Here is a 113,610-nt window from a genome sequence, read left to right as displayed (position 1 = left end):
GGAACGTCGAACAGCGGATCATCGCCCACGAGATAGCCGAATCCCGGCGCGAAGCCGGTGAACGCGACCGTCCAGCGTGCTGCGCTGTGCCTTCGGATCAGCTCCGCAGTCGAGACGCCGAGCATCTCGCCCACGTCGCCGAGATCCTCTCCCTCATAGCGCACCGGCACGGTCACCTCGACTCCGGATGCCTGCGCCGAGCCGCCTGCGACGACCGCGGTCAGCTCGAGCGCGAGCTCGTCAGCCGACGTCCGCAGCGGGTCGAACCGCACGAGCACCGTGCGCGCACCCGGCACCCGCTCGAGAACACCGGGCACATCGGCCCAGGCGCGATGCATCCGCATGGCCTCGTCGAGGTCGGCGCACTCGACGAGCAGGGCGCGGTCGGAGGCGGTCAGCACGCGCACGCGATCAGCCCGCTCAGCCCGCGACGAACGGGGCGATCTCTATGCCGGCATCCACCAGCATCCGCCTCGTCTCCGCCGCCATCTCCACCGCACCAGGACTGTCGCCGTGCACGCAGATCGACCGGGCCTCGACGCGCACGTCGCTGCCGTCGACCGCCTCGATCAGCCCGGTCTCGACGAATCGCACCATCCGCTGCGCCACCGCTCCGGCATCGTGCAGCACGGCGCCGGGCTGCGAACGCGGCACCAGTGATCCGTCGGCCAGGTAGCCGCGGTCGGCGAACGCCTCGGCCGCGACCTGCAGGCCCGCGCGCGCGGCGACCTCCAGCGCGACTCCGCCTGCGAGCCCCAGCAAGACAAGGCCGGGGTCGACGCAGCGGATGCCCGCGACCACCGCCCGAGCCTGACTCTCGTCGCGCGCGATCGTGTTGTAGAGCGCGCCATGCGGCTTGACGTAGCTGACACGCGCGCCGACCGCACCGGCGAGCGCGATGAGCGCGCCCAGTTGGTACTCGGTCTCCGCCTGGAGCACCCGCGGGTCGGGGTTGCGCGGGGTGCGACCGAAGTTCTCGCGGTCGAGGTACGACGGGTGCGCGCCGATCACGACCCCCTTCGCCACGGCGGAGGCGAGCGTGTCGCGGATGCCCTCGGCGCTGCCCGCGTGGAAACCGCACGACACGTTCGCGCTCGTCACGATCTGAAGCATCGCGATGTCATCGCTCACGACGCGCTCGGCGGAGTTCTCGCCGAGGTCGGAGTTCAGATCGATGGATGCCATGCCGCCTGTCTACCCAACAGATCGGCGGCTGTCCATCCGGGCGGTCGTGTCGGGGTTCTCAGACCGGATGCCCGTCGCGCGGCGTGTCGGGGCACGACACACCGCCTGCGGAGCGAACGGTCCGAGGTTTCCGACAGGCGGATGCCGCACGACTCCCACCCGGCAGCCCTGCACCTCACACTGCGGGCGCTGAGCCCCGAACGATCAACTCGGTCGGCAGGATCGTGAGCGCGTCCGGCCGCCGCCCCGCGAGCAGGTCGATCACCATCCCGGCGAGCATCTCGCCCTGTGTGAACATCGGCTGACGCACACTCGTGAGGTCGGAGGCCTCGGCGAGCGGCGAGTCGTCGAAGCCGATGATCGCCACGTCGTCCGGCACGCGCAGTCCCGCCGAGCGCAGCACTCCGACGGCGCCGCGGGCCATCAGGTCGCTCGCGACGAAGATCGCGTCCGGGCGCTCGTCGCGCTGCAGGAGGAGCCGGGCCGCCTCGGCACCGCCCTGCTCGCTGAAGTCGCCGTCGATCTCGCCTGCCGGCCGCAGCCCGGCATCCGCCAGGGCGGAGAGGAAGCCGTCGCGGCGATCCACGCTCACCGACATCGACATGGTTCCCGTGATGGTCGCGATCCGCCGCCGGCCCATGGCGATCAGATGGGCGACGGCATCGCGGGCGGCGGTGACGTTGTCGACGTCGACGATGATGTCGTTCTCACGCACCGTCGCGGGCCGGCCGCCGAAGACCACCGGCACAGCCTCGGCGATGCGCTCGACGAACGAGTCGCTGGCGTGGTGCGAGACGATGATGGCGGCATCGACACCGCCGTTGCGCACGAAGCGCGTCATCTTGCCGTCGGGGTCGTCACTGGCGATGAGCAGGTTGAGGATGTACTCCGACTCGGCCAGGCGGGCGCTGATGCCCGCGACGACGGATGCCAGGAACGGGTCGCCGAAGAAGCGCGTGGTGTCCTCGGGGACCACCAGCCCGATCGCGTGGGTCTGCCGGCTCGCGAGCGAGCGCGCGGCGCGGTTGGGGGCGTAGCGGAGCTGGGCGATGGCGTCCTGCACGGCGGCGAGGGCCTCGGCGCTCACCGAGCTCGAGCCGTTGACGACTCGCGACACCGTGGAGCGGGAGACGCCTGCGAGGGCGGCGACCTCTTCGATGGTGGGTCGGGGCATCGGGTGTCCTTGCGGGATGGCCTGGGGGGCCGGTGTGTCAGATCGCGCGGGCCGCGATGATCCGAGCGTACTCCCGGCCGCTCTGCTTGATCGTCCGCCGCTGCGTCTCGTAGTCGACGCGCACGATGCCGAAGCGCTTGGCGTACCCCCACGCCCACTCGTAGTTGTCCATCAGCGACCAGTAGAAGTAGCCCCGCACGTCGACGCCCTGCTCGATGGCATCCCGTGTCGCCTCGACGTGCGCCCGCAGGAAGTCCGTCCGCTCGGCGTCGTCCACCTGCCCGTCGGGGCCGACCTCATCGTCGTAGGCGGCACCGTTCTCGGTGACGTACAGCGGCACATCGCCCGAGTAGTCGTTCGCGACCCGGACGAGCAGCCTGGTGAGGCCGTCGGGCTGCACCTCCCAGTCCATTCCGGTGCGCGGCAGGCCGCGCTCGACCCAGTGGATGCCCTCATGCGACGGGAACGGCGAGCGGGTCTCGCGCTGCTGCCCCTCGGTCTGGTGCGGATCGCCACCGCCGGGCTGCGGATGCCCGGAGAGCAGCTCCCCGTGGTAGTAGTTCACCCCGAGCGCGTCGAGCGGGGTCGAGATGATCTCGAGGTCGCCCGGCCGCACGGCATCCTGCCACTCGGCGATCGCCGCGGGGTCGACCTCTCGGATGTCGCGCACGATGTCGGCCGGGTACTCGCCGTGGAAGATCGGTGCGAGGAACCAGCCGTTGAACTGCCCGTCGATGCGGCGGGCGGCGTCGATGTCGACGGGGTCGGCTACGTCGGCAGGGTCGGCGACCGTGAGGTTCAGGGTGATGCCGAGGTCGAGCGACGCGTCGCGCTCGCGCAGCGCCTGCACCGCGCGTCCGTGCGAGAGCAGCAGGTGATGCGAGGCGAGCAGCCCGTCGCGGATGCTCGTGCGACCCGGCGCATGCACGCCGGCCGTGTACGAGAGGAACGACGAGCACCACGGCTCGTTCATGGTCGTCCAGTGCTGCACGCGATCGCCGAGCGCATCGTGCACGCTCAGCGCATAGTCGGTGAACCGGTCGGCGATGTCGCGGTTCGTCCAGCCGCCCTGCTCTTCGAGGGCCTGCGGCATGTCCCAGTGGTGCAGCGTGAGCCACGGCACGATGCCGGCCGCGAGCAGCTCGTCGACGAGCCGGCTGTAGAAGTCGAGCCCTGCCGCGTTGACCGGGCCTCCGTCAGGGCGCACTCGCGACCACGAGGTCGAGAAGCGGTAGGTCTGCAGCCCGAGCTGTCTCATCAGCGCCACGTCGTCGGCGTAGCGGTGGTAGTGATCGCAGGCGACGTCGCCGTTCTCGGCGCCGACGACGGCACCGGGAACACGCGCGAAGGCATCCCAGATGGACGCCGTGCGGCCGTCTTCGAATGCTGCGCCCTCGATCTGGTAGGCGGCGGTCGCGGCGCCGAAGAGGAAGCCCTCTGGCAAGGATCGGGTCATGGGAACATGATGCCACGACTGGGCTGGGAGCGCTCCCATGATTTCGACCGACTGGGGTTCGGTACCCTTGCCGGGTGAACTCAGAACTGGCGCGCGCCGAGTCCCTGATCGCCTCGATCCCCGACTATCCGCAGCCCGGCATCCTGTTCCGCGACATCACGCCGCTTCTCGCGGATGCCGAGGCGCTGCACGCCACGACGGCGGCGCTCGTCGAGCCCTTCGCCGGCACCTTCGACGTCGTCGCCGGAATCGAGGCGCGCGGGTTCATCCTCGCCGGGGCCGCCGCGATCAGCGCCGGCGTCGGCTTCGTCCCGATCCGCAAGGCGGGCAAGCTGCCCCGCCCGGCGGCCTCCGTCGACTACGCGCTCGAGTACGGCACCGCGACCGTGGAGATGCACGACGATTTGCCGGCAGGAGCCCGCATCCTGCTCATCGACGATGTGCTCGCCACCGGCGGCACGCTCGCCGCCGGACGGGAGATCGTCGAGAGGCTCGGTTACACCGTCGCAGGGATCAGCGTGCTGTTCGAGATCGACGGCCTCGGCGGCCGCGACGTCATCGGCGACCTGCACACCGTCTTCCGCTCGACCTGAGCCAGGTCGGAACCACCAGACCATCCGATCCAGCGCCGGCGTGGCGCACGCCGCCACTCCGGCCAGGGCTCGAATCGTCCGAGATCTCCGACATGCGACAGGCACCCGGCGACGGCCCGACGTCAGGGGGCGGGCGGCCGGGCGATGTCAGCCGGGGCCGCGCCGCGCTCGATCGCGGAGCGGACGGATGCGGCGGCATGGGCGAGGCTGCTGACAGCCACGAGCTGTCGGGCGCGGGCGTTCACCGCGAGCAGCATGCGCCTCGCCACCTCGTCGGCCGATCCGTCCGGCTGCAGCGCCGCGACGTTGCCGCTCGCCAGCGGTTCCAGTGCGTCGGCGTACTGCATGAGGGTCTCGACGTCGTAGTCGAGACCGACCTGCGAGGCCTGGGCGAGTGCGAACGTGAGTCCTCGCTCCGCGGCTCCGGGATAGCCGCGCCAGTCACGTCGCCGCATGAGCTCATGGGTGCGCTCGCGGAACTCGTCGTAACCGGGATCCGTGGCGATGTCGTCGGGCACACCGAGCGCGAAGGCCTGACAGGCGTTCATCACCTCGAGGGTCGTGACGCCGGGGGTGTCGATGAACCCTGTGAGCGCCAGGATCGCCGCGGTCGAGGCGCCGTACATGTCGCGCAGCACCAGGATCAGCCTGGCCCGGTCGACGTGCCGCTGCTCGTATACCGCCGTGGTGCGGTTCTTCAGGGATCCGGCCGGCATCACGCCCACCTTGATCCAGTGCTTCAGCGTCGTCGTGCTGACGCCGCTCTGCGCTGCGAGCGCGCTGAGCTTCATGCCCTCTCCTCCCCCGAGGTCACTGCGGGTGCACCGCCGTATTGGAGAGCAATCGACGTCGACGCTCTCCACGATGCGCATCTGCTGCGACGACTCTAGCCTGAGAGGCACGGGACTCATCCTGCGTCTGGGGGCTACTGATCGCAGGGGTCGTTGAGTGGGGACTCATCGACAGGCCCGGTCGAAGCATCATCGGGGGGTGCGTCGTTTCGACCGGGCCGTCTCGACCTCCTCCGGACCCCGCCGCTCGCGCGTCTCCGGACGACGCCGCTCGCGCGTCTCCCGACGACGCCGCTCGAGCCTCCTCCGAACCACGCCGTTCGAGCGGATCACCCGTGCGTCGGCTCGCCCCGTGATCGCCTAGAATCAGGGGTATGCCCACCATCGTCGTCGACGTCATGCCCAAGGCCGAACTGCTCGACCCGCAGGGGAAGGCCGTCTCCGGCGCCTTCGCCCGCCTGGGCGTCGAGAGCTTCAGCCAGGTCCGCATCGGGAAGCGCTTCGAGCTGACCGTCGACGGCGAGGTCACCGACGAGGTGCTGGCCGAGGCCCGCCGCCTCGCCGAGGACGTGCTGTCGAACTCCGTCATCGAGGATGTCGTGGGAGTCGAGGTCGCGCAGTGAGCGTGCGCATCGGCGTCATCACCTTCCCGGGTTCTCTCGACGACCGCGATGCTCAGCGCGCAGTGCGCATCGCCGGCGCCGAGCCCGTCGCCCTGTGGCACGGCTCGCACGACCTCGAGGGCGTCGATGCGCTGGTGCTGCCAGGCGGTTTCAGCTACGGCGACTACCTCCGCTCGGGTGCGATCGCGGCCCTCTCTCCGATCATGGCCGAGGTCACGGACGCCGCGGCGAAGGGCATGCCCGTGCTGGGCATCTGCAACGGCTTCCAGATGCTCGTCGAGGCGCACCTGCTGCCGGGCGGCCTGATCCGCAACGACCACCAGCACTTCGTCCGGCGCGACCAGCGCCTGACCGTCGAGAACGCCGACACCGCATGGACCAGTGCGTTCTCGAAGGGCCAGGAGATCGTCATCCCGCTGAAGAACGGCGAGGGCGGCTACATCGCAGCCGACGACACCCTCGACCGGCTCGAAGGCGAGGGCCTCGTCGCCTTCCGCTACGCCGGGGTGAATCCCAACGGATCGCTGCGGGACATCGCAGGAATCACCAACGAGCGCGGCAACGTGGTCGGCCTCATGCCGCACCCGGAGCACGCGACAGAGGCCGGTTTCGGCCCGGACACGAGCGCCGCGATGCGCTCCGGCGTCGACGGGCTCGGCTTCTTCGAGAGCGCGATCGCCGCCGTCGCGCGCATCGCCGCGTAGCGCCTCTCACCCGCATCCCGCGTCACCGCCCTCACGCCTTCCCGCGTGATGCCTTTCGCGACTGTGCGCCGTTCTTGGAACTGCGCACCGCTCAGAGGCCGGCCGGAGGCCAGGCGCCGATGATCAGCGCCATCACGACGACCGTCACGAGTTCATGGCCGATGTTGAGCGTGGTGAGGCGGGTCGAGCGGCCCTCGAACGCGTCGTGGGTGATGAATCGTGCGGCCGTGAACCCCGCCCAGAGGGTCACGGAGGTGACGACGGATGCCCAGAGGTACGACCCCTCGTAGAAGTGCCAGGCGATCGTGGCGGCGCCTGCGAGCACCCACGCGGTCACGAAGCTGACCAGCACGGTCGTGATCATCGGCCACAGCGGCCCGCGGGCCGGATGATCGAGATCGACGCCGGCGAGCCGAGCCCAGCGCTCGCCCATCACACCCCTCGCGTACCAGATCGCTCCGACCACCATGCTCGACGCGGTCGCGACCAGCACGGCCCAGTAGTTGATCTCGGGAACCATGACGTCTCCTCGCTCGGTTGCGGTCAGGATACGCCCGGTGCGCGCAGAATGATGGCATGACCGCATCCGACCCCCGCGTGCTCGGCTCGGACCTGCTCCCCACGCCCTTCACCGCGGCCGAGATCCGCGAGGCCAGTCGGGCTGGCAAGCTGATCCGGCTGCGGGTCGACCTGCCCGACGGCACCGGCTTCGAGCGGTTCAACCGGTTCCGCGACGGCGACGACGAGGGGGCGACGCTGGAGCAGTGGCGGGCGGATGCCCCTGATGACATCACCGCCCGCCGGGTGAGCTGGCTCGAGCTGCAGCGACATGCAGCCTTTCCCTCGGCCACGACGACCGTACGCGCCGAGGTGCTCGACTCGCCCCTCGGCCGGCTGGACTGCCTGCGCTACGACACCGCGGCGACCGACGACGAGCCGGCGGCCGTGTTCTGGTTCGCGCTCGCCCATCCGGGCATGCCGGTCCGCTTCGAGGCCGCGGGCACGCGCACGAGCGTGGTGGAGCTCCGCGGCGCGTGATGCGCGGAGGCCGGCCCGATCGCGACGGTTCGACGCCCGCCCGCCGCACGCAGCCTCGCAGCCTCGCAGCCTCGTACCTCGCGCCCTCGCAGCCTCGCCGCCTCGCAGCCTCGCAGCCTCGCAGCCTCGCAGCCTCGCAGCCGAGTGCGCGAGAACAGGGGATTCGACCGGAACAGGACGATCCGCGCTGGAATCTCCTGTGCTCGCGAGATCCCCTGTTCTCGGTGAGGCGGATGCCCGGTCAGGGCGGGCCTCAGCATGATGCGGGCGGCTGAACGGCATCCGCCCCACCGCCGGGCGCAGCCGGCCCGGGCGCGGCCGGCCCGGGCGCAGCCGGCCCACGCGCAGCCGGCCCGGGCGCGGCCGGCCCGCGCGACCCGGCGCTAAGGTCGAGCCGTGAGCCTCATCGTCACCGTCCCCACAGACCGCCTCGTCCACGACCTCGGCGCGCTGCCGCCCGGCGTCGAACTGCTCCTCTGGGATCTGCGCTCCCCCGCCCCGGCCGATCGCCTCGACATCGTCGTGCCGCCGTACATGGACGGCACCGGAGTGCTCGCCGCGCTCGACGGACTCGACGTGCGGCTCGTGCAGGGCGAGTCGATCGGCTACGACGGCGTCGCCGAGGTGCTGCCCCCTGGCATCCCGTTCGCCAATGCCGCCAGCGTTCACGAGGCGTCGACCGCCGAGCTCGCCGTGGGGATGATGATCGCGGCGCAGCGGCAGCTGCCTCGATTCGTGCGCGCGCAGGAACGCGGCGAATGGGCGCCCGTCTTCGCCGAGAGCCTCGCAGATCGGCGCGTGCTGCTGGTCGGATTCGGCGGAGTCGGAACGGCGATCGCCCGGCGCCTGGCCCCCTTCGAGGTCGAGCTGACCGCGGTGGCCCGCACCCCTCGCACCGAGCAGGTCGACGGGGTCGGCGAGCTCGCCGTGCACGGCATGGATGAGCTGGACACGCTTCTGCCCGATGCCGAGATCGTCGTGCTGAGTCTGCCCGCGACCGCCGAGACGCACCACCTGTTCGACGCCGCCAGGATCGGCCGCATGGCGCGTGGAGCGCTGCTGGTGAACGTCGGGCGCGGGCCCCTGGTCGAGACGGATGCCCTGATCGCCGCGCTGAACTCGAATGCGATCCGCGTGGCATCCGACGTCTTCGAAGAAGAGCCTCTGCCCGCCGGCCACCCGCTGTGGAGCGCACCCGGCCTGCTCATCACCCCGCACAACGGCGGCGCGTCGACCGCGATGAATCCGCGCATCGCGCGACTCATCCGTCGCCAGATCGACCGGATGCTCGCAGGCGAGCCGCCGTTGAACATCGTCATCCCCGGTTCGTGAGCGGCGCCGTTCAGCGGTGCTGACGGGGTCGCCTTTCAAAACTGTAAGCGCTTGCACTAGCCTGAGCAGATGGCACAGCGTGAGCAGATGGCAGCCCCCGGTTCCGAGTGGTGGCGCACCGCCGTCATCTACCAGATCTACCCCCGGTCCTTCGCCGACGCCTCGGGCGACGGCATCGGCGACCTCCCCGGCATCACCAGCAGACTCGACGATCTGAAGAGCCTGGGCATCGACGCCATCTGGCTGAGCCCGTTCATGACGAGCCCGCAGAAGGATGCCGGCTACGACGTGGCCGACTACCGCGATGTCGACCCGCTGTTCGGCACGCTCGCCGACTTCGACGTCATGCTCAACGAGGCGCACGCCCGCGGCATCCGGGTCATCGTCGATCTCGTGCCCAACCACTCCTCCGACCAGCACGTCTGGTTCCAGGAGGCGCTGAAGGCGGCACCAGGCAGCCGCGAGCGCGCCCGCTACGTCTTCCGCGACGGCCGCGGCGAGAACGGCGAGCTGCCCCCGAACAACTGGGAGAGCGTGTTCGGCGGCCGCATGTGGGACCGCGTGACCGAGGCCGACGGCACCCCCGGCCAGTGGTACCTGCACATCTTCGACGCCACCCAGCCCGACTTCGACTGGACCAACGAAGAGGTGCGCGAGGAGTTCCGCAGCATCCTGCGCTTCTGGCTCGACCGCGGCGTCGACGGCTTCCGCGTCGATGTGGCGCACGGCATGGTGAAGGAGGCCGGCCTTCCCGATTACGCCCCCGTCGCCGACGCGGATTCGATGGGCGGCGGCGAGGAGAACGTGCCGTACTGGGGTCAGGACGAGGTGCACGACATCTACCGCGACTGGCACAAGGTGCTCGCCGAGTACGACGGCGACCGCGCGCTGTGCGGCGAGGCCTGGCTGCCGACGCTCAAGAAGACCGCATTGTGGGTGCGTCCGGACGAGATGCACCAGACCTTCAACTTCCCCTACCTGATGACGCCGTGGGACGCCGAGGCGCTGCGCGGAGTCATCCGCGACTCCCTCGACGCCTTCGGCGAGGTGGGCGCACCGAGCACCTGGGTGCTCTCGAACCACGACGTGATCCGCCACGCCTCGCGTCTCGCCCTGACCGCCGACAGCCCGCAGGGCGACGGCATCGGCCCGAACTCGAAGGGCAAGCCCGATGCCGCCGTCGGGCTCTCGCGTGGGCGCGCGGCGACGACCGTCATGCTGTCGCTCCCCGGCTCGGCCTACGTCTACCAGGGCGAGGAGCTGGGTCTTCCGGAGGCGATGGAGATCCCTGACGAGTTCCGTCAGGATCCGACCTGGTTCCGCACGAACGGCGAGCGCTACGGCCGCGACGGCTGCCGCGTGCCGCTGCCGTGGACGGCTTCGGGACCCGCTTTCGGCTTCAACGACACGGGCGCGTCGTGGCTGCCGCAGCCGGCCGAATGGGCGGCCTTCGCCCGCGACGCCGAGGAGGGCGACGCCGACTCGACGCTCAACCTGTACAGGCGTCTGCTGGCCGAGCGCCGCGAGCGCGGCCTGGGCGGCGGCTCGCTCGTCTGGGATGACGTGGATGCCTCTGCCGTGGCCTTCCACCGAGGCGAGCTGCACGTGGTCGCGAACCTCGGCGAGACGCCGATCGAGCTCGGCGACGACGTGACCTTCGTGGTGCAGAGCGAGCCGTTCGCCGGCACCGCCCTGCCGCCGAACACCGCCGCCTGGTTCACCCGCGCCTGAGCGCGGCATCAATACGCGAGACTTGCCTTGCAGCATGAGACCGGGCTTCCGGAGCTCTGTCTCATGCTCGAAGGCAAGTCTCGCGGGGCCGATGGGGCTCGCGGATCGCTGAGAGAAGGAGCCACGACATGGTGAGCATCGACGAGGTCGCGAAGCTCGCGGGCGTCTCGACGGCCACCGTGTCGCGTGCCCTCAGCGGGCGCGGGCACGTGTCGGACGGGGCGCGCGAGCGCGTGCGGTCGGCGGCCGAGTCGCTCGGCTACGTCGTCTCGTCGCGCGCGTCGAGCCTGGCATCCGGACGCACGCAGAACATCGGCGTGATCGTGCCCTTCCTCGACCGCTGGTTCTTCAGCACCGTGCTGTCGGGGGCGACCAGCGCGCTGATGCGCGCCGGCTACGACGTGACCCTGTACAACATCACGGCCGACGCCGCCGTGCGCCGGGAGGTCTTCTCGACGTTCCTGCGTCGCCAGCGGGTGGATGCCGTGATCGCCGTGGCCATCGAACTCGACGACGATGAGACCGCGCAGCTGCTCGACCTGGGGCTTCCGGTGATCGGGATCGGCGGCCCGAACCCGCGGCTGAACACCCTGACCGTGGACGACACGGCGCTGGCTCGCCTCGCCACCGAGCACCTGATCGGCCTCGGGCACCGCGACATCGCGCACATCGGAGCGAACCCCGAGTTCGACATCGACTTCCACGTGCCGACCCGACGGCGCCTCGGCTTCGAGCGGGCTCTGGCCGACGCAGGCATCACCGCGAAGCACACCTTCCTCGAGCCCGCGGACTTCACCGTCGACGGCGGGTTCCGCGCCGCCAAGCAGCTGCTGGGAAGGCCGGGCCCGCGCCCGACCGCGATCTTCGCGGCCTCCGACGAGATGGCGGTCGGCGCGCTGCTCGCCGCTCGCGATCTCGGGTTCCGCGTGCCGCAGGACCTCTCGATCGTCGGCATCGACGGCCATGAGCTCGGCGAGTTCTTCCAGCTGACGACCGTCGACCAGTTCCCGCTCGCGCAGGGCGAGCGGGCGGCGCGCGCGATCCTCGCGCAGCTCGAGGACGATCCGGATGCCGCGGTCGCCGCCGACCTGCCCTACGAGCTCATCGTGCGCGGCACGACCGCCCGCGCGTAGCCGCGCATCCCCGGCATCCGTCGTTCTTCGTCGGACCCGGTCCGCGAGACCTGGTCTTCAGCACGAGACCGCCGCTCCGCGGCCCTGTCTCGTGCTGCAACGCACGTCTCGCGATCCGACGTCGCGATCCGACGCGTCGATGCGACGCGGCGATGCGACGCGTCAGGCGGTGCGGGGCGCTGCGCGCGAGACCAGCAGGTGCAGGCCCATCGTCACGGCGAGCACGACGGCCGAGGCGGGCAGCAGCCCGTCGGCGTCGATCCCGGATGTCAGCAGCGCGCCGCCCAGTATGCCGCCGAGGGCGGAGCCGAGCTGCATGCCGCTGCCGTTCAGCGCGAGCACGAGCGACATCGAGTCGGGGGCGATGTCTCCGAGGCGCGACTGGAGGGCCACACCCGATCCGCCGTTGAAGAACGCGCATCCGAAGAACCAGGCGAACGCCGCCACCGCGCCGGCGGCGCCGGGGAGCAGCAGGCCGGCCGTGCCGAGCAGCGCCACCACGATGAGGATGCCGATGATCAGGGCGATCACGGTCTTCGGGTCGATGCGATCGGTGATGCGGCCCGAGAGGATGTTGCCGCCGAGGCTGACGATGCCGTAGCCGAACATGGCCGCGATGATCGGTGCTCCCGCTCCCACGCGCGGCTCGAAGATGAGCGTCGCGTACGTGAAGCAGAGGTAGCTCGCGCACATGATCCCCGTGGCGACGAAGATCGCCCCGATCACCGCCGGACGCGCGAGAGGGCGCAGCGTCTGGCGCAGCGTGAGAGAGGGCAGGTGCAGGCGGGGGACGTTGATCAGGATGCCGACCAGGGCGACCGCCCCGACGCCGGTGACGAGGAAGAGAGGCAGGCGCCAGTCGTCCTGGCCGATCACGAGGCCGATCGGAACGCCGAGCGCTGTCGCGGCGAGGAATCCGCCGAGCACGAACGACAGAGCGCGGCCGCGCCGCTCGGGAGCGGTCTTCGCGAGCACATAGGCGCTCACCACGGCGCTCAGCAGCGATCCGCCGAGGGCGGAGACGACGCGTCCGGTCATGGCCATCGCGTAGTTCGCCGACAGGGCGATGAGCAGGTTGCCGAGCACGAACACGCCCAGCGACAGCGAGATGACGAGCTTGCGCTCCCACCGTCCGGTGAACGACGAGAGCACGGGACCGGCGAGGGCCGCGGTGAGGGCGAACACGGCGACGAGCTGGCCCGCGGCCGCCTCGGAGACGTCGAGGTCGTCGGCGATCTGCGGCAGCAGGCCCGCCAGCACATAGCCGTCGATGCCCATCGAGAACGTCGCCAGCGCCAGCCACAGCAGGGCTCCGAACCCGGCCGGGCGGGTTTCGTCAGTCGTCTTCACAAAAACATCCAACCAGAAGTCCCGGATGCCCGGTTCCGCCCGGCGCTGTTCAATTCCCCCTACTCCACTGAATACTTGTCGACATGGACGCGCTCAACGATTTCGTCACCACCGCCGGCGGCACACTGTGGAGCTGGGCGGTGCTGCCCGTGCTCCTCTTGCTGGGCCTGTACTTCACGTTCCGTTCGGGCGTCGTGCAATTCCGGCTCATCCCCGAGATGTTCCGCACCCTCACGGATCGCACCCCGACGGACGCCGAGGGCCGACCCCAGTCGGTATCGGCCTTCCAGGCGTTCACGATCTCTGCGGCATCCCGCGTCGGCGTCGGCAACATCGCCGGCGTCGGCACCGCGATCGCGATCGGCGGGCCGGGCGCGGTGTTCTGGATGTGGACGATGGCGTTCATCGGCGGGGCCTCGAGCTTCATCGAGTCGACCCTCGGGCAGGCCTTCAAGGTCCGCGACTCCGAGGGCTTCCGCGGCGGCCCGGCGTATTACATGCAGCACGGCCTCAAGGCCCGATGGATGGGCATCGTCTTCGCCTGCGTGCTGATCCTCTGCTTCCCGCTGTCGTTCAACTCCCTTCAAGCGAACACGATCAGCGCCACGATCTCCGGCAGCTTCGGCGGCACGGTGACGTGGGTCCCGTGGGTGGTGGGCGGCGTGCTCGCTGTGCTGACCTCCCTCGTGATCTTCGGCGGCGTCCGCCGCATCGCCTCCGTGTCGCAGGCGGTCGTGCCCCTGATGGCGCTGATCTATCTCATCCTGGGGCTGGTGATCGTCGGCATCCACATCGATCGACTCCCTGACGTCTTCCTCTCGATCTACACGCAGGCGTGGGGCACCCAGGAGGTGGTCGGCGGAACGATCGGCGCGATCATCATGGTCGGCGCTCAGCGCGGCATGTTCTCCAATGAGGCCGGTCTCGGCTCGGCGCCGAACGCCGGAGCGAGCGCGGCCGTGACCCACCCCGTCAAGCAGGGTCTGGTGCAGACCCTCGGGGTGTACTTCGACACGTTCCTCGTCTGCTCGATCACGGCCTTCATCGTTCTGGTCGCGACCCCCGATCTGGCGAGTGCAGAGCGGGGCATCGTGCTCACGCAGAACGCACTGGTCAGTTCCCTCGGCTCCTGGTCGAACGTCCTGTTGAGCGTCATCATCTTTCTGCTCGCCTTCAGCTCGATTCTCGGCAACTACTACTACGGCGAGTCGAACATCGAGTTCATCAACGCGAAGCCCGTGGTGCTGACCGTGTTCCGCATCGTCGTGGTCATGGTGGTCTTCCTCGGCTCGATCGCCTCGGCCGATCTCATCTGGAACACCGCCGACGGCATCATGGGCATCATGGCCCTCATCAACCTCGTGGCCATCGGCTTGCTGTCGGGCGTCGCGTTCAAGCTGCTGCGCGACTACCTCGACCAGCGCCGAGCGGGTCTCGACCCTGTGTTCACCCGCGCTCGGATGCCGGAGGTCACGGGCATCCAGTGCTGGGAGGACGAGCTGAGCGTCACAGGGCCCGTACCGGTCGCGGAGCGCAGCTCGCGCCGTTGACGAACCGCCGCGCGATCCTCACGGCCGGGAGCCGCCCGGCCGTGAGCCACCCGGCCGTGAGGATCGTGTGAGGACGCGCGTCGCATCCGTAGGGATTGCGTGAGGATCGGTGATGGGCTGCGGCGACGCGCGTAGCGTCTCCAGCCGTGGATGGAAAAGACCTCTCCGAGGCGCCGCAGATCGCGAAGCGCCTGATCATCGGCGACCCGCTCACCAGCGAGCAGGTCGACGAGCAGCTGCTGCCCAAGCGCATGGCCCTGCCGATCTTCGCCTCCGACGCACTGAGCTCGGTGGCGTACGCCCCGCAGGAGCTGCTGATGATCCTCGCCCTCGGGGGTCTGGCGTTCCTGAGCTTCACGCCGTGGGTCGCCGGTGCGGTCATCCTGCTGCTCGCGGTTGTCGTGCCCAGCTACCGGCAGCTGATCAAGGCCTACCCCTCCGGCGGCGGCGACTACGAGGTGGCGTCGAAGAACCTCGGCGAGATCCCCGGGGTGACCGTCGCAGCCGCGCTGCTCGTGGACTACGTGCTCACCGTCGCCGTGTCGGTGGCATCGGGGGTCGACAACATCATCTCCGCCGTCCCCGAGCTCGACCCCGCGCGCGTCGAGCTGGCGGTCGGCTTCGTCGTGCTGATCGTGGTGATCAACCTGCGCGGCGTTCGCGAGGCATCCCTCGTCTTCGCGATCCCCACCTACGTCTTCATCGGCTCGGTGGGGCTGATGATCGTCACCGGGCTGATCCGCACCCTGCTCGGCGACCCGCCGGTCGCCTCGAGCGCGGAGTTCGGAGTGCACGCCGAGGACCTCAGCCAGGCTGCCGTGATCCTGCTCGTGCTGCGCGCCTTCTCGAGCGGCTGCTCGGCGCTCACCGGCGTCGAGGCCGTGTCGAACGGAGTGCCCGCGTTCCGCGCACCGAAGGTGCGCAACGCCCAGACGACGCTCACGCTGATGGGCACGATAGCGATCTGCCTGTTCGCAGGTCTCACCGCCCTTGCTCTCATCTCGGGGGTGCATTACGCCGAGAACCCGTGCGAGCTCATCGGCTTCGACTGCACCTCTCCGCAGCCGAGCCTGATGGCTCAGGTCGCGGCCGCGACCTTCGGCGGCGGCAGCATCCCGTTCTACCTGATCCAGGCCGCGACCGCCTGTGTGCTGCTGCTGGCGGCGAACACCGCGTTCAACGGGTTCCCGCTGCTCGGAGCGGTGCTCGCCCGCGATGGCTACGCGTCGAAGGCGCTCAACACCCGCGGCGACCGACTGGTGTTCTCGAACGGCATGATCCTGCTCGGCATCGGGGCGATGGCGGTGCTCATCGTCTTCCGTGCGCAGCTGACCACCCTCATCCAGCTGTACATCATCGGTGTGTTCGTGTCGTTCTCGCTGGGGCAGATCGGCATGGTGCGGCACTGGCGCCGGCTGCTGCGCGAGACAGCCCGCACCGAGGGGGCGGATGCCGCGACCATCCGTCGTTCGGCGCACACCGGACTCGTGATCAACTCGGCGGGGGCGACGCTGACCGTCCTGGTGCTCGTGATCGTGACCATCACCAAGTTCACGCACGGCGCCTATCTGGTGTTCTTCGCCATACCGCTGCTGGCGCTGCTGATGATGGGCGTGAAGCGCTACTACCGCGACGTCGAGCACGAGATCGCGGTCGACGACTCCGACCACTTCGGTTCGAGCGGCGACGTGGCGCTGATCTTGGTGAACCGGCTGCAGAAGCCGGTGCTGAAGGCGATCGACTACGCCATCGCCGCCCAGCATGACAAGACCCTGGCCGTGCACGTGGCCCTCAGCGCCGAAGACGGAAAGCAGCTGCAACGCGAGTGGGCCGCACGGCGGATGCCCGTGCCCCTGGTGATCCTCGATTCGCCGTATCGCTCGTACGCGCAGCCGGTGGCAGAGTTCATCGACCGGTACCGAGAGAAGCACGGCTCGAGCGTCGTCACGGTGTACCTGCCGCAGTACATCGTCGGCCACTGGTGGGAGGCGCTGCTGCACAACCGCCGAGCCAGGCGGATCGCGAACCAGCTGATGCTCGTGCACGGGGTGTCGATCACGCTCGTGCCATGGCTGCTCGACTCGTCCGAGCTCATCTACGGCCGCCGCTCGCGTCCCGTACCCGGTCAGGAGCGCGCAGGTCGACCGCTGGCGGCCTCCGGTCGCCGGGCGCAGCGTCCGGCCGGACCCCCGGATGCCGGATCGACGGGCGCCGCAGCGGATGCCTGGCACCCGGATTCGCGAGCCGACGACGCGCGCATCGGAGCGGGGCCCGCGTCTAGGATGCGAACGGGAGGGCAGCGATGAGCGGCGAGAGCGCGGCGGGCGTGCGGGGCGTCCTGCCCCGCGTCACCGGAGTGGCGCTCGGATGGCGGCGCCAGGTCGCCGGGTTCGCGGTCGCGCTGATCTTCGGCCCGCTGCTGACCTGGACCCTGTTCACGCTGCGGAGCCCCGAGTCGATCACCGCCGAGGTGCTCTGGTATCAGCTGCTCGTGGTCGTGGTGGCCCTGATCGGCGGCCTGTTCCCCGCGGTCTTCGCCGCCGTGCTCTCAGGGCTCACGCTCGATCTGCTGTTCGTCGCCCCGCAGTTCTCGATCACCGTCGCGCACCCGCTGCACGCCATCGCGCTGGCGCTCTACGTGGTGATCGCCGTGCTGGTCGGTCTGATCGTCAGCGTCGCTGCCCGACGCGGGCGCGCGGCCGTGCGTGCGACAGCCGAGGCGGAGCTGCTCGTGTCAGTCGCGGGCAACGTGCTGCGCGGCGAGCACGCGGTGCAGGCGCTGATCTCGCGCGCTCGCGAGGCGTTCGGGCTCAGCGGCGTGCGCCTGCTGTCGCGCTCGGGAGAGGTGCTCGCCGTCGACGGCGAGCCGGTGCGCGACGGACGGTCCACCACCGTCGAGGTCGGCCGTGACGCCGACGGCGCTCCGGAGGCCGTGCTCGAACTGCACGGCGGACCACTGGATGCTCCGGCACGACGTCTACTGGAGGTGATCGTCGCCCAGCTCGGGGCGGCGATGGAGCACACCGACCTCAGCGCCACCGCGCAGCGGGCCGAGGCACTGGCCGAGACCGACCAGGTGCGCAGCGCCCTGCTCTCCGCTCTGAGTCACGACGTACGTCGCCCGCTCGCCTCCGCCATGGCTGCGGTCGGCGGACTCCGCGGTGCGCACGACCTCTCTCCCGCCGACCGCGAGGAGCTGCTGGCGACAGCCGACGAGAGCCTCGCGACACTGTCGACGCTGGTCACCGACCTGCTCGACGTGAGCCGCGTGCAGGCAGGCGTGCTGGCCGTGTCGCTGGCACCGACCGATGCCGAGAACACCGTGCTCGCCGCTCTCGACGAGCTGAGCCTTCCGCCCTCGGAGGTCGAGCTGCGACTCGACCCAGGACTCGCGCCGCTGCTCGCCGATGCGGTGCTGCTGCAGCGCGTGGTCGTCAATCTGCTCGCCAACGCGCATCGGCACGCGCCGGCGGGCGAGCCCGTGCTGGTCTCGACCGCGCGGCGCGGAGGCTACGGCGAGATCCGGGTCATCGACCGCGGCGTCGGCGTCCCCGCGGCACGACAGGAGAGCATGTTCGCACCCTTCCAGCGCCTGGGCGACACCGACAACACCACCGGCCTGGGGCTGGGGCTCGCCCTGTCGAAGGGCTTCACCGAGGGCATGGGCGGCACGCTCATCCCCGAGGACACCCCCGGCGGCGGGCTGACCATGATCGTCTCGCTTCCCCTCGCCCCTCCGTCCGGATCCCATCCGGCTTCCCCTGGGGAGGAGACGGAGTGAAGCTTCTTATCGCCGACGACGATCCGCAGCTCGTGCGGGCCCTGCGCATCACGCTCGCCGCGCACGGCTACGACGTGATCGCCGCATCCGACGGCGCCGAGGCGATCACGCTCGCAGCTCAGTCGCATCCCGACATCATCCTGCTCGACCTCGGGATGCCGCGGCTGGACGGCATGGAGGTGATCCACGCGCTGCGCGGCTGGACCCGGGCACCGATCATCGTCGTCTCCGGCCGCACCGGCTCGGCCGACAAGGTCGATGCGCTGGATGCCGGGGCCGACGACTTCGTGACCAAGCCGTTCCAGGTCGACGAGCTGCTTGCGCGCCTGCGCGCCCTCGCGCGCCGCGCCGCGCCGATCGGCGAGACGGCGGAGTCGGTGGTGCGGTTCGGCGACGTGGTCGTCGACCTCGCCGCCACCCTCGTCACCCGCGCCGGCGCGCCGGTGCATCTCACGCCGACCGAGTGGCGGATGCTGGAGCACCTGTGCCGGCATCCCGGCGCCCTCGTCACCCGTCACGAGCTGCTGCGCGAGATCTGGGGCAGCGACCAGGTGACCGACTCGGGGTATCTGCGGCTGTACATGTCGCAGCTGCGCAAGAAGCTCGAACGCGAACCGGGCCGACCGGAGCACCTCCTCACCGAAGCGGGGATGGGCTACCGGCTGGTGCTCGCGTGAGAGCGAGGCTCGCACGACACCTCGCACCCGCCCAGGTGATCGTGACAGGATTCGCCGCGGCCATTCTGCTCGGCGCCCTGGTGCTCATGCTGCCCATCTCATCGGCCGACGGGCAGTGGACCGGCCCTCTCGAAGCGCTCTTCACGTCCACTTCGGCGGTGTGCGTGACCGGTCTCATCGTGGTCGACACCGCGGTGCACTGGAGCGCATTCGGCAAGGTCGTCATCATGCTGCTCATCCAGCTCGGCGGGCTGGGGATCATGCTGTTCGCCGCGTTGATCGGGCTCGCGCTCGCCCGACGGCTGTCGGTGCGCTCGCGCATGATCACGACGACCGAGACGAAGTCGCCCGGCGCGGGCGATGTTCGGCGCCTGGCGACGGGCATCCTGCTCACCACCCTCACCATCGAGGCCATCGTCGCGGTGATTCTGTTCGTGCGCTTCCTGACCGGCCATGGCTACGACGTCGGTCGCGCAGCGCGGCACGCCGTGTTCCACGCCGTCTCGTCGTTCAACAACGCCGGCTTCGCGCTCTACACCGACAGCCTCATGGGCTTCGTCTCCGATCCCTGGATCACCCTGCCGATCTGCGCCGCGATCATCCTCGGCGGGCTGGGCTTCCCCGTTCTGCGCCAGCTGCGCCGCGAGCTGCGCCGGCCGCTGCACTGGACCATGAACACGCGCATCGTGCTCACCGCGACCGTCGCCCTGCTCACGGTGGGCGCCCTGAGTGTGACGGTGATCGAGTGGGGCAACCCGCGCACCTTCGGGTCGCTCGACCCGTGGTCGCGGGTGCTGGCCGGATTCGTCTATTCGACCCAGGCCCGCACAGCCGGGTTCAACAGCGTCGACGTCGGTGCGATGAACGACGAGACCTGGCTGATCACCGACGTGCTGATGTTCATCGGCGGCGGCCCCGCCGGCACCGCTGGCGGCATCAAGGTGACGACGTTCGCCGTGCTGTTCTTCATCCTGTGGACCGAGCTGCGTGGCGGCGCCGCCGTGAACGTGTTCGGCAAGCGGCTCTCGCGCGCCGTGCACCGCGAGGCGATCACCGTGGTGCTCGTCGCGCTCGCCGCCGTCATGGCCGGGGTGATCGCCATCCTCGCGATGACTGACCTCGACCTCGACCGCGTGCTGTTCGAAGTCGTGTCGGCCTTCGGCACCGTGGGCCTGTCGACGGGTATCACCGCGTCTCTGCCGCCCGCGGCGCAGATGATCCTCGTGCTGCTCATGTTCCTCGGCCGTATCGGCCCCCTCACCCTCGGTTCGGCTCTCGCGCTGCGCGAGCGGCGGATCGCCTATGAACTGCCCAAGGAGCGTCCGGCGATCGGATGATCCGCCGGCGCTCAACACACGAAAGGAACGAGATGTCGTCCTTCCTCTCCTTCGGACGCACACCGCGGCGCATCGCCGAAGCCGACTCCGTGGCCGTGATCGGCCTCGGCCGTTTCGGCATCTCGCTGGCGCTGGAGCTCATGGCATCCGGCACCGACGTGCTGGGAGTCGACGTCGACGAAGACATCGTCCAGTCGCTGAACGGCGAGCTGACCCAGGTGGTCCGCGCCGACTCCACCAAGCTCGACGTCCTCGATCAGCTCGGCATCGGCGACTTCGACCGGGTGGTCGTGTCGATCGGCAACGACATCACCGCGTCGATCCTCACCGCCTCGCTGCTGCTCCGCCTGGAAGTGCCGGTGATCTGGGCGAAGGCTGTCGACGAAAGGCACGGAGCGGTACTCGAGCAGCTCGGCGTGCACCGGGTGATCTACCCCGAGAAGGACATGGGGCGCCGGGTCGCACACCTCGTGCGCGGCGCCGCGGCCGACTACCTCGAGATCGACCGGGGCTTCGCCGTCGTCAAGACCGTCGCACCGCAGCTGCTGCACGGGATGACCCTCGCCACGGCGGGGGTGCGCGCAACCTACGGGATCACCATCGCGGCGTATCGGCATGAACACGGCGAGTGGACCAATGCCGCTCCCGAGACGGTGCTGGGTCCGGGCGACACAATGCTCGTGATGGGTCCGATCAATCGCGTGGAGCGTTTCGCGCAACTGCGCTGACGACCCCTTTGATAGGCTGGATGAGGAGTGTCGGGAAGCCTGGTCGACGTCATCGTCGGTCGACCGGAAAGATCCCCATGACACGTTCCCCGTCGCGGCTTCGCCGCACCCTGTTCCCGTCCTCCTCGAAGGCCGAGTCCGTCCGCATCGGACAGATCCTCCGCAAGGAGACCGTCGGCGGCCTGCTCCTGGTCGTCGCAGCTGCCCTGGCTCTGCTGTGGGCCAACTCGCCATGGGCGGAGGGGTACTTCGCCCTTCGCGACATCGAGTTCGGCTATGAGCCCTGGCACCTGCGGCTGACGCTGGGGCAATGGGCCGCCGACGGTCTACTCGCGGTCTTCTTCTTCCTCGTCGGCCTCGAGCTCAAGCGCGAGTTCGTCGCGGGCGATCTGCGCCAGTTCAGCACGGCCGTGGTTCCGGTGGTCGCCGCCCTCGGCGGCGTCGCGGTGCCCGCTCTGATCTACGTGGCGGTCACCTCGGGCACAGCCGGCGCGGCCGACGGCTGGGCCATCCCCACCGCCACCGACATCGCCTTCGCCGTCGCGGTGCTGGCGATCATCGGATCCCACCTGCCGAGCGCGCTGCGCATCTTCCTGCTCACGCTCGCGGTCGTCGACGACCTCGTCGCGATCGGGATCATCGCGATCTTCTACACCGACACCATCGAGATCGTGCCGCTTCTGCTGGCTCTGGCGACCATCGCCGTGTATGGCGCGATCGCCCAGCGATACCGGCAGTTCTTCCACCTGCGTCCGGCGGCGGCATGGCTCATCCTGCTTCCGCTCGGCTTCGTCGCCTGGGCGCTGGTGCACGCGTCCGGCATCCATGCGACGATCGCGGGCGTGCTGCTGGGCTTCACGATCCCGGTACTGCACCGCCGCAAGGACCGCCGAGATGACGCGGGGCCCGGCCTCGCCGAGGTCTTCGAGCACCGGTTCCGGCCCATCTCCAGCGGAATCGCCGTGCCCGTCTTCGCCTTCTTCTCGGCCGGTGTGGCGATCGGCGGCGCCGAGGGCTTCGTCTCGGCGCTCAGCGACCCGGTCGTGCTGGGCATCATCCTCGGACTCGTCGTCGGCAAGCCGCTCGGCATCGCCGCGGCGACGTGGATCGTGACCCGTGTGCGACGGATCAACCTCGACCCCTCGCTGCAGTGGATCGACATCATCGGGGTCGGGCTGCTCGCGGGCATTGGCTTCACCGTCTCGCTGCTGGTCGCCGAGCTGAGCTTCAGCGTCGACGACCCGCATCACGACCAGGCCAAGGTGGCGATCCTCACCGCGTCGGTGAGCGCGGCGCTGCTGGCATCCGTCCTCCTCGGCCTGCGTAACCGTCGTTACCGCAGATACGAATCGAGTTGACCGAGAACGACGAACCGGCCGGAGCCCGAAGGCCCCGGCCGGTTCATGATGCTCGGGTCAGAGCGCGCGGATCTTCGCCGCCTGCATGCCCTTGGGGCCGCGCTCGGGCTCGAACTCGACCTTCTGGTTCTCGGTGAGCTCCTTGTAGCCGTTGCCCTCGATCGCCGAGAAGTGCGCGAACAGGTCGTCCGAGCCGTCATCGGGAGCGATGAAGCCGAAGCCCTTCTCGGAGTTGAACCATTTCACAGTGCCAGTGGCCATGTGCTTCTGCTTTCTGTTGTTCTGATCGCTGTCGCGATCGCTATGCCCCGCTGAACTGTCCGGCGGGCACGAAGAGACGATGCCGATCGACTGGCGCGATGCGCGATCCGACGGGATCGGGGATCCGGGTCCGCGGAACTCACACGCGGGAAGGGATCGGGGTGATGGGCTGCAGCGAGATTCGCGAGCCTTGTGAGAGTGGGCCCTCCGGCGGAGGGACACGCAACGGTACCACGCCGGCATCGGCAACCCGACGGGCGGGGCTCAGACTCCGTCGAGCTGCTCCAGGAACTCGTCGGCCATCTCGACCTGCGCGGCGAGGCGCGCGCGACGGTCGCTGGCCTCCACCCGCAGCTCGTCCAGACGGGCAGCGGCCGAGATGTCGTCGGGATCAGCGCGAACGGCGTCGACCACGAGCAGAAGCTCGCGCATCTCCTCGAGGGTGTAGCCGAGCGGCTTCATGCGGCGCACGAGCATGAGACGGCTCACATCGTCTTCGGTGTAGAGCCGGAAGCCCCCGTGCGTGCGCGCGGACGGCTCGACCAGCCCCATCTCGTCGTAGTGCCGGAGCGTGCGAAGGGAGAGCGAGGTGCGCTCGGCGACATCGCCGATGCGCATCTTCAGCTGTTCCACGCGACCTCCGGTTTCCGCGCAAACCTCACGTTACGTTAGAGTCTGCTGTCGGGCGGCTTCGTCTCCGCCCTCCCCATTCTCTCCCGCCCGGCTGCGCCGCGCGCACCCTCATCCGAGGAGCATCATGACCGCCGTCACCCCCGCCCGCGATCACGGGTCGCGGTACCGCATCGAGCCGACCGTCCGGCAGGCGCTGCGCAGCCCTCGCCTGCTGACCCGTGAGGTGCTCGCGGGTCTGGTCGTCGCGCTGGCGCTGATCCCCGAGGCGATCGCCTTCTCGATCATCGCGGGAGTCGACCCCCGCGTCGGCCTGTTCTCATCGTTCATCATGGCGGTCACGATCTCCTTCCTCGGTGGGCGCCCGGCGATGATCTCGGCCGCCACCGGCGCAGTCGCCCTCGTCATCGCGCCGGTGGTGCGCGAGCACGGCATGGAGTACTTCATCGCCACGGTGATCCTCGCCGGAGTCATCCAGCTGCTGCTGGGCGCGCTCGGCGTCGCGAAGCTCATGCGCTTCATCCCGCGCTCCGTCATGGTCGGGTTCGTGAACGCCCTCGCCATCCTCATCTTCTCGGCGCAGGTGCCGCAGCTGATCGGGGTGCCGTGGGCCGTGTACCCGCTGACCGCGATCGGCCTCGCGATCGTGTTCCTGCTCCCGCGGGCGACGAAGGCCGTGCCCGCGCCGCTCGTCGCGATCGTCGTGCTCACCGTCGCCGTGGTCGCCCTGGGCATCCGCGTCCCGAACGTCGGCGACCAGGGCGAGCTGCCGACCAGCCTGCCTGCCCTCTTCATACCGAATGTGCCGTTCACTCTCGAGACGCTCGGCATCATCGGCCCGTACGCCCTCGCCATGGCGCTCGTCGGTCTGATGGAGTCGCTGATGACGGCCAAGCTGGTCGACGACATCACCGACACGCACTCCCGCAAGACCCGGGAGGCTCTCGGCCAGGGCGGGGCGAACATCCTGTCCGGCCTGTTCGGCGGCATGGGCGGGTGCGCCATGATCGGGCAGACCATGATCAACGTGAAGGCCTCGGGGGCCCGCACCCGGATCTCGACCTTCCTGGCCGGAGCGTTCCTGCTGGTGCTGGTGCTGGTGCTCGGCGATCTCGTCGCGATCATCCCCATGGCCGCGCTCGTCGCCGTGATGATCTTCGTCTCGGTCGCGACCTTCGACTGGCACAGCATCCGTCTCGGCACTCTGCGGCGGATGCCCAAGAGCGAGACAGCCGTGATGCTGATCACCGTCGTCGCGACGGTCGTCACCCACAACCTCGCGATCGGCGTCGTGCTCGGTGTGCTCACCGCCATGGTGATGTTCGCCCGCCGTGTCGCCCACTTCGTCACGGTGACCCGCGAGGTCGACGGCGACACCGCCCGCTACCGGGTCGACGGCGAGCTGTTCTTCGCGTCGAGCAACGACCTGACGACGCAGTTCGAGTACGCGGCCGATCCCCGCCGAGTGGTCATCGACATGTCGCGCTCGCACATCTGGGACGCCTCGACGGTCGCCGCGCTCGACGCCGTGATCACGAAGTACGCCGCCCACGGCACAGCCGTCGAGATCACGGGGCTCAACGACACGGCTGCGGCATTCCGCGACCGCCTGAGCGGTGGTCTGAACGCGGGCCACTGAATCCGGGGGCAGCTCGGGCGTCAACGGGGCGGGCGGTGAATGCCGGTATGCCGGATGCCACTGGCTAGAGTCGGTGCCATGACCGTCGACCTCGAAGCCCTCTACATCGATCTGCACAAGCATCCCGAGCTGTCGTTCCAGGAGACGCGCACGGCGGGCATCGCCGCGGCGCACCTGCGCGATCTGGGTCTCGAGGTGACCGACGGCGTCGGCATCACCGGCGTGGTCGGGGTGCTGACGAACGGCGACGGCCCCGTGGTCTGGCTGCGGGCCGACATGGACGCGCTGCCCGTCGTCGAGGAGACCGGCCTCGCCTACGCGTCGACGGCGACGGGGGTCGATCCCGACGGCAACACGGTCGGCGTGATGCACGCCTGCGGTCACGACATGCACGTGACCGCCATGATCGGCGCCGTCGAGCGCCTGGTCGCCGAGCGCGATCAGTGGTCGGGCACGGTGGTCGTGGTGATCCAGCCCGCCGAGGAGTACGGCGCCGGTGCCAGGGCGATGCTCGATGACGGCGCGCTCGATCGCTTCCCGCGCCCCGATGTGGTGCTCGGCCAGCACGTGACGCCCCTGCCGGCCGGCACGATCGGCGTGCGCCCCGGCCCGCAGATGTCGGCGTCCGACGGCATCCAGGTCGTGCTGTACGGCCGCGGCGGGCACGGCTCGCGCCCCCACTCGACGATCGACCCGATCGTCATGGCCGCGTCGACGATCATGCGGCTGCAGACCGTCGTCTCGCGAGAGGTCGACCCGCACGATCTCGCGGTCGTGACCGTCGGCGCGATCCACGCCGGCACCAAGAACAACATCATCCCCGCCGACGCCACGCTGCAGCTCAGCCTGCGCTACCCCGACGAGCAGCTGCGCGAGAAGGTGCTCGAGAAGGTCGAGCGCGTCGTCCGGGCCGAGGCCATGGCATCCGGAGCAGAGCGGGAGCCCGAGATCTCGACCCTGCACACGCTGCCGGCCACGATCAACGACGCCGACGCGAGCGCCCGCGTGGTCTCGGCGTTCCAGGGCGTCTTCGGCGAGCAGTCGGTGATCGACCCCGGCCTGTTCACGGGCAGCGAGGACGTGTCGTGGTTCGCCCGCGATGCGGGCGTGCCTCTGGTGTTCTGGTTCTGGGGCGGGGTCGATCCCAAGGTCTTCGCGGATGCCGTGGCGAACGACACCGTCGACAAGGACATCCCGACGAACCACTCGCCGTTCTTCGCCCCGGCGATCCACCCGACGATCGAGGTCGGCGTCACCGCGCTGGCGACCGCTGCCAGGGAGTTCCTCGACTGATCGGGCCGCCGCGCGGGCTGATCAGGCCTCGATGACCCTCTGATTGCTCTCGTGCGCCTCGCGATGCAGGCGCTCCATGCGCACGTCGAGCTCACCGGCTGCCTCGGCGGCGTCGGTGAGACTCTGCACGAGGTGCCCTGGTACACGGCCGGCGAACTTGTAGTGGATCTTGTGCTCGAGGCTGGCCCAGAAGTCCATCGCGATGGTGCGGAACTGCACCTCGACGGGGATCAGCACCGGTCCCGTCGACAGGAACACCGGCACCTCGACGATCGCGTGCAGGCTGCGGTAGCCGTTCTCCTTCGGCTGAGCGATGTAGTCCTTCACGGCGCGCACGGTCACGTCGTCCTGCTGGGTGAGCAGGTCGAAGAGACGGTACACGTCGCTGACGAAGCTGCACGTCACGCGCACCCCGGCGATGTCGGTGATCTCACGGCGGATCACCTCGAAGTCGGCGTCGATGCCCTTGCGCGCGACCTTCTCGACGATGCTGTCCGGCGACTTGAGCCGGCTCTTCACGTGCTCGATCGGGTTGTACGCGTGCATGTGCGTGAACTCGTCGCGCAGGATCGAGATCTTCGTCTCGACCTCGCGCATGCCGAACTCGTACTCGCGCAGGAAGCGCTGGAACGCGTCGCGCAGCTGCTTCGCCTCGGCGATCGCGGCGTCGTCGACGGGAAGAGTCGTCATGCCCCCGACCCTAGCCCCGCCCGTTCGGAATCGGCTGGGCATCCGCCCCCTGCCGAGACCCCCACTTCATGCCGACACCCCTATCTGCGGACGGCCGCACCTGGGGGTGTCGGCGGCAACTGGGGGTGTCGGCGAAGGGAAGGGCGTCAGGCGTCGCGGGAGCGCCAGAGCAGCCAGACGAAGTACGGGGCCCCGAGCATCGCGACGACGAGGCCGGCCGGAAGCTGTGCGGGGGCGAGGACGGTGCGGCCGATGGCATCCGCCACCCCGACCAGCACGGCACCGAGCACGACCGCGACGGGGATCACCCGCGAGTGGCGTGCTCCCACCAGCGCGCGCGCCGCATGCGGTGCGACGAGGCCGACGAACCCCACCACGCCGACCGCCGCCACGCTGAAGGCCGCCAGCAGGGCCGCCGCCACCAGAAGCGCCAGGCGCGTGCGCTCCAGCCGGATGCCCACCAAGCGGGGAGTGTCCTCGTCCATGGCGAGGATGTCGAGATCGCGACGCTGCGCGATCACGAACGGCAGCGCGATCAGCAGCACGATCGCCAGCGGCACGACCTGCTCCCAGATGCGCCCGTACGTCGTGCCCGACAGCCAGGTGTAGATCTTCGGGGTGTCCCACGGGTTCGAGCGCAGCAGCACGAACGTCGTCAGCGCCGTGCTGCCGTACCAGACGCCGATGCCGATGAGCACGAGCCGGTCGGCGCTCAGGCCGCCACGCCACGCGAGCGAGTACACGAGCCCGAAGGCCAGCAGAGCACCGAGGACGGCTGCCACGAGCATCCCGAACGTCGATGCGGCGGCGCTCGTGACGATCAGCACGGCGCCGAGTCCTGCGCCTCCCGTGATGCCGAGCAGTCCCGGCTCGGCGAGCGGGTTGCGACTGACGGCCTGCGTCACCGTTCCCGCGAGGGCGAGGGCGCCGCCGGCGACGACCGCGGCGATCACCCGCGGCGCGCGCTCGTCGAGCGCGAAGGCGACCAACGGCGGAGCCTGGTTCTGCAGCCACAGCGCGATGTCTCCGGTGAGCAGGGGCGTCGCGCCGACGAGCATCCCGATCACGACCACGGCGGCGAGCGCGGCGACGCCGACGACCAGCACGATCGCGAAGCGGCGGGTGCTTCGCACGCCGAAGCGGATGCTCGGCGGGCGGCGGGTGGGGCCCGCGTCGCGCAGGCGCCGCGCCATCGTCACCAGCACGACGGCTCCGAGCAGCGTGGTCGCGACGCCGGTGGGGACCGCGATGGCGCCCTCGGCTCCGATGAGCGCGCGCAGCACGGCATCCGCGAGGACGACGACGATCGCGCCGATGAGGGCGGCCGTGGGGATGAGCAGCAGGTGACGACCGAGCGCGGGCACGAGCCGCGACAGCAGCCGTGCGAGCACGGGAGCGCACAGGCCGACGAAGCCGATGGGCCCGGCGAGGGTGACCGCGGCGGCGGTGAGCACCACGGACAGCAGGATGCCGATGACGCGCGTCGAGCGGATCGGGACGCCCAGCGACGACGCGGTGTCGTCGCCCAGGGCGAGCACGTCCAGCCGCCGAGTGAGCGCAAGCGCCAGTGCGATTCCGACGACGACCACGGGCGCCGCGCGCAGGAACGACTCCAGGCCCAGCTGCGACAGGCTGCCGCTGCCCCAGGCGAAGAGGCCCTTGGTCTCCTCGTCGAACAGCACGAGCAGCGCCGAGGTTCCCGCCTGAAGAGCGAGGGCGAGCGCGGAGCCCGCGAGCACCAGCCTGGTGGTCGACGAGGCCGCGCCGCCGGCGAGGCCGAGCACGAGGGCTGCGGCCCCCAGGCCGCCCGCGAAGGCGACCAGACCCGACGCCCAGAACGGGATGCTGAGACCGAAGGCGGTGACCGCCGTGACGGCGAAATAGGCGCCTCCGGTGACGCCGAGCGTGTCGGGCGAGGCGAGCGGATTGCGCGAGAGCGACTGCATGAGCAAGCCCGCGACCCCGAGCGCGAGGCCGACGGCCACGCCCGCGGCGAGTCTCGGCAGGCGTGAGCCGTACAGGATCTCAGGGTCGGCGAGCACCTGCCCGCTCGTGCCCTGGGTCAGGTGCCACAGGGCGGATGCCGCGAGCACCGCCACGAGGGCGAGCAGCGCCCCCGCGGCGGTGAGGCGCCCGCGCGGGCGCGGTTGCTCGGGTGACGATCCGTCGGCCGACGCTCCGGATGCCGGACGGGTCCGGGCATCCGGTCCGGCATCTGGCGTGCCGGCCTCCATCTCGTAACCGGCCCCCGGCCCGCTCACGGTCACTTGGTGATGACGTCGACGTAGGCGTCGATGATCTGCTCGGCGGAGCGCGGGCCGCCGAAGGTCCAGATGCCGGCGGGGAACGCGTGCACGTCGTCGTTCTTCACCGCGGGGATGGATGCCCAGGCGGGGTTCTTCTGGGCTGCGTCGACGAAGCTCTCCGAGTCGGGGTCGGCGGTGCCGCTGTGCAGCAGCATCGCGTCGCCGATCGTGGTCATGCCCTCGATGTCGGTCTGACCGAGTCCGTACGCCGGGTCGACTTCGCCGGTCCAGGCGTTCGTCAGGCCCAGCTCCTCGCCGATCTCGCCGATCAGCGAGCCCTGACCGAACGGACGCAGCGACACGTTGCCGCCGTCGACCCAGCCGTCGAAGAACACGAACGGCGCGCCTTCGAGCGACGCGTCGGCGACCTCGGCCTTTGCGTCGTCGAGCTTCTGCTCGAACTCGCCCTTCACGACGTCGGCGCGCTCGGTGCGGCCGGTGGCCTCGGCGATCAGGTCGAAGGTGTCGAGCATCTGCGCGATCGGGTCCTCGGCGTTCGCGCCGAGGGTGGCGAGCACGGGAACGCCGTACTTCTCGAGCTGAGCGATGATCGCGTCGTCGCGCGTGTACGCCTCGACGATCACGAGGTCGGGCTCGGTGGCGAACAGCGCATCGAGGTTGGGCTCCTGGCGGGTTCCGACGTCCTTCACGCCCTCGGGCAGCTTCTCGGCGGTGTCCCAGGTGCTGTAGCCCTCCGCGTCCGCGACGGCGACGGGGGTGAGGCACAGCGAGAGCACGTCCTCGATCTGCTGCCACTCGAGCACGGCGACCTTGGCGGCAGGCTTGTCGAGCTTCACGGTGCGGCCGAAGGCGTCGGTCAGCTCGACAGGGCCGGTCGCCGTGGCGGTGCTGTCGTCGGCGCAGCCGACGCCGGTCGCCGCAGCGGTCTTCTCATCGGCGGGATTCTCGGCTGACTGCGTGGTGCCGCAGGCGGTGAGGGCGAAGGTGAGCGCGCCGAGGGTCGCGAGGGCGGCGAGGGGCTTGTTCATCAGAGGAGGCTCCGTGGATTCGGGTGATTGGCGGTTCGGGGGCAGAAGCGGTTCGGGGGCAGAAGCGGTTCGGGGGCAGAAGCGGAGTCAGGCCGAGAGCGCGGAGAGCGCGCGGCGAGCGCGGTCGTGGTGGCGGCCTCGCGGGGTGACCTGCACGCGTCCGGTGCGGGTGTCGAGGTCGGCGTCGATGGGCAGGCCGTACACCTCGGTGAGGTGCTCGGAGGTGAGCACGGCGGCGGGGCTGCCGGCCGCATGCACGCGGCCGCGGTGCATCAGCACGACCTCGTCGGCGACCGAGGCGGCATGGCTGAGGTCGTGCAGCACGACGCCGACGGCGGTGCCGCGATCTGCGAGGTCGCAGACCAGATCGAGCGTCTCGACCTGGTAGCGCAGGTCGAGATGGTTGGTCGGCTCGTCGAGCAGCAGGATGCCCGTGTCCTGCGCGAGCGCGGTGGCGAGCCACACGCGCTGCAGCTCGCCGCCGGACAGCTCGTCGACGGGGCGGTGCGCCATGCCGTCGAGGTCGGTCAGCTCCAGGGCGTGCGCGATCACCGAGCGGTCGGCATCCGTCATGCCGGCGAAGCGGCCGCGGTGCGGATGACGGCCGTAGGCGACGACGTCGCGCACCTCGAGTCCGGACGGGTGCGGCCTCGACTGAGACAGCATCGCGACGGTGCGGGCGAACTCCTTCGCCGAGAGGGATGCCGCATCGCGCTCGCCCCGAGCACCGCTGACGCGCACGATGCCCTCGTCGACCCGGTGCAGGCGGGCGAGGGCGCGCAGCGCCGTCGACTTGCCGCTGCCGTTGGGGCCGATGAGCGCGGTGACGACGCCGGGGCGCAGGTGCAGCGAGACCTCGTGCACGACGCGGGTGCGACCGTAGCTCAGCGCCAGCGCGTCGCCGTGCAGCTCGTCGGCGCGAGGTGCCGGCGAGGCCGCCGGGAGGGCGGATTCCTCGATCGGGTTGTTCACGTTAGGAGAGCCTAACCTATGCTGAAGTGGTGAGCCACCACCCTTATCGAACATTCCGCACGACCGTCGCACGCATCATCGCGCTCTCGCCGCACTTCACGCGCATCACTCTGCAGGGCGACGACCTCGAGCACTTCGGCACCGACGGCCTGGATCAGCGCATCAAGCTGATCATCCCGTTCGCCGACGGATCGATCACCGATGTCGGACAGTTCGACGAGTCGCAGAGCATGACCGAGTGGTACCGCCGGTGGCGCGCACTGCCCGACGAGCAGCGCAACCCGATCCGCACCTACACGATCCGCTCGCCTCGGCCCCAGGCACGCGAGATCGACGTCGACTTCGTGCTGCACGGCACCGAGGGCCCTGCATCCGCCTGGGCCACGGCGGCCCGCGTTGGCGATCCGCTGTTCGTCGTCGGACCCGACTCCCGCTCCGAGGAGCAGGGCGGCGGCATCGAGTGGCGACCAGGCGCGGCCACATCGGTGCTCATCGCCGGCGACGAGACGGCGACCCCGGCCATCTGCTCGATCGTCGAATCTCTCCCGGCCGACGCGGTGGGCGAGGTCTGCATCGAGGTGCCGACCGAGGCCGACGCCCTCGCGATCTCCGCGCCCTCCGGCGTCAACGTGCGGTGGCTCGCCCGCGGCAGCGGCGCCCACGGCGTGCGCCTGAGCGCCGCCGTGCACGAGTGGGGCCTTCGCCGCGCCGCAGCCCACAGGGACGCCGCGGTGTCGGAGGCTGCACTCGCCGAGCCGGAAGGCGACGAGATCCTCTGGGAGGTTCCGGATGCCGTCGACGGCGGTGAGTACGCATGGCTCGCCGGCGAGGCCGGCACCATCACGGCGCTGCGGCGCCACCTGGTTCGCGACCTCGGCATCGACCGGCGCTCGGTCGCGTTCATGGGCTACTGGCGAGAGGGCCGCGCCGAGGCATCCTGACCCGACCCCTCCTCGCGGGCATCGACGAGCTGCTGACCGGAGAGGATACCGGGCAGCCCCCGCCCCTTCGATGTGAAGAGGAACAGCACGCACGCCGCGAGCATCGCCAGGTTCGACAGCGCCTCGACGCCGCTGCCGATCAGCCCGACGGCCGAGAGTCCGGCCACGCCGCCCAGCCAGCGCAGCAGGCGCGCAGCGAACGGCGGCATCCCCGATCCCGCGTAGCGCAGCTGCACCGCGGCGTCCCCGACCGACTGCCCGGTGACCAGCGTGACCACCAGCCACACCGCGGCTGCTCCGCCCGTGCCGGCCAGCCCCGAGACGACGCCCTCGATCATCAGCACCCTGTCGTGCAGCACGTACCCGATGAACAACTGCACGGCGATCGCGATCGTGGTCGACGTGAAGAAGAACCCGAGTCCGTCGCACAGCATCGCCAGCGCGCGGCGCCCGCGCGTCACAGGGCGCGGCTGCAGGGCATCCGCCGCCCTCGACAGGCCACGTCTCGCCCGCGGCACCACCAGCCCGAACACGGCGCCCAGCAGCGCTCCGCTCGTGTTGGTGACCAGGTCGCCAACGTCGAAGAAGCGGTACGCGCAGGGGTAGACGCCCCACACACCGGTCAGCTGGGTGGTCTCGACGAAGAGCGACAGGCCTGAGCCGACGAGCAGGGCGGTGAGGATGCCACGGCCGAACAGCACCCGCACGAAGAAGCCGAGCGGCACGAACAGCAGCACGTTGAACACCAGCTGCAGCAACGCGGGATTCGACAGCGCGCTGCCCGGTGCGGCGATGGCCTTCTGCACATCGCGCACCATCTCCATCGGGTCGGTGATCATTCCGACGCACCGGATCGAGTCGGGTTCAGGCAGCGGCAGCAGCGTGTACGTCCAGATGGCCCAGAAGTACACGAGCGCCGCGAACCACATCAGCAGCCGCGGCAGGCTCAGCCGACCCCGCCGCCGATAGCTGATCGACACGAACGGCACGAAAAGCGCGACACCGGCGAGCACGCCGATGCCGATGGCCAATGCACCGAGCAGAACCTGTTCCCCCACGGTCAGCGAGTCTATTGCCGGGCGCTACGCTGACCGGATGTCCTCCCTGAGCGATGTCGCCTGGCCCCTGCGCACCGAGCGGCTCGAGATCCGTCCATGCACGATCGACGACCTCGACGCCGTCTGGGCGTTCCGCCGACTACCCGAGGTGAACAGGTGGCTCGGACGCGCTCCGGCCACGCGCGAGGCCTTCGGCGAGACGTACTCCGACCCGGCGCGACTCGCGATGACGCTCGTGATCGTGCATCCGGATGCCGATGACGGTCGCCCCGCGATCATCGGCGACCTGATGGTCAAGCAGGGTGACGGCTGGGCTCAGGCCGAGGTCGCCGAGCAGGCGGCCGGCACGGAGGCCGAGCTGGGATGGGTGCTCGCGCCCGCGTTCGCCGGCCGCGGTCTCGCCGCCGAAGCGGTCGGCGCGGTGATCGACCTGTGCTTCGGCTCGCTCGGACTGCGGCGGGTGCACGCCGGATGCTTCGCCGCCAACGAGCCGTCCTGGCGGCTGATGGAGCGCCTCGGCATGCGTCGCGAGGAGTACAGCCGCGGGACGGCTCTGCATCGATCGGGCGAGTGGATGGACGGGATGAACTACGGCCTGCTGGCCGAGGAATGGTCCGGCAGGCGCTGACCGCGGGGCAGGGCATCCGGCGGTGGGACGTTCTGTTGTCGCATCCGGCTTCGGCGGGTAGACCTGTAACACCCCAGAAGATCGGAGAATGACATGGTCCACCGCATCGGCTACATCGTCGGAAGCCTCGCGAGCGATTCCATCAACCGCGTGCTGGCCGGCGCACTCGTGCGCCTCGCGCCAGAGAGTCTGGAGCTCACCGAGATCCCCATCAGGGAGCTGCCCCTGTACAACCGCGACGACGAGCACACGCCGGTCGCCGCAGTCACCGCTTTCAAGCAGGCGGTCGAGGGCTCAGACGGCCTGCTGATCGTGTCACCCGAGTACAACCGCTCGATCCCCGGCGCGCTGAAGAACGCGATCGACTGGGGTTCGCGCCCGTGGGGGCAGAACTCTTTCGCCCGCAAGCCCACCGGCATCATCGGCGCCTCGACGGGCGCGATCGGCACGGCGGTCATGCAGTCGTCGATGCGCAGCGTTCTCAGCTTCCTCGATGCTCCGCAGCTGAACGCCCCCGAGGCGTACATCACCTTCAAACCCGACGTGTACGGCGCCGACGGCGAGGTGAACGACGAGAGCACCGCGAAGTTCCTCGGCCATTACATGGACGAGTACGCCGCGTTCGTCGAGCGGGTGCTCTCGAGCACCCTGCCCGGCCACATGGGCGACTCCGACCCCGACACCATGCACTGAGCTCTCTCTTCGCCCATTTCTGCGTCGAGAGCACGGGACCTCGCCGAGCGCACGGGCTCTTCGCGTGAAGAACCCGTGCGCGAGCGAGATGGGGTGCTCTCGACGCAGGGGGGCGGGGGTCAGGGGCAGGAGGCGGGGGTCAGGAGATGCGCTCGGGGCGCAGGTCGAGGCGGCGCAGCGACTGGGCGTTGAGCGCGACGACGATCGTCGACAGGCTCATCAGCACGGCGCCGACCGACATCGGCAGCACGAAGCCGAGCGGCGCGAGCACCCCTGCCGCCAGCGGCACCGACAAGAGGTTGTACCCCGCCGCCCACCACAGGTTCTGCTTCATCTTGCGGTAGCTCACCTGCGACAGCTCGATCACCGAGACGACCGATCGGGGATCGTCGGATGCCAGGATCACCCCGGCCGAGGCGATCGCGACATCGGTGCCTGCGCCGATCGCGATGCCGACGTCGGCCTGCGCGAGCGCGGGGGCGTCGTTCACCCCGTCGCCCACCATCGCGACCTTCTTGCCCTCGCCCTGCAGCTCGGCGACCTTGGCCGACTTGTCCTCGGGTCGCACGCCCGCGAAGACCCGCTCGATGCCGAGCTCGCCGGCGACCGCCTGCGCGACGGCTTCGGCGTCGCCCGTGATCATCACGACCTCGACATCGCGACGGCGCAGCGCCTCGACGGCCTGCCGCGACTCCGCGCGGATCTCGTCGGCGAGCTTCAGCCCGCCGATCACCTCCCCGTCGCGCACGACGTGCAGGATGATCGCCCCCTCGGAGCGCCAGTCGACGGCATCCGGGATCTCCTCGGCGCCGATCTCCTCGAGCAGCCGCGGGCCCCCGACGCGGATCTCGTGCCCCTCGACCGTCGCGGTCACCCCGACGGCAGGCGATGAGGCGAAGCCGGTCGCCTTCGCGAGCGGCTGCGGGGCCGCCCGCACGATGGCCTTCGCGAGCGGGTGCTCGCTGTCCGCCTCTGCGGATGCCGCGAGCGCCAGCACCTCGTCCTCGCTCCAGCCCTCTGCGGGCGCTGTGGCGGTGACGGTCGGCTCGCCCTTGGTGAGCGTTCCGGTCTTGTCGAAGAGCACGGCATCGATGTCGCGCATGCTCTCGAGGGCCAGGCGGTCCTTCACCAGGACGCCCGCCCGCGCAGCGCGCTCGGTCGCGATCGAGACGACGAGCGGGATCGCCAGGCCCAGCGCATGGGGGCACGCGATCACGAGCACGGTGATGGTGCGGATGACGGCCTCATCTGGCATCCCGAACACGGTCCAGACCAGCGCCGTGAGCACGGCGGCACCCAGAGCGAACCAGAACAGCCACGCGGCCGCGCGGTCGGCGAGCCGCTGCGCGCGCGAGCTCGACGCCTGCGCGTCGGCGACGAGCTTGCGGATGCCGGCGAGCGCGGTGTCGTCTCCGGTCGCGGTGACCTCGACGCGCAGCCCCGAGTCGGTGGCGACCGTGCCTGCCGTCACGTGGTCGCCCTGGCCGCGGTTGATGGCGCGGGATTCGCCGGTGAGCATCGACTCGTCGACGTCGGCGCGTCCGTCGACGATCACGCCGTCTGCCGGGATGCTGCCGCCCGGCCGCACGATGACGACATCGCCCCTGCGCAGGTCGGCCGGGCTGACCTTCTCGATCCGGTCGCCGTCGACGCGTTCGGCCTCGTCGGGGAGCAGGGCCGCCAGCGAGTCGAGCGCGGAGGTGGTCTGGGCGAGGGAGCGCATTTCGAGCCAGTGCCCGAGCAGCATGATCACGATGAGCAGCGCCAGCTCCCACCAGAACTCCAGTTCGTGGTGCAGGATGCCGAGGCTCGCGCCCCACGACGCGAGGAAGGCCACGGTGATGGCCAGGCCGATGAGCAGCATCATTCCCGGCCTGCGGCTCCTGAGCTCGGCGACCGCGCCGGTGAGGAAGGGACGTCCTCCCCAGACGTACATCACCGTGCCGAGCAGGGGCGCGATCCAGCGCGCCCAGCCGGGGACCTCGTAGCCGATGATCATCGCGAACATGCCGCTCGTCGCGACGACGGGGATCGCGATCAGCAGGTTGATCCAGAACAGGCGGCGGAACTGCCCGACGTGGTCGCCGTGGCCGGCGTGAACGCCGTGACCCTCGTGGGCGTGGGCTTGGGCATCCGGATCGGAGGAGTTCTCACGAATCGGAGGAGCTTCTGAACCGGATGCTCCTCCGTTTCGTGCGATCTCCTGCGTTCCGTGCGCACCGTGCGCGTGCGCATCATGGGCCGACGCAGTGTCGCGCGGGTGCTCGTGGTGCGGGTGCGCAGCCATCGGTTCCTCCTCAGCATCAGGCGCCGGGTCACCGGCTTCTGAGATCTTCAACTAAGATACCCATAGGGGGTATTCCCAGCAACGCTGCCCGGATGACTGAAGGAGGCGGAGGATGCCGACACCGTCAGCCCGCACGGCTGCGCCGCTGGTGCTCCTCGCGCTCGGGCTCATGCTCGGCCTTCTGGCATGCACACCTTCAGCGGCGACGCGATGGGGCACGGCACGAACCCCGACCACGCGATGAGCGCGGCCGCCGGCACCGCCGCGACCGTGCACCACGCCGATGATCACCGCGAGGCACGGTCTGCCGAGGCATGGTCTGCCGAGGCACCCGTGGCCGATGCACCTGGTCCGCCGGCGCATGCGGCCATGGCCATGACCTGCGTGCTCGCCCTGCTGGCCGCACTCATGCTGGTCGTCCGCCCCTCGGCATCCGTCATCATCGGACGCAGCCTGCAGCGGATGCCCTGCGGCCGGGCATCCGCCTCCCGCGCGGCTCCCGCGCGACCGCCCTCGCACATCGCCCTCTGCATCAGCCGGACGTGAGCTGTCGTCGACCGGCGCTTCGCCGGTCGCACGCCGTCGACCGATGGCGTGCACGGACGACCCATGACGACTGAAGACAAAGGAGAATCCCATGCGAATTCGCACACTCACCGTCGGCGCGCTCGCCGTCGTGACAGCCCTCACCCTCGCCGGATGCACGAACCCCGGCGAAGAGATGGAGGGAATGGACCACGGATCGGCCAGCGCCGCACCGGATGCGAGCGCGAAAGCGATCGCGACCGCGCAGGCCGACATCGACTTCGCGATGAACATGATCGCCCACCACCAGCAGGCCGTCGAGATGTCCGACGTGCTGCTGGCCAAAGAGGGCACGATCGCGCAGGTCGCTGAGCTCGCCGAGCGGATCAAGGCCGCGCAGCAGCCCGAGATCGAGACCATGCGGGAATGGCTGTCCGCCTGGGGGCAGGATCCCGAGATGGAGGGCATGCATCACGGCGACGGAATGATGTCGGCCGACGACATGGCCGCCCTGCAGGAGGCCGACGGCCCCGCCGCGTCGCGGCTGTTCCTCGAGCAGATGATCGTGCACCATGAGGGCGCCGTCGAGATGGCCGAGCAGCAGCTCTCGGCCGGGAAGGACGCCGATGCCCTCGAGCTCGCTCAGCGCATGATCGACGACCAGACCGCCGAGATCGACGAGATGCGCTCGATGCTCGACGCTCTCTGACGCACGAGAGGGGCGGATCACAGCTCGGCGATCCGCCCCTCCTGTTCGATTCAGCGGAACGAACGCAGCCGCAGGCTGTTGCCGACGACGAACACGCTCGAGAACGCCATCGCCGCGCCGGCGAGCATGGGATTCAGCAGCCCCAGGGCCGCGAGCGGGATCGCCGCGACGTTGTATGCGAAGGCCCAGAACAGATTGCCCTTGATGGTGCCGAGGGTGCGCCGGGAGAGGCGGATCGCATCGGCTGCCGTGCGCAGGTCGCCCCGCACGAGGGTGATGTCGGATGCCTCGATCGCCACGTCCGTGCCGGTTCCCATCGCCATGCCGAGGTCGGCCTGCGCCAGCGCGGGGGCGTCGTTCACCCCGTCGCCGACCATCGCCACGACCCGCCCCTCGCCCTGCAGCCGCGAGACCACGGCCACCTTGTCGGCGGGCAGCACCTCTGCGATGACGTCATCGATGCCGACCTGGGCGGCGATGTGCCTGGCGGCGGCCTCGTTGTCACCGGTGAGCAGCACCGGGCGCAGCCCCAGCGCCTTGAGGGATGCCACCGCCTCGGCACTCGTCGCCTTGACCTCGTCGGCCACCACGATCACACCTCGCGCGGCACCGTCCCATCCGACGAGGATCGCCGTCTGGCCCGCGGCCTCGGCATCCGCTTTCGCGGCGAGCAGCTCAGCCGAGGGGTGGATCGCCCAGTCCTCGAGCAGCGAGAGCCGGCCGACCACCATCGCGTGTCCGTCGACGACGCCGGTGACCCCGCGTCCGTCGTGGTTCTGGAACGACTCGACCGCCGGCAGCGCGCGCCGGAGTGCCGGGGCGGGGGTCGGAATCGACAGGGCATCCGCCTGTCCGTCGGCGAGTCGGGCTGCGCCGCGCCGCATGGCATCCGGATCATCCGAGATCTCCGACGCAGACCCCGCCGACGCAGACCCCGCAGGCCCCGCCGGCGGCAGCACCCGCCCGCCCGGGATCTCCGACGCAGCCGACGCGATCGCGCGTGCGATCGGGTGCTCGCTGGCGTGCTCGATCGCTCCGGCGAGCAGCAGCAGCTCCCCGGCATCCACTCCCTGCTCCGGCACCACGGCTGACACCGACATGCGCCCCTCGGTGACCGTTCCGGTCTTGTCGAGCACGACGGTGTCGACGCGGCGGGTCGATTCCAGCACCTCGGGCCCCTTGATCAGGATGCCCAGCTGCGCTCCGCGCCCCGTGCCGACGAGCAGCGCGGTCGGCGTCGCAAGGCCGAGGGCGCACGGGCAGGCGATGATCAGCACGGCGACGGCCGCGGTGAAGGCGGCAGATGCCGGGAAGCCTGCGCCGAGCCATGCACCGAGTGCCGCCACGGCGATGGCGATGACGATCGGCACGAAGACGCCCGAGATGCGGTCGGCGAGACGCTGCACCTCGGCCTTGCCGGTCTGCGCGTCCTCGACCATGCGGGCCATCTGCGCGAGCTGGGTGTCGGCTCCCACGCGCGTCGCGCGGACGACGAGACGGCCGCCGGCGTTCACGGTCGCCCCGGTCACGGCATCCCCCGGACCGACCTCGACCGGTACGGACTCACCGGTGATCATCGACTGGTCCACCGCGGATGTGCCCGAGACGACGACGCCGTCGGTGGCGATCTTCTCGCCCGGACGGACGACGAACTCGTCGCCGACACGCAGCTCGCCGATCGGGATGCGCGTCTCGGAGCCGCCGCGGAGGACGGCGACGTCCTTCGCGCCGAGCTCCATGAGAGCGCGCAGCGCGGCTCCGGCCTGGCGCTTGGCGCGCTTCTCGAAGTAGCGGCCGGCGAGCACGAACATGGTCACCCCGGCGGCGACCTCGAGGTAGATGTTGGCTGCACCGTCACTCGGTGCGATCGTCAGTGAGAAGCCGTGCGTCATGCCGGGCTCGCCCGCGGTGCCGAGGAACAGCGCGTACAGCGACCACAGGAACGCCGCCGTCGTGCCGAGGCTGATCAGCGTGTCCATGGTGGCGGCGCCATGGCGGAGGTTGACCCATGCCGCCCGGTGGAACGGCCAGGCCGCCCACACGATCACCGGCGCGGCGAGCGCGAGCGACGCCCACTGCCAGTAGGTGAACTGGAAAGCGGGAACCATGGCCAGCAGGATCACGGGGATCGACAGCACGGCCGAGCCGATCAGCCGGTGTCGCAGCGAGCGCAGCTCCGGCCCTTCGCCGTCGTCGTGTTCGGTCCGATCCTCGCTCGCCGTGGCGGGAGGCGCGGGCAGTGTCGCCGAGTAGCCGGCGTTCTCGACCTCGGCGATGAGCGCGGCCGTGTCGACGGGCCCGTCCACCACGACCTGCGCCTTCTCTGTGGCGTAGTTGACTGTCGCGCTGACGCCGTCGAGCCGGTTCAGCTTCTTCTCGATGCGCATCGCACACGACGCGCAGGTCATCCCGCCGATCTCGAGATCGATGCGGGTCTGCTCGGCGTCGGTCTGCGCCGTGTCGGTGCTCACGATGTGCTCCTTGTCGTATCGGCGGGTGGCTCAGCGGGTGGTGTCGACGACGAAGGGCACGGAGTGCACGACGCCCTCGACTTGGAAGTCGAAGTACAGCAGATAGCGCCCTGGGGTCGGCACGGACGCGGCGAACGACACGTCAGGGCCGGCCGTCTCGCTGGCCTGCGGCGCGTCGCCCTCGGGGTGCACGTGCGCGTAGCCGAGGTCGCCCTGACGCAGCGCGACGAGGTGGCCGTAGGCGCCGAGGTACGGCTCGAGGCCGGTCACCTCTTCGCCGTCGCGGCTCACCGAGACGGTCAGCTCGGACGCCTCGCCTGCGACGAGGTCGCCGCTCAGCGCGGCCTCGTACCCGTCGGCCTGCGCGAGGCGCGACGGCTGCGGGTCGACCGGGGCGTGATCGCCCGCGACCTGCACGATGCGCGAGAGGGTGACGGCGTCGGATCCGGATGCCGTGAAGTCGGCGTACACGCGGTAGCTGCCCGCGGCATCCCACGACCACGCGATCGACCAGACTCCATCGGCATCGCGTTCAGGATGCACATGGCGGAACTGCGTGCCGTCGGTGCGCACGACGATGAGGTGCAGCTCCTTGTCGTGCTCGGTCTCGTAGGAGGTGACCGCACGGCCGTGCTCGTCGACGATGCGGAACGTCAGCACGCCCTGCTCGCCGGTGGAGGCGGGCGCTGCGATGGCGTCGAGCGTGTACCCGCCATCGGAGATGGTGAGGCCGCCGAGGTGCGCGGTCCCCGCAGAGGCGTGCCCGCCGTGGCCCGGGTCGTCCGTCACGTCGGCGTGGGCCCCTGCTGTGCTGTGCTGCTGCATGTCGGTCTCCTTCTGGGAGGTGGTCCATTCGGTGGCGATGCCCTCGGGCGCGAGCGCGCCCGACAGGGCTGCGGCGACGCCGAACACCGCCACCAGCCCGAGGCCGTACAGGCTCAGGCGTGCCGCGGTGTTCATCAGGCCGACACCGCCCGATACCCGGCCTCGTCGACGGCCGCGATGACGGCGTCGACGTCGATGGGGGCGGCGGAGGTGACGACGAGGCGTCCCGTCTGGGCGCTGACGTCGATGGAGTCGACGCCGGCGATCTTCTCGACCTCTTCACGCACGGACATCTCGCAGTGGCCGCACGTCATGCCGGTGACCTGGAACTCGGTGGTGCTCATGGTGTCTCCTTCTTCGGTGTACCCCCACGGGGTACTGTCACCAGAGTACTACCTGATACCCCCCTAGGGTATTCCCGACCGGAGAAGAGTTCTCAGAGACCGCGTGCGTCGTGATGCATTTCGGAGCCCGACCGCCGCAGAGCCGACCGGGCAGCGGCTTCCGTGCGCGACGAGACGCCGAGCTTGCGCAGCACAGCGGAGACGTGCACGCTCACGGTCTTGATGCTGATGAAGAGCCGATCGGCGATCTGGCGGTTGCTGAGCCCCTCGGCGAGCAGGTCGAGCACCTGTCGTTCGCGCTCGGTCAGCGCGGTGCCGTCTCCGCGCGGCGGTGCGGCGCCGAGCCTGGTGGCGTCGGCGAACGCGGCGGTCTCGCCGCGCAGGCGCGCATGACCGATGCGCTCGGCGATCGCGGTCGCCTCCGCGAGAGCGGACGCGGCGGCCGCGCGGTCGCCGTGCTCCGCCACGAGTGCGCGTGCGAGCTCGAATCGCAGCACCCCCGCGAACACTGCGGGACCATCCGGGTGGTCGGCCGCGGGAAGTGCGGTGCTGAGAGCCGCCGACGACCCGTCGAGCAGGGCCCGCAGCACGGTCGACCATTCGGGCAGCCGGTCACGATAGGGCTGCCACGCCGCATCGATGCGTCCGGCCAGTGCCGACGCCCGCGCGGACTCTCCGCTCGCGCGCAGACCGGCCACGACCACCCCGCCGTCGAGAAGACGGCGCGCCTCGTGCGTGAGCCGCGGGCCTTCGTCGTCGATCATGCGCAGCAGCGTGTCGGCGGCATCCGCCATCCGCCCGGCCCCGATCGCGAGCGCCATCTCGGCGTCGATCAGCGAGTACCAGACCTGACGCTCGATCACTGCGGCGCGCTGCATGACGGGTCGCCACTCGTCGAGCAGCGCGGTCGCCTCGGCGATCCGGCCTCGCCAGACCAGGGCCCTGATGCGCGAGGCCGTGGTGTACACGCGGAAGATGCGGAAGGTGCGCACCACGAGGTCTCTCGCGAGCAGCCCCTCGGCGCGGTCGATCTCGCCGAGCTCGATGAGCGGCTCGACCATGTTCTGGGTGAGGATCGACCCGCTCGTGCGCTCGACCCCCAGCTCGCGGGCGTGCGCGATGCCGGCCTCGGCGACGGCCACGGCGTCGCGGAAGCGGCCGATCGTGCTGAGCGAGTCCGAGTAGTTCACCGAATAGCGCAGCATGGCGGTGTGCTGCGCGGCGTGCTCGCGGGCGACCGCGAAGAACCGCATCGACTCGTCGGCGCCGCTGACATGCAGGTGGCACCCGCCGAGGGTGTTCGCAGCGATGGAGATGACGTCGTCGAGCCCCTGCTCGCGCCCGATGCGCAGCGCCTCGCCGGCAGCGCCGATCGCCTCGTCGAGGCTGCCCTCGACCATCAGGCGCCCGGCGAGGAAGTTCAGCAGCATGGCCCGCAGAGCCTCGTCGTCGACGCCGTTCATCAGCTCGAGCGCCTCGCGCAGCAGGGCGACGGCGCCCGGCCGCGCGAGGTTCTGCAGATACAGGGCCCGGTCGCGCAGCAGCCGCACCCGCACGGCCGTGGGCGTGCGGTCATCGACCTCCGCCATCGCGAGGTCGACCACGGTCAGCGCACGCTCGTCGTAACCGGCGTTGCGCAGGATCGATGCGAGCCGCGACAGCAGGGCCATCCTGCTCATTCCGGTCACCTCGGCGGCATCGGCGACCTGCTCCCACAGCTCCGATGCCAGTTCGCCGTACCGTGCGGCGGTCGAGAAGGCGAAGCTGCTCTTCGCTCGATCCATCGCGGCGATCGCGGCGACCAGCGCTCGGCGTGCGTCGTGCGCCTGATGCCAGTGGAAGGCCAGTGCCGCCTCGTTGCAGCGGGCGCCGCGCTCCTCGAGCGCCTCGGCGTAGGCGCGGTGCAGGCGGGCGCGCTCACCGGGCAGCAGGTCGTCGTGCACGGCCTCGCGCAGCAGCGCGTGACGGAAGCCGTACCCGTCGTCGCGCACCGAGAGCACGGCCCCTCCGAGCGCCTCGCGGATAGCCGCGTCGAGCCGCTCGTCGGCGAGCCCCGCGACGATGCTGAGGAGTTCGTGGTCGACCGCCGCGTCGGACGCCGACACGGTGCGCACCACCCGGCGGGCGTCGTCGCCGAGCGCGTCGAAGCGCACCAGCAGCACATCGCGCAGCGACTCGGGCAGCGGGCCGGCAGCTCCGCACGAGAGCTCTTCGATGAAGAAGGGCACGCCCTCTGACCGCTCCATCAGTCGTGCGAAGGTGGCGTCGTCGGCCGGACCGCTGAGAGCCTCGAGCATCGCCCGCACCTGCACGGCGTCGAGGCGCTCGAGAGTGATCCGCTCGATGAGCCTGGCCCGCTCTGACTCGACGAGGAAGGTGCGCACGGCCCCTCCGCGGCGCACCTCGTCGACCCGGCAGGTGAGCACGAACAGGATGCGACTGCCTGCGAGTGCGCGCTGCAGGAACGACAGGGTCGACAGAGTGGCGTCGTCGGCCCAGTGCAGGTCTTCGACGACGACGACGAGCGGATGCCGTGCCGCCGCCGCCTCGAGCACGTTGGCGATCGCCTCGCGCAGACCCTCCGGCCCCGCCGTGCGGTCGACCGGGCCCTCCCCAGCTCGGGCAGCAGCAGCCGCAGCGCCGTGCGGGCGGGCCCCGCGGACTCCGCCGCGTCGGCGCCCAGCGCCGCGAGAGCCCCACGCAGGATCGAGGGCAGCGGCGCGTACGGGGCCGGCGTCGAACCGTAGTCGAGGCACCAGCCGGTCAGCACGAGCGCAGACTCAGCCATCCGCCCGCGGAACTCGCGCAGCAGCCGCGACTTGCCGATGCCCGCCTCACCGGCGACGAGGACCGAGGCGGCCTCACCCGCCGCCGCACGCCGCAGCGCGGCGTCGAGCAGCTCGAGCTCGGCGTCTCGGCCCACCATGTCGGCGGTCGACGCGATGAGGGACATGCTCTCATCGTGCCACCGACCGCCGACGTCGGGGACGGTCGCCGCGAGCGTCACGCTTCGAGCGGAACGCAGCGGGCACCCGTCACGCAGGGCGCCTCGGCCGGCGCGACGGGGCGGTTCTGCTTCGCAGGCGCCGCGCGGCGCAGCATCCGGGTCAGCAGGCCTTCGCGCGCCACGATTCGGGACGGGTTCTCGGCGACGATCCTGCGGCGCTCCGCCGCCTGCGCGATGCGCTCGATCTCGACGGCGCTGACCTGGTAGGTGAGGTAGGGGTGCTCGTACATGGGATCTCCTCTTTCGATGCATCCCTACACTCCTCGCTGAGGGGGAGCGGATGCATCGGAAGGAATCCCTATTCCGAGAAGGCGGAGGCCTCAGATCACGAGCCGATGAACTCCTCGACCTCGCCGTACTCGGCTGCCTCCCTGATCTCGACCGTGCCGCCGAGGCGGTCGGTGTCGAGCACGGTGAGCTCGTTCTCGCCCTCGCGCCAGAGCGGGCCGGGCGCGTAGAGCGTGGCCTGAGGGCCGCGATCCCACAGACGCCCGAGAAGGAATCCGTTCAGCCACACCATGCTCTTCGCCGAACCCGGCAGCGCGATCCAGGCATCGGCAGGGCGTGAGACGGTGAGGGCTGCGGTGGCGAGCCCTGTTCCATCGGCGGCGCCGATGACGGACGGGGCCGCATCGTGCGGAAGCACCCGGTGATCCCACCCGTGCACGTAGCGGCGTCCGTTCAGCACCACGCCGCGCAGGATGCCCTTGTGCTCGCCGGTGAGCGGACCGTAGTTGATGCGGCCGAGGCTCTCGACGACGATCGTGAGCCGGCCGGCTCCTCCCGCCGCGGGCAGGGCGACGACGTGCTCACCATCGTGCTCCATCACGCCGACGCGCTCGTCGTCGATGAAGACGACGGCTCTGTCGCGCAGCCCGAGGACGGACAGCGTCGAAGAGGGCGCGAACGACAGCTCGGTCTCGTAGGCGACGAGTCCGTCCTCGGCGCCGAGCTGCTCGAAGGTCAGCGGCTGCGCCGACCTCTGCGCCACCGGCTGCGCTCGCGCGACCTCGAGCAGCGAGGCGGTGGGCACGAGCGGGGCGGATGCCGCGGGCTGATGCTCGGGCGCATCGGGGACCGGCGGCAGCTCGCCCCCGTGGAACGGTGCGAACACCTCCCGCAGGGCCAGGAACTTCTCGTTCACCGATCCGTCCTCGCCGATCGGCGCGTCGGAGTCGTACGACGTGACGGTCGGCTGGATATGGGTGCCGTCGTGGTTGGCACCTGCCCACAGACCGAAGTTCGTGCCGCCGTGCGCCATGTAGATGCTGACCGATCCGCCCGCGTCGAGCAGCTCGCGCACGGTGGAGATCATGCTGTCGGCCGAGCGCACGTGGTGCTTCTCACCCCAGTGGTCGAACCAGCCGCCCCACAGCTCGCTGCACATGAGGTGATGATCGTCGCGGCGCAGCTCGGCGGCGGCCTGCACCCCTGTGCCGAATGTGAAGGTGCCCATCACGCCGGGGATGCTGCCGTTCAGCACCATGTCGGCCGTGGTGCCGTCTGCGGTCGTGAGCAGCTCGACCATGCCGCGCGAGACGAGCGCGTCGCGCTGGTGGGTGAGATAGTCGGCATCCGATCCGAACGAGCCGTACTCGTTCTCGACCTGGATCAGGCGGATGGGACCGCCGTGCGCCGCCTGCAGCGGCGCCAGCTGCGGGATCAGTGCGTCGTACCAGCGGTCGACCGCCTCGATGAAGACGGGGTCGCTCGTGCGCACGGCTGAGGTGCGCGCAGAGAGCCAGAACGGGATGCCCCCGTTCGACCACTCTGCGCAGATGTACGGGCTGGGGCGCACGTACACGTCGAGACCGACCTGGCCGGCGAGGCGGATGAATCGCGCGACGTCACGCCAGCCGGTGAAGTCGACCTCGCCCTCGATGCGCTCGTGGAAGTTCCACGGGATGTACGTGTCGACGGTGTTCGCCCCCATCGCCGCCAGGCGGCGCAGCCGGTCCTCCCACTGGTCGGGGTGGATGCGGAAGTAGTGCACGGCCCCCGAGAGGATGCGGTGCGGCTCGCCGTCGCGGAGGATCTCACCGTCGCGCCAGGTGAGAGAGGCGGATGCTGGGGACATGCGGGTTCCGATTCGCTGCTGGGGATCAGGGGATGTTTGCGATCACATTACCGCACAGAGTCGGGCTCAGAGCCCCGATATTCCGCGGAGATACCGTTACCATTGCCGCATGTCACCCCGCCGCCAGAGCGCCGATCGCGCACCGAATCAGATCGATGTCGCACGGGTCGCCGGCGTCAGTGCGCAGACTGTCTCGCGTGTGCTCTCCGGTCACCCCAACGTGCGCCCCGACACGGCGCAGCGCGTGCATGCGGCGATCGAGACGCTGGGGTATCGGATCCACGCGGCCGCCGCGTCGCTGGCATCCGGGCGCACGCGCATCCTGGGCATGATCGTCGTCTCGACCGACCGCTACTCGTCGGCGGCCCTCGGGGCCGGCGTCGAGAAGGCCGCGGCAGCGCACGGCTACACCGTCACCACCGCCTCGGTGGCCGACCACTCGTCGAGCTCGGCCTTTCTCGAGGCGTTCGACCGCCTCGAACGCCAGGGTGCCGAGGGCATCGTGCTGGGCGTTCCTGTCGAACTCGACAGCCCCGCCATGCGCGCCCGCACCGAGCGCACGCCGTCGACGCGCAGCGAGGTGGCCTCGCTGCAGCCGGACGCTCCGCTGCTCGTCGACCAGCACGCGATCGGGCGCCTCGCCGTCGAGCATCTGCTCGACCTCGGCCACCGCACCGTCTGGCACGTCGGCGGCGACGAGTACTGGATCGAGGGGCGTCACCGCCGCGAGGCGTGGGAGCAGGTGCTGAGCGAGAGAGGCATCGTGCCGCCGCCGGTGATCCCCGGTGAGTGGACGCCGGAGTCGGGCTATCGCGCCGGGCGCACCATCGCCGCCATCCCGGACGCGACGGCGGTGTTCGTGTCGAGCGACGAGATGGCGTTCGGACTGATCCGCGCCCTGCACGAGGCCGGCCGCCGCGTGCCCGAGGACGTCTCGGTGGTGAGCGTCGACGACATCGCCCTCGCCGCCTATGCCTCGCCCGCACTGACCACGGTGCGCCAGCCGTTCGAGGAGATGGGCAGGGCGGCCGCCCTGCGCCTCATCGCGCACATCGAGGGGACCGACGCCCAGGGTGTGTCGGATCTGCATCCCGAGCTGGTCATCCGGGCATCCACCGCCCCGCCGCGCACCTGACTCGCCGCGCCGACAGACAGAACGAGGGGGCGGATGCCCGGGCATCCACCCCCTCGACGTGACCCGACGCCTACGACGCGCAGACCAGCTTCGCGTCGGCCCAGTCGGCGTGGTCGCGGTAGTTCGGGCCGTTGGTGTCGACCGCCAGCTCGAGCACCTCGACGCCCGTGACGTCGACCGAGATGGCCTTCGCCGAGTCGGCCCAGGTGATCGAACCGGTGTCCTCCAGCACGTCGCCGTCGCCCAGCACACGGAAGATCACGTCTCCCTCGCCCTTCTCGTCCTTCGAGTCGTCGAGGCCGACGCTCGCGGTGAAGGTGCTGCACTGGCCGCCGAGGTACACCTTCACCGATGAGTCGGCATGCGTGCCCAGGCCCTTCGCGAAAGTGACGCCGCCGATCGTGAGGGGCGAGCCGTCGCCCGATGCGTCCTCGCCGTTCGACATGTCGCGCTCGACAGGGCCCCAGCCGTTCGCCTCGCTGACGAAGGGCAGGTCGCTGATGTACACGGTGCCCTCGGGGGCCGTGCCCGTGCCGCCGCCGGTGCCCCCACCCGGGTTCGCGACATCGCCGCACTCGAAGGTCGCGTCGGCCCAGTCGGCGTGGTCGTTGCCGTTGCCGTCTCCCGCATCGCCCGCCACGAGCTCGACGTACTGCCCGCCGGTGATGTCGGCCGACAGGTCGAAGGTCGCGGTGGTCGCCTTCATGACCGGCGAGGTGACGACCGTGCGGCCGTCGACCTTCACCGAGAACACGACCGAGCCGCGGGTGGGCTGCGCGTCGTCGATGCCGACCTTCGCGGTGAACGCCGTGCAGTAGCCGCCGAGGTAGTACCTGATGCTGCTCGGTGCGTGGGCTCCGAGACCCTTTTCGTACGTGACGCCGTTGAGCGTCAGCGGCTTGCCGTCGCCGATGCCCTGCTCGCCGTTCGACATGTCCCGCTCGACGGGACCCCAGCCGTTGGTCGCGCTGACCCAGTCGTGGTCGCTCGCGAACACCGTGTTGGTCGGCGGCGCGGGCAGCGTCTTGACCGCGGTCGTGCCGGTGACCGTGCGCGGGCCGATCGGCTCGACCGTCGTGGTGTAGGTCGCCGTGACCCCGATGTCGTACGAGCCGTCGGCGTCGGCCGGAGCGGTGATGCTCCACTCGGTGACGAGCCCGCCCTTGGCCTCGACGGTCGTTGCCGTCGCGGGGGTGGTGGCCTCGGCCGTCCAGCCCTCGGGCAGGTCGAGCGAGACCGCCACGTCGGAGATCGGCGCGCTCTCGTCTGAGGTGAAGGTCGTCGTGAACGGCACGGCCCTGCCCTGCTCGATCACGTCGACGTCGAGTTCGCCTGCGATCTGCGCGCAGGCGGGGATGGCGTCGGATGCCCCGAGATCCTCGACGAGGAAGTCGTCGAGAATGAGGTCGGACGCCCCGTCGCCGATGCGCTCCAGTCCGACGAACGTGTCGCCGCACGGGCCGGCGTCGATGATCTGCTCGAAACGAGTGGTCTCGTGCACCTCGCCCAGGCCCGTTCGCTGAGTGACGCGAGGCCCGGTCGTGGAGTCGTAACCCGACACCCAGGCGTACTCACCCGCCTTCGTGGACTGGTGGTCGAACGACACCCGGTAGCGGTGCCCTGCCTCGAACGGCACCGAGTACTCGGTGGTGCGGTAGACGAGGCCGGAGTTCTCGTCGTGCGCCATCAGCGACCAGTCGCCGTTCAGGATGTTATCGATCTTGCGACCGTTCCAGCCCTTCTGGGTGAAGTCGTTGCGCTTGGCGATGTGGGTGCGCGGGTCGGTGGTGCCGCCGGCGTTGCCCTTGAAGAAGGGCCCCCATCCGGCATCCACGTCCTCGAAATCCTCCCGGGCGATCACGTCGCCCGCGAGATCGGGGGCGGCCGACTCGATGATGCGCACGTCATCGACGCGCACGGCGGCGTCGCCGTCGCCGGTCCTGATCGAGAGCGTCGGGCGGACGCCGTCCGCAGGCACGGTGAAGTGCACCTTGAGGCGCTGCAGGGTGGTGCCGTTCCACTCGTCGGAGGCCATGTAGTTGACCGCGTTCGACGAGTCGATGCTGACGCTCGCGTCCTTCCCTCCAGGCACCGAGACGCCCAGCGTCGTCGGGCGGGTCTTGCCCCTGTCGACGCCGACCCAGGCGCTCGCGGTGTACTCGCCCGCAGCGAGCCCGCCGAGACGCTGCTGGACGGATGCCTCGCCGGCGCCGAGCAGAGCGGAGCGGCGTCCGAGCGAGTCGCGCTCGATCGTCACGTCGCCCGCGGGGTTCCACACGGCGAGCGAGGTCTCGTTGAAACCGGGGTCGACGACCGGAGTCCCCTGGCCGAACCGGGTCTTGCCGGGAAGGCTGCTGCCTGCATCCGCCTTCTTGCCTGCGACCAGCACATACGGCTGACCGGCCTTCGCGTCGATCGTGACGGCGCCGTTCACGACGGGAAGGTCGGCGATCTTGGTGCGGCCGCCGTCGCCGAGCGAGAAGAGCTGAAGCGAAGAGCTGCCTGCGAACTGGTCGGTGAGGTTCCAGGTGGTCGAGCCCCCGGCGGGGTTGTAGTGGTACAGCTTGTCGATCTTGCCGCCGTCCTTCGACGCCCACGGCAGCAGGTACGAGTCACCGCGCAGCACCTCGTCACCGCCGACCGTGATCGACCGATTCTCGGCGGTGGTGCCCGTGACGCGCACGTCGCCCTCGAGGTCGATCGCCTCGTCGGTCCACCGGGTGATCTCGTGGTGCTGCAGGAACTTCGCCGGCACGTTGGCGGTCCACACGTTGTCAAGGAACGCGGTGAAGTCGTTCTGTCCTGTCCAGCCCTCGAACTCGACGATGTGGCTGGTGCCGAGGCGGGGGTCGGGGTTCCAGACGTCGGCTTCGGTGTTGTTCACGAAGCGCAGGATCTGGGAGTTCACGCCCTTGTTGGTCGAGCCGCCGTAGTTCTCGTCGTTCGCCCAGTGCGACCAGGTGTTGTTGGCTGCGAGCTTGTCGGCCCACTCGGATCCGACCCGGAAGCCGTGTTCTGTGAGCGAGTCCTGGATCGACTTCGCCAGCCAGCCGTACTGGTAATAGACGTCGACGTAGACGAAGTCGAGGTTGTCGTGCGTCGCGTCCGCGAGCTCGCCGATGCGCTCGTCGAGCTGGCCGGAGAGGATGTCGTAGCGCTGGTCGATGTAGTACGACTGGTCGAGCCAGTTCCAGCCCGGCGCCTTCGGGTCCATGATCTCGTCGCTGAACGAGTTCGCCTCGGGGTAGATCTCGGTGGCGTTGATGTGCACGCCGAACGAGGCGTTCCACTTCTCGCCCGCTGCGAGTGCGGCGTTGAGCTCGTCGAGTCCGCCCGCACGCTCGTTGACGTTGTCTCCGTAGTCGGTGTTCGCCGAGTCGTGGCCCTCGCTCGTGTATCCCTTGAGCATGGCCACCTGGCCGAGCCCGTCGGTGTTCAGTGCGATGCGCTTGACGTCGTCGAGGGTGCGCAGGAACGGATGGGTCGCCTGCGAGGCGAAGTTGAACGGGATGTGCGTGATGACGTTGTCGGGCGTCTGGTCGCCCTTGTACGGGCCCACCCGCAGGTCGCGCAGCGCGATGGCGCCGTCCTGCCAGTCGACGGCGCCGTCGCCATTGGCATCCGGAGTGATCGCGACCTTCACCCAGGGAAGATCCTCGGTCTGGGTGCGGTCGGTCTTCGGCGATGCCGCCGGGCGATACAGCCACTGGCCGCTCGAGATACCGATCTCGACGGCGTCGCCGTCTCTGACGGCCTGACGCCAGAAGTTGCCGCCGTCCTTGTTCGCGGGGCCGCTCGACGAGTCGTAGAGCGCATTCGTCGTGAATGCCGCAGCGAGCCGATCGGTGTTCGCGATGACCGTGTTCGACGAGACCGGCTTGGCGTCGAGCGGAGTCTCGGCGGTGAGGGGGATGAAGGTGTCTCCCGAGACCGCGCGGTCGACCGACAGGTTCGCCGCGGCGACGGCGGACCCCGCGTCGGCCGATGAGACGGTGACGAGGTTCTGCCCCGGGATGCGCAGGGTCGTGACCTTCGCGTCGGGATCGACGATGTCGGTGAACTTCAGCGTGACGACGTTCTTCTTGACGCTGAGCCGGGCGGTGAGCGTGACGCCCTCGAGCGCTGTCGGGGAGAGCACGTACTCGATCGTGCTCTTGTCGATCTGCGTGTGCTCGACGGTCACGGGGTGCGCTGTGCCGTTGATCTCGACGCTCGTGAGAGCGATGTCGTTGCCGCGCATGACCGCGCCGCTCGCGCGGTCGGTGTACTGCACGACCTGGGGGAACGCGCTCGACGCATGCACCTCGAGCACGCCGGTGCGCAGCACGATGTTCGAGTCTGCGCCCATGGCGGGGGCTGCGGTGAACGCCGAGAGGCCGGCCGCCACGACTGCGCAGGTGAGGCCCACCCCCGTCCACCGTCGTTGGTTTCTCATTCGCTCGTTCTCCTTCGAATCGGCTGGCGACGGTCACGATGATTCCAGATCATGTTTGCGAAAACAACTGCATTTCTGATCATTTCCAGACATATTTTCGGATGCCGTGAGAACGCAAACAGTCTCTGTTCCAGCCTCTTCGCACCCCGCAGGATGCGAAGAGGGCCCCGATCGTCGATCGGGGCCCTCTTCATCCGCGGAGCACGGGTCAGGGAGTGTCGCCGACCGCGTGCGGGCGCGGGACCGTCAGCATCGCGCCGGTCTCGGTGAACTCCTGCTGGATCTCCTCGTCGTGGCGGTAGGTGACCAGGCTGACGACGACTGCGGCGACCATGGCGAACACGAACGCAGGCAGCAGCTCGTAGAGCCCGGTCTCGAGCGCCTTCCAGATGAACACCGTGGCCGCGCCGACGAACATGCCGGCCAGAGCGCCCCAGTTGGTGAGCTTGCGCCAGAACAGGCTGAGGAGGATGACCGGGCCGAACGCGGCACCGAAGCCTGCCCATGCGAACGAGACCAGGCCGAGGATGGTGTCGTTGGGTGTGATGGCCAGCAGGATCGCGATGACGGCGACGGCGAGCACGGCGATGCGACCGAGCATCACGAGGGACTTCGTCGGCGGCGGGGTCCGTCGGAACACCTTGAAGAGGTCTTCGACCAGCGCCGACGAGCTCACGATCAGCTGACTCGAGATGGTGCTCATGATCGCCGCGAGCACGGCCGCCAACACGATTCCGGCGACGAAGGGGTGCAGCAGCGTCTTCGACATGATCAGCACAACCGTCTCGGGATCAGCGAGATCGATGCCCTTGGCCGCCATGTAGGCGATGCCGATCAGACCCGAGATGATCGCGCCGAACATCGACACCACCATCCATGAGATCCCGATGCGCCGTGCGCTCTTGGCCTGCTGCGGTGAGCGCAACGCCATGAAGCGGACAACGATATGCGGCTGGCCGAAGTAGCCAAGTCCCCAGGCGAGCGACGAGACGATCGCGAGCACCGTTGCCCCCGTGAGCCCGTCATTGCCGAAGAACGACAGGTGCCCCTGCGAGGCGTTCTCGGCGATGAGGCCGCCGGTCTCATCAACGCCGCCGATCGCGATGACGGCCGCGATAGGCACGACGATGAGCGCTACGACCATCATGATCCCCTGCACCACGTCGGTCAGCGACGCCCCGAGGAATCCGCCGAACAGGGTGTACAGCAGCGTGATTCCTCCGACTAGCAGCATTCCAGTGAGGTAGTCGCCGTCGAAGGAGCTCACGAAGAACTTGCCGCCCGCCACCATACCGGCCGAGATGTACAGAGTGAAGAAGACGAGGATCACGATGCCCGAGAGGATGCGCAGCAGGTGGGTCGAATCGCGCAGGCGGTTCTCGAGGAAGCTGGGCACCGTGATCGAGTTGCGGGACACCTCGGTGTAGGCACGCAGGCGCGGGGCCACGAGCAGCCAGTTCAGGTAAGCACCGATCGTGAGCCCGATCGCGATCCAGGCCTCGATGAGGCCCGAGAGGTAGATCGCGCCGGGAAGCCCCATCACCAGCCAGCCCGACATGTCCGACGCGCCTGCGCTGAGTGCGGCGACCCACGGTGGGAGGTTACGCCCGCCGAGCATGTAGTCCTCGTGGTCGGTCGTGCGCTTGTAGGCCAGATAGCCGATGGCCAGCATCGCCGCAAAGTACAGGCCGAGCGCGACGTAGATGAAGATCTGATCGGACATCGTCGTCCCTTCTGCGACGAATCTCGCCGCTTCGGTGCCCTCCGAGGATGGCACAGCCTTTTCCCAGTTTCCAGACTGACTCGGGCTGCCGGGTACGATTTCGGGATGCCTGACTCGATCGTCGACGAGATCCGCGCCGAGCTGTCCGCCCTCGAGGACCCGAAGGCCCGCGCCGTCAACGAACGCCACGGCGATGCGCACGGCGTGAACCTGTCGAAGCTGCGCGCGCTGGCGAAGAGCGCAGGCATGTCGACCGACCTTGCTCGCGCGCTCTGGGCGACCGACGACGTCGCCGCGCAGCTGGTCGGCCTGCTGGTCGCGAAGCCACGCGAGCTGTCGGCCGACGAGATCGACGCCATGCTGCGCTCGACGAGAAGTGCGAAGGCGCACGACTGGCTGGTGAACTACATCGCGAAGAAGTCGCCCCTTGCCGAAGAGCTCCGACTGCGCTGGATGGACGATCCTGACGCCGACGCCAGAGCCGCCGCGTGGTCGCTGACCTCGGTGCGGGTGCAGAAGAAGCCCGAGGGGCTGGACCTGGATGCCGTGCTCGAGCGCATCGAGCGCGAGCTGCGCGACGCGCCGAGCCGCGAGCAGTGGGCGATGAACGAGACGCTGGCGTACATCGGCATCCATCACCCGGCTCTCCGCGAGCGCGCCGTCGCGATCGGCGAGCGCCTCCAGGTGCTCTCCGACTACCCGGTGCCGCCGAACTGCACCTCTCCCTTCGCGCCGGCCTGGATCGCCGAGATGGTGCGGCGCCAGGGCTGACCCGGGTTCGCCGCTCGCCGCGCGCTCGGGAGGACTTCGCACCCTCCGGAGGAGGCATCCCGCCCACGCCACCTCCCATGCGCGCGTTCTCCTCCCGAACGCGCGCACGCGTGCACCGGCCGCAGAGCGGTTCACGCTCGCGTGCAGGCTCAGGCGCGCAGCGGCGAGCGACGCGCCGAGGGACGCGACTCATCGGGGGCGAGCACGCAGAGCAGCTGCACCAGAGTCGTGAGCCACAGCAGCACGAGTCCGACCACGACCGCTTCGAGGGCGGCGACCGACAGCATCCCGAAGCCGAAGGCGACCGTCGCCGCGACGACGAAGACGACGAAGACGCTCGTGAGCACGCGCAGCATCCGCACGCCGCTCAGCAGCAGCGTCGTCAGCACGGTGGCCGCGAGGATCAGGCCCAGCGTCGAGTACGCGGCGATCGCATGTGCGACGCGAACCCGGTCGAGCGGCAGCAGCCCCACCGCGGCGAGCGCGAGCCCCGCACCGGCCCACGTCGACACGATCGCGGCGATCCGGCGCAAGGCCTGGTCACCCAGCATCCGGTGCAGATCGCGACCGAGGTAGGAGCCGGCCGTCGCGATCAGCAGCCCGGCGACGACCAGTGTGCCGTTGAACGCCCAGCCGCCGGCGCCGATGCCCAGATCCGAGAAGCTGCGCTCCCACCATGCCGGGTCGGTCGCGGTGAGCATCGCGAAGAGAGTGCCGATCACGAGGAAGGCCGACAGCAGCGCGGCGATGTCCTGCGTCCTCAGGCGCACGCCCATGCGGAACGCCAGGCGTCCGCCGAGGGCAGATGCGACGCCGGTGAACACTCCGCCCGCCGGCGCCGGCAGGGTCAGCCCCTCGAGCCCTGTGGCGAGCACCTCGCCGGCGAGCAGCACCCCCAGAGCCGTGACGCCGGCGATGGCCACGGTCACGGCGGTCGCGCTGACGTGCGAGACCCAGGCCTGCCACGCGGGCATGGGCCTGGTCTCGCCCGCTCTGTGCATCCGGGTGCTGACGGCGAACCCCACCGCGGCGATCGCCCCCGCGACGAGCGCGATCGGGATGATCACAGAGCCGTCGCCGCTGAACGGGCGCGCAGCACCCCACAGCACGACGGTGCCGACCACCGCACCGGCCGCGAAGCACAGCGCGGTCGCCCACAGCATCCGCTCCTGCTCGCGCAGCCGCCCGCCGACGTCCATTCCCTCATCGAACCATCCGCGGCGGACATACGCTGGACGACATGAGCACCCACATCGCAGCCGCCCCGGGCGACATCGCCCCGATCGTCCTGTTCCCCGGCGACCCGCTGCGGGCGAAGTGGATCGCCGAGAACTTCCTCGACGACGCGCGTCTCTACAGCGACGTGCGCGGGATGCTCGGGTTCACCGGCACGTGGAACGGCGAGCGTGTATCGGTGCAGGGCTCGGGCATGGGCCAGCCGTCGATGGCGATCTACGCCACGGAGCTGTTCTCGGAGTACGACGTGCAGACGATCGTGCGGGTCGGCTCGTGCGGCGGTCTCACCGACCGCGTCGGCATGCGCGACGTCATCATCGCCAACGGCGCGTGCACCGACTCGGGCATCAACCGCGTGCGCTTCCACGGTCTCGACTACGCGCCCGTCGCCGACTTCTCGCTGCTTCGGGCGGCGGTCGAGGCTGCGGAGGGCCTGACTCTTGATGCCTCCGTGCACGTCGGCCTGCTCTTCTCGAGCGACCAGTTCTACTCGACCAGATCCGAGCTGACCGAGCCGTTCGTCGCGCACGGCGCCCTGGCCGTCGAGATGGAGACCGCCGGTCTCTACACGCTCGCGGCGTACCACCAGCGCCGCGCGCTGAGCATCTGCACCGTCTCCGACCACCTCGTCACGCACGAGGCGACCACCGCGCAGGAGCGCGAGCAGAGCTTCGGCGACATGATCGAGATCGCCCTGCGGGCGGCGACCGCCTGAATCACGGCATCCCGGGCCCGCCGACCTCGCGGCGCAGCGCCTGCGGCCCGCACCGGCCCGCACGGATGTCGGCAGGAATCACAGATGTCGGTCGGAATCGGCCCGATCGGCCGACATCCGAGATCGGCGCCGACATCCGTGCGCTCCACCGCACCCGGCTACCGTTGACACATGCGCTTCCCCGCCGCGATCCGCGCCGCACGCAGGGCTCCCCTGCTGCAGGTGCTGAAGTCGGCCGCAGCCACCATCGCGGCCTGGCTGATCGCGGGCTGGCTGATCCCGGGGCCGCTGCCCGTGTTCGCCGCCATCGCCGCGCTGCTGGTCGTGCAGCCGAGCGTGAACCAGTCGCTGTCGAAGGCCCTCGAGCGCAGCGCCGGGGTGATCCTCGGCGTGGTGATCGCGGTGCTGCTGAGCCTCGTCCTGGGCGCGCAGAGCTGGGTGGTGCTCGCGGCCGTCGTGGTGGCGATGCTCGTCGCCTGGTCGCTGCGGGCATCCACCGGGACCGGCAACCAGGTCGCGATCTCGGCGGTGCTGGTGCTGGCACTCGGCTCGTCGAACCCCGACTACGCCCTCGACCGCATCCTCGAGACGCTCATCGGCGCGGCGATCGGCTTCGTCGTGAACATCGCGATCGTCCCGCCGGCCCTTTCGGCCCCGGCGAGGCGCGACATCGGGATGCTCGGGCGCGAGCTCGCCGCATCCCTCGACCGCCTCGCGCAGGCGCTCCCCGTCACCCGCACGCCCGCGCAGCTGCAGGAGCTGATGCTCGAGGCCCGGCTGCTTCGGCCCATGAAGGATTCGGCAGAGGCATCCCTCACCGCGGCCGCGGAGTCCCTCTCGCTCAACCCGCGCCGAGGCCGGCACCGCGACGACATCGACGAGCTGCGAGCGGTGTTCGAACGGCTCTCACCCGTCGTCACCCAGGTCATCGGCATGACGCGCGCGTACATCGACCACTACGACGACTCGCTCGCGACCGACCCGACCGTGCGGGCGATCGCCGAGCAGCTGCACCGCGCCGGTCACGACGTGCGGCTGGCGGTGCAGTCGTCCGAGGGCGCAGAACCGGATGCCCTGACCTCGGCCGTGCCGGCGCTGACCACTCCCCTGGTCGTGCGACCCCCTGCCTCCGACCACTGGATCCTCGTGGGGTCGCTGATGGAGGACCTGCGGCGGATCCATGGCGAGCTGCGCGACGAGACCTGAGAGCATGCGGTCTCCGGCGTGAAAGGATCGAGGCATCATGCCATTCGATCCCTCCCTCGTCCGCGACGCCGATCCGGATGCCGTCTATCTGGCATTCGTGGAGTGGGTGGAATCCACGGGCATCAGCCTGTACCCCGCGCAGGATGAAGCGGTCATCGAGATCGTCTCGGGGAAGAACCTGATCCTGTCGACCCCGACCGGAACCGGCAAGTCGCTTGTCGCCATCGGCGCGCACGTCGCAGCCCTCGCCGCTGGACGACGCAGCTACTACACGGCTCCCATCAAAGCGCTGGTCAGCGAGAAGTTCTTCGCGCTGGTCGATGTGTTCGGCGCCGCGAACGTGGGCATGGTCACCGGCGACTCGTCGGTCAACGCCGATGCGCCGATCGTGTGCTGCACGGCCGAGATCCTCGCGAATCTCGCCCTGCGCGAGGGACCGGATGCCGAGGTCGGCCAGGTGGTCATGGACGAGTTCCACTTCTACGGCGACCCTGACCGCGGATGGGCCTGGCAGGTGCCGCTGCTCGAGCTGCCGCAGACGCAGTTCGTGCTCATGTCGGCGACCCTCGGCGACGTGACCGACCTCGCCGCCGACCTCACTCGGCGCACGAAGCGCGAGACCGCCGTGGTCACCGGCGTCGAGCGCCCGGTGCCGCTGCACTTCTACTACGAGACGACGCCGATCCACGAGACGATCGACGACCTGCTCTCGACAGGCCAGGCGCCGGTGTATGTCGTGCACTTCTCGCAGGCGGCGGCCATGGAGCGCGCGCAGGCACTGGCGAGCGCGAAGGTGGCCACTCGCGAGCAGCGTGACGAGATCGCAGAGCTGATCGGCGGGTTCCGGTTCACCACCGCGTTCGGCAAGACGCTGTCACGACTGCTGCGGCTCGGCATCGGCGTGCACCACGCAGGGATGCTGCCGAAGTACCGCCGCCTGGTCGAGCAGCTCGCACAGCGCGGCATGCTGCGGGTGATCTGCGGCACCGACACCCTCGGGGTCGGCATCAACGTGCCGATCCGCACCGTGCTGCTCACCGCACTGACGAAGTTCGACGGCAAGCGGATGCGGCAGCTGAACGCCCGCGAGTTCCATCAGGTCGCCGGTCGCGCGGGGCGCGCGGGATACGACACCGCCGGGACCGTGGTCGCGCAGGCACCCGAGCACGAGAGCGAGAACCTCGCCGCGCTGAAGAAGGCCGGCGATGATCCGAAGAAGAAGCGCAAGATCATCCGCAAGAAGGCACCGGACGGATTCGTGTCGTGGGGCGAGCCGTCGTTCCAGAAGCTCATCGGATCGCAGCCGGAGACCCTGACCTCGCACATGCAGATCACCAGCGCGATGATGCTGAACGTGATCGCCCGTGGAGGCGATGTGTTCGGGAATATGCGCGCACTGGTATACGACAATCACGAGTCGAGGGCGAACCAGCGCCTGCTCGCGCTGCGCGCCCTCGGCATCTACCGCACGCTGCTGCAGTCGGGTGTGGTGGAGACCTACCCGGTTGTCGAGCGAGGGAGCGAAGCGACCGAGTCGAAACTGGTGCGGCTCACGGTCGACCTGCAGCCCAACTTCGCCCTCAACCAGCCGCTCTCACCCTTCGCCCTCGCGGCATTCGAGCTGCTCGACCCGGAGTCGCCGACCTTCGCGCTCGACATGATCTCGATCGTCGAGTCGACGCTCGACGACCCGCGCGCGATCCTCAGCCAGCAGGAGTTCCAGGCCCGCGGCGAGGCGGTCGGTGCGATGAAGGCCGAGGGCATCGAGTACGACGAGCGCATGGAGCTGCTCGAGCAGATCACCTATCCGAAGCCGCTCGAAGAGCTGCTCGGGGCGGCGTTCGAGACCTTCAGCTCATCGCAGCCGTGGATCCGCGACTTCGAGCTGCACCCGAAGTCGGTCGTGCGCGACATGTACGAGCGAGCCATGTCGTTCGGGGAATATGTCGCCTACTACAAGGTCGCCCGCTCGGAGGGCGTGGTGCTCCGGTACCTCTCCGACGCCTACCGTGCGGCATCCCAGACCATCCCCGAGCATCTGAAGAGCGAAGAGCTGCACGATCTGATCGACTGGCTCGGCGAGCTCGTGCGCCAGGTCGACTCCAGCCTGCTCGACGAGTGGTCCGAGCTCATCGCGGGCGTCGACAACGGCGCCTACGACCGCCCCGACGAGCCGGTCGTGCCGCCTGCACCCAAGCGCCTCACCTCGAACACCCGGGCGTTCCGAGTGCTGGTGCGCAACGAGATGTTCCGCCGCGTGCTGCTCGCCGCCCGCGAAGACGTCGAGTCACTGGCATCCCTCGACGGCGACTTCGGCGCCGACGGCTGGAATGCCGCCCTCGACGCCTACTTCGCCGATCACGACGAGATGCTCACCGGCGCCGACGCGCGCAGTCCGCAGCTGCTGCTGATCGAACAGGGCTCCGAGACCTGGACGGTGCGCCAGATCATCGACGACCCCGCCGGAGACCACGACTGGGGCATCACGGCGACGGTCGACCTCGCGGCATCCGACGAGGCCGGCGAGGCCGTCGTCACCGTCACCGGCGTCCCCCGGCTGTAACCCCGCGCCGCACTCGCACACTTCTCCTCGTTCTGCACACGGATCCCCCCGATCCGTGTGCAGAACGGGGATTCCTGTGCATCCGCGACCCCGTGCGCCCCGGTGCGACCGGCTCACCGCTCAGTCGGGTCGCGGTACATCCGCGGGCATCCCTCCGTTCTGGCATCCGGCCGAAGCTCGAAGTGCCACGGCTCGTTCTCATAGATCTGGCACAGCCCGAAGACCGCGCCGTTGCGCCCGAGCCACTCCGCGCTCTCCCACGGGCCGATATCGATGGCATGCCCCGACACGTGCTCGGATGTCTCGGCGGTCGCCACCCAGCGCGATGCCTCCTCGACGGACCCGTACTTCCCCACCGCCTCCTGAAGCAGATGATCCTGCAGCTCGGCCGAGCGCCATCCGCTGTTCACCCGCAGCTCGACGCCGTCCTCAACAGCCACCGCGCCCGCGTTGCGCACCGCCTCGAGCAGCGCGCCGTCCAGTCCCGCCACCGCGGGCGACCCGTCGTAGAGGCTGAGAGCAGATCCGGGCTCGATCTGCCCGTCGGCAGCGGTGATCCGGCCGTCGGCGGCGGCCTCACCGCGCTCCTGCGCCGTCGAGACCGGCCCCGCCGGAGTCGCGAACGTGCTCGCCGAGATCGCGTTCGGGGCCTGGGCCAGCACGAACACGAACGCGGCGGCCGCGGTGACCAGGGTCGCCAGGAGGGCCGCCCGCTGGCGGCGGCTGAGGGCAGATGCTGTCGTCATGCGACCAGTCGACCCGTCGGCGCGTTGCCAGGGCGTATGCGGTTTCCGATACGTTCTCGATACGTCCCCGTGCGTAGGATCCTTCTCATGCGCGTGCTGATCGTCGAGGACGAGCCCTACCTCGCCGAGGCCGTCCGCGACGGACTCCGGCTCGAGGCGATCGCGGCCGACATCGCAGGGGACGGCGACACCGCGCTGGAGCTGCTGAGCATCAACGCCTACGACATCGCCGTGCTCGATCGGGACATCCCCGGTCCATCGGGTGACGACGTGGCCCGCTCGATCGTGGCGTCGGGCAGTGGCATCCCGATCATCATGCTCACCGCCGCCGACCGGCTCGACGACAAGGCGACCGGCTTCGAGATCGGCGCCGACGACTACCTCACCAAGCCGTTCGAGCTGCGCGAGCTCGTGCTGCGGCTTCGAGCGCTCGACCGGCGGCGAGAGAGAACCCGTCCGCCGGTGCGCGAGCTCGCGGGACTCAGGCTCGACCCGTTCCGGCGGGAGGTGTTCCGCGACGAGCGCTACGTGGCCCTGACCCGCAAGCAGTTCGCGGTGCTGGAGGTGCTGGTCGATGCCGCGGGCGGCGTGGTCAGCGCAGAGGAGCTGCTCGAGCGGGCGTGGGACGAGAACGCCGACCCCTTCACCAACGCCGTGCGGATCACCGTGTCGTCGCTGCGCAAACGGCTGGGAGAGCCGTGGCTGATCCTCACCGTGCCAGGCGTCGGCTATCGGATCGACGCCGATGCCTAGGGCTCGCGGGCTCAGCGTGCGCTGGCGGCTGACCCTGAGCTATGCGGCGATCGTCATCGTGTCGGGCGTGGTGCTGCTGACGGTCGTGTCGGCATGGCTGCTGCGCTACGTGCCCGACGGCGCCATCGTCGCAGACCGGTTCGTGCCGAACCGCTCCGACCTGGTGCGCGCCTTCACACCCGCCGTCGTGGTCGCCCTCGTCGTGCTGCTGCTGATCGGGGTGGGGGGCGGATGGCTGCTGGCCGGGCGGATGCTCGCCCCACTCGACCGCATCGGGCACGCGGCGCGTCTCGCGGCGGAGGGCTCGCTGTCGCACAGGATCGCGATGGAGGGCCGCGGCGACGAGTTCCGCGACCTCGCCGACGTGTTCGACTCGATGCTCGAGAGGCTCGAGACGAACATGGCCGAGCAGAAGCGGTTCGCGGCGAACGCGTCGCACGAGCTGCGCACCCCGCTCGCGATCTCGCAGGCGCTGCTGGAGGTGGCCCGCACCGATCCCGGCAGGGATGCGGATGCCCTGATCGGGCGTCTGAGCGAGGTGAACACCAGGGCGATCGAGCTGACCGAGGCGCTGCTGCTGCTCAGCCGCGCGGATCGGCGCGCGTTCACGAACGAGCCGGTGGATCTGTCGCTGCTGGCCGAAGAGGCCGTGGAGACGCTGGCTCCGCTGGCGGATCGACGCGGCGTGTCACTGGAGGTCGGCGGAGAGGAAGCGCCCGCGCTCGGTTCGCCGGCGCTGCTGCAGCAGCTGATCATGAACCTCGTTCACAACGCGGTCGTGCACAACCTGGCATCCGGAGGAATGGTGGCCGTCCGCACCCATGTGCGGCCGCGGTCGGTGGCCCTCGTCGTCGAGAACACCGGCGAGGTGCTCGCACCAGGCCTCGTCGAGACGCTGGTCGAGCCGTTCCAGCGCGGTGCCGAGCGGGAGCGCGACCCCGATCTCGCGGGGGTCGGGCTCGGCCTGGCCATCGCGCAGCGCATCACCGAGGCGCACGACGGGTCGCTGATGCTCGCGCCGCGCGACGGCGGCGGGCTGAACGTGACGGTGTGGCTGCCCCGGCCCCCGGCCTGACGCACCATCGGCCACCGCGCCTGCACACTTCTCCCCTCCCTGCACACGGATCGGGCCGATTCATGTGCAGAACGGGGAATCCTGTGCATCCGCGCGCACGCGGACCGCGAGACGGCACCGGCCCCTCAAGTCACCAGGGGCTCGGCCGGTAGTCCTTGAGGAACACGCCCTGCAGGTCGACGCCCGCCTCCCCCTGCACGATCGGGTCGTACACCCGGGCGGCGCCGTCGACGAGGTCGAGCGGGGCGTGGAAGCCCTCCTCGGCCAGGCGCACCTTGGTGAAGTGCGGGCGCTCGTCGGTGATCCAGCCGGTGTCGACGGCGGTCATCAGGATGCCGTCGGTCTCGAGCATCTCACCGGAGCTGGTGCGTGTGAGCATGTTCAGCGCGGCCTTGGCCATGTTCGTGTGCGGGTGACCGGGGCCCTTGTACCGGCGCGAGAACTGCCCCTCCATCGCCGAGACGTTCACGATGTACTTGCGGCGGGCTGTCGACGCGGCCATCGAGGCGCGCAGCCTGCTGATCAGCAGGAAGGGAGCCGTGGTGTTGCACAGCTGCACCTCGAGCATCTCGAGCGGATCGACCTGGTCGACCGACTGCACCCAGCTGTTCACGCGGTTCACATCGGGCACGAGGCCGCCTGCATCGATCGCGGTGCCGTCGGCGTGCTTGACCAGCGACGACGACCCAGGCGCCATCGCAAGACGCGCGAGGTCCTCGGCGGTGAGTGCCTGGCCGCCCTGCTCGGCGACGGTGCCGCCGAGGGCAGCGACCGACAGCAGAGGATGCGCATCGACCGAGGCCTGCAGCGCCTGCGGGTGCGGGTCGGCCGTGTGGCCGAAGGTCTCCATCTCGGGCAGCGGGCCGTCCGGGAGCGGCTGCAGCTCGGCATCCGCCAGCAGCGAGTACGCACCCGGCGAGCGCCGCACGGTCTGCGCGGCGTTGTTGATGAGGATGTCGAGCGGCCCCTGGGCCGCGACGGAGTCGGCGAGTCCGATCACCTGCGCCGGGTCGCGCAGGTCGATGCCGACCACTCGCAGCCGGTGCAGCCAGTCGGAGGCGTCGGGCAGAGACGAGAAGCGGCGCACGGCGTCGCGCGGGAATCGGGTCGTGATGGTCAGATGCGCGCCGTCGCGCAGCAGTCGCAGCGCGATGTGCATGCCGATCTTGGCGCGACCGCCGGTGAGCAGCGCGCGCCTGCCTGCGAGGTCGGTGCGCGCGTTGCGCTTGCCGTGGCTGAACCGTGCGCACTCGGGGCACAGCTGGTGGTAGAACGCGTCGACCAGCGTGTACGGCTGCTTGCAGATGTAGCAGTTGCGGGGCTTGAGCAGCTCGCCCGCGATGGGGGCGTCGACGACGCTGGACGCCAGGTCGAGTCCGCGCGTCTCGTCGTCGATGCGGTCGGGAGCACCCGTCGCGGTGCGGGCGACGACCGCCTTGTCAGCCTCGGCGATGGCATCACGGATCTCCTTGCGCCTGGCGCGCTTGACCGCCTTGAACATGTTGGCGGTGGCGCGGCGGACGGCGAGATAGTCCGGATGCTGCTGATCGACCTCATCGAGCGATGCGAGCACCCGGAGGGTGGTGGCGAGGTCGTCGGGGTCGATGCCGGAGGCGGGCAGCGAGGGGGCATCGGTCATTGGGCCGATTCTACGCGCCCCGCCTGAGACCCCCTGGGCGTTGTCGGCACCCCGGCGTAGGGTCGGCACATGAGCACCGGAGAAGCTGCGTACACGTCTGTTCACCAGGGCATCGTGCCCGGCTACCTGCTGGCGCGCCTGGCGAGATCCGAGCGCTATCCGCGCGCCGCCGAGGCCGCACGGCAGACGCTCATCGCGGGGCGCCCCGCCTTCCATTCCACGCTCGAGCTGTCGATCGACGAGAACGGAGCGCTGGTCGCCGAGGTGACCGCGGCTCCCACGCGCACGATCTTCGACGCGCAGAACACCGAGACCCTGCCCGGGCTGATCGTGCGCACCGAAGACGATGCGCCGGTGGACGACGCCACGGTGAACGAGGCCTTCGACGGGCTGGGCGCGACGTTCCGGCTGCTGCTCGAGGCGTTCGAGCGAGACTCGCTCGACGGTGCGGGTGCACCGCTGAACGCCACCGTGCACTACGGCGAGGACTACGACAACGCGTTCTGGGACGGCTCTCGCATGGTGTTCGGAGACGGCGACGGCGAGGTGTTCGTCGGCTTCACCCGCTCGGTGTCGGTGATCGGGCACGAGCTCGGTCACGGTGTCATCCAGAGCACAGCCGGGCTCGTGTACCGCGATCAGTCCGGCGCGCTGAACGAGTCGATCGCCGATGTGCTCGGCGCCCTCACCGAGCAGCACCTGCTGGGCCAGACGGCGGATCAGGCGTCGTGGCTGGTCGGCGAGGGCATCTTCACGGATGCCGTGCAGGGCCGCGCCCTTCGTTCGATGCTCGAGCCCGGCACCGCGTACGACGACGACGAGCTCGGCAGAGACCCTCAGCCCGCGCACATGGACGACTACGTGCAGACCGCGGAGGACAACGGCGGCGTGCACATCAACTCGGGCATCCCGAATCGCGCGTTCGCGCTGGCCGCGCGCACGATCGGGGGTCACGCCTGGGAAGGCGCGGGACTCGCCTGGTACCGCGCACTGACCGGGGGCCTCTCGTCGACCGCCGGGTTCACGGACTTCGCTCAGAAGACGATCGCCGCTGCGGCCGAGATCGGGGCTACCGTGGAATCAGCGGTCCGCGACGCGTGGATCGCGGTCGGAGTGATCGAGGATGCACGAGTACGAGACCCCCGCTGACGACGCGGGATCGGACGATGCGCAGGATCGCATCGTCATCGCCGTCGTGCGCACCGGAGGCATCGCCGGGCTCCGCCGGCGCTGGCGCGCCGAGCCGGCACCCGAGCAGGCGCCGACATGGCTCGAACTGGTCGAGCGCTGCCCCTGGGACGAGCGACTGGATCCGGATGCCCGTGGCGCCGACCGCTATGTGTGGAGCATCCACGTGCGGGTGCGCGACGAGCAGCTCGAGCAGGTCGTTCCCGACGCGCGGCTCGAGGGCGCGTGGCGGGAGCTGGTCGACGCGGTCCGCGACGCGGACCCCGGCACTCAGACCGACCCCGGCACTCAGACCGACCCCGGCCCCCAGGCCGACCCCGGCACTCACGCGGACCCCGGCACTGGCGCCGAGAACCACCGACCGAGACGCTGACACACGATGGAGTGGATATGACACAGAAGATCGTTCCCAACCTCTGGTTCGCCCGCAACGCGGGTGAGGCAGGCGATTTCTACAGCGAGGCGCTGCCGTGGACGAGCGCGCGCGTCACGATGCGCTACCCGGAGGAGGTCCCCGACTTCCAGAAGGGTCTTGAGGGCGAGCCGGTGGTCGTCGACCTCGACGTGGCCGGCTTCCGCATCACGATGATCAACTCGGACGACACGTTCCGCCCGACGCCGTCGATCTCGTTCATGCTCAACTTCGACCCGCTGCTGTTCGACGGCGATCAGGACGCCGCCCGCGCATCCCTTGAGAAGACCTGGGCCGCCCTCTCTGACGGCGGGCAGGCCCTCATGCCGCTCGGCGAGTACCCGTTCAGCCCCCTCTACGGCTGGGTGCAGGACAGGTACGGGGTGAGCTGGCAGCTGATGCTGACCGATCCGAAGGGGGAGCCTCGTCCGTTCGTGATCACTCAGATCATGTTCTCGGGCGATGCGCAGAACAAGGCTCGCGAGGCGACCGAGTTCTATCTGTCGCTGCTCGACGACGCCGCATACGGCACGGTCGTCGAGTACCCCGAGGCCTCGGGAACCGCAGCAGCCGGCAGCGTCATGTTCGGCGAGTTCCGGGTCGGCGAGCAGTGGTTCTCGTTCATGGACTCGAACGTCGAGCACCAGTTCGGTTTCACACCCGGCGTCTCGCTGGAGGTGCGCTGCGCGGATCAGGCCGAGATCGATCGGCTGTGGCAAGCCCTGTCGGCCGTGCCCGAGGCCGAGCAGTGCGGCTGGCTGGTCGACCGTTACGGGGTGAGCTGGCAGATCGTGCCCGAGAACATCGGCGAGCTGCTGGCGAAGCCGGGGGCGTATGAGCGGATGCTCGGCATGAAGAAGCTGGTCATCACCGACTTCTGAGCTCGGAGGGAGCACACATGGGACTGTTCACGCAGAAGCCGCAGGAGCCCAGCGCATGGGCATCGCTGCCGGGCGAACCCCTCGATGAGACGAATCCGAGCGAGCGGCTCGACGAGGCGCCATCGATCGATCCGATGGACGTCGGGCTGAGCGCGCAGTACTCCACGGTGGTCTTCCCGGTCGAGGCGCCGGCTCCGGAGGCGGCGGACGTCGCCGACGCGGGCGAGTAGCAGGCCGGGCACCCGCACCCATCACGCTCGGGAGGAGAAACCGCGCTCGGGAGGACCGATCCCGCGCGGGGTTCCGCCGATGCGCGCGTTGTCCGCCCGAACGCTGCGGTCAGCGCTTTCGAGCTCGCCGCGACGCGAAGAACAGCACCGCGCCTCCCGCGAGCAGCGCTACGACGGCGGCGATGCGCATCGGCAGCAGGTCTTCGGTGTAGCGCGAGGTGAACGAGACGAGGGCGAGGAAGAATCCGGCCGCGAGAAGCACAGCCGCCCCCAGCCAGACCAGCAGCGGCATGCGCTGAGCCGGTGCGCCCTTCGAGAGGCTCTTGCCCGGGGCCGGCCGGTGGAACATCCGCGCGATGACGATCACGATCAGCGCGATCACGACCACGATGATCACGGTCTTCAGGGCCAGTCCGGTCACCCGTCGAGCGTACCGGCTGCGGTCGGTGTCGCACCGACGCCCTACGGTGGAAGGATGACGATCACCGCCGCCGCCGACGGCTCCGCCCTCGGCAATCCGGGTCCGAACGGCTGGGCCTGGTACATCGACGACGACCGCTGGGCCGCAGGCGGCTCACCGCACGGCACGAACAATCAGGGCGAGCTCCAGGCGGTGCTCGAGCTGCTGCGCGCAACCGCCGGCATCGACGAGAAGATCGTGATCGAGTGCGACTCGCGATACGTCATCGACTCCGTCACCAAGTGGATGCCCGGATGGAAGCGTCGCGGCTGGCGCAAGGCCGACGGCGCGCCGGTGCTCAACCGCGACCTGCTGGAGGGCATCGACGAGGCGATGCGCGGACGCGACGTCGAGTTCTCGTGGGTGAAGGGGCACGCCGGGCATCCGCTCAACGAAGCCGCCGACGAGCGGGCGAACGCCGCGGCGAAGGCGTACCAGCAGAAGCAGGAGCCGCGGCGCGGCCCGGGGTTCGTCTCTGCCGCCGATGGCGGCGCCGCCCTCGCCGGTGCCATGGCCGTCTCCGCGTCGGCTGCGGCGTCCGCTCCGGAGGCCGAGCGAGTGGAGCTGCGGCGTGACACCGCTGTCCTCTGGGCCGAGCCTGCCGATCTTCTCGACGGGCTCGACGAGTCGGGAGCATCCGCCCCGATCGAGCTCACCGTCTCTCTCACCGCGGCCGAGCACGCGCGGCTGCGCGACCGCGCCGACGCGCAGGGCATCTCGCTCGAAGACGCCCTGCGGCGCCTGATCTGACCCCTCAGGACATGCCACACTGGCGGCATGTGGATCGGATGGATCGAGTTCGACCTTCTCCTCGGCGATGTGCACTCGCTTAAGCAGAAGCGCGGCGTCATCCGGCCGATCATCGCCGACCTCAGTCATCGCACCGAGGCGGCTGCCGCTGAGGTCGGGGCGCAGGATCTGCACCGGCGCACCCTGATCGGCGTCTCGGTGGTCGCGACCCACGCATCCCACGTCCGCGACGTGCTGGATCAGGCGGAGCGGATGCTGGTGGAGCGGCATCCTGAGATCACCCTGCTCTCCGCCCGGCGAGGCCTGCATTCCAGCAGCGACGGATGAGGCGAGTCACGCCTTCGGGTCGACGCTCTCAGTCACGCGCGGCGCACGATGTCTTCGATCTGCTTCCAGGCGGCGTCCGTCGGGTCGATGAGCGCGTACGAGGTGGGCCAGAGGCCGTCGGATTCGTCTAGCGCGGCTTCGGGGCTGAGCCCGAACGTCGAGTAGCGAAGCTTGTCCTGTTGCCCGCTGCGGAAGAACACCACGACCTTCCCGCCGCGGGCGTACCCGGGCTGGCCGTAGTAGAGCTTGGGTGCGAGGTCTGGCGCGACCGCGGCCACCAGGGCGTGCAGGCGCTCAGCCATCTCGCGGTCTCCGTCTGGCATGGACGCGATCTTGGCGCGCACGTCCTCCGCATCGGCCGCGGCCTTCTGCGCGTCCTTCTCGCGTCTCGCCTCGGCTTTCAGCTCGGCGTTCCTGGCCTTCATGGCCGCGCGCTCCTGCGCCGAGAACCCCGAGTCCCCTGTTCTGCCGGTCATGGCGCTGCCCCTCTCCGTGTGATGCGGTGCGGTCGTCGTCCACGATAGCCAGCAGGCTCGACCTCGGCTTCTCGATTCCTGATCGGCTCCCGTCGGATGCCGTCCAGGGCCGCCCCGCCTCTCCCGCGCGTACCATCGGGGCATGACCGGCACCGCTCGCACACTCGCTCGCGTCGCCCTCGGCGGCTTCCTCACCTTCGCCGGAGTCAGCCATCTGACCGTCGCACGCCGTGAGTTCCAGGCGCAGGTTCCCGACTGGGTTCCGCTCGACCCGGATGCCACGGTCGTGGCATCCGGGGTGGTGGAGGTCGGCCTGGGCACGGCACTGCTGTTCGCCTGGCGTCGACGTCGACTGGTGGGCGTCCTGACCGCGCTGTTCTTCATCGCGATCTTCCCCGGCAACGTGTCGCAGTGGACCCACCGCCGCGACGGGTTCGGACTCGACACCGACATGAAGCGCTTCGCACGGCTGTTCTTCCAGCCGGTGCTCGTGCTGCTGGCGCTCTGGAGCACCCGGCGCGGCTGAGTCAGCCCGCCGCGGCGTTCACAACTCCCGAGACCCGTCCTCCGAACAGCAGGAACCGGCCGATCCGCACACGGACCGACCGGTTCCTGAGTCGTGACCGCTCAGACCGTGAGCACCGAGCCCTCGAGGCGCTGGTACGAGGCCTCCATGCCGTCGGCCATGCCGGTGGCGAGGATCATGTCGCGGGTCTCCTTGTCGGGAAACTCCATCAGCACGGTGATGAGCGTCGCGCCGTCCTCCTCGTAGAGGTTGACGTCGTTGAGCACGTCGGGGCCCTCGGTTCCCGACATCCGCTCGAGCTGCACGGCACGGCGCGGGGCGTCGACGAGCAGCACCTCTCCCTCGAAGCCGAAGGGCTCGCCCTCGGTGTCGCCTACCGGCGCCCACTCGTTGCGGTACCGGTCGCCGGCCTTGAGCCCGACCTCGCAGACGGTCATCTCCCAGCCGTCGGGTCCGAGCATCCACCGCTTGATCAGCTCGGGCTCGGTGTGGGCTCGCCAGACCAGGTCGCGCGATCCCTCGACCAGGCGGGTGATGCGCACATGCGTGTCGTCGAGCAGCTCGACCTCGGTGCCCTTGCCCTGCGCGTAGTCGCGCAGGTCCTGCAGCACGGCATCCAGCTGCGCCATCGCCATGCGCGTGCCCTCGACGGCGCCCATGGCGACGATCTGCTCGAGCGCCTCGAGAGAGACGAAGTGGCTGGTGTTCCGCATCCGGGTTCCGTCGGGGGTCGACTCGAAGGTGAACTCCATTCGCATCGCGGGGAAGTCCTCGTTGGGGTTGCCCTGCTCGTCGCTGAAGCCGTCGAGCACCTCGAACCGGTGCGGCTGCTCGATGGCGAGGAACTCCCAGTAGCCAGAGGACTTCTCACCGCGCGGGCCGTGCATCGTGTAGGTGGCGCGGCCGCCGACCTCGTGGTTCCACGAGGTGAAGGTCGCCGGCCAGCCGGGAGGGCCCCAGAAGCGGCCGAGCTGCTCGGGGTCGGCGTACACGCCCCAGACCCGCTCGATGGGCGCCGCGAGGTCGGCGACGACGGTCATCGTCAGGTTCTCGTGGTCGGTGATGATGTCGGTGACAGGCATTTCACATTCCTTCGTTGGAGTTGTCGGATGCCGGCTCTGCCAGCAGGTCGTCGAGTCGGGCGATGCGTGCTCGCCAGAGCTCTTCGTATCGGGCGAGAAGCGCCCGCGCACGGGCGATCATCTCGGGGTTCGCGCGGACGAGCCGCTCGCGTCCCTCGGCGCGCTTGACGATGAGGCCGGCCTCTTCGAGGACGGCGACATGCTTCTGCACCGCCGCGAACGACATCTCGTAGTCGCTCGCGAGGGTGGAGACGGATTGCTCGCGCTCGATCGTCCGGCGGAGGATGTCCCGCCGGGTCGAGATCGCGAGTGCATGGAACACACGGTCGATCTCCGCTTCGCTGAGTTCTGTTTGTACAACCATTTGGTTGTACGTTATGCCGAGCGGATGCGCGTGTCAAGAACTTTCTGGCCAGAGAACTCGCCAGGGGTCAGCGCATCGACACCTCACGAACCATCGGCCCGTACCCTGCAGTGTCGACGTTGAGCAGACGGGCGACGCCGTCGAGCGGCTCGCCGATCGCGTCGGCGCGGATGCCGTGCGGCAGAAGCTCTGCGAGCCGGGCTTCCAGCCCCGGCTGAAGCAGGTCATCTGCAGCCGTCAGGCGCCCGATCAGCGCCCACGGCGCGCCATCACCCAGCCCGGCGCGCGCCGCGGCCGCCGCGATCACACCACCGATGTGCTCGCCTGCTCGTCGCCAGATCTCAGCCGAGACGGCATCACCCTCGCGCGCGACGTCGGCGACGTCCCTGGCGAATGAGGCGACGACCGCGACCGGCGCGGCCTCAGCCGCCAGCCGGGCCGGAAACTCCTCGACCGCGCCGAAGCGCTTCTCCAGCCTGGCGAGCAACGCGGGTGAAGCGGGCAGACGTCCGTCGGTCGCGCTGATCGCCGCGATGAGCCCCTGCCTGCCGATCCACCATCCGGCACCTTCGTCGCCGATCATCCCGCCCGCGCCATCAACTCGGACAGCCCCGGCGGGTCCACGCCCCAACCCGACCATGCCCGTTCCGGCGGCGACCACGACGCCATCGCTGTCTCCGCGCGCGCCGAGATAGGCCGTCACCGCATCGTCGGCGACGACGACGTTCCGCGCGCCGAAGCGGTCGTGCAGACGAGCCAGCAGATCGTCGATCGGCGGCACGCGGCCGTACAGACCGGTGCTTCCCACGGCGACGGCAGAGACGACGTCTGCCCCGATCCGTTCGGCCGCGGTGTCGGCGATGCGTGCGATCGTGTCGAGAAGGTCGGCTCCATAGGCGAAGCCGTCGACCCTGATCTCGCCTAGCGGGCCGCCTGCCCCCAGAGGACGGATGCGAGCCTGCGTCTGGCCGATGTCGATGGCGAAGTCGACCACGTGATTCCTTTCCACGAAGGTGTCGTCAGCGCGGCTGCGCGCTCGGACGACACGTCCGATCAGTCCTGCGGCTGTGCGTCGGCGCGGGCGCGACGTGCCTCGGCGAGCGCGTCGACGTACCACGACGTGATCGAGGCGGGATGGGTGATCGCGGTGCCGACCACCACGGAGTACGCTCCCGCGTCGAGGGCGGCACGGGCATCCGCCGGGGTGTGGATGCGTCCCTCGGCGAACAGCGGCGCACTGAGTCGCGCGGCGAGCGTTCGCACGAGCTCGAGGTCGGGTCCGTCGGTGCGCGGTCGGTCGCCGGTGTAGCCGGCGAGGGTGGTTCCGACGATGTCGGCGCCGGCGTCCTCGGCCGCGAGCGCGTCATCGACGCCGCCGGCATCGGCCATCACCAGTACGTCGACGCGCTGCTTGAGCTCGCGGATCGTCTGCTGCAGAGTGCGGCCGTCAGGTCGTTCCCTTCGCGTACCGTCGAGGGCGACGACCTGCGCGCCTGCTTCTGCGACGGCGATGGCATGATCCAGAGTCGGGGTGATGAACACCCCTTCGGCGTCGACCTTCCAGAGGCCGATCTGCGGCACGCTCACGGCACGGGCGATCGCCCGGATGTCGTCGAGACCCTGGGAGCGGATCGCGGCGGCTCCGCCGATGACGGCGGACTGGGCGATGCGTGCCATCGTGTCGGGGTGACGGAGCGGTTCGCCGGGATAGGCCTGACAGGAGACGATCAGGCGACCGCGCAGGGTGGGGAGCATCTGGGACTTTCTATCGGTGCGACGAGGCGTCACTTGTCATCGCGAGTGACGACCAGCTGGAAGGTGTACCGGTCGGCCCGGTAGGTGGTGCGGGCGAACTCGATCAGCTGTCCGCGACGAGACGAGCTGACCCGCGTCACCGAGAGCGCCGCCGACCCCTGCGGCACGCCCAGCAGGTCGCTGTCGACGTGAGACAAAGTGATGGCCTGGATCTCCTGTTCGGCTCGGAAGACCTCGAAGCCGGCCGAGCGGAGTTGCTCGTAGAGCGACGCGCCCAGGTTGAGGGAGTCGGTCTCGAGCACCGCGGTGGGCAGATGCACCTCCTCGAGGGCGATGGGCGTGTCGTCGGCGAGACGGAGGCGGCGGACCTGCGTCACCTCGGCACCTGGCTCGAGATGCAACGCGGCTGCGACGTTGTCCGGCGCGACGATGCGCGCCACTCCCAGCACCCGCGACGAGGGAGCCGAGCCGCGACTGATCATGTCTTCTGTGAAGGACGTCAGCTTCGGCGTCTTCGAGAAGATGTCGGCCGATCCGACGTAGGTGCCCGAGCCGTGGATGTTGTAGACCCGGCCCTCGTCGACGAGCACCGAGATGGCCTTGCGCACGGTCATCCGGCTGACCCCGTGGATGGCCATCAGCTCTCGCTCAGACGCGAGAGCGTCGTGCGGGGCGAGAGACTGTGCGATGGATTCCCGGATGCTCGCCGCGACCTGCTCGTATTTGTGCGCCATGATCGTGCCCTTCCTGCTGTCACCCGTCATCCCTTGACCGCGCCGGAGGACAGGCCACTGACAAGGTATCGCTGTGCGAAAACAGCGAAGAGCAACGGTGGCAGGGTCGAGAGCACGGATGCTGCTGAGATGTCTCCCCACCGGATGCCGGTGCTGGTGATGAAGTTCGCGGCGCCGAGCGTGACGGGCGTGGCGTCGGAGGTCGACAGCACCAGCGCGAACAGGTAGTCGTTCCAGCTGAAGATGAACACCAGCACAGCCACGGCGACCATCGTGGGCGCCAGCAACGGCAGCACGATCGACCCGAGAGTGCGGTAGATGGTGGCCCCGTCGACGGCTGCGGCCTCTTCGATCTCGTGCGGTATGTCGCTGAGCGCCGACGAGAGCAGGATGATCGCCAGCGGCAGATTGAGGAACGTGTTGGCCGCGACGAGGCCGGGGATCGTGTCGGCCAGTCCCAGCGTCGAGAACAGGATGAAGAAGGGCACCACGAAGAAGATCGCAGGAAGCAGTCTCAGACCGGACGCGCTGCTGATGATCCATCGTCCCCCGAACCCGAGCCGGACGATGGCGTACGTGGCAGGGACGGCGACGACCAGCACGACCAGCACGGTGCCGACGGCGATCATCGCCGAGTTCACGAAGAACCGCGGGAAGTCATAGCCCGATGCGTACAGCACGTTCGCGTAGTGGTCGAGCGTGGGGGAATCCGGCAGGCCGATCGGGTCGGCCGCGATCTCGCCGTCGGGCTTGAAGCTGACCAGCGCCGCGTTCAGCAGCGGCACGTTGACGAGCAGGGCGATGAGCCCGGCGACGGCGGTGAACAGCCAGCCGATCCGGCCGCGTGCCGGAGTGCGGTGGTTCGAGCCGGTCGTGATGGCCCGGGTCGAGTTCTGTGCCAAGACGCTCACTTCTTGGCCTCCATTCCAGTCGACGAGATGCGCCGCACGATGAACGGCACGAACGGGATGAGCACGAGGAGCACGACCAGGGCGGCTGCCGCCGCCTTGCCGAAGTCGCCTGCTTCGAATGCCGTCTTGTAGATGAAGATGCTGATGGTCGTGGTGCTCGTGCCCGGCCCGCCGGCGGTCAGCACGTAGATCACGTCGAACGTGCGGATCGCGTCGATCGCGCGAAGGAAGAACGCCGCGAACAGCACGGGCTTGAGAACCGGAACGACGACAGACGTCAGCGACCGGAAGTAGCCGGCGCCGTCGACCGCGGTGGCCTCGAGAAGCTCCTTCGGGAACGACTGCAGGCCGGCGTAGATGATCAGGAACGTGAAGGGCGTCCACTGGATCACGTCGAGCACGACCAGCAGCGGCACAACCGAATCGGGAGAGAACAGCGACACGCTGAGACCGAACGTCTCGAGCAGTGCGGGCAGGGCTCCGATGTCGCCGTTGAGCAGCAGACGGAACATCACGCCGAGCAGCGCGGGTGCGACCATGATCGGCAGCAGCAGCAGGGTGAAGAACAGCTTCTTGCCCGGGAACATGCGATTCATCAGAAGCGCGAGCCCGAAGCCGAGCACCATCTCGATCGTCACGACGACAGCCGAGAAGCCGATCGTGAAGCCGGCCGCCTTGGCGAAGCTGTCGCTGCGGAACAGCGAGATGAAGTTGTCGATGCCGTTGAGGTCGTTGGTCTGGTTGAGCAGAGTGCTGCTCTGGAACGCGGTGAGCGCACCGGTGGCCAGCGGATAGATGACGAAGACAGCGGCGAAGACGATGAGGGGCAGGCTCAGGATCGTCGCGGCCAGAGTGCGCTTGCGGCGCTCAGCTGCGATCGACTTCGAGCGCTCGACGGTGTGAGGCATCTGTGATTCCACTTCTGTGCAGCGAGTGGTGTCTGAGGGGCGGCCCGTGAGCGCCGCCCCTCAGAAGCTCGGTCAGCCGAGCAGCTCTTGCAGGGTGGCGTTGGCGGTCTTCAGCGCCTCGTCGATGTCGGCCTGGCCGACCCAGGCGCCGCTGAGATCTTCGGCGATCTTGCTGTACGCCTGGAACGTCTGCGGAAACACCGGCTCGGAGAAGCCGTTCTTCGCGATGGTCTCGGCGACCTTGCCGAACGCAGGGTTGAGATCGGCATTGGCCTCGAGCACCGCCGGAGCAGCCGGGATGCCGCCTGCCTCCGCATACTGAGCGGTCGCGTCTTCGGTGGCGAGGAACGACAGGAACTTCTTCGCCGCGCCCTTGTTCTCGCTGTACTTGTTCAGCGAGACCGCGAGAGCGTGCACGTGGGTCTTGCCGCCCGGCACCGGGGCGATGGCGATCTTGCCCGCCACGTCCGGCGACTGGGCGGGGTCGTTCAGCGACGCGAAGGCCGCAGACCACTGCATCGCGAACGCGGTGTCACCCGACTGCAGAGCAGCCTGCGTCTCGGGGAACTCCGCCTGCGAGCTGTCGGGCGAGGTCCAGCCGTTGGTGTAGATGTCGGCATAGAGCTCGACGGCCTTCTTGGCCGCGTCGCTGGTCAGATCGGCCTTGCCGTCCTTCTCCCAGTTGCCGCCGTAGCCCCACAGCACGTCGTTCCAGATCATGGTGTTGTAGAGCAGGTTCTTGGCCTGCAGGATCGTGCCGTACTCGGTCGGCGAGCTGGGGTTCTCGCTCTTCGAGAAGTAGGCGGCGGCCACCTTGAAGTCATCGAGGTCCCACTCGTTCGGGTCCTTCGGCGCACGGGACTCGCCGAGTACCGATTCGCTGATCTTCTCGTACTCCGCCTGCGCCGCGGGGTCTGCCAGCAGTGCGTCGGTGAGGTCCTTGCGGTAGAGCAGGAAGTGGTTGCTCACATCCAGAGGCAGCGCGTACAGCTCGTCCTGGTAGGTCAGACCCTCGACGGCGACCGGGAAGTATCCCGATGTGTCGATGTCGGTCAGCGGGTCGAGCGACGGGGCGAACTGACCGATGTTGTACGACGCCGTGAAGTAGATGTCGACGTCGGAGGATTTCGACGCCATGAGCGCCGCTTCCTTCGAGAACGTGTCCTGTCGCGAGAGCAGCGTCAGCTCGACGGTGATCCCGTCGTCCTTGCCCTGATCGGCGTTGTACGCATCGACGACCTTCTTCATCGCGTCGCCCTCGGGTCCGGGCCACGCGACCAGCTTCACGGTGCCCTCGCCAGAGCCCTCGTCGCCGCCGGCGCCACCGGGGCCGGCTGAACAGCCCGCCAGCAGTGCAGTCGACACGACCATCGCGCCGAGCACCATTGCTTTCCTACGCATCATACCTCCAGTGGTACGGTCCAGTTGAGTTGCCAACTTCGACGACGATAGCAGCGCTCGCAAGAAAAGCAAGCGATTCTGCAAGATTGGTACGGTCCAGTTTGTTGCCTCGACACTCCCAGCCCAGCGATAGGCGCGCTCGCTACTCTCGTCTCGCCCACCCGTGCCCTACAGAAAGAACACCCGTGAGCATTCCGCGCACCTCCACCGACCAGGAGGGTCGATCTCCCGACCCCCTCGCTGAGAGAGGGGGTGATCCCGGATGCTTCCCGCCGTGCTGACGCTGCTGGTCGGAGTGCTTCTGACCCTGGCCATCATCGCCGCGTGCGGCTTCTTCGTGGCGCAGGAGTTCGCGTACATGTCGGTCGACCGCTCCCGCATGGCGGCGAAGGCGGAGAAGGGCGACGCTCAGGCGAAGCGGGTCCTGGCGATCACGAAGCGGACCTCGTTCATGCTGTCCGGCGCTCAGCTCGGGATCACCGTGACGGGTCTTCTCATCGGCTACGTCGCCGAGCCGCTCATCGGAGAATCGATCGGCACGCTGCTGGGCGGCGCCGGCATCGATCCGGCGGTGTCGATCACGATCGGCACGATCGGCGCCCTGCTGCTCGCGACGGTCGTCACCATGATCTTCGGCGAGCTGTACCCCAAGAACCTCGCCATCGCGAACCCCGAACCGCTGGCGCGTGCGCTCGCGGTGCCCACCCGCATCTACCTGATGATCTTCGGATGGCTCATCACGGTCTTCGACGTCGCCGCGAACGCCCTCCTGCGCCTGGTGCGCATCGAACCGCTCGAGGATGTCGACGAGAGCGCCACGGCTCGCGACCTCGAGGCGATCATCGAGGAGTCCCGCACGAGCGGTGACCTTCCCGACGATCTGTCGATGATCATCGATCGCATCCTCGACTTCCCGCAGCGCGACGTGGAGCACGCGATGGTCCCGCGATCGCAGATCGACTCGATCCCCCCTGAGACCACGGTGGGCGCGGTGCGCGCGCTCATGGCCACCGGGCACACCCGCTACCCGGTGATCGACGACGAGGACGCTCCGATCGGCGTGGTCGAGCTCATCGACGTGCTCCGCGGCGAACACGATGACGCCACACCGGTCTCGTCGATCATGAGGGACGCCGTCGTGCTGCCCGCCACGATGCTGCTGCCCGCAGCGGTTCAGCGGATGCGCCAGACGAGGAACGAGCTCGCGTGCGTCGTCGACGAGTACGGCAACTTCGACGGGATCCTCACCCTCGAGGATCTCACCGAGGAGGTCATCGGCGAGATCTCCGACGAGCACGACCCGCTCACGCAGGGTGTCGTGCGTGTCGGCGACGGGCACTGGACACTGCCGGGCGACGTGCACCTCGACGAGGTCGAGCGGCTGATCGGACACGACCTCACGCGCGACGACGACGAGACCATCGCGGGCCTGGTGATCCGGGAGCACGGCGACCTCCCGACCGAGGGCGCGAGGCTGCGCATCGGCATACCCGAGAAGGCGGCGGAGACGATCCAGGGCATCCGGATCGAGCGCTGGCTCGAGGTCGAGGTCACGGAGGTGGCGCGCCTGGTGCCGTCCCGCCTGGCCGTGCGTCTGCACGAGACCGGCGCGGACGCTCCCGCCGTCGCGGAAGGCGGGCGACGAACCCGCCCGGAGGACCGCCCGGATGAGGAGGTGGCCCCATGAGCTGGTGGATGGTGACCATCGTCACGGCCGGACTGATCCTCGCCAGCGCGTTCTTCGTGATCGTCGAGTTCGCGCTGCTCGCCGCTCGCAGGCACCGCCTGGAGGAGGAGGCCGAGCGCAGCGCCTCGGCACGCGCCGCGCTTCGCGGCGTCAACGAGCTGACTGTCATGCTCGCCTTCGCGCAGCTCGGCATCACGGCCTGCACCTTCGCCCTGGGCGCGATCACGAAGCCGGCGATCGACTACGCCCTCTCGCCGCTGCTCGCACAATGGGGGCTGTCGGCAGTGCTCGCGGATGTCACCGCGTTCATGATCGCCCTCATCGTCGTCACCTTCCTGCATCTCGTGATCGGCGAGATGGCACCGAAGTCGTGGGCCATCGCGCACCCTGAGACTGCGGCGAAGGCGACCGGCATCGCGGCGCGTGCACTCACCTGGCCGCTTCGTCCGTTCCTGCTGTGGATCAATCACATCGCGAACCGGCTCGTGAAGGCCTCGGGCGTCGAGCCGGTCGAGAAGGCCGCCGCAGGCGGTCAGGATGCCGACACGATCCGCGAACTGGTGAACCACTCACGGGCTGCGGGAACGCTCGAAGAGCTGTACTCCGAGCCGATCGCCAAGGTCATCGACCTGAGCGCACTCACCGTCGGCGACATCGTCCGCACCGACCGGGTGCCGACCTCCGTTCCCGCCTCGGCGACGGTCGCCGACGTGCAGGCGGCCGCAGCGGCATCCAGCCATCTGCGGATACTCGTGGGCGGTGGGCCCTCGGCACGGGTCGCCCATGTGCGCGACACGCTGACCGTTCCCGCAGGAACGCTCGCCGACGCCATCGCGCGTGACGCGCTCGTCGTGGCGCCGTCGATCTCGGCGTACGACGCACTGACGCGGATGCGGCGGGAGCGCGCGCAGCTGGCGACCGTCGTGGACGGCGAGCGCCTGCTGGGCGTCGTGACGCTCGATGATCTGCTTCGCGAGGTGCTCCCGGCCTGACCTCCGGCTGGTCGTGCGGTTCCGGTCGACGTCGCGCGCTCTTTCGGGAATACCCCCTGGGGGTATATCCTTAGTACCCCCGAGGGGTATTAAGGATGCTCGGCGCATCCGCCTCCCGGCCCCGAGACGAAAGGCACGCGACGACATGACCGAAGACATCACGAGCACCGGAAGCTGCTGCAGCACCGGCACCGCGAACCCCGCCGCAGCGGCGAGCGACCGACCGAACCTCCTGGCGGGCGCCGCCGACATGACCACCTGCCCGGTCATGGTCGGCACTCCCGTCGACAAGAGGGTCGCCGAGGCGGCGGGACTCTTCCGCGATCACGAGGGTCAGCGGTCCCACTTCTGCTGCCCGGGGTGCGCGCCGGCATTCGACGCAGACCCTGCCAGATACGCCGCGCACGTGGCGTGACCCACCCGCACCGACCTCAGAACGGATTCATCGTGTCATCCTCGACAAGAGACCTCGCGACAGCGAGCATCACCGCACCCCGGCGAGGAGGTGCCAGGTGGTGGGGCCTCGCCATCATCGCCCTCGCCCAGTTCATGGTCATCATGGACGCATCGATCATCGGAGTCGCGCTGCCCGAGATGCAGGCAGACCTCGGCTTCACCCCGAACACGCTCTCGTGGGTGTTCAACGCCTATGTCATCGCCCTGGCCGGCCTGCTGCTGCTCGGCGGCCGCCTCTCCGACCTCTTCGGCCCGCGCCGGATGTTCGCCCTCGGCTGGATGGTGCTGGGAGCCGGCTCGCTCGTCGCCGGGTTCGCCGGCGACGTGCCCACCGAGCTGATCGGCCGCGTGCTGCAGGGAGCCGGTTCGGCGCTCATCGCACCCGCCGCCCTGACGATGCTGATGATGCTCTTCGGCTCGAACCCGCGTGAGCTCACCAAGGCCATGGCGTTCTATGGCGCAGCCGCGCCGGCGGGCGGCACAGCCGGCGTCTTCCTCGGCGGGGTCATCACCGAGTTCGCGTCGTGGCCATGGGTGTTCTTCATCAACGTGCCGATCGCGGCCGTCATCCTCCTCGTGATGTGGAAGGCTCTGCCGGGCGGCAAGGTCGGCGCTCGCGGGTCGGTCGATGTCTTCGGCGCCCTCACGGTGACGGTCGGCCTCGCGGCCCTCGTGTACGGGATCGTGCGGTCGGAGGTCGTCGGCTGGGCAGCCGCCGAGACCTGGATCGCGCTCGGCGGCGGAGCGCTGCTGCTGGTGCTGTTCCTGATCATCCAGCGGGTCAGACGCGAGCCGCTCGTGCGACTGTCGATCTTCCGTTCCCCGGACCTCGGCGCCGCCAACCTCGCCCAGGTGATGCTCGGAGCGGCGTGGATCCCCATGTGGTTCTTCCTGAACCTCTACCTGCAGCAGGTGCTGGGCTTCACCGCCTTCCCCGCAGGGGCCGCGCTGCTGCCGATGACGACGCTCATCATGGTGGGGATGATCCTGCTGGCACCGCGAGTGATCGCGACCTTCGGCACCAAGGTCCCGATCGTGAGCGGACTGCTGATCCTCGCCGCCGGACTCGCATGGATGGCGTTCGTGAGCCCCGACGGCGACTACTGGGTCGATGCGCTCCTGCCCTCGCTCGTCGTCGCGTTCGGTCAGGCCCTCGCCTTCATCCCCTCGCTGCAGACCGCGATCTCGGCCGCACCGCCCGAGGAGGGCGGGCTCGCCTCGGGCATCGTGAACACCAGCTACCAGGTGGGATCGGCCGTCGGACTCGCCGTCGTCTCGGCCATCGCATCGGCCTTCGGCGCCTCGCAGCTGGGTGATCCCGTGGCGCTCACCGAGGGATACTCGGCGGCGTTCATCGCCGCGGGCGCGCTCGCTCTGCTGGGAGCCGTGCTCACGATGATCCTCTTCCGCGGGCGCCGATAGATCGCCGACCCTCGTGAAGAGATCCACGATCCTGGAGGATGCTCGCGCCGCGGGCATCCTCCAGGATCGCCGGCGTCATGCAGACCCGACCAGGCGTCACCGCTTCCCGAACACCGCATGCAGCAGCGGCACCGCCGACGCGCACATCAGGGTCACGCCCAGCCCTGGCGCCGGACCCAGCAGCAGCACGCCTCCGATCAGCATCCCGCCGAACAGCACAGCCGACACCGCGCGATACGCGACCCGGATGATCCTGTCGAGCCGATTCTCGAGGCTCGAGATGTCGAAGGTCAGCGACCCGGAGTCGAGCCTGTTGAGCGCCGCATCGACGCGGGCGGGCAGGCGCCACAGTGTCGACGCGTTGGCCATCGTCTGCGCACCGAGGTCCTGCATCAGGTTGCCGCTCTCGTCGCGCAGCAACTTGGTCGCGTACGGCTCGACGGGCTCCCAGATGTTGAACGCGGGATCGAGCGAACTGCACATGCCCGAGGTGAGCGACACGGCGCGCAGAAGCAGCAGCAGCTTCTCGGGGAACTGCACGGGCAGCGCGCGCACGGTCTCGCCGAACTCCATGCCGAACTTCTGCAGCTCGCGAGGGTCGACATCGCGAAGCTCGTTGAAGCCCATCCCGCCGAACCGCGCGAAGAGCACGGTGAGGGCCCGCTCGAGCTCGGCGGTGTCTGTCGCCGGCAGCAGCACGCCGATCTGCTGCGCTGCGACGATGAGGCCGTGGCTGTCACGGGAGGCGACGGCGATCACCAGGGTGCGCAGGCCCGCCCGGATGCCGTCTGGCACCTCGGCCATCATCCCGAAGTCGATGAAGGTGAGCCGCCACTGCCCACCCGCAGCAGCAGGGGTGACGAAGATGTTCCCTGGGTGCGGGTCTGCGTGCACGAACGAATGCGTGAACACCTGGTCGAGCATGACCTGCGCGAACACCTGAGCGACCTCGGCGGGGTCGATCCCGGCCGCGCGCAGCGCCGCCGTGTCGTTGATCTTGATCGCCGTGACGTCTTCGAGCGTGAGCACGCGGCGGGTTGATCGCTCCCAGACGACTGCGGGCGAAGCCACCCTGGCATCCGCCGCGAAGTCCTCGGCGAAGCGCTCTGCGCTCGCCGCCTCGTGCAGGTAGTCGATCTCCTCGCGACAGGTCGCGGCGAACTCCTCGACGAGCGCGGGCGCATCGACGCGGGAGGCCACGGCGCGCACCCGCTGCGCCCAGCGCGCCACCCGGCGCAGGGCGGCGAGGTCGACCGCGACGATCTCGTCGATCCCCGGCCGCTGCACCTTCACGATCACACGGTCGAGGCCGGTGTCGGCCGCGTCGGTCGCGGTGAGGGTGGCGCGGTGGGCCTGGCCCAGGGATGCCGCCGCCACAGGCACCGGGTCGAAGGACGCGAACGCGTGCGACAGGGGCATCCCGAGCTCGGCCTCGGCGGCGGTGCGGATGTCGTCGAACCGCTCCGCCGGAACCTCGTCCTGGAGCCCCGCGAGTTCGGCCGTGATCTCGGGCGGCAGCACGTCGAGACGCGACGACATGAACTGCCCGACCTTGATCATCAGCCCGCCGAGCTCGACGGCGAGCGCCCTGAAGCGGCGCGCGAGCCGCAGCATCCGGGCATCCCGCGTTCGGTCGGCCACGCGAGCGAACCCGAGGCGCGGCAGCACGAGCTCGAACCACCAGATCTGCGCGAACGCCCGCGCGGCGAAGCGCAGGATGCGGCGGTAGCGAGATCGGTGCACGCCCGACCCTCCTTCTGGCGGGATCACCCCTCGGCGAGGATCGCGTACAGCCTACGCCGGGCGTCCTCGAGGATCTCGACGCCCTCCTTCACCTGCTCGGGCGTGCCGGTGCGGCCCAGCTGCGCGGCCGCACTGGCGAGTTCCATCCCCGCCTTCGGCAGAGCGGTGAGGTGGCTGGATCCACCGCTGCCGCGCTGACCGAGACTCTCCCACGGAGCGGGCTTGGCTGCGAGGTCCTCGGACTCTGCGATCCCGGAATCCGTCAGCGAGTACGTCTTGCGCCCGCCCTGCTCCGCGGCGGTGATCACGCCCTCGTCTGCGAGCAGCTGCAGAGTCGGGTAGACCGAGCCGGCGCTGGGCTTCCAGGCGCCGCCGGAGCGCTCGCTGATCTCGCTGATGATCTGGTAGCCGTGCATCGGACGCTCGGCGAGCAGCGAGATGACCGCCGCACGCACATCGCCGCGGGCCATGCGCGAGCCGCCGGTGCGCTGCTCGAAGCCGCTGCGCAACTGCTCGACCGCCTCCCAGACGCCCGCGAGCGGATTACCCGCGCCGTTGCTGGAGCCGAAGGTGAACCCACTGGAGGGGAACGATCCGTTCATGATGACCTCCTGTTGCTGAACGATGGTTAACGATATGTCGTTGACAGTCGTTCGGCAAGAGGGTGCGAATCAGCTCGCGTCGCCCGCCACCCCGCGCTCGGCCGCGAGCTCGGCCAGCTCCTCCGCAGCCTCGCGCAGCGCCTGCACGACCTCGACCACGGTGGCGTCGGTGATGCGCGCAGCCGGGCCCGACACCGAGACGGCAGCCGGCTGACCGAGGCCGCGCACCGAGACGGCGATGCAGCGCACGCCGACCTCCTGCTCGCTGTCATCGGCCGCGAAGCCGCGTCCGCGTGCACGGCGCAGGTCGGCGATGAACGCCTCTTCGTCGGTGATCGTCTGCGGGGTGAAGCGGGGCAGTCCTGTGCGGGTGATCAGTGCGCGCACCTGACGCTCGGGCATGGTCGAGAGCATCGCCTTCCCCACACCAGTCGAGTGCGGCAGCACTCGTCGCCCGATCTCGGTGAACATGCGCATGCGCTGGCGGGATGCCACCTGGCCGGCGTACAGCACGAGGTCGCCGTCGAGCACGGCGAAGTTCGCCGTCTCGTGGAACTGGTCCTCGAGCCGGCGAAGCAGGGGCAGGGCGGCATCGGCGAGCGGCGGCACGGCGTGCCTGCCGAGGGAGATGAGACTCGCGCCGAGAGCGTACCTGCGGTCTTCGAGCTGACGCACGTAGCCGAGATGGTTGAGCGTGCCGAGCAGGCGATGCGCGGTCGGCACGGCGAGTCCGGTGCGCCCGGCGATCGATGCCAGCGACGCCTCGCCTCCTGATGCCGCCAGAGCCTCGAGCAGCGAGAAGGCACGCGCCACCGACTGCACCGTTCCGGCCGGCGTCGCGCCGGGCTGGGGTGTGCTCCGGCCTGGGTTTGCAGCTGTTCCCTCCATGAGTTCCATCATATGAAATCGCCGCTCCGAAAGATGCACTCTTACCTAATCTGGTACTGCACTTTTGGAGGGGAATGACATGACGAACACACGCCAGATCGTCGCCATCACCTATGCCACAGCGGCACAGGCGGTCGCGCTCGCCATGCAGATCGGCGCCGAGCGCGGCGTGCGCCCCGTGGTGGCGGTGGCCGACCCGTCGATGACGGTGATCTCGTTCGGCATGGCCGACGGCGCGACCCCTCACAGCGTCGAGACCAGCCGCCGCAAGGCCGCGACCGCGGCATCCACCCGTCGTCGCACCGCGCTCATCCCCGAAGCGGTCGCCGTAGCGCTGCCGCTCGGCACGGGCGGCCTGCTCACGACGATCGACGGCGGCCTCCCCATCTACTTCGGCGATCAGCACGCCGGCGGCCTCGGTGTCGCCGGAGGCACACCCGCACAGGACGCGGAGATCGCCTTGGAGACCCTGCGCCGGATCGGCGCTCGAACAGAAGGAATGGAACTATGACCTCGCACCTCAGTCGCGCCGATCTCTCGGTCGCCGCCCCTATCGTCGAGTTCGCCGAGGCGGCGCTCGCCGAGAACGGGCGTGACATCGACGAGTTCTGGGCCGGCGCCAGTGCGATCATCCACGACCTCGGGCCCCGCAATGCAGAGCTGCTTGCGAAGCGCGACGAGCTGCAGCAGAAGATCGACGAGTTCCACCGAGCCAACCCCGGTACGCCCGACAAAGACGCCTACCGCGCGCTGCTCACCGAGATCGGGTACCTGGTTCCGGTTCCCGAGAGCGTGTCGGTGACCACCGAGAACGTCGACCCGGAGATCGCCACGATGGCCGGACCTCAGCTGGTCGTGCCGCTGCTGAACGCCCGCTTCGCGATCAACGCCGCCAACGCCCGATGGGGCTCGCTGTACGACGCGCTGTACGGCACCGACGCGATCGACCAGTCAGGAGACCTCGCGCCGGGCAAGGAGTTCAATCTCACCCGCGCCGCGGCCGTCGTCGAGCGCGGCCGCGAGCTGCTCGACCAGATCGCACCGCTCACCGAGGGCTCGCACCGCGACGCCACCGGCTACGCCGTCGACGGCGACGGTCTGATCGTCCGCACCGCAGACGGCGACCGCCGCCTGGCCGACGCCACCGGGTTCGTCGGCTACACCGGAGACGCGGATGCCCCCGCCGGCGTGCTTCTCGTGCACCACGGCCTGCACGCCGAGATCGTCATCGACCGCTCCGCGCGCATCGGCGCCACCGACGCCGCCGGCGTGCAGGACATCGTCCTCGAGTCGGCCATCACGACGATCCTCGACCTGGAGGACTCGGTCGCGGCCGTCGACGGCGAGGACAAGGCCCTCGGCTACCGCAACTGGCGTGCATTCATGGACGGCACCATCAGCGAGTCGGTCACCAAGAACGGCCGCACGTTCACCCGCGTGCCCAGCGCCGACCGCACCTACCGCACCGCCGACGGCGGAGAGATCACCCTGCCCGGTCGTGCGGTGCTGTTCATCCGCAACGTCGGTCACCTCATGCGCACGCCCGCCGTGCTCGACCGCAACGGCGAGGAGGTGTTCGAGGGCATCCTCGACGCGATCATGACCTCGCTCGGATCGCTGCCCGAGCTCGAGGGACCGAACAGGGGAAGCAACTCGCGCACCGGCTCGATGTACATCGTGAAGCCGAAGATGCACGGACCCGAAGAGGTCGCGTTCGCCGTCGAGCTGTTCAGCCGCGCCGAGCAGCTGCTGGGCCTTCCGGCGCGCACCCTGAAGGTGGGCATCATGGACGAGGAGCGCCGCACCTCGGCCAACCTCAAGGCCGCGATCGCAGCGGCATCCGACCGCGTCGCGTTCATCAACACCGGATTCCTCGACCGCACCGGCGACGAGATCCACACCTCCATGCACGCGGGGCCCTTCCTGCCGAAGGCGCTGATCAAGCAGCAGCCGTTCATGAAGGCCTACGAAGACCGCAACGTCGCCATCGGCCTCGAGGCCGGTCTCGGCGGACACGCGCAGATCGGCAAGGGCATGTGGGCCGAGCCCGACCTCATGCACGACATGCTCGAGAAGAAGATCGCGCACCCGAAGTCCGGGGCATCCACCGCCTGGGTGCCGTCGCCCACCGCCGGAACCCTGCACGCCCTGCACTACCACCAGGTCGACCCGATGGTCGTGCGCGCGTCGCTGCCGCCCGTCGGCGAGGAGGCCCTGGACGCGCTGCTCGTTCCGCCGCTCGCGGGCGAGGGCGACCTGACCCCCGAGGTCGTCGCGCAGGAGATCGACAACAACGTGCAGTCGATCCTCGGGTACGTGGTGCGCTGGATCGACCAGGGCATCGGCGTCTCGAAGGTGCCCGACATCCACGACGTCGGCCTGATGGAAGATCGCGCGACCCTGCGCATCTCGAGCCAGCTGCTCGCCAACTGGCTGCAGCACGGCGTGATCACCGAAGAGCAGATCGATGACAGCCTGCGCCGCCTGGCGGTCGTGGTCGACGAGCAGAACGCCGGCGACCCCAACTACGAGAAGCTCGCCTTCGCCGATGGAGAGAAGCCCGGCATCGCGTTCACCGCGGCCCGCCGCCTGATCGTCGAGGGCGCCGCGCAGCCCAGCGGCTACACCGAGCCGCTGCTGCACGGCCTGCGCCGCGAGAAGAAGGCCGAGCAGGCGTCGGCCTGAGTCCGGTTCTGGGGGTGGATGCTGCGGCATCCACCCCCTTTTCTTGTCAGTTCCCGGGCGCGCGTCCGCTCGAGATCAGGCTGTTTCGCCAGGACAGGCCGGATACCCGGCATCCGTCCTGTCCTCGACAACAGTCCTGTTCTCGCTGACCGGCCGCACCCGAGGGACCACGACCAGAGGAAGCGGCTGACAGACCCGGGCCGCCCGCGTCAACCCTTTCGGCCGACCGAGGCATCCGCCCTACTCTCGACGCATGAGCGAGCTCACCGCCCCGACCGGGCGCGAACCGGCGCTTCGCGCCATCCCCCGCGACGACGGCACGGCGCCCCGTGCGCTGGTGCTCGGCGCGACCGGGTACATCGGCGGGCGACTGACGCCTCGTCTGCTGAACGCCGGATACCGGGTGCGCGTGCTCGCACGCGACGCGGCGCGAGCGGAGTCGTTCGGGTGGGGTCGCGATGTCGAGATCGTCGAGGGCGAGGCGCAGGACCGGGATGCCGTGACCGCGGCCATGCGCGACGTCGACGTCGTCTACTACCTGGTGCACTCGATGGGAGGCGGCAGGCACTTCGAAGATCAGGACGCCGACGCCGCGCAGTCGGTGGCGGCTGCCGCGGCCGCGGCCGGCGCGAGCCGAATCGTGTACCTCGGCGGGCTGCATCCGGACGACGCCGACCTGTCGCCGCATCTGCGGTCGCGGGTGCGGGTCGGCGAGATCCTCCTCTCATCGGGCGTGCCCACGCTGGTGCTGCAGGCCGGGGTCGTCATCGGGTCGGGGTCGGCGTCGTTCGAGATGATCCGCCATCTCACCGACGTGCTGCCGTACATGCCCGCCCCGAAGTGGGTGCGCAACCGGATCCAGCCGATCGCGATCCGCGACGTGCTGCACTACCTGCTCGGGTCGGCGAGGGTCGACGAGTCGATGAGCACCGCCGTCGACATCGGCGGCCCCGATGTGCTGCGCTACGGCCAGATGATGAACGGCTACGCCGTCGAGGCGGGTCTGCCGCAGCGTGCGATCGCGGCGCTGCCGGTGCTGACACCGCGGCTCGCATCGCACTGGGTGAACCTCGTGACGCCGGTGCCTCGTTCGATCGCGCGGCCGCTGGTCGAGTCGCTGCAGAACGAGTGCGTCATGAAGAATCACGCGATCGACGAGCTGATCCCGCAGCCGGAGGGAGGGCTGACGCCGTATCGGCGGGCGGTCGCGCTCGCGCTCGGACGGGTGGATGCCGACGGCGTCGAGACCAGCTGGCAAGATGCCGAGGTCTCTGGTGCTCCGAGCGCTCCGCTGCCGAGCGACCCCGACTGGGCGGGGCGCACCGTGTTCACCGACGAGCGGTCGGTTCACACGACCGCCCCGGTCACCGAGGTATGGCGTGTGATCACGGGCATCGGCGGCGAGAACGGCTGGTACTCGTCGCGGTTCCTGTGGGCGGTGCGCGGCGTGATGGATCGCGTGATCGGCGGCGTCGGGCTGCGCCGCGGTCGCCGCAGCCGCTCGCGCGTGCGTCCGGGCGATGCGGTGGACTTCTGGCGGGTCGAGGCCGTCGAGGAGCCGCTGGTGCTCGAGTCGGGCTCGCGGGGCGGGCTGCTGCGACTGCGGGCCGAGATGATCGTGCCGGGTTCAGCGTGGCTCGAGCTGCGGGCGATTCCGGATGCCGGCGGCACCCGCTACGAGCAGCGCGCGGTGTTCTTCCCCCGGGGTCTCACCGGCCGGCTGTACTGGCTCGCGGTGCTGCCGTTCCACGGCTTCATCTTCGCGGGCATGGCGGCCCGGATCACGGCCGAGGCCGAGCGCTCGGGCTGATCTGCCCAGGGGTCTCCCACCATGCGAAGCACGCGGCACGGCATCCGCCCTCGCCGGAACAGGCCGGTTGGCCAGAACAGGCCGGTTCGCCAGAACAGGCCGGTTCGCCAGAACAGGCCGAAACTCCGGCATCCGTCCTGGTCTCGCAGAACGGCCTGTTCTCGCGAACCAACCGTCCGACAGCGCTGGTGCAATCGAACGATTAACGATAGATTCTTATCGTCAATCAACGAAAGGCCGGGCATGCGAAACGGAACCATCCTGCTTCTGAAGGTCGTGATCGCGCTCGCGCTGGCGGGCTCGCTCATCGTGCAGGTCATGATCCTTCCCGCCGTCTGGCGCGATCTCGAGAGCGAGGTACTGTGGGGCCGCATCGTGCTGGTGAGCATCGCGGCACTCGGCGTGCTCAGCATGCAGGTGTTCGCCGTCTGCGTCTGGATGCTGCTGACCCGCGTGCGGCACGGATCGATCTTCCAGACCTCGTCGTTCCGCTGCGTGAACGTGATCATCGGCACCATCGTCGCGGCCGCACTGCTTGCGTTCTCCCTGGCGGCGCTGCTCGCTCCGGGCGAGATCGCTCCGGGAGCGGTCGCTCTCATCGCCGGCGCGGGACTGGTGCTCGCCGGCTTCGCACTGCTCGTGGTCGTGATGAAGGCGCTGCTGCGCCAGGCGATCGAGCGCGAAGTCGAGGCGCGCACGCTGCGCGACGAGCTGGGCGAGGTGATCTGATGCCCGTGATCGTCGACATCGACGTGATGCTCGCCCGCCGCAAGATGGGCGTCGGAGAGCTCGCCGAACGCATCGGCATCACCCCGACGAACCTGGCCGTGCTGAAGAACGGTCGGGCGAAGGCCGTGCGCTTCACCACGCTGGATGCCCTGTGCGAGGCGCTCGAGTGCCAACCCGGCGATCTGCTGCGCTGGGAGCCCGACGAGGCCGACCGCTGAGCGTTCGAGAACAGGAGAACACGCGAGAACAGGACCATTTCACGGCATTCGTCCTGTTCTCGCGTGTTCTCCTGTCTTCGCGAGCGGCCGGATGATCAGTCCCGAGGCCGCCGCTTGTCAACGGGCATCCGTCTGCGGCATCCGGATGCGACGCTGAACGCCCATCGACCGATCGGAGCGATCATGTCCGACCCCACGCCGTTCCCCACCGACCCGATGAAGGCGGAGGGCACCGACCCCGACCTCAGTCAGGACGACGACTCGCGCGAGGCCACCGAAGGCACGGATGAGGAGCGCCCAGACGACGGCGAGCCCACGCACGACGAGCGGGTGCACGACCAGATCGCCGCCGACGTGCAGAACCCGCAGGAGGAGTTCCCGCGGATCCCCTGAGGCACGACGAGGCTTCGGCAGGATCAGGAGCGCGCTGCGAGCAGCTCCCGCAGCCGCGCGGCCTCGCCCTCGGGCATCCCGTATCCGTGCTCCGGAGCCGGGTATTCCCCCGCTCGCACCTCGCGGGCGTAGTCGGCGACGCCGGCGAGGGCCGCTGAACGCAGGTCGGCGTACCGCTTGACGAACTTCGCGGCCGGGCCGTCGTAGACGCCGAGCAGGTCGTGCAGCACGAGCACCTGCCCGTCAGCCTCCGGACCTGCGCCGATCCCGATGACAGGGATGCGCACGCGCCGCATCAGCTCGGCGGTCACCTCGGCGGGCACGGCCTCGACGACGAGCAACGAGCATCCGGCGTCCTGCAGCGCGAGCGCATCGTCGATGACGGCCGCGGCCGCCTCGGCCGTGCGTCCCTGCGCGCGGTAGCCGCCGAGCGCCGTGGCAGTCTGCGGGGTCAGGCCCACGTGTCCGACGACCGGGATCCCGGATGCGACGATCGCGCGAGCCCGGTCGACCGTCGTGCCGCCGCGCTCGATCTTGACCAGGTCGCACCCGGCTTCTTTCACGAAGCGCTGGGCGGTGGCGACGGCGGTCTCGTCGGATGCCTCGTACGAGCCGAACGGCAGGTCGCCGACGAGCAGCGGCCGTGCGAGTCCTCGCCTGACCGCGCGGGTGAGCATGAGCATCTCGTCGACGGTGACCGGAACGGTCGACGGGTAGCCGAGCACAGTCATCGCGGCGGAGTCGCCGACGAGCACCATGTCGACCCCGGCCTGCTCGACGATCCGCGCGCTGGGGTGGTCGTAGGCGGTGACCATCACGATCGGCTCGCCCGCCTCCTTCTTGGCGGCGAGGTCGCCCATCGTCAGCGGGCGGGCCTGGGCCTGCGCGCTCACTTCGTCTCGCTCCGCTCGCTCAGCACATCGCACGCCGTCACCAGCTCGTCCACCAGGTCGTCGATGCGGACGATGCTGTTGTCGCGGTCGACGTGCACGACGGTCGGCTCGTAGCTCTCGAGGTCTTCGCGCGAGTAGTCGGCGTACGAGATGACGATGATCGTGTCGCCGGAGTGCACGAGACGCGCGGCTGCGCCGTTGACCTGCATCACGCCGGTGCCGCGCCGCCCTGCGATCGTGTAGGTCTCGAAGCGCGCGCCGTTGTTCACGTCGACGACGTGCACCTGCTCGTGGGGCAGGATGTCAGCGGCGTCGAGCAGGTCGGCGTCGACGGTGATCGAGCCGACGTAGTTCAGGTCGCTGCCCGTGATCGTGGCTCGGTGGATCTTCGACTTCAGCATGGTGCGTCGCATCAGCTGCTCGCTTTCAGGATGTGGTTGTCGATCAGCCGCGCGCCGCCCACACGGGCGGCGACGGCCAGCAGCGCCTCGCCGTCGAGCTCGGCGACGGGGCTGAGGTCGGTGAGAGAGCGCAGCTCGACGTACTCGGGTTCGATGCCGGCGTCGGACAGCACGCGGCGCACGGCATCGGTCAGGACGACGCCGTCCCGCACTCCGGTCGCAGCGAGAGCGGATGCCCGATCCAGCCCTCTGCTCAACGCCACCGCACGCCTGCGGTCGTGCTCGTCGAGATAGACGTTGCGCGAGCTCATGGCGAGCCCGTCCGGCTCGCGGACGATGGGGCATGCCTCGATGCGCACGTCGAGGTCGAGGTCGCGCACCACGCGGCGCACGACCATGACCTGCTGCGCGTCCTTCTGCCCGAAATACGCGACGTCCGGATGCACGATGCCGAGCAGCTTGGCGACCACGGTCGCGACGCCGTCGAAGTGGAACGTACCGCGCGAGGCCCCGTCGAGCACGTCGGTGATGCCGGAGACGTGGATGGTCGTGGCGAAGCCGTCGGGGTAGATCTCAGCCGGCGCCGGTGCGAAGAGGACGTCCACGCCCTCGGCCTCGGCGAGCGCGGCGTCTCTGGCCTCGTCGCGCGGGTAGGAGGCGAGGTCCTCGGTCGGACCGAACTGGGTCGGGTTCACGAAGAGCGAGACCACGACGAGGTCGTTGTGCGCCCGGGCGGCGCGCATGAGCGAGAGGTGCCCTTCATGGAAGGCGCCCATGGTCGGCACGAGTCCGACGGCGCCGCCTGCGGCGCGCACCTCGCGGACGGCGGCGCGCACCTCGGCGATGGTGCGGAGGATCTTCATCTCGTCATCTCCCGGCGAGGCCTCGGGTGCTGTCGCACAGCTGATCGAACAGGGGGATGAGATCGGGATTCGTCGCGGCGACGGCGTCACGCTGGCGACGGACCGTGCCGTCGTCGCCCCGGGCGATGGGCCCGGTGAGCGCGGCGGCGGCACCCTGCTCGGTCCAGTTGCTGACGGTGCGCGCGACGAGCGGCTCGAGCAGGCGACGCGCATCGGGGATGCCCTGCGCCGCGGCGACCCGTTCCGCCGCGTCGAGCACGGCGAGCAGCAGGTTCGACGCGATGGATGCCGCGGCGTGGTACCCCGCACGGTGCGCGTCGGCGACATCGAACGGGCGCGCGCCGAGGGCACGGGCGAGCTTCTCGGCGGCGGTGCGAGCCTCGGACGTGCGCCCGGCGATCGCCGCCCCGATGCCGTGGAACACGTCGGGCGACTCATCCCCCGTGAAGGTCTGCAGCGGGTGGATGCTGAGGTCGACGTCGTCGAGACCGGTGGCACCCGAGAGGTGACCGACGAGGCGTGCGTGAGGTCGGGCGGCGGCGGCCGCTGCCGCGATGGCGGCGTCTGGCACGCAGAGCAGGGCGAGGTCGGATGCCGGGATCGCGTCTCCCCGGCGAAGGGGGCCGTGCACGGTGAGTCCGGCTTCGGTCAGCGCCCGCGCGAGCACGCCGCCGAGACGGCCACCGCCGATGACGGCGACGGTCGTGAGGGAGGGCTCTGATGCTGCTGGAGGGGTGCTCATTCCGGGATGAGTATCCGCCCGCGGGCCGATCCTCGCAAAATCGCGGAGCAATCAGCGCAGTAACATCACTACGCAATAGGGTGAACTGATCACTTTATCATCAGAACGCTTGACTTCTTGATCCCACGCCGTCGGCACTCGGGCATCCGGTGCCGCATCTCACCGCACGAGCGAACGCAGCCTGCGCACCGCGACCGAGAGGGTCGCGAGGCCCTCGCCGTCCTGCGCGGTCGCCGCGGCGATCGCCTCGTCGACCGCGCGCCGGGTGGACGGGCCGCCCTGCTCGAGCCATGCCTCGATCCGGTCGTCGGCTGCGCCGTCGTCGGTCACCTGGGCGATCGTGGCGGTGAGCTCGATCATCACGGCGTACAGGTCGTCGCGCATGCTGGCGCGCGCCATCGATCCCCACCTGTCGGTCTGCGGCAGGGCGGTGATCCGGGTCAGCGTCTGCTCGAACGACAGGCGGGCGGAGAGCGCGAAGTACAGGCCGGCGACGCCCTCCAGCGTCCATCCGCGGGTTCGGGCGCACTCGGCGATGTCGAGCAGCGAGAGCACGTCGAGCAGTCCTGCACCGCGACGGGCGAGCTCGAGCGAGACGCCGGCCTCCTGCAGGTCGCGGGTGCGTGATTCGAAGCGCTCGAGGTCGACCCCCTGCATCCACCGGTCGATGTTCGCCGACAGGTGCGTGACCGGCTCGGTGAACAGCTCGATCTCGGCGCCGATGTCGACCCCGTCAGGCCGGTGCTGCACGAACCAGCGGGTGGCGCGGTCGAGCAGGCGGCGGAACGTGAGGTACAGGCTGGTCTGCACCTCGGTCGAGACGACGTTGTCGGTGGCCTCGACGGAGACGACGAAGCCGCGCAGGTCGAAGATCTCGCGCACCGCGACGTAGGCGCGGGCGATGTCCTCGCTCGACGCCCCGGTCTCGTCTGCCGCGCGGTAGGCGAAGGTGATGCCGCCGCGGTTGACCATCGAGTTCACCACCGAGTTGACGATGATCTCGGTGCGCAGCGGATGGGCGTCAAGGTCGCCCGCGTACGCCTGGCGGATCGGCTCGGGGAAGTACTCGGCCAGCGTGCGCGCGAACCACGGGTCGTCGGCCAGACCGGTCGCCGCGAGGTCGGTCTTCAGCGCCAGCTTCGCGTAGGCGACCAGCACCGAGAACTCGGGGCGGGTGAGGCCCTGCTGCTCGGCGATGCGGTCGGCCACCTCGGCACGGCTGGGCAGGAACTCGAGCTCGCGGTCGAGTTCGTCGCGCTCTTCGAGCCACTCCATCAGCCGCTCATGCACGGGCAGCATGACTGCGGCGTTTGCTCGCGAGTTGCCGAGCAGCACGTTCTGCTCGTAGTTGTCGCGCAGCACCTGCACGGCGACCTCGTCTGTCATCGACTGCAGCAGCTCGTTGCGCGCGGCACGATCGAGCCGGCCGTCGCGCTCGAGGGCGCCGAGCAGGATCTTGATGTTCACCTCGCGGTCGCTGGTGCCGACGCCCGCGGAGTTGTCGATCGCGTCGGTGTTGATCCGGATGCCCGACTGCGCCGCCTCGATGCGTCCGCGCTGGGTCACACCGAGGTTGCCACCCTCGCCGACGACCTTCAGACGCAGGTCCCGGCCGTTGACGCGGACGGCGTCGTTGCCGCGGTCGCCGACCTCGGCATCGGTCTCGTCGCTCGCCTTGATGTACGTGCCGATGGCGCCGTTCCAGAGCAGATCGACGGGCGCGAGCAGCATCGCCTTCTTCAGCTCGAGCGGGGTGAGCTTCTGCACCGAGGGGTCGAGGCCGAACGCCTCGGCGATCTCGGGCGTGATGGGGATCGACTTCATCGACAGCGGGAACACCCCGCCGCCGGGCGACATGACGCTGCGGTCGAAGTCGTCCCACGACGAGCCGGGCAGATTGAAGAGGCGCTCGCGCTCGACGAAGCTCGCCTCGGCGTCGGGGTTCGGGTCGATGAAGACGTGACGGTGGTCGAACGCCGCGACGAGACGGATGTGGCGCGAGCGAAGCATCCCGTTGCCGAACACGTCACCCGACATGTCGCCGATGCCGACGACCGTGAAGTCCTCGGTCTGGGTGTCGACGCCCAGCTCGCGGAAGTGCCGCTTGACCGACTCCCACGCGCCGCGGGCGGTGATGCCCATGCCCTTGTGGTCGTAGCCGGCCGAGCCGCCCGACGCGAAGGCATCCGCGAGCCAGAAGCCGTACTCCTCCGAGATGCCGTTCGCGATGTCGGAGAACGATGCGGTGCCCTTGTCGGCCGCGACCACGAGGTACGGGTCGTCGCCGTCGTGACGCACGACATCGGCCGGAGGCACGATGTCGGCGCCGACGCGGTTGTCGGTGATGTCGAGCAGGCCGCGGATGAAGGTGCGGTAGGCCGCCTTGCCGGCCTCGAGCCACGCACCGCGGTCGGCGGGCGACGGCAAGCGCTTGGCATAGAACCCGCCCTTCGACCCGGTGGGCACGATGACGGCGTTCTTCACCATCTGCGCCTTGACCAGGCCGAGCACCTCGGTGCGGAAGTCCTCGCGGCGGTCGCTCCAGCGCAGACCCCCGCGGGCGACCTTGCCGAAGCGCAGATGCACGCCCTCAACCTCGGGCGAGTACACCCAGATCTCGGCCATCGGCAGGGGCTTGGGAAGCCCGGGCACGCGGGCGCAGTCGAGCTTCATCGACACCCACGGCTTGGGCGATCCGTCGGCGGAGGTCTGATAGAAGTTCGTGCGCCAGGTCGCCATGATGACGCCCGCGATCGAGCGCAGGATGCGGTCGTCGTCGAGGCTGGCGACCTGGTCGAGCGCCTCGAGCAGTCGGGCCTCGACAGCCTCGACCTGTGCGTCGCGGTCTCCCTCGGCGGTGTCCTCGACAGCCGGGTCGAAGCGCAGCTCGAACAGGCGCACGAGCGTGGCGGCGAGCTCGGGGTTCGAGACGAGGGCGTTCTCGATGTACTCGACCGAGAACGCGGAGCCGCTCTGGCGCAGGTACATCGCGATCGCGCGCAGGATGACGATGCGGCGCCACTCGAGGTCGCCCTGGAGCACGAGGGTGTTCAGCCGGTCGCTCTCGGCGGCGCCCGTCCACGCCGCCGTGAAAGCGTCTTCGAAGACGGCGCCCCACGCGGGGTCGCTCCAGCGGTCGACGCCCTCGGCCGTGAGGCCGAAGTCGGAGACGTGGCCGGCCGTGCCGTCGGGCAGGGCGACGCTGTACGGGCGCTCGTCGACGACGTCGACACCGAGGTCGGTCAGCACAGGGAGCACGCGGGTCAGCGGGTACTCGCGGTGCGAGACGAGAGTGAGCACGCGCTTCCCGGGGGCGTCCTTCTCGGGCACGTTGAGCCGCACGGCGAACTCCCGCTCGCGCAGCTGCTCGAGCAGCACGACGTCGTCCACCGCCTCTTCCGGCGTGACCGTCTCCTTGTACACCGAGGGGAACGACTGGCCGTAGTCGGCAAGCAGACGCGCGGCCTCATCGTCGCCGTGAGCGTGGTGCAGGGCATCCACCAGCCCCTCGTCCCACCCGCGCACGGCATCGGCGAGCTTCGCCTGCACCTCGTCTTCGTCGACGTCGGGCAGCGACGTGCCTCGGGGCACGCGCACGATGAAGTGCAGCTGGGCGAGCGGGGAGTCGACGACACGCGTGGCGTGGTCGACGTGCTCGGCGCCGAACACCTCGCGCAGCACGGCCTCGATGCGCAGGCGCACGGGGGTGTTGTAGCGATCTTTCGGCAGGTAGACGAGGGCCGAGACGAAGCGGCCGAACTCGTCGCGCCGCAGGAAGGTGCGCGCGCGTCGGCGCTCGTTCAGGCGGGTGACCTCGGTGACGATCTTCAGCAGGTGCTCGACCGAGTCCTGGAACAGCTCGTCACGGGGGTACTGCTCGAGGATCTGCAGCAGGTCCTTGCCCGAGTGCGACATGGGAGAGAATCCGGATGCATCGAGCACGGCGCGCACCTTGTCGGCGGCGATCGGCAGGGTGGTGACCGAGGCCGCGTAGGCGCCAGAGGTGAACAGGCCGAGAAAGCGCCGCTCGCCGATGACGTTGCCTGCGTCGTCGAACATGCGCGCGCCGATGTAGTCGAGGTAGACATCGCGGTGCACCGTTGCGCGCGAGTTCGCCTTCGTGATGGTGAGCAGGCGCGGTTCGCGTGCGGTGCGCTGCGCCTCGGGGCGCAGGTGGGCGACGGCGGTGGTGGGCTTGCGCAGGATGCCCAGGCCCGAGCCCGCCACGGGCACCAGCACGTCTTCGCCGTTCTGGTTCTCGAGCAGGTACTCGCGATAGCCGAGGAAGGTGAAGTTGTCGTCGGCCAGCCAGCTGAAGAAGTCGATGGCCGGGCCGATGTGGGCGGGGTCGGCCGTGGCGGGCGGCTCGGTGCGCAGGTCGGTGACGAGATCGAGGCACGCGCGGCGCATCGCCGGCCAGTCGTTCACCGCGGCGTGCACGTCGCCGAGCACTCCTTCGAGCTTCTCTCTGAGCGCATCGCGGCCCTCGTCGGTCGCGACGCGATCGACCTCGAGGTGCATCCAGGATTCGAGCTCGCCGCCGTGGGCATCCGTCTCGAGAAGCTCTCCGTCGTCGCCGCGGCGCACCGAGACCAGCGGATGAAGAAGAAGGTGCACCGCGAGACCCTGACCGGCGATCGCCGCGGTGATCGAGTCGACGAGGAAGGGCGCGTCGTCGGTGCAGATGTCGACGATCGTGCGGCGCGAGGTCCAGCCGTGCTCACTGAGCGTGGGGGTGAAGACCGAGACATGCGTCTCGCCTCTACGCCTGCGTGCGGCCAGGGCGCGCATCGCCACGGCAGCGCCGACGACGTCGCGCGGCTCGCGCTCGGCGAGATCCACCGCATCGAGCCGGCCGACCAGACTCTCGACCGTGGGTTTGATGCTGTTGTCGAGCCCCGCGATCACGTCTCGGAGTTCAGCGGATTCGACTGTGTGCGCCATGACTGATCGTCCCCTTCGGCGGTGCTTCCCGGTCGCCTTCGACCTGAGGACAAGCCTAGTTCTTCGGGCATCCGGTCGTTGAGCGCCCTTCGTCTCGTCGCTGCGCTCCTCGCTCAGGAACCGCGGAGCGAGACGAGACGTCGTGACCCCTCCGCCGGCAGCTCCGCCCCGTCACGCCCTCCGGGTCATCGGAAGGCAGCCAATCCCGTCAGCTCCTGGCCAAGCACGAGGGTGTGCATCTCGCTGGTTCCCTCGTACGTCAGCACCGATTCGAGGTTGTTCATGTGCCGGATCACGGGGTACTCGAGACTTATGCCGTTGGCGCCGAGGATGGTACGAGCCGTCCGGCAGATCTCCAGCGCTTCACGGACGCTGTTGAGCTTGCCCAGGCTCACCTGCGCGGGTCGCAGACGACCGTCATCCTTGAGGCGTCCGAGATGGAGTGCGAGCAGTAGACCCTTCTGGTACTCGAGCGTCATCGACGCCAGCTTGTCCTGGGTGAGCTGAAAGCCCCCGATCGGACGACCGAACTGCTCGCGCTCACGGGCGTAGCGCACGGCTGTTTCGAGCGACGAGCGAGCAGCGCCGAGCGCCCCGAAGAGGATGCCGAAGCGCGCCTCGTTCAGGCACGAGAGCGGACCGGACAGTCCCCGGGCGAGTGGCAGCATGGCGGACGAGGGCAGTCTCACGCCATCGAGCACCAGCTCGCTGGTGATAGACGCACGTAGCGACATCTTGTGCGGAATGCGCGACGCCGAGAAACCCGCGGTCTCGGTCGGAACGACGAAGCCACGGATGCCGTCGTCGGTTTGCGCCCAGACGACCGCCACGTCGGCGATGGAGCCGTTCGTGATCCACATCTTGCGGCCGTCAAGCACCCAGTCGTCGCCGTCGTGCCTGGCGCGGGTCAGCATCGAGCCGGGGTCGGAGCCTCGATCTGGTTCGGTCAGGCCGAAGCATCCGATGATCTCGCCGGACGCCATCCGCGGCAGCCACTCCTGCTTCTGCGCCTCGCTCCCCAGCGATGGATCGCGTACATCGCCAGCGACCCCTGAACCGAGACGAAGGAGCGGATGCCGGAGTCGCAGGCCTCGAGTTCGAGGCAGGCGAGACCATAGGCGGTCGCCGACATGCCGGCGCATCCGTAGCCCTCGAGATGCATGCCGAGCAGGCCCAGCTCACCGAACCCCCGCGCGAGCTCGCGGGCCCCGGGGAGATCCCCCGACTCGAACCACTCAGCGACATGCGGGTCGAGACGCTGCTCGCAGAACGAGCGAACGACCGCGCGGACCTCTCGCTCGTCTTCTGAGAGGAGGGAGTCGGTGTCGGCGATGTCGATCGCCTCGGCGACAGGGCGGACAGTGGTCGGGCTCATAGCCTGCTCGCTTTCTCCGCCACCCAGCGGCGGATCTCGTCGTTGTGCTCCCCGAGATGAGGGGGCGGCGTGGGGTGCACCGGGCTGGTGCGGGAGTATCGGATCGGATGCCGCACCTGCGGGAGCGCGTCGCCTGGCATCTCGATGAGCGGTTCGAGTCCGAGCCACTGTGCGTACTCGAAGGCGGCGCCGATGTCGTTCACCCTGCCCGCCGGCACCCCCGCACGAGTGAGGGCTTGCGTCCACGTCGAGACCGACGCTGCTGCGAGCGCCGACTCCAGTTCCGCTGCCAGCTCATCCCTGTGCTGCACTCGTGCGGGATTGGTGGCAAATCGACCGTCTGCGGCGAGCGCGCTGCGTCCGACCACCTCCGTCAGCCTTCTGAATTGAACGTCGTTGCCGCAAGCGATCGCGATGATGCCGTCACCGCAGCGCAGGGTTTCGTATGGGGCGATCGACGGATGCCTGCTGCCGAGCCTGGCGGGTGAGTCGCCGTTGGCGAGGTATCCGGATGCCTGGTTCACGAGCGAGCCCAGCAGGCTTGAGAGCAGGTTGACCTCGACATGCTGGCCTCGCCCAGACCGCTCGCGCTCCAGCAGCGCCGCCTGGATCCCGATGACCGCGTCCTTGCTGGTCAGCACGTCGACGACGGCGACTCCCACTTTGAGAGGCTCGCCGTCACGCTCGCCGGTGATGCTCATCAGCCCGCCCACGGCCTGGGCGATGAAGTCGTATCCGGGCAGATCCGCACCACCGCCGGAGCCGAACCCGCTGATCGAGCAGTAGACCACTCTCGGGTTCCGCGCGCTGACGTCCGCATACCCCAGGCCGATGCGATCCAGGCGTCCCACCCGGAAGTTCTCGATGACCACATCGGCGACACCCGCCAGCTCAGAGGCGACAGACCGGTCTTCTGGATCATCGAAGTCGAGCTCGATGCTCTTCTTCGAGCGATTGGCGCTGTCGAAGTACGAACTGGCCGCGGGCGTCCACGGCGGGCCCCATTGCCGGGTGTCATCGCCCATGCCCCGCCGCTCGACCTTGATCACGGTGGCCCCGAGATCGGCGAGCAGGGTCGCCGCCAGCGGCCCGGCGAGCACTCGGCTGAAATCAGCGACCACGATTCCTTCGAGCGGAAGACTCATCGGATCACCCCTCGGACGACGGGTCGACGATCACGCTCAGCGCACGCACCGTTGTGCTGCGGTGCTCATCTTGCAGCGCGATGAAGCGCTCCACGTCACGCGCCCGCGCGGCTTCGACGATGGCCCGATGCTCGGCACGCACGTGCGCGCGGTTGTCGACGTCCGCGTAGTACAAGGAGCGGTAGGCGTCGGTCGTTTCCCAGAGGTTGCGGATCATCCGGCTGAGCCGCGGCATGCCCGCGAGGTCGAAGACGAGGAAATGGAACCGGCGATTCGCCGCCGACATCGTGATGACATCCCCCACCGCTCCAGCGGCCTCAATCTCGTCTTGCAGCTGCTCGAGTTCGTCGAGATCTTCGTCTCCGAGGGCGGGCACACCCAGCCGGATTGCCTCAGTCTCCAGGATCGCTCGCAGGTGGTACACCTCGACGAGATCAGCCATCGAGAGGTCGACGATCTGGTATCCGCGCCGAGGCAGGTAGAGCACCTGCCCCTCACCCTCGAGGATCTTGAGCGCCTCGCGAAGGGGGACGCGGCTCACGCCGAGCCGATCGGCGAGGGCATCCTGTCGGATCGGCTCACCGGGCTTCAGCTCGCGCCTGATGATGGCGCGACGCAACTCGTCAAGCACGTACTGCTGAGTGGTCTGGGGACGACGCGACAGCGGTGATCCTTCGGCGACAGCGTTGCTCTCGGTCACGATGCCCTTCCACGTCCGCGCCTTGAGTACGGCACAGCTCAGACACTATGGCGCCTCAGATCGGATAGTCAATATTGGATCCGATATTAAATCTGTGGACGAGGTGCGGAGACACGTTCTTCTAGACTCGCAACGAGCCAGGCATAGGAGCAGCATGGACAAGGAACTCAAGACCTCCGAGCGCGCGCGATTCGCCCTGGAGGTGCTCGCCGAAAGAGCCCCGAACGGTGAGTACATGTCGATCGCCGACCTCTGGGAGGCAGTGAGGCTTCGCGTACCGCTCACCGCGTACGAGGCAGAGATCAACACAAGGAACCTCCCGCGGGGAGAAACGAACTGGCGCTTCGCCAGCTCGGATCTTGTGGCCGCCGGCTGGCTGCAGAAGAACCCGTCTCTCGCTGGAGAATGGTCGATCACCCCGAAAGGCCTCGCCGCCATCCGCGACTACTCCGGCAATGAGCTGCACCTCGAGGCTCAACGCCTCAGCGTCATCGAACGGGATCGGCGCCGGAACGAAGTCGAGCGTGCCCTCCCGGAACGTTGGGTGAGTGACGACAACAATCAACGCCGACTGCTAGCTGCAGCGGAGGTCATCGTCGACGAGTGTCTGCGCAAGGGACTCTCAGCCTTCGCTCCAGGACGCGAAGTCTGGACGGCGCACAATATTCGCGACCTCCATACTCTCTGGGCGGCGGCCGAGAAGCACGATGGCAAGGGGTTCAACGCAAACCTCGAACTGCAGATCGCTGGCGCGAGCGACGACCAGAAGCTGCTCATGGCGGAGGTGCTCGCCTTTCAGTTGCTGCCCATCGCACGCGTCATGGGCCACGCCAAGAAGCGCGAGCGGGTCGACTCCGCTTTGAAGCTCATGCAGCATCCCGTCGAGATCCCGCGCGTCTTCGACACGGCTTTCGCTGGTGGCGCCTTCAACCCCGGCGTAGGCATGCAGTCCCACATCAATCGCGCCGTTACCGTCGTCCTCGACGTGCTGCTGGCGTGGACTGAACTCAGCGACGATGAGCAGCAGAGCGCGCTCGCCGACCCGCGCCGTTGGCGCGACGTCGTCATGGGCACGGATCAGCGCTTCCCCACGCAGCGATACGCGCTCCTCTATCTGGTGCACCCCGGCTTCTTCGGTCCGGTCGTCTCGACCGAGCACCGCGAGCAGATCCGCTCGGCCTTCATCGGCGAGATCGGAGGGGAGTTCTCGGACGATGCGGATGCCGATCTGCGGGCGATCATGATCGCCTTGCAGGTGAAAGAAGGAAAACCGATCGATCTATACGATGCCGCGTTCGAAGAGCGATGGAAGAAGCCGGCCCCTCCCGACCCCGACGACCCGCCGGCACTCGAGCAGCCAGAGCTCGATACAGAGGCGCTCGACCCACGCGGTTTCACCCCTGCCGATGTCGATTTCGCAGGACTCGCCGCTACGACTCACTTGGACGTGTCGTGGTTCCGCAAGCTGACAAGTGCGCTGTACCGCCGAGGCCAGGTCATCCTCTACGGCCCTCCCGGAACCGGCAAGACCTACGTCGCGCGTGCGCTGGCCGAGCGACTCGGAAAACCAGGCAGCGTGATCAAGCGCATCCAGTTCCACCCGTCCTACACGTATGAGGACTTCTTCGCCGGCTATCGACCGGTGACGGACGCAGCCGGGCAGCTCTCGTTCTCTCTAACCCGCGGGCCGCTCCGAGAGATCGCGGACGAGGCTCGGAAGAACCCCGATGTGCCCCACGTGCTCATGATCGATGAGATCAACCGTGCAAATCTGAGCAAGGTCTTCGGCGAGCTGTACTACCTGCTCGAATACCGGAACGACCCCATCGACGTTCTCTACGCGGGCTCGGGAGACGATGGTGCGAAGTCCTTCACATTGCCCCCGAACGTGCTGATCGTCGGGACGATGAACACCGCAGACAGGTCCATCGCGCTGCTGGACTCGGCCATGCGACGCCGATTCTCGTTCTTCGAGCTGCATCCGGATGTCGCGCCGGTGAAGGGCATCCTGGATCGCTGGGCCGCCGAGCATCCTCAGTCGCTGCCGGTTGCGGATCTGTTCGACCTGTTGAACTCGAGCATTCGAGATCGCGAGGACCGCATCGGACCGAGCCACCTGCTTCGTCCCGGCGACTTCAGTGAAGATGACCTGCGCGCTGTCTGGGAAGAGAGCATCCTTCCGCTTCTAGAAGAGCGGCACGTAGGCACGGGCGTCGATGTGCATGTCAGGTACGGATTGGATGCCCTGTTCACGGCGCTCGCCGATAAGGCGGGGGTGTCGAGCGAATCGTGACCCTGCCCGCAGTCAGATCGCGTGTCGAGGAGATCGCCGAGAAGGGCGAGTCTCTTGTCGCGCTGACTGCAGCGCAGGTATCCCGCCTGCAGGCCGCGGACTTCTGCCGCGTCAGCCCGACGCCCGAGCCGGGAATCTGGCGGATCGCTGACGTCACGCGAGTCGGGGTCGTGGCGATCGACGAGCGGCGCCTTTTCGTCCGCCCCAAGACGCCGTTGCGCAGCCTCATCTTCATGGCGTCCTATTCCGGCGTGCAGGCGCAGGTGAGCGATTCCGCGTACACGTACGAGTCGGACGACGACATTCCGACTGCTCTGGCCGATGCCCTGCTCCGCGCGGTAGGCGAGGTAACGAGACGGACACTGTTGAAGGGGTATGTGGCGGTTGATGAGACGGGCACGGTCATCCGCGGCCGGTGGGACATCGCCCGACAGCTGACGAAGCGACCGGGCATACCCGCACCGGTTGAGCTCACCTACGACGACTACACCGAAGACGTCGCTGAGAACCGCATACTGAAAGCCGCGCTGCGGGCGCTGATGCGCATGCAGCAATTGCCAGCGCACATCGTCGATCGGCTGGGTACATCGCTGATTCCGTTCTCCGAGGTCTCAGATCTGCGCCCAGGCGCGCCGGTCATCCTGCCTTCTGAGTCGCGCCTGAACTCGCACTATCAACCGGCGCTGAGGCTCGCCCGCTGGGTGCTCGAAGCGATGTCGTGGGCTCACGCGTCAGGCGTGAGCGCCGGTGCGACCTTCTTGCTGAACGTCGCGAAGGTCTACGAGGACTTCGTCGGCCGAGTCTTTCAGGAGCAGTTGCACGTCGCCGGCTACGACGTCGACCTCCAGGTGTCCGACTGGCGTTTGGACGCGGGCGGCCGCGTGAGAATGCGGCCCGACATCGTGGTCTCGCGCAGCGGAAGAGTGGTTACCGTCGCGGATACGAAATACAAGGTGTGGGGCGGCACCAGCGGCTCACCGCCCAACGCCGACGTGTATCAGGCGCTCGCCTACGCGATAACGGCAGGCGTCCCTGAAGCCCACCTTCTCTACGTGTCTGGTGAGGTCGAGCCACGGCGATACGAGATCGCTTCGGCAGGGGTCACCGTCGTGGCACATGCGGTGGACCTGAGCGGTGGGCCCGATGAGCTGATTGCGGCGGTTCAGCGGCTCGGCGAGGCGCTCGCGTAGCGTCACGGCGCGACCCCTTTGGTTCGAGCAGCTCGGCCGAGTACCCTCGCGCCCGACCGCTCCATCTCGCCGCTCGAGGTCGCTTACGCGTAGCGCCGCACAGCTGCCCGAATACCTTCCGCGTGGTGGTAGATCTCGTCGAGATCGACGATCGGATGGCGGGTTTCCGCCTTCTCTTCGTCTAGCAAACCGATGTACTTCTGCTTGCCGTTGAAATGAAGCCGCGCGATTGGCTTGCGGTTGTTGTCGTCTAGCAGAACGGCAAAGTAGCTCTTCGCATCACGCTGCGTTACCCGCTGCGGCTTGACCTCGCCACAGGCGATCGCTTTCACGATCTGGTAGCCCTCAAGTTCCTGAAGTGTTGTCTCGATTTCCGTGTCGCGATCCAGATCTGCTTCGGCCACCGCGGCGCTCGAGGCGGGTGGGACATCTGCGATATGGCTCGCTCCGCTGACGCCGAGTGCGGCCTTGAGTCTGTCGTTCACACGCTCAGTGAGGAACTGCTGAGCGGCCTTACCCACAAGCCCAGTGAACTGTTGACGCACGCGCTGTGTGAACGCACCCTCGTACACCCGACTGGTGAAGAACTTGATCCACTCGTCGGTCGGTTCTCGGAACTGGGCAGCGATCTCTCGCTTCAATGCGACCTTGACTCGATCATCAGTGCAGCCGAGGAACTGAAGTACATCGGTGACGAGACGCTGATCGCCGAGATTCAGAAGCTCAGCAAGGACAGCTTCTCGATGTCAAGTAGGTCCAGCACAAGGAAGGGCTTGGCATCCATTCGGTTTGGGGGCATCGAGGTCCGTGTAGAAGTGCCACACGACGCCGTTCGTGAGCACCGCGATCCGCGCGTTCGTGACCGAGAAGTATCGGAACAGCTGCGAGGCATGCTCGATTTTCAAGGAGCCCATCGACGGCTTGCACTCGATGAGAATCTGCACCTCGCCATCTCGCATGATGGCGTAATCGATCTTCTCGCCCTTCTTGGTGCCCACGTCAGCGGTGAATTCAGGCACCACCTCAAGCGGATCGAACACGTCGTATCCAAGAATCGTCGAGATGAAGGGCATCACGAACGCGTTCTTCGTCGCTTCCTCTGTGCCGATTGCCGTTGCTTGATTTCGGACCTTCACCGCCAGCGATTCAAGGCGCTCCGCAAACTCCACTAGTCGCTCCCATCTTCGTTGACTGAGTGAAACCGGCTCCCCCCCTCAGAGAGCCTGATTCAGACCATAGCGGGACTCACGCGGGAGTGCGCAACCAGCCTCGTTGACCGCAACGTTCATCTCACTGGAGCCCAAGCTGCACTGCTTCGTCCTCATCAACTTCTGTCGACGCCATGGACATCAGAATCAGTAGGGCTAGCCCCACGGTTGATGCGCCGGAGAGGATCCATGCCGCCAGCGCCGGGAAACCTTCGAGGCCGCCGACTTGGGTGCCCCAGATCGTGAACCCGAGCCCGAGGAACGAGCAGGAAAACAAGAAGAGCATCCCGCGCCTAAACCACAGTCGACGTCTAAGCTTGATCCGCATTGACCGCCGCTCGACAACGAGCGTGACCATCACCAACGGCAAGACTGTAGCGACGAGCTGGCACGTATCGGAGTTCATCCCCATTGCGTGATCGTAACGCCGGAAGCGGCGCGCCACTCCTCTCATCACCGGCGCTCCATCGCTACGCTCGGCCCGGGGAGACGAAGCAGATGACCCAGATTGACGTCGTTGGAGCGGTAATCGTTCGGGGCGATACTGTCCTCGCGGCACGACGCGGGCAAACTAAGACGCTGCCGGGCATGTGGGAGTTTCCGGGCGGGAAGATCGAGAAGGGCGAAACCCCGAAGGAGGCGCTTCGCCGCGAGATCGAGGAGGAACTCGGCTGCAGGATTGAGGTGGGGGAAAGGGTCGAAACGACCAGCCACGAGTACGAGTTTGGAATCGTGACTCTTACGACCTTCTACGCGACGCTCATATCTGAAGAGCCGATGTCGACCGAGCACTCAGAGATCCGGTGGATCCGCGCTACAGAGTTGGGAACGGTCGATTGGGCACCGGCCGACACACCGGCCGTTCTGCGGGTGGTCCGTAATCTCACGGCCGTCCCCAGTCGCCCTGCCCTTCGAAGAGGAACTGCGCACCATCCTTGAAGACGAGCCCAAGCCCCGCGGACTCAACAAAGTCGCGAAGATCAGCCTTCGGGCGTTCTGGTAGCAAGACTGAACACCGCAAGCCATCAACCTCGACGTGACGGCGGTAGTCGTACAGCTGGCCCACGGCCATCCGAAGCGCCGAGCGACCGGACATACTCTTGGCTTCGTAAAGCACTCGATTGGTCTTGTCGTAAACGTCTGTCAGTAGTGGCGACCGTTCTTCAGGCAGCTTGATCGCCCAACGCTTGAACTCGTGCCCGTGCTGGCTCGCTACAAACTCATCGACAAGCTGGGATTCCCTACGCACCGCACTGCCGGCAGCGCGACCGGAAGTTTCGAAGAAGTGAGTGGAGTTGATCTCGATTGGCACTTCCAGCGTGTCCGCTCTGTCCGAGATCTGACTCAGCCCCATCGTCTCGATGACTCGATCCGGCACGGGCCCCACCGGAAGAAGGCGGAACACGATAACGGTACGCAACGCGCCACTCTTATCCGGAGCAGGCATCCTCTCGAAGGGGCGCGCGGGATCGAGGAAAAACTCGCCCATGTAGCGCTGCCGCTTTCTCTGCGTGCCCTCGAGGAAACCGTCAGCTACAAACGCGTGCAGAGTACGCCCTCTTGCTGCGTGAGTTAGAACCGGCGCGTTGGAGTGACTCTCCAATTGATCGCCGTCCTGCCCTGCACCCGTGTAATGGAGCACCCGACCGTCAGGACTGAAGCCGTCATAGACGTACCCGAACTGGTTGGCCTGAGCGTGGTCGGTGAATATGAACACAGAGCTCGACTTGTTGCTCGCGATGATGCCGCCTTGTGTGGATCCGCCATACACAATCGCAAGGTCGCTCCGTGTATAGAGCTCCCCCACGATAAGCGGCAGCGAAGTAGGCATGAGTGAACAATATCGGTCTACCGCGCGCACATGCGTCTCGTATTCGGCGCTGTATCCATGCCCCTGCTACGTTCTCCTCATGCCGACCCCCGCAACGCTGCAAGCCCTCCGTGACTTCGCTATCGAGCGCGACTGGGATCAGTTCCACTCGCCTGAGAACCTCGCGAAGTCGATCTCCATCGAGGCGGCCGAGCTGCTCGAGCTGTTCCAGTGGGGGCAGACGCCGGATCAGACCCGGGTGGAAGAAGAGCTGGCCGACGTGCTCACCTACTGCTTCCAGATGGCGACACGTCTTGGAGTCGACATCGATGAGATCGTGATGAGCAAGCTCGAGAAGACCCGTGCGAAGTATCCCGTCGAACTGTCGAAGGGCCGCATCACGAAGTACACGGATCTGCACCCATGACCGAATTCAGCATCGAGCGACTCCCGTTCGAGCGGCAGCACGTCGACGCCTGGGGGCGCAGCGATGCACTGCACACCGACTGGCCGGTCGTGTACGTGCTCGACAGCTCGGGCCGCAGCAAGAAGCTCTATGTCGGAGAGACGGTCAATGCGGCATCCCGAATGCGGCAGCACCTCGCCAGCTCGAAGAAGGACGAAGGGCTCGAGTCGATCCGCGTCGTGATCGGCGAGCGCTTCAACAAGTCCGTCTGCCTCGACCTCGAATCGCACCTGATCCGCTGGTTTCACGGTGACGGTCAGTACAGCATCCTGAACGGCAACGACGGACTCAGCGACGCGCGCTACTACGACCGCGAGATCTACCGCGAGTCGTTCCGTGACGTCTTCGAGGCACTGCGAGCCGAAGGGCTGTTCAGCCGCAGCATCCCGCAGATCGAGAACAGCGACCTCTTCAAGCTCTCGCCGTTCAAGGCGCTCACCGGCGATCAGGCCATCGCGATCGAAGACATCGTCGAAGGCCTGCTGACCGATCTGCAGCATCCGGATGCTCACTCGACCCTCGTCGTGCAAGGCGACCCCGGTACCGGCAAGACGATCATCGCCATCTTCCTCATGAAGCTGCTGGCCGACATCCGCGACTACCAGGATCACGACGACATCCAGCCCGACTCGATGTTCGCCGAGTTCTTCACGGCCGACAATCGAGAGCTGCTACGTGATCTGAAGATGGCGCTCGTGATTCCGCAGCAGTCACTGCGGCAGTCGGTGCGGCAGGTGTTCAAGAAGACACCGAAGCTCGACCCGGCGATGGTGCTCACGCCGTTCCAGGTCGGGCAGTCGGATGACATGTTCGACCTGATCCTCGTCGACGAGACGCACCGGCTCAACCAGCGGGCGAATCAGGCTTCGGGCGTGCAGAACAAGAAGTTCGGCCAGATCAACGAGAAGTTGTTCGGCCGGGACGATCCGACGCGCACGCAGCTGGACTGGATCAAAGCGCGCAGTCGCCATCGACTGCTGCTTGTCGACGGCGCCCAGAGCGTTCGGCCGCACGACCTCGCGCCCGCGACACTCGAGCAGGAACTGCGGGATGCCAAGAACTCGCACCGGCACTTCCGCCTGACCACCCAGATGCGAGTACGCGCGGGCGCCGACTATGTCGAATACATCCGTGCGCTTCTGCGCGGCGAGCATCCGGAGCGCCCGGATCTCGGCGATTACGACCTGCGCTTCTTCGACGACCTCGGCGAGATGCGTCGTGCGATTCGAGCGCGCGATCGCGAAGTAGGGCTGTCTCGTCTCGTCGCCGGATACGCCTGGGATTGGGTGTCGCGTCGAGACCGTTCAGCGTTCGACATCGAGATCGATGGCGAGCGGATGCACTGGAACAGCACCGACAAGGACTGGATCAACGCCCCCGGGTCGCTGGAGGAGGTCGGCTCGATCCACACCGTGCAGGGGTACGACCTGAACTACGCCGGCGTGATCATCGGGCCGGATCTGCGTCTCTCGTCGTCTGGGGCGATAGTCGCGGATCGCGAAGCGTACCGCGACAAGAAAGGCAAGGAGAACACCGGGCATCTCAAGGACGCGTTCGGCGATGACGATCTGCTCGTGTTCATCCGGAACATCTATGGCGTGCTGCTCACGCGGGGAATGTTGGGGACGTACGTGTATGTGTGTGATCCGGAGTTGCGGTCGGCGTTGCCGGCCTGCGTCGACTCTTCGAAAGCGCCGGTAGAGCTGGACCTGTAGCGCCTGGCTGCTACCGAAAGCATGATTTCGAGCTGAGGACGTGATGACCACAGGGCCGAGCTACTCCATTGCGAGTTGCGTAGTCGAGACCGCGCACCGCCTCATCGCCACACCGGGAAGTTCCCGTGAGGCTGAACATCGTCGCCTTGTCGGACGTGCATTGCTGACGGCAGAGGTTCTGGGGTTCGGTTCCTTAGCTTCTGGAATTCGACCACGGGACTACGGTCAGGGCTTGGAGGTTCGCCTTGGGTTCTACGGTGCAACGGAAGTCGCAGTCGTCGTCGGGGCGAAGGACCTCGTCGCGGACGAGCTCAGCGAGAGCATCGGCGGGTGGCCCCGCGCAGTGCAGATCGCACCGCAGCTGATGCCCGAAGGAGAAGGGTGGCTGGGAACTGGATTCGCATGGCCTGATGCAATAGCTCGAAAGCATCTGAATGTTCTGTTGGACGCGTCAGCGATGCGTGATGGACGCGATCGCGGGCAGCTGCGCGTCATCGGAAGACGCCTTCGCTATCGGCTTGGAGTCGATCATGCCAACGGTGCTCCTGACCTGTTCTGGTGGACGACCGCACAGACCGAGCACTGGATCGAGCGCTACCTGGACCCTAGCCTGCCTGCGGTGACCGACGAGCTTTGGGAGCGCCCGTCGTGGAGCCGAAAGCGCGCTTTCAACCGACACGTCCATGACCTGTTCTCGGCGCTGTATCCCAGCGTTCCTGTAGGCGTCGACCCCAGCCTGAACAGTGCGGACGACTGGGGGTGTGTTCGCCTCGAGGGGGATCCGATCCGAGTGCTGAGCATCGGGCCGGCGTCCGGCGGGCAGACCCGAGCTGATGTCACCAAGACCCTTGCCCGAGCAGGCGACCTGCTGATCCACGAAGAAGGCCGGGCGCGCCACGAAGGCAGCAAAGCCGCAGGCCATGTGCAGGCAGAGGCGCTCAATGCCCTGCTGAAGGCCGAGACGAAGGACATCGACGTGGTGCTTCTTTATCGGGGCGGATTCACCGGCAGCAATCCGCCGGAGCCGGCGACCTGCAACGTCATCATCGACGCGGCTGAGGCGCTGACCAAGCGGGGCGTTGAGGTGGTGCTCGGACTCGGCCACGGGACGACGAGCATCCACGGAATCGCAGGGCGTGAACCCTCCATCGGAGTCCATGAGGCGGTCACCCCGACTGCGGCCAGCAACTGGATCCTCACTGAGCACATCAATCAGCGGCTCATGAACACCGTTCCCGACCCCGGCCAGTTCCGGCCGTATGAGGAGCGCTACCTTCGCACCCAGAGGTGATCGCAAAGGGGGCTTTCAGCGACCCTGGTGGCGACGCGGTCGCGGCCGACCGGCTACCCAATCGCTCGCCCCCGGCACCTCCCCTGTACAGGTGCCTCCGCCTGCACCCTCCACCGTGTCCGCCCCCTCCGCCATCATGACCTCATGGCCGACGGATACGATCCCGACTTCCTCACCGTGCGGGTGCCGCTTCCGGCATCCGCCCTCGACGCGCTCGAGCTGACCTATCCGCATTTCACGGTGCTGCTCGACCCGGGGCGGCGGCTCGCCGCCGTCACCGCCGTGAACATCGACGGCGCACTGCTGCGCGAGCTGCCGCGGTCGGGCGACTGGCGGCTCGACCCGCGGGCGCCGGAGAGCGCACAGACCGGCCCGGAGGTGTACGCCCGAAACGATCTCGACCGCGGGCACCTCGTGCGGCGCCGCGATCCCGGCTGGGGCGAGAACGCGGCCGGCGCGATGGAGGCCACCTTCTTCTACCCGAACGCCGCCCCGCAGGCGGCCGGGTTCAACCAGTCGAAGGAGCTGTGGCTCGGCCTCGAAGACCACGTGCTCGGCTACGCCGAGACGACCGATCAGCGGATCTCGGTCTTCACAGCCCCGGTGCTCGGCGAACAGGATCCGCCGTACCGCGGCATCCGGATCCCGCTTCGGTTCTGGAAGATCGCGGCCTGGGCCGGCCAAGAAGACCTTGTCGCGGCCGGTTTCGTGCTCGACCAGGGCGAACTCGTCGACACCCGCGACGGACTGCTCAGCGCACCGCCGCTCGGCGCGTTCCGCACGTTCCAGGTGCCGGTGGTCGACATCGCCGCGATGACCGGGGTCGATCTCGGCATCCTGTCTGACGCAGACGTGCTGTCGGCTCCGGCCGCGCGCGGCGCGGGGTGGCGGATGCTGCAGACGCACGCCGATGTGATTCTCGATCAGCCCGTCTGATCCGGCTCAGGCCGTCGAGTCGCCGAGCCCGATCCCGCGCACGATGACGTCGACCACGGCATCCACCCGCTCGGCCTCCATCGGCCCGCCGACCAGAGCCGCGTATGACCCGAGTGCGATCAGCTGATCCGCCACGACCCCGGCATCGACGTCCGACCGGACTTCGCCGGCCGCCACTCCGGCAGCCAATCGAGCCGCGGTCCACTCCCGCAGCGGGGCCGCCAGGCGCGTGTTGAGCTTCTGGCCCAGCTCGGGGTCGGTGGCCGTGACAGCGATCAGGGCACGCGCCAGCGCGACGGCGTCGTCTCCGTGCGAGGACAGCACCGAGCACAGGTCGGCGCGCAGATCGTCGGTCGTGGGCAATTCGACGGCGGGCAGCGCTCCGTCGAGCAGCGCCTCGCCGAGGATCGCCGCCTTCGACGGCCACCACCGATAGATCGTCTGCTTGGCGACGCCCGCCTCCAGAGCCAGGCCCTCGATCGTCACCGCGGCGTACCCCGCTGCGCTCAGCGCAGCACGCATCGCCGCCAGCACAGCCTGGCGGGCCTGTTCACTTCGGGGTCTGGCCACCCGAGAAGCGTACCGAAGAGCTACCATTAGTAGACGCAGCGTTGCGAAACTCTGAAGGCATGCACGAGCAAGGAGAGACCATGGCTCTGACCGCACACTCCACCATCGGCGATTGGCTGAACGACCCGATCGGCGGCGACCTCATCACAGGCCTG

101 protein-coding genes and 4 pseudogenes (2 of these 105 running past the window's edge) are annotated in these 113,610 nt (G+C 68.9%); 53 read left to right on the top strand and 52 right to left on the bottom strand.

From position 1 onward, the window contains the following. The 4 genes from FVO59_RS07005 to FVO59_RS06990 all read right to left on the bottom strand — a co-directional run. Positions 1 to 407: the beginning of a 5-oxoprolinase subunit B/C family protein gene (locus tag FVO59_RS07005; protein ID WP_182256026.1), read on the bottom strand. 1,366 nt of this gene lie to the left of the window's left edge; the window shows 407 of its 1,773 coding nt (coding positions 1–407); its start codon is at positions 405 to 407; its stop codon lies beyond the left edge, outside the window. A gap of 13 nt (positions 408 to 420) precedes the next feature. Then, positions 421 to 1,185 carry a LamB/YcsF family protein gene (locus tag FVO59_RS07000; protein WP_182256024.1) on the bottom strand — a complete coding sequence of 255 codons (765 nt, stop codon included), beginning with the start codon at positions 1,183 to 1,185 and terminating at the stop codon, positions 421 to 423. Positions 1,186 to 1,360: 175 nt separating this feature from the next. Then, positions 1,361 to 2,359: a LacI family DNA-binding transcriptional regulator gene (locus FVO59_RS06995; protein WP_182256022.1), complete on the bottom strand. Its 999-nt coding sequence runs from the start codon at positions 2,357 to 2,359 to the stop codon at positions 1,361 to 1,363. 37 nt (positions 2,360 to 2,396) lie between these two features. Beyond that, a complete protein-coding gene (locus FVO59_RS06990; RefSeq protein ID WP_182256020.1) occupies positions 2,397 to 3,815 on the bottom strand; it encodes a GH1 family beta-glucosidase in 1,419 nt (472 codons plus the stop codon). Between the two features lie 74 nt (positions 3,816 to 3,889). On the opposite strand from FVO59_RS06990, the gene FVO59_RS06985 reads away from it, so the two are divergent. Continuing rightward, positions 3,890 to 4,408, top strand: a complete 519-nt coding sequence (locus FVO59_RS06985; RefSeq protein ID WP_182256018.1) for an adenine phosphoribosyltransferase — start codon at positions 3,890 to 3,892, stop codon at positions 4,406 to 4,408. Between the two features lie 122 nt (positions 4,409 to 4,530). On the opposite strand, the gene FVO59_RS06980 is transcribed toward FVO59_RS06985, so the two are convergent. Next, positions 4,531 to 5,199 (bottom strand): MerR family transcriptional regulator, encoded by a 669-nt coding sequence (locus FVO59_RS06980; protein WP_182256016.1) that lies wholly within the window; start codon positions 5,197 to 5,199, stop codon positions 4,531 to 4,533. Positions 5,200 to 5,573: 374 nt separating this feature from the next. Here FVO59_RS06980 and purS point away from each other — a divergent pair, with 374 nt between their 5' ends. Both purS and purQ read left to right on the top strand, forming a co-directional pair. Further along, positions 5,574 to 5,822 carry a phosphoribosylformylglycinamidine synthase subunit PurS gene (gene purS / locus FVO59_RS06975; protein WP_182256014.1) on the top strand — a complete coding sequence of 83 codons (249 nt, stop codon included), beginning with the start codon at positions 5,574 to 5,576 and terminating at the stop codon, positions 5,820 to 5,822. Beyond that, on the top strand, positions 5,819 to 6,526 hold the full coding sequence (gene purQ / locus FVO59_RS06970; RefSeq protein ID WP_182256012.1) for a phosphoribosylformylglycinamidine synthase subunit PurQ: 708 nt from the start codon (positions 5,819 to 5,821) through the stop codon (positions 6,524 to 6,526). The genes purS and purQ overlap by 4 nt, the downstream gene beginning before the upstream one ends. Before the next feature lie 91 nt (positions 6,527 to 6,617). Here the strand turns inward: purQ and FVO59_RS06965 are convergent, their stop codons facing one another. Then, complete coding sequence (locus FVO59_RS06965) at positions 6,618 to 7,046, bottom strand: DUF1761 domain-containing protein (protein WP_182256010.1); 429 nt, start codon at positions 7,044 to 7,046, stop codon at positions 6,618 to 6,620. A gap of 56 nt (positions 7,047 to 7,102) precedes the next feature. Between FVO59_RS06965 and FVO59_RS06960 the strand changes: the two genes are divergently transcribed. From FVO59_RS06960 to FVO59_RS06945, 4 genes are all read left to right on the top strand, one after another. Continuing rightward, the gene (locus FVO59_RS06960; protein WP_182256008.1) at positions 7,103 to 7,564 is read left to right on the top strand and encodes a hypothetical protein; all 462 of its coding nucleotides are present in this window, start codon (positions 7,103 to 7,105) and stop codon (positions 7,562 to 7,564) included. 396 nt (positions 7,565 to 7,960) lie between these two features. Next, positions 7,961 to 8,896 carry a 2-hydroxyacid dehydrogenase gene (locus FVO59_RS06955; protein ID WP_182256006.1) on the top strand — a complete coding sequence of 312 codons (936 nt, stop codon included), beginning with the start codon at positions 7,961 to 7,963 and terminating at the stop codon, positions 8,894 to 8,896. Between the two features lie 69 nt (positions 8,897 to 8,965). Then, a complete protein-coding gene (locus FVO59_RS06950; protein ID WP_182256004.1) occupies positions 8,966 to 10,627 on the top strand; it encodes a glycoside hydrolase family 13 protein in 1,662 nt (553 codons plus the stop codon). 128 nt (positions 10,628 to 10,755) lie between these two features. Beyond that, on the top strand, positions 10,756 to 11,760 hold the full coding sequence (locus tag FVO59_RS06945) for a LacI family DNA-binding transcriptional regulator (RefSeq protein WP_182256001.1): 1,005 nt from the start codon (positions 10,756 to 10,758) through the stop codon (positions 11,758 to 11,760). Positions 11,761 to 11,922: 162 nt separating this feature from the next. Here the strand turns inward: FVO59_RS06945 and FVO59_RS06940 are convergent, their stop codons facing one another. Beyond that, positions 11,923 to 13,110: an MFS transporter gene (locus tag FVO59_RS06940; RefSeq protein WP_259363485.1), complete on the bottom strand. Its 1,188-nt coding sequence runs from the start codon at positions 13,108 to 13,110 to the stop codon at positions 11,923 to 11,925. A gap of 83 nt (positions 13,111 to 13,193) precedes the next feature. Between FVO59_RS06940 and FVO59_RS06935 the strand changes: the two genes are divergently transcribed. From FVO59_RS06935 to nhaA, 7 genes and pseudogenes are all read left to right on the top strand, one after another. Further along, positions 13,194 to 14,660: an alanine/glycine:cation symporter family protein gene (locus tag FVO59_RS06935; RefSeq protein ID WP_182255999.1), complete on the top strand. Its 1,467-nt coding sequence runs from the start codon at positions 13,194 to 13,196 to the stop codon at positions 14,658 to 14,660. A gap of 251 nt (positions 14,661 to 14,911) precedes the next feature. Beyond that, positions 14,912 to 16,966, top strand: coding sequence for an APC family permease (locus tag FVO59_RS06930; RefSeq protein ID WP_259363524.1), 2,055 nt, complete (start codon positions 14,912 to 14,914; stop codon positions 16,964 to 16,966). A gap of 8 nt (positions 16,967 to 16,974) precedes the next feature. Further along, positions 16,975 to 18,441: pseudogene (locus FVO59_RS06925) on the top strand (sensor histidine kinase); the annotation flags it as partial. Next, the gene (locus FVO59_RS06920; protein WP_182255995.1) at positions 18,438 to 19,118 is read left to right on the top strand and encodes a response regulator; all 681 of its coding nucleotides are present in this window, start codon (positions 18,438 to 18,440) and stop codon (positions 19,116 to 19,118) included. The pseudogene FVO59_RS06925 and the gene FVO59_RS06920, both read left to right, overlap by 4 nt. Further along, a complete protein-coding gene (locus tag FVO59_RS06915; protein ID WP_259363484.1) occupies positions 19,115 to 20,455 on the top strand; it encodes a TrkH family potassium uptake protein in 1,341 nt (446 codons plus the stop codon). The genes FVO59_RS06920 and FVO59_RS06915 overlap by 4 nt, the downstream gene beginning before the upstream one ends. Positions 20,456 to 20,487: 32 nt before the next feature. Further along, a complete protein-coding gene (locus tag FVO59_RS06910; protein ID WP_182255993.1) occupies positions 20,488 to 21,183 on the top strand; it encodes a potassium channel family protein in 696 nt (231 codons plus the stop codon). Between the two features lie 77 nt (positions 21,184 to 21,260). Beyond that, positions 21,261 to 22,541, top strand: coding sequence for a Na+/H+ antiporter NhaA (nhaA, locus tag FVO59_RS06905; protein ID WP_220465708.1), 1,281 nt, complete (start codon positions 21,261 to 21,263; stop codon positions 22,539 to 22,541). Between the two features lie 57 nt (positions 22,542 to 22,598). On the opposite strand, the gene FVO59_RS06900 is transcribed toward nhaA, so the two are convergent. Then, positions 22,599 to 22,802 (bottom strand): cold-shock protein, encoded by a 204-nt coding sequence (locus FVO59_RS06900; protein WP_071643350.1) that lies wholly within the window; start codon positions 22,800 to 22,802, stop codon positions 22,599 to 22,601. 264 nt (positions 22,803 to 23,066) lie between these two features. Beyond that, positions 23,067 to 23,420, bottom strand: a complete 354-nt coding sequence (locus tag FVO59_RS06895) for a MerR family transcriptional regulator (protein WP_182256575.1) — start codon at positions 23,418 to 23,420, stop codon at positions 23,067 to 23,069. Positions 23,421 to 23,559: 139 nt separating this feature from the next. Here FVO59_RS06895 and FVO59_RS06890 point away from each other — a divergent pair, with 139 nt between their 5' ends. Together FVO59_RS06890 and FVO59_RS06885 are read left to right on the top strand one after the other, a co-directional pair. Further along, positions 23,560 to 25,071: a SulP family inorganic anion transporter gene (locus FVO59_RS06890; protein WP_182255989.1), complete on the top strand. Its 1,512-nt coding sequence runs from the start codon at positions 23,560 to 23,562 to the stop codon at positions 25,069 to 25,071. Between the two features lie 78 nt (positions 25,072 to 25,149). Beyond that, complete coding sequence (locus FVO59_RS06885; protein ID WP_182255987.1) at positions 25,150 to 26,364, top strand: amidohydrolase; 1,215 nt, start codon at positions 25,150 to 25,152, stop codon at positions 26,362 to 26,364. Positions 26,365 to 26,385: 21 nt separating this feature from the next. On the opposite strand, the gene FVO59_RS06880 is transcribed toward FVO59_RS06885, so the two are convergent. The 4 genes from FVO59_RS06880 to FVO59_RS06865 all read right to left on the bottom strand — a co-directional run bounded on the left by FVO59_RS06880 (position 26,386) and on the right by FVO59_RS06865 (position 31,321). Further along, entirely contained in the window at positions 26,386 to 27,054 is a 669-nt protein-coding gene (locus FVO59_RS06880) for a GTP pyrophosphokinase (protein ID WP_182255985.1), read from the bottom strand. A 146-nt stretch (positions 27,055 to 27,200) separates the two neighbouring features. Further along, on the bottom strand, positions 27,201 to 29,288 hold the full coding sequence (locus FVO59_RS06875) for an iron ABC transporter permease (RefSeq protein ID WP_182256572.1): 2,088 nt from the start codon (positions 29,286 to 29,288) through the stop codon (positions 27,201 to 27,203). Positions 29,289 to 29,317: 29 nt separating this feature from the next. Further along, positions 29,318 to 30,349, bottom strand: a complete 1,032-nt coding sequence (locus tag FVO59_RS06870) for an ABC transporter substrate-binding protein (protein ID WP_182255983.1) — start codon at positions 30,347 to 30,349, stop codon at positions 29,318 to 29,320. Positions 30,350 to 30,436: 87 nt separating this feature from the next. Further along, positions 30,437 to 31,321 carry an ABC transporter ATP-binding protein gene (locus FVO59_RS06865; protein WP_346265689.1) on the bottom strand — a complete coding sequence of 295 codons (885 nt, stop codon included), beginning with the start codon at positions 31,319 to 31,321 and terminating at the stop codon, positions 30,437 to 30,439. Positions 31,322 to 31,350: 29 nt separating this feature from the next. Here FVO59_RS06865 and FVO59_RS06860 point away from each other — a divergent pair, with 29 nt between their 5' ends. Further along, a complete protein-coding gene (locus tag FVO59_RS06860) occupies positions 31,351 to 32,262 on the top strand; it encodes a siderophore-interacting protein (protein WP_259363483.1) in 912 nt (303 codons plus the stop codon). Here FVO59_RS06860 and FVO59_RS06855 read toward each other — a convergent pair. Then, positions 32,229 to 33,320, bottom strand: coding sequence for a VanZ family protein (locus FVO59_RS06855; RefSeq protein ID WP_182255977.1), 1,092 nt, complete (start codon positions 33,318 to 33,320; stop codon positions 32,229 to 32,231). The two genes, FVO59_RS06860 and FVO59_RS06855, sit on opposite strands and share 34 nt — an antisense overlap. A 37-nt stretch (positions 33,321 to 33,357) precedes the next feature. Between FVO59_RS06855 and FVO59_RS06850 the strand changes: the two genes are divergently transcribed. Then, positions 33,358 to 33,948: a GNAT family N-acetyltransferase gene (locus FVO59_RS06850; RefSeq protein ID WP_182255975.1), complete on the top strand. Its 591-nt coding sequence runs from the start codon at positions 33,358 to 33,360 to the stop codon at positions 33,946 to 33,948. Between the two features lie 93 nt (positions 33,949 to 34,041). Further along, on the top strand, positions 34,042 to 34,641 hold the full coding sequence (locus FVO59_RS06845) for an NADPH-dependent FMN reductase (RefSeq protein WP_182255973.1): 600 nt from the start codon (positions 34,042 to 34,044) through the stop codon (positions 34,639 to 34,641). 139 nt (positions 34,642 to 34,780) lie between these two features. On the opposite strand, the gene FVO59_RS06840 is transcribed toward FVO59_RS06845, so the two are convergent. Beyond that, a complete protein-coding gene (locus FVO59_RS06840; RefSeq protein WP_182255971.1) occupies positions 34,781 to 36,928 on the bottom strand; it encodes a heavy metal translocating P-type ATPase in 2,148 nt (715 codons plus the stop codon). Between the two features lie 186 nt (positions 36,929 to 37,114). Between FVO59_RS06840 and FVO59_RS06835 the strand changes: the two genes are divergently transcribed. Together FVO59_RS06835 and FVO59_RS06830 are read left to right on the top strand one after the other, a co-directional pair. Further along, complete coding sequence (locus FVO59_RS06835; protein ID WP_182255969.1) at positions 37,115 to 37,474, top strand: hypothetical protein; 360 nt, start codon at positions 37,115 to 37,117, stop codon at positions 37,472 to 37,474. A 91-nt stretch (positions 37,475 to 37,565) separates the two neighbouring features. After that, the gene (locus tag FVO59_RS06830; protein ID WP_182255967.1) at positions 37,566 to 38,162 is read left to right on the top strand and encodes a DUF305 domain-containing protein; all 597 of its coding nucleotides are present in this window, start codon (positions 37,566 to 37,568) and stop codon (positions 38,160 to 38,162) included. Positions 38,163 to 38,212: 50 nt separating this feature from the next. On the opposite strand, the gene FVO59_RS06825 is transcribed toward FVO59_RS06830, so the two are convergent. The 7 genes and pseudogenes from FVO59_RS06825 to FVO59_RS06800 all read right to left on the bottom strand — a co-directional run bounded on the left by FVO59_RS06825 (position 38,213) and on the right by FVO59_RS06800 (position 46,886). Beyond that, entirely contained in the window at positions 38,213 to 40,570 is a 2,358-nt protein-coding gene (locus tag FVO59_RS06825) for a heavy metal translocating P-type ATPase (RefSeq protein WP_182256570.1), read from the bottom strand. A 93-nt stretch (positions 40,571 to 40,663) separates the two neighbouring features. Continuing rightward, complete coding sequence (locus FVO59_RS06820; RefSeq protein ID WP_182255965.1) at positions 40,664 to 41,593, bottom strand: DUF8832 domain-containing protein; 930 nt, start codon at positions 41,591 to 41,593, stop codon at positions 40,664 to 40,666. Next, positions 41,593 to 41,802, bottom strand: coding sequence for a heavy-metal-associated domain-containing protein (locus FVO59_RS06815; RefSeq protein ID WP_182255963.1), 210 nt, complete (start codon positions 41,800 to 41,802; stop codon positions 41,593 to 41,595). The genes FVO59_RS06820 and FVO59_RS06815 overlap by 1 nt, the downstream gene beginning before the upstream one ends. 92 nt (positions 41,803 to 41,894) lie before the next feature. Next, positions 41,895 to 44,558, bottom strand: a complete 2,664-nt coding sequence (locus tag FVO59_RS06810) for a helix-turn-helix transcriptional regulator (RefSeq protein ID WP_182255961.1) — start codon at positions 44,556 to 44,558, stop codon at positions 41,895 to 41,897. Further along, positions 44,507 to 44,728 (bottom strand): annotated as a pseudogene (locus tag FVO59_RS16740) (AAA family ATPase); the annotation flags it as partial. The gene FVO59_RS06810 and the pseudogene FVO59_RS16740, both read right to left, overlap by 52 nt. Positions 44,729 to 44,805: 77 nt before the next feature. Then, positions 44,806 to 45,039 carry a hypothetical protein gene (locus FVO59_RS06805; protein WP_182255959.1) on the bottom strand — a complete coding sequence of 78 codons (234 nt, stop codon included), beginning with the start codon at positions 45,037 to 45,039 and terminating at the stop codon, positions 44,806 to 44,808. Positions 45,040 to 45,134: 95 nt separating this feature from the next. Continuing rightward, positions 45,135 to 46,886: a glycoside hydrolase family 35 protein gene (locus FVO59_RS06800; RefSeq protein ID WP_182255957.1), complete on the bottom strand. Its 1,752-nt coding sequence runs from the start codon at positions 46,884 to 46,886 to the stop codon at positions 45,135 to 45,137. A 109-nt stretch (positions 46,887 to 46,995) separates the two neighbouring features. Between FVO59_RS06800 and FVO59_RS06795 the strand changes: the two genes are divergently transcribed. Beyond that, on the top strand, positions 46,996 to 48,021 hold the full coding sequence (locus tag FVO59_RS06795; RefSeq protein WP_182255954.1) for a LacI family DNA-binding transcriptional regulator: 1,026 nt from the start codon (positions 46,996 to 46,998) through the stop codon (positions 48,019 to 48,021). Positions 48,022 to 48,091: 70 nt separating this feature from the next. Here the strand turns inward: FVO59_RS06795 and FVO59_RS06790 are convergent, their stop codons facing one another. Both FVO59_RS06790 and putP read right to left on the bottom strand, forming a co-directional pair. Next, positions 48,092 to 52,456, bottom strand: coding sequence for an endo-alpha-N-acetylgalactosaminidase family protein (locus tag FVO59_RS06790; RefSeq protein ID WP_182255952.1), 4,365 nt, complete (start codon positions 52,454 to 52,456; stop codon positions 48,092 to 48,094). Positions 52,457 to 52,664: 208 nt separating this feature from the next. Beyond that, positions 52,665 to 54,179 (bottom strand): sodium/proline symporter PutP, encoded by a 1,515-nt coding sequence (gene putP, locus FVO59_RS06785; RefSeq protein ID WP_182255950.1) that lies wholly within the window; start codon positions 54,177 to 54,179, stop codon positions 52,665 to 52,667. Positions 54,180 to 54,284: 105 nt separating this feature from the next. On the opposite strand from putP, the gene FVO59_RS06780 reads away from it, so the two are divergent. Next, positions 54,285 to 54,950, top strand: coding sequence for a DNA alkylation repair protein (locus tag FVO59_RS06780; protein WP_182255948.1), 666 nt, complete (start codon positions 54,285 to 54,287; stop codon positions 54,948 to 54,950). Positions 54,951 to 55,099: 149 nt separating this feature from the next. On the opposite strand, the gene FVO59_RS06775 is transcribed toward FVO59_RS06780, so the two are convergent. After that, positions 55,100 to 56,149 carry a DUF998 domain-containing protein gene (locus tag FVO59_RS06775; RefSeq protein ID WP_259363482.1) on the bottom strand — a complete coding sequence of 350 codons (1,050 nt, stop codon included), beginning with the start codon at positions 56,147 to 56,149 and terminating at the stop codon, positions 55,100 to 55,102. Positions 56,150 to 56,190: 41 nt separating this feature from the next. Here FVO59_RS06775 and deoD point away from each other — a divergent pair, with 41 nt between their 5' ends. From deoD to FVO59_RS06760, 3 genes are all read left to right on the top strand, one after another. Then, a complete protein-coding gene (gene deoD, locus FVO59_RS06770; RefSeq protein WP_182255946.1) occupies positions 56,191 to 56,901 on the top strand; it encodes a purine-nucleoside phosphorylase in 711 nt (236 codons plus the stop codon). Between the two features lie 171 nt (positions 56,902 to 57,072). After that, positions 57,073 to 58,107 carry an FUSC family protein gene (locus FVO59_RS06765; RefSeq protein ID WP_182255944.1) on the top strand — a complete coding sequence of 345 codons (1,035 nt, stop codon included), beginning with the start codon at positions 57,073 to 57,075 and terminating at the stop codon, positions 58,105 to 58,107. Between the two features lie 37 nt (positions 58,108 to 58,144). Further along, positions 58,145 to 60,670 carry a DEAD/DEAH box helicase gene (locus FVO59_RS06760; RefSeq protein ID WP_182255942.1) on the top strand — a complete coding sequence of 842 codons (2,526 nt, stop codon included), beginning with the start codon at positions 58,145 to 58,147 and terminating at the stop codon, positions 60,668 to 60,670. Positions 60,671 to 60,783: 113 nt separating this feature from the next. Here FVO59_RS06760 and FVO59_RS06755 read toward each other — a convergent pair whose 3' ends face one another. After that, the gene (locus FVO59_RS06755; RefSeq protein ID WP_182255940.1) at positions 60,784 to 61,416 is read right to left on the bottom strand and encodes a M15 family metallopeptidase; all 633 of its coding nucleotides are present in this window, start codon (positions 61,414 to 61,416) and stop codon (positions 60,784 to 60,786) included. Positions 61,417 to 61,503: 87 nt separating this feature from the next. On the opposite strand from FVO59_RS06755, the gene FVO59_RS06750 reads away from it, so the two are divergent. Continuing rightward, on the top strand, positions 61,504 to 62,169 hold the full coding sequence (locus tag FVO59_RS06750; RefSeq protein ID WP_182255938.1) for a response regulator transcription factor: 666 nt from the start codon (positions 61,504 to 61,506) through the stop codon (positions 62,167 to 62,169). Then, positions 62,162 to 63,244 carry a sensor histidine kinase gene (locus tag FVO59_RS06745; protein WP_182255936.1) on the top strand — a complete coding sequence of 361 codons (1,083 nt, stop codon included), beginning with the start codon at positions 62,162 to 62,164 and terminating at the stop codon, positions 63,242 to 63,244. Before FVO59_RS06750 ends, FVO59_RS06745 begins: the two co-directional genes overlap by 8 nt. Positions 63,245 to 63,374: 130 nt before the next feature. On the opposite strand, the gene FVO59_RS06740 is transcribed toward FVO59_RS06745, so the two are convergent. Continuing rightward, a complete protein-coding gene (locus tag FVO59_RS06740) occupies positions 63,375 to 64,883 on the bottom strand; it encodes an SDR family NAD(P)-dependent oxidoreductase (RefSeq protein WP_182255934.1) in 1,509 nt (502 codons plus the stop codon). Positions 64,884 to 64,952: 69 nt separating this feature from the next. Here FVO59_RS06740 and FVO59_RS06735 point away from each other — a divergent pair, with 69 nt between their 5' ends. From FVO59_RS06735 to FVO59_RS06720, 4 genes are read left to right on the top strand one after another with little or no spacing between them, the layout of a single operon-like run. Further along, on the top strand, positions 64,953 to 66,032 hold the full coding sequence (locus FVO59_RS06735; RefSeq protein ID WP_182255932.1) for a M4 family metallopeptidase: 1,080 nt from the start codon (positions 64,953 to 64,955) through the stop codon (positions 66,030 to 66,032). Then, positions 66,007 to 66,444: a protealysin inhibitor emfourin gene (locus FVO59_RS06730; RefSeq protein WP_182255931.1), complete on the top strand. Its 438-nt coding sequence runs from the start codon at positions 66,007 to 66,009 to the stop codon at positions 66,442 to 66,444. Before FVO59_RS06735 ends, FVO59_RS06730 begins: the two co-directional genes overlap by 26 nt. Positions 66,445 to 66,461: 17 nt before the next feature. Beyond that, positions 66,462 to 67,364, top strand: coding sequence for a VOC family protein (locus tag FVO59_RS06725; protein ID WP_182255928.1), 903 nt, complete (start codon positions 66,462 to 66,464; stop codon positions 67,362 to 67,364). A gap of 17 nt (positions 67,365 to 67,381) precedes the next feature. Next, on the top strand, positions 67,382 to 67,594 hold the full coding sequence (locus FVO59_RS06720; RefSeq protein WP_182255926.1) for a hypothetical protein: 213 nt from the start codon (positions 67,382 to 67,384) through the stop codon (positions 67,592 to 67,594). A 109-nt stretch (positions 67,595 to 67,703) separates the two neighbouring features. Here FVO59_RS06720 and FVO59_RS06715 read toward each other — a convergent pair whose 3' ends face one another. Beyond that, on the bottom strand, positions 67,704 to 68,015 hold the full coding sequence (locus tag FVO59_RS06715; protein ID WP_182255924.1) for a hypothetical protein: 312 nt from the start codon (positions 68,013 to 68,015) through the stop codon (positions 67,704 to 67,706). Positions 68,016 to 68,069: 54 nt separating this feature from the next. Between FVO59_RS06715 and FVO59_RS06710 the strand changes: the two genes are divergently transcribed. Together FVO59_RS06710 and FVO59_RS06705 are read left to right on the top strand one after the other, a co-directional pair. Beyond that, positions 68,070 to 68,804: a ribonuclease H family protein gene (locus FVO59_RS06710; RefSeq protein WP_182255922.1), complete on the top strand. Its 735-nt coding sequence runs from the start codon at positions 68,070 to 68,072 to the stop codon at positions 68,802 to 68,804. 27 nt (positions 68,805 to 68,831) lie between these two features. Continuing rightward, positions 68,832 to 69,131: a DUF503 domain-containing protein gene (locus tag FVO59_RS06705; protein WP_182255920.1), complete on the top strand. Its 300-nt coding sequence runs from the start codon at positions 68,832 to 68,834 to the stop codon at positions 69,129 to 69,131. Between the two features lie 32 nt (positions 69,132 to 69,163). On the opposite strand, the gene FVO59_RS06700 is transcribed toward FVO59_RS06705, so the two are convergent. After that, entirely contained in the window at positions 69,164 to 69,607 is a 444-nt protein-coding gene (locus FVO59_RS06700) for a DUF1801 domain-containing protein (RefSeq protein WP_182255918.1), read from the bottom strand. Positions 69,608 to 69,749: 142 nt separating this feature from the next. On the opposite strand from FVO59_RS06700, the gene FVO59_RS06695 reads away from it, so the two are divergent. Then, positions 69,750 to 70,133: a DoxX family protein gene (locus FVO59_RS06695; RefSeq protein ID WP_182255916.1), complete on the top strand. Its 384-nt coding sequence runs from the start codon at positions 69,750 to 69,752 to the stop codon at positions 70,131 to 70,133. Between the two features lie 101 nt (positions 70,134 to 70,234). Here FVO59_RS06695 and FVO59_RS06690 read toward each other — a convergent pair whose 3' ends face one another. The 8 genes from FVO59_RS06690 to FVO59_RS06655 form a co-directional block, all read right to left on the bottom strand. Continuing rightward, complete coding sequence (locus FVO59_RS06690) at positions 70,235 to 71,215, bottom strand: SRPBCC family protein (protein ID WP_182255914.1); 981 nt, start codon at positions 71,213 to 71,215, stop codon at positions 70,235 to 70,237. 1 nt (position 71,216) lies between these two features. Then, complete coding sequence (locus FVO59_RS06685; protein ID WP_182255912.1) at positions 71,217 to 71,579, bottom strand: ArsR/SmtB family transcription factor; 363 nt, start codon at positions 71,577 to 71,579, stop codon at positions 71,217 to 71,219. Between the two features lie 67 nt (positions 71,580 to 71,646). Further along, a complete protein-coding gene (locus FVO59_RS06680; protein WP_182255910.1) occupies positions 71,647 to 72,573 on the bottom strand; it encodes a BadF/BadG/BcrA/BcrD ATPase family protein in 927 nt (308 codons plus the stop codon). A gap of 59 nt (positions 72,574 to 72,632) precedes the next feature. Continuing rightward, complete coding sequence (locus FVO59_RS06675) at positions 72,633 to 73,334, bottom strand: N-acetylmannosamine-6-phosphate 2-epimerase (RefSeq protein WP_182255908.1); 702 nt, start codon at positions 73,332 to 73,334, stop codon at positions 72,633 to 72,635. 29 nt (positions 73,335 to 73,363) lie between these two features. After that, a complete protein-coding gene (locus FVO59_RS06670; protein ID WP_182255906.1) occupies positions 73,364 to 74,068 on the bottom strand; it encodes a GntR family transcriptional regulator in 705 nt (234 codons plus the stop codon). Between the two features lie 26 nt (positions 74,069 to 74,094). After that, positions 74,095 to 74,970, bottom strand: a complete 876-nt coding sequence (locus FVO59_RS06665; protein WP_182255904.1) for a carbohydrate ABC transporter permease — start codon at positions 74,968 to 74,970, stop codon at positions 74,095 to 74,097. A 5-nt stretch (positions 74,971 to 74,975) separates the two neighbouring features. Further along, positions 74,976 to 75,887: a carbohydrate ABC transporter permease gene (locus FVO59_RS06660; protein ID WP_182255902.1), complete on the bottom strand. Its 912-nt coding sequence runs from the start codon at positions 75,885 to 75,887 to the stop codon at positions 74,976 to 74,978. A 72-nt stretch (positions 75,888 to 75,959) separates the two neighbouring features. After that, entirely contained in the window at positions 75,960 to 77,273 is a 1,314-nt protein-coding gene (locus FVO59_RS06655) for an extracellular solute-binding protein (RefSeq protein WP_182255900.1), read from the bottom strand. Positions 77,274 to 77,550: 277 nt separating this feature from the next. On the opposite strand from FVO59_RS06655, the gene FVO59_RS06650 reads away from it, so the two are divergent. From FVO59_RS06650 to FVO59_RS06635, 4 genes are all read left to right on the top strand, one after another. Further along, positions 77,551 to 78,975 carry a hemolysin family protein gene (locus FVO59_RS06650; RefSeq protein ID WP_182255898.1) on the top strand — a complete coding sequence of 475 codons (1,425 nt, stop codon included), beginning with the start codon at positions 77,551 to 77,553 and terminating at the stop codon, positions 78,973 to 78,975. Further along, positions 78,972 to 79,967 carry a CNNM domain-containing protein gene (locus FVO59_RS06645; protein WP_182255896.1) on the top strand — a complete coding sequence of 332 codons (996 nt, stop codon included), beginning with the start codon at positions 78,972 to 78,974 and terminating at the stop codon, positions 79,965 to 79,967. Before FVO59_RS06650 ends, FVO59_RS06645 begins: the two co-directional genes overlap by 4 nt. A gap of 145 nt (positions 79,968 to 80,112) precedes the next feature. Then, on the top strand, positions 80,113 to 80,382 hold the full coding sequence (locus FVO59_RS06640) for a YHS domain-containing protein (protein WP_182255894.1): 270 nt from the start codon (positions 80,113 to 80,115) through the stop codon (positions 80,380 to 80,382). A gap of 32 nt (positions 80,383 to 80,414) precedes the next feature. Next, positions 80,415 to 81,845 (top strand): MFS transporter, encoded by a 1,431-nt coding sequence (locus FVO59_RS06635; protein WP_259363481.1) that lies wholly within the window; start codon positions 80,415 to 80,417, stop codon positions 81,843 to 81,845. 96 nt (positions 81,846 to 81,941) lie between these two features. On the opposite strand, the gene FVO59_RS06630 is transcribed toward FVO59_RS06635, so the two are convergent. The 3 genes from FVO59_RS06630 to FVO59_RS06620 form a co-directional block, all read right to left on the bottom strand. Next, entirely contained in the window at positions 81,942 to 83,588 is a 1,647-nt protein-coding gene (locus FVO59_RS06630; protein WP_259363480.1) for an ABC1 kinase family protein, read from the bottom strand. 23 nt (positions 83,589 to 83,611) lie between these two features. Then, complete coding sequence (locus FVO59_RS06625) at positions 83,612 to 84,190, bottom strand: PadR family transcriptional regulator (RefSeq protein ID WP_182255892.1); 579 nt, start codon at positions 84,188 to 84,190, stop codon at positions 83,612 to 83,614. Positions 84,191 to 84,259: 69 nt separating this feature from the next. Continuing rightward, on the bottom strand, positions 84,260 to 85,078 hold the full coding sequence (locus FVO59_RS06620) for an IclR family transcriptional regulator (RefSeq protein ID WP_182255890.1): 819 nt from the start codon (positions 85,076 to 85,078) through the stop codon (positions 84,260 to 84,262). A gap of 79 nt (positions 85,079 to 85,157) precedes the next feature. On the opposite strand from FVO59_RS06620, the gene FVO59_RS06615 reads away from it, so the two are divergent. From FVO59_RS06615 to FVO59_RS06590, 6 genes are all read left to right on the top strand, one after another. Further along, positions 85,158 to 85,589: a GlcG/HbpS family heme-binding protein gene (locus FVO59_RS06615; RefSeq protein ID WP_182255888.1), complete on the top strand. Its 432-nt coding sequence runs from the start codon at positions 85,158 to 85,160 to the stop codon at positions 85,587 to 85,589. Further along, complete coding sequence (locus tag FVO59_RS06610) at positions 85,586 to 87,763, top strand: malate synthase G (RefSeq protein WP_182255886.1); 2,178 nt, start codon at positions 85,586 to 85,588, stop codon at positions 87,761 to 87,763. The genes FVO59_RS06615 and FVO59_RS06610 overlap by 4 nt, the downstream gene beginning before the upstream one ends. A 253-nt stretch (positions 87,764 to 88,016) precedes the next feature. Next, entirely contained in the window at positions 88,017 to 89,573 is a 1,557-nt protein-coding gene (locus FVO59_RS06605; protein ID WP_182255884.1) for an SDR family oxidoreductase, read from the top strand. A 243-nt stretch (positions 89,574 to 89,816) separates the two neighbouring features. Beyond that, complete coding sequence (locus FVO59_RS06600; RefSeq protein WP_182255882.1) at positions 89,817 to 90,302, top strand: DUF2975 domain-containing protein; 486 nt, start codon at positions 89,817 to 89,819, stop codon at positions 90,300 to 90,302. Next, positions 90,302 to 90,520: a helix-turn-helix domain-containing protein gene (locus FVO59_RS06595; RefSeq protein WP_182255880.1), complete on the top strand. Its 219-nt coding sequence runs from the start codon at positions 90,302 to 90,304 to the stop codon at positions 90,518 to 90,520. The genes FVO59_RS06600 and FVO59_RS06595 overlap by 1 nt, the downstream gene beginning before the upstream one ends. Positions 90,521 to 90,703: 183 nt before the next feature. Continuing rightward, positions 90,704 to 90,913 (top strand): hypothetical protein, encoded by a 210-nt coding sequence (locus FVO59_RS06590; RefSeq protein ID WP_182255878.1) that lies wholly within the window; start codon positions 90,704 to 90,706, stop codon positions 90,911 to 90,913. A gap of 23 nt (positions 90,914 to 90,936) precedes the next feature. On the opposite strand, the gene panB is transcribed toward FVO59_RS06590, so the two are convergent. From panB to FVO59_RS06550, 8 genes and pseudogenes are all read right to left on the bottom strand, one after another. Further along, the gene (panB, locus tag FVO59_RS06585; protein ID WP_182256562.1) at positions 90,937 to 91,773 is read right to left on the bottom strand and encodes a 3-methyl-2-oxobutanoate hydroxymethyltransferase; all 837 of its coding nucleotides are present in this window, start codon (positions 91,771 to 91,773) and stop codon (positions 90,937 to 90,939) included. Between the two features lie 29 nt (positions 91,774 to 91,802). Beyond that, the gene (panD, locus tag FVO59_RS06580; RefSeq protein ID WP_182255876.1) at positions 91,803 to 92,219 is read right to left on the bottom strand and encodes an aspartate 1-decarboxylase; all 417 of its coding nucleotides are present in this window, start codon (positions 92,217 to 92,219) and stop codon (positions 91,803 to 91,805) included. Further along, a complete protein-coding gene (panC, locus tag FVO59_RS06575) occupies positions 92,219 to 93,070 on the bottom strand; it encodes a pantoate--beta-alanine ligase (RefSeq protein WP_182255874.1) in 852 nt (283 codons plus the stop codon). The genes panD and panC overlap by 1 nt, the downstream gene beginning before the upstream one ends. A 4-nt stretch (positions 93,071 to 93,074) precedes the next feature. Beyond that, a complete protein-coding gene (locus FVO59_RS06570) occupies positions 93,075 to 93,812 on the bottom strand; it encodes a DUF2520 domain-containing protein (protein ID WP_182255872.1) in 738 nt (245 codons plus the stop codon). Positions 93,813 to 93,971: 159 nt separating this feature from the next. Beyond that, entirely contained in the window at positions 93,972 to 98,756 is a 4,785-nt protein-coding gene (locus tag FVO59_RS06565; protein WP_182255870.1) for an NAD-glutamate dehydrogenase, read from the bottom strand. Positions 98,757 to 98,941: 185 nt separating this feature from the next. Further along, a pseudogene (locus FVO59_RS06560) lies at positions 98,942 to 100,131 on the bottom strand (acyl-CoA dehydrogenase family protein). Then, positions 100,128 to 101,276, bottom strand: a complete 1,149-nt coding sequence (locus FVO59_RS06555) for a CaiB/BaiF CoA transferase family protein (RefSeq protein WP_182255868.1) — start codon at positions 101,274 to 101,276, stop codon at positions 100,128 to 100,130. Before FVO59_RS06555 ends, FVO59_RS06560 begins: the two are co-directional and overlap by 4 nt. A 4-nt stretch (positions 101,277 to 101,280) precedes the next feature. After that, entirely contained in the window at positions 101,281 to 101,976 is a 696-nt protein-coding gene (locus FVO59_RS06550; protein ID WP_182255866.1) for a GntR family transcriptional regulator, read from the bottom strand. Positions 101,977 to 102,130: 154 nt separating this feature from the next. On the opposite strand from FVO59_RS06550, the gene FVO59_RS06545 reads away from it, so the two are divergent. Beyond that, entirely contained in the window at positions 102,131 to 104,269 is a 2,139-nt protein-coding gene (locus FVO59_RS06545; protein WP_182255864.1) for an AAA family ATPase, read from the top strand. Then, positions 104,266 to 105,459: an McrC family protein gene (locus tag FVO59_RS06540; RefSeq protein ID WP_182255862.1), complete on the top strand. Its 1,194-nt coding sequence runs from the start codon at positions 104,266 to 104,268 to the stop codon at positions 105,457 to 105,459. Before FVO59_RS06545 ends, FVO59_RS06540 begins: the two co-directional genes overlap by 4 nt. Positions 105,460 to 105,542: 83 nt before the next feature. Here FVO59_RS06540 and FVO59_RS06535 read toward each other — a convergent pair. Next, a pseudogene (locus FVO59_RS06535) lies at positions 105,543 to 106,628 on the bottom strand (type I restriction endonuclease). A gap of 121 nt (positions 106,629 to 106,749) precedes the next feature. Then, positions 106,750 to 107,079: a hypothetical protein gene (locus FVO59_RS06530; protein ID WP_182255860.1), complete on the bottom strand. Its 330-nt coding sequence runs from the start codon at positions 107,077 to 107,079 to the stop codon at positions 106,750 to 106,752. 86 nt (positions 107,080 to 107,165) lie between these two features. Here FVO59_RS06530 and FVO59_RS06525 point away from each other — a divergent pair, with 86 nt between their 5' ends. Beyond that, complete coding sequence (locus tag FVO59_RS06525) at positions 107,166 to 107,606, top strand: (deoxy)nucleoside triphosphate pyrophosphohydrolase (protein ID WP_182255857.1); 441 nt, start codon at positions 107,166 to 107,168, stop codon at positions 107,604 to 107,606. On the opposite strand, the gene FVO59_RS06520 is transcribed toward FVO59_RS06525, so the two are convergent. After that, positions 107,551 to 108,498, bottom strand: coding sequence for an SRA domain-containing endonuclease (locus FVO59_RS06520; protein WP_182255855.1), 948 nt, complete (start codon positions 108,496 to 108,498; stop codon positions 107,551 to 107,553). The genes FVO59_RS06525 and FVO59_RS06520 overlap by 56 nt on opposite strands. 79 nt (positions 108,499 to 108,577) lie before the next feature. Here FVO59_RS06520 and FVO59_RS06515 point away from each other — a divergent pair, with 79 nt between their 5' ends. From FVO59_RS06515 to FVO59_RS06500, 4 genes are all read left to right on the top strand, one after another. Next, positions 108,578 to 108,904 (top strand): nucleotide pyrophosphohydrolase, encoded by a 327-nt coding sequence (locus FVO59_RS06515; RefSeq protein WP_182255853.1) that lies wholly within the window; start codon positions 108,578 to 108,580, stop codon positions 108,902 to 108,904. After that, on the top strand, positions 108,901 to 110,658 hold the full coding sequence (locus FVO59_RS06510; protein ID WP_182255851.1) for a DUF2075 domain-containing protein: 1,758 nt from the start codon (positions 108,901 to 108,903) through the stop codon (positions 110,656 to 110,658). Before FVO59_RS06515 ends, FVO59_RS06510 begins: the two co-directional genes overlap by 4 nt. Before the next feature lie 43 nt (positions 110,659 to 110,701). Then, a complete protein-coding gene (locus tag FVO59_RS06505) occupies positions 110,702 to 111,949 on the top strand; it encodes a hypothetical protein (RefSeq protein WP_182255849.1) in 1,248 nt (415 codons plus the stop codon). Between the two features lie 144 nt (positions 111,950 to 112,093). Next, on the top strand, positions 112,094 to 112,885 hold the full coding sequence (locus FVO59_RS06500) for a DNA/RNA non-specific endonuclease (protein WP_182255847.1): 792 nt from the start codon (positions 112,094 to 112,096) through the stop codon (positions 112,883 to 112,885). A 6-nt stretch (positions 112,886 to 112,891) separates the two neighbouring features. Here FVO59_RS06500 and FVO59_RS06495 read toward each other — a convergent pair whose 3' ends face one another. Then, positions 112,892 to 113,455: a TetR/AcrR family transcriptional regulator gene (locus FVO59_RS06495; protein WP_259363478.1), complete on the bottom strand. Its 564-nt coding sequence runs from the start codon at positions 113,453 to 113,455 to the stop codon at positions 112,892 to 112,894. A gap of 80 nt (positions 113,456 to 113,535) precedes the next feature. Between FVO59_RS06495 and FVO59_RS06490 the strand changes: the two genes are divergently transcribed. Next, positions 113,536 to 113,610: the start of an SDR family NAD(P)-dependent oxidoreductase gene (locus tag FVO59_RS06490; RefSeq protein WP_182255845.1), read on the top strand. It continues 927 nt past the right edge of the window; 75 of the gene's 1,002 nt are visible here — the first part of the coding sequence; its start codon is at positions 113,536 to 113,538; its stop codon lies off the right edge, out of view.

It is taken from the genome of Microbacterium esteraromaticum (genome assembly GCF_014084045.1).
GTDB lineage: Bacteria > Actinomycetota > Actinomycetes > Actinomycetales > Microbacteriaceae > Microbacterium > Microbacterium esteraromaticum_D.
This window is presented reverse-complemented; position numbering and strand designations above follow the sequence as displayed.

Excerpts from the sequence above, each read along its gene's own strand:
- FVO59_RS06645 (WP_182255896.1), top strand. The coding sequence starts at position 78,972 with ATGAGCTGGTGGATGGTGACCATCGTCACGGCCGGACTGATCCTCGCC.
- FVO59_RS06705 (WP_182255920.1), top strand. The coding sequence starts at position 68,832 with ATGTGGATCGGATGGATCGAGTTCGACCTTCTCCTCGGCGATGTGCAC.
- FVO59_RS06590 (WP_182255878.1), top strand. The coding sequence starts at position 90,704 with ATGTCCGACCCCACGCCGTTCCCCACCGACCCGATGAAGGCGGAGGGC.
- FVO59_RS06655 (WP_182255900.1), bottom strand. The coding sequence starts at position 77,273 with ATGGTGCTCGGCGCGATGGTCGTGTCGACTGCACTGCTGGCGGGCTGT.
- FVO59_RS06910 (WP_182255993.1), top strand. The coding sequence starts at position 20,488 with ATGTCGTCCTTCCTCTCCTTCGGACGCACACCGCGGCGCATCGCCGAA.
- FVO59_RS06610 (WP_182255886.1), top strand. The coding sequence starts at position 85,586 with ATGACCTCGCACCTCAGTCGCGCCGATCTCTCGGTCGCCGCCCCTATC.
- FVO59_RS06845 (WP_182255973.1), top strand. The coding sequence starts at position 34,042 with ATGGTCCACCGCATCGGCTACATCGTCGGAAGCCTCGCGAGCGATTCC.
- panC (WP_182255874.1), bottom strand. The coding sequence starts at position 93,070 with ATGAAGATCCTCCGCACCATCGCCGAGGTGCGCGCCGCCGTCCGCGAG.
- FVO59_RS06740 (WP_182255934.1), bottom strand. The coding sequence starts at position 64,883 with ATGACCGATGCCCCCTCGCTGCCCGCCTCCGGCATCGACCCCGACGAC.
- FVO59_RS06595 (WP_182255880.1), top strand. The coding sequence starts at position 90,302 with ATGCCCGTGATCGTCGACATCGACGTGATGCTCGCCCGCCGCAAGATG.
- FVO59_RS06775 (WP_259363482.1), bottom strand. The coding sequence starts at position 56,149 with ATGGACGTCGGCGGGCGGCTGCGCGAGCAGGAGCGGATGCTGTGGGCG.
- FVO59_RS06870 (WP_182255983.1), bottom strand. The coding sequence starts at position 30,349 with ATGAACAAGCCCCTCGCCGCCCTCGCGACCCTCGGCGCGCTCACCTTC.
- FVO59_RS06990 (WP_182256020.1), bottom strand. The coding sequence starts at position 3,815 with ATGACCCGATCCTTGCCAGAGGGCTTCCTCTTCGGCGCCGCGACCGCC.
- FVO59_RS06745 (WP_182255936.1), top strand. The coding sequence starts at position 62,162 with ATGCCTAGGGCTCGCGGGCTCAGCGTGCGCTGGCGGCTGACCCTGAGC.
- FVO59_RS06875 (WP_182256572.1), bottom strand. The coding sequence starts at position 29,288 with ATGGAGGCCGGCACGCCAGATGCCGGACCGGATGCCCGGACCCGTCCG.
- FVO59_RS06520 (WP_182255855.1), bottom strand. The coding sequence starts at position 108,498 with ATGCCTACTTCGCTGCCGCTTATCGTGGGGGAGCTCTATACACGGAGC.
- FVO59_RS06935 (WP_182255999.1), top strand. The coding sequence starts at position 13,194 with ATGGACGCGCTCAACGATTTCGTCACCACCGCCGGCGGCACACTGTGG.
- FVO59_RS06945 (WP_182256001.1), top strand. The coding sequence starts at position 10,756 with ATGGTGAGCATCGACGAGGTCGCGAAGCTCGCGGGCGTCTCGACGGCC.
- panD (WP_182255876.1), bottom strand. The coding sequence starts at position 92,219 with ATGCGACGCACCATGCTGAAGTCGAAGATCCACCGAGCCACGATCACG.
- FVO59_RS06620 (WP_182255890.1), bottom strand. The coding sequence starts at position 85,078 with ATGGAGGGAACAGCTGCAAACCCAGGCCGGAGCACACCCCAGCCCGGC.
- FVO59_RS06640 (WP_182255894.1), top strand. The coding sequence starts at position 80,113 with ATGACCGAAGACATCACGAGCACCGGAAGCTGCTGCAGCACCGGCACC.
- FVO59_RS06890 (WP_182255989.1), top strand. The coding sequence starts at position 23,560 with ATGACCGCCGTCACCCCCGCCCGCGATCACGGGTCGCGGTACCGCATC.
- FVO59_RS06750 (WP_182255938.1), top strand. The coding sequence starts at position 61,504 with ATGCGCGTGCTGATCGTCGAGGACGAGCCCTACCTCGCCGAGGCCGTC.
- FVO59_RS06950 (WP_182256004.1), top strand. The coding sequence starts at position 8,966 with ATGGCACAGCGTGAGCAGATGGCAGCCCCCGGTTCCGAGTGGTGGCGC.
- FVO59_RS06825 (WP_182256570.1), bottom strand. The coding sequence starts at position 40,570 with ATGACCTGCGCGTCGTGTGCGATGCGCATCGAGAAGAAGCTGAACCGG.
- FVO59_RS06800 (WP_182255957.1), bottom strand. The coding sequence starts at position 46,886 with ATGTCCCCAGCATCCGCCTCTCTCACCTGGCGCGACGGTGAGATCCTC.
- FVO59_RS06615 (WP_182255888.1), top strand. The coding sequence starts at position 85,158 with ATGACGAACACACGCCAGATCGTCGCCATCACCTATGCCACAGCGGCA.
- FVO59_RS06830 (WP_182255967.1), top strand. The coding sequence starts at position 37,566 with ATGCGAATTCGCACACTCACCGTCGGCGCGCTCGCCGTCGTGACAGCC.
- FVO59_RS06835 (WP_182255969.1), top strand. The coding sequence starts at position 37,115 with ATGCACACCTTCAGCGGCGACGCGATGGGGCACGGCACGAACCCCGAC.
- FVO59_RS06670 (WP_182255906.1), bottom strand. The coding sequence starts at position 74,068 with ATGGCGCACAAATACGAGCAGGTCGCGGCGAGCATCCGGGAATCCATC.
- putP (WP_182255950.1), bottom strand. The coding sequence starts at position 54,179 with ATGTCCGATCAGATCTTCATCTACGTCGCGCTCGGCCTGTACTTTGCG.
- FVO59_RS06850 (WP_182255975.1), top strand. The coding sequence starts at position 33,358 with ATGTCCTCCCTGAGCGATGTCGCCTGGCCCCTGCGCACCGAGCGGCTC.
- FVO59_RS06880 (WP_182255985.1), bottom strand. The coding sequence starts at position 27,054 with ATGACGACTCTTCCCGTCGACGACGCCGCGATCGCCGAGGCGAAGCAG.
- FVO59_RS06795 (WP_182255954.1), top strand. The coding sequence starts at position 46,996 with ATGTCACCCCGCCGCCAGAGCGCCGATCGCGCACCGAATCAGATCGAT.
- FVO59_RS06570 (WP_182255872.1), bottom strand. The coding sequence starts at position 93,812 with ATGAGCACCCCTCCAGCAGCATCAGAGCCCTCCCTCACGACCGTCGCC.
- FVO59_RS06545 (WP_182255864.1), top strand. The coding sequence starts at position 102,131 with ATGGACAAGGAACTCAAGACCTCCGAGCGCGCGCGATTCGCCCTGGAG.
- FVO59_RS06515 (WP_182255853.1), top strand. The coding sequence starts at position 108,578 with ATGCCGACCCCCGCAACGCTGCAAGCCCTCCGTGACTTCGCTATCGAG.
- FVO59_RS06685 (WP_182255912.1), bottom strand. The coding sequence starts at position 71,579 with ATGGTTGTACAAACAGAACTCAGCGAAGCGGAGATCGACCGTGTGTTC.
- FVO59_RS06530 (WP_182255860.1), bottom strand. The coding sequence starts at position 107,079 with ATGGGGATGAACTCCGATACGTGCCAGCTCGTCGCTACAGTCTTGCCG.
- FVO59_RS06505 (WP_182255849.1), top strand. The coding sequence starts at position 110,702 with ATGACCACAGGGCCGAGCTACTCCATTGCGAGTTGCGTAGTCGAGACC.
- FVO59_RS06565 (WP_182255870.1), bottom strand. The coding sequence starts at position 98,756 with ATGGCGCACACAGTCGAATCCGCTGAACTCCGAGACGTGATCGCGGGG.
- FVO59_RS06760 (WP_182255942.1), top strand. The coding sequence starts at position 58,145 with ATGCCATTCGATCCCTCCCTCGTCCGCGACGCCGATCCGGATGCCGTC.
- FVO59_RS06780 (WP_182255948.1), top strand. The coding sequence starts at position 54,285 with ATGCCTGACTCGATCGTCGACGAGATCCGCGCCGAGCTGTCCGCCCTC.
- FVO59_RS06960 (WP_182256008.1), top strand. The coding sequence starts at position 7,103 with ATGACCGCATCCGACCCCCGCGTGCTCGGCTCGGACCTGCTCCCCACG.
- FVO59_RS06790 (WP_182255952.1), bottom strand. The coding sequence starts at position 52,456 with ATGAGAAACCAACGACGGTGGACGGGGGTGGGCCTCACCTGCGCAGTC.
- FVO59_RS06555 (WP_182255868.1), bottom strand. The coding sequence starts at position 101,276 with ATGAGTCTTCCGCTCGAAGGAATCGTGGTCGCTGATTTCAGCCGAGTG.
- FVO59_RS06675 (WP_182255908.1), bottom strand. The coding sequence starts at position 73,334 with ATGCTCCCCACCCTGCGCGGTCGCCTGATCGTCTCCTGTCAGGCCTAT.
- deoD (WP_182255946.1), top strand. The coding sequence starts at position 56,191 with ATGAGCACCCACATCGCAGCCGCCCCGGGCGACATCGCCCCGATCGTC.
- FVO59_RS06525 (WP_182255857.1), top strand. The coding sequence starts at position 107,166 with ATGACCCAGATTGACGTCGTTGGAGCGGTAATCGTTCGGGGCGATACT.
- FVO59_RS06885 (WP_182255987.1), top strand. The coding sequence starts at position 25,150 with ATGACCGTCGACCTCGAAGCCCTCTACATCGATCTGCACAAGCATCCC.
- FVO59_RS06510 (WP_182255851.1), top strand. The coding sequence starts at position 108,901 with ATGACCGAATTCAGCATCGAGCGACTCCCGTTCGAGCGGCAGCACGTC.
- FVO59_RS06720 (WP_182255926.1), top strand. The coding sequence starts at position 67,382 with ATGGGACTGTTCACGCAGAAGCCGCAGGAGCCCAGCGCATGGGCATCG.
- FVO59_RS06765 (WP_182255944.1), top strand. The coding sequence starts at position 57,073 with ATGCGCTTCCCCGCCGCGATCCGCGCCGCACGCAGGGCTCCCCTGCTG.
- FVO59_RS06840 (WP_182255971.1), bottom strand. The coding sequence starts at position 36,928 with ATGGCTGCGCACCCGCACCACGAGCACCCGCGCGACACTGCGTCGGCC.
- panB (WP_182256562.1), bottom strand. The coding sequence starts at position 91,773 with ATGGGCGACCTCGCCGCCAAGAAGGAGGCGGGCGAGCCGATCGTGATG.
- FVO59_RS06695 (WP_182255916.1), top strand. The coding sequence starts at position 69,750 with ATGACCGGCACCGCTCGCACACTCGCTCGCGTCGCCCTCGGCGGCTTC.
- FVO59_RS06820 (WP_182255965.1), bottom strand. The coding sequence starts at position 41,593 with ATGAACACCGCGGCACGCCTGAGCCTGTACGGCCTCGGGCTGGTGGCG.
- FVO59_RS06895 (WP_182256575.1), bottom strand. The coding sequence starts at position 23,420 with ATGCGCATCGGCGATGTCGCCGAGCGCACCTCGCTCTCCCTTCGCACG.
- FVO59_RS07000 (WP_182256024.1), bottom strand. The coding sequence starts at position 1,185 with ATGGCATCCATCGATCTGAACTCCGACCTCGGCGAGAACTCCGCCGAG.
- purS (WP_182256014.1), top strand. The coding sequence starts at position 5,574 with ATGCCCACCATCGTCGTCGACGTCATGCCCAAGGCCGAACTGCTCGAC.
- FVO59_RS06995 (WP_182256022.1), bottom strand. The coding sequence starts at position 2,359 with ATGCCCCGACCCACCATCGAAGAGGTCGCCGCCCTCGCAGGCGTCTCC.
- FVO59_RS06690 (WP_182255914.1), bottom strand. The coding sequence starts at position 71,215 with ATGCCTGTCACCGACATCATCACCGACCACGAGAACCTGACGATGACC.
- FVO59_RS06980 (WP_182256016.1), bottom strand. The coding sequence starts at position 5,199 with ATGAAGCTCAGCGCGCTCGCAGCGCAGAGCGGCGTCAGCACGACGACG.
- FVO59_RS06650 (WP_182255898.1), top strand. The coding sequence starts at position 77,551 with ATGCTTCCCGCCGTGCTGACGCTGCTGGTCGGAGTGCTTCTGACCCTG.
- FVO59_RS06725 (WP_182255928.1), top strand. The coding sequence starts at position 66,462 with ATGACACAGAAGATCGTTCCCAACCTCTGGTTCGCCCGCAACGCGGGT.
- FVO59_RS06930 (WP_259363524.1), top strand. The coding sequence starts at position 14,912 with ATGGCCCTGCCGATCTTCGCCTCCGACGCACTGAGCTCGGTGGCGTAC.
- FVO59_RS06965 (WP_182256010.1), bottom strand. The coding sequence starts at position 7,046 with ATGGTTCCCGAGATCAACTACTGGGCCGTGCTGGTCGCGACCGCGTCG.
- FVO59_RS06660 (WP_182255902.1), bottom strand. The coding sequence starts at position 75,887 with ATGCCTCACACCGTCGAGCGCTCGAAGTCGATCGCAGCTGAGCGCCGC.
- FVO59_RS06900 (WP_071643350.1), bottom strand. The coding sequence starts at position 22,802 with ATGGCCACTGGCACTGTGAAATGGTTCAACTCCGAGAAGGGCTTCGGC.
- FVO59_RS06805 (WP_182255959.1), bottom strand. The coding sequence starts at position 45,039 with ATGTACGAGCACCCCTACCTCACCTACCAGGTCAGCGCCGTCGAGATC.
- FVO59_RS06625 (WP_182255892.1), bottom strand. The coding sequence starts at position 84,190 with ATGAACGGATCGTTCCCCTCCAGTGGGTTCACCTTCGGCTCCAGCAAC.
- FVO59_RS06815 (WP_182255963.1), bottom strand. The coding sequence starts at position 41,802 with ATGAGCACCACCGAGTTCCAGGTCACCGGCATGACGTGCGGCCACTGC.
- FVO59_RS06735 (WP_182255932.1), top strand. The coding sequence starts at position 64,953 with ATGAGCACCGGAGAAGCTGCGTACACGTCTGTTCACCAGGGCATCGTG.
- FVO59_RS06710 (WP_182255922.1), top strand. The coding sequence starts at position 68,070 with ATGACGATCACCGCCGCCGCCGACGGCTCCGCCCTCGGCAATCCGGGT.
- FVO59_RS06755 (WP_182255940.1), bottom strand. The coding sequence starts at position 61,416 with ATGACGACAGCATCTGCCCTCAGCCGCCGCCAGCGGGCGGCCCTCCTG.
- FVO59_RS06500 (WP_182255847.1), top strand. The coding sequence starts at position 112,094 with ATGGCCGACGGATACGATCCCGACTTCCTCACCGTGCGGGTGCCGCTT.
- FVO59_RS06730 (WP_182255931.1), top strand. The coding sequence starts at position 66,007 with ATGCACGAGTACGAGACCCCCGCTGACGACGCGGGATCGGACGATGCG.
- nhaA (WP_220465708.1), top strand. The coding sequence starts at position 21,261 with ATGACACGTTCCCCGTCGCGGCTTCGCCGCACCCTGTTCCCGTCCTCC.
- FVO59_RS06600 (WP_182255882.1), top strand. The coding sequence starts at position 89,817 with ATGCGAAACGGAACCATCCTGCTTCTGAAGGTCGTGATCGCGCTCGCG.
- FVO59_RS06700 (WP_182255918.1), bottom strand. The coding sequence starts at position 69,607 with ATGACCGGCAGAACAGGGGACTCGGGGTTCTCGGCGCAGGAGCGCGCG.
- FVO59_RS06605 (WP_182255884.1), top strand. The coding sequence starts at position 88,017 with ATGAGCGAGCTCACCGCCCCGACCGGGCGCGAACCGGCGCTTCGCGCC.